Annotated in this window: 102 protein-coding genes, 1 tRNA gene, 1 other RNA gene and 2 pseudogenes (2 of these 106 cut by a window edge); 63 read left to right on the top strand and 43 right to left on the bottom strand. The window is 66.4% G+C overall.

Annotated features, from left to right (window positions below; genetic code table 11):
* From ACFQZZ_RS14665 to ACFQZZ_RS14650, 4 genes are all read left to right on the top strand, one after another.
* On the top strand, positions 1-386 hold the 3' portion of the coding sequence (locus ACFQZZ_RS14665; protein WP_378679696.1) for a hypothetical protein. It extends 166 nt beyond the left edge of the window; the window shows 386 of its 552 coding nt (coding positions 167-552); the start codon falls outside the window, past its left edge; its stop codon occupies positions 384-386.
* A gap of 328 nt (positions 387-714) precedes the next feature.
* Positions 715-2,265: a serine hydrolase domain-containing protein gene (locus ACFQZZ_RS14660; RefSeq protein WP_378679693.1), complete on the top strand. Its 1,551-nt coding sequence runs from the start codon at positions 715-717 to the stop codon at positions 2,263-2,265.
* A gap of 143 nt (positions 2,266-2,408) precedes the next feature.
* A complete protein-coding gene (locus tag ACFQZZ_RS14655) occupies positions 2,409-2,813 on the top strand; it encodes a hypothetical protein (RefSeq protein ID WP_378679690.1) in 405 nt (134 codons plus the stop codon).
* A gap of 14 nt (positions 2,814-2,827) precedes the next feature.
* Positions 2,828-3,613, top strand: coding sequence for a MerR family transcriptional regulator (locus tag ACFQZZ_RS14650; protein WP_378679687.1), 786 nt, complete (start codon positions 2,828-2,830; stop codon positions 3,611-3,613).
* Positions 3,614-3,917: 304 nt separating this feature from the next.
* Here the strand turns inward: ACFQZZ_RS14650 and ACFQZZ_RS14645 are convergent, their stop codons facing one another.
* The gene (locus ACFQZZ_RS14645; RefSeq protein WP_378679684.1) at positions 3,918-4,835 is read right to left on the bottom strand and encodes an NADP-dependent oxidoreductase; all 918 of its coding nucleotides are present in this window, start codon (positions 4,833-4,835) and stop codon (positions 3,918-3,920) included.
* A gap of 253 nt (positions 4,836-5,088) precedes the next feature.
* Positions 5,089-8,361 (bottom strand): BTAD domain-containing putative transcriptional regulator, encoded by a 3,273-nt coding sequence (locus tag ACFQZZ_RS14640; RefSeq protein ID WP_378679681.1) that lies wholly within the window; start codon positions 8,359-8,361, stop codon positions 5,089-5,091.
* Between the two features lie 115 nt (positions 8,362-8,476).
* Here ACFQZZ_RS14640 and ACFQZZ_RS14635 point away from each other — a divergent pair, with 115 nt between their 5' ends.
* Together ACFQZZ_RS14635 and ACFQZZ_RS14630 are read left to right on the top strand one after the other, a co-directional pair.
* On the top strand, positions 8,477-9,118 hold the full coding sequence (locus ACFQZZ_RS14635; protein ID WP_378679678.1) for a hemerythrin domain-containing protein: 642 nt from the start codon (positions 8,477-8,479) through the stop codon (positions 9,116-9,118).
* A gap of 221 nt (positions 9,119-9,339) precedes the next feature.
* Entirely contained in the window at positions 9,340-9,765 is a 426-nt protein-coding gene (locus ACFQZZ_RS14630) for a DUF4267 domain-containing protein (RefSeq protein WP_378679675.1), read from the top strand.
* Between the two features lie 20 nt (positions 9,766-9,785).
* Here ACFQZZ_RS14630 and ACFQZZ_RS14625 read toward each other — a convergent pair whose 3' ends face one another.
* Complete coding sequence (locus ACFQZZ_RS14625) at positions 9,786-10,715, bottom strand: LysR family transcriptional regulator (protein WP_378679672.1); 930 nt, start codon at positions 10,713-10,715, stop codon at positions 9,786-9,788.
* A gap of 69 nt (positions 10,716-10,784) precedes the next feature.
* Between ACFQZZ_RS14625 and ACFQZZ_RS14620 the strand changes: the two genes are divergently transcribed.
* The 3 genes from ACFQZZ_RS14620 to ACFQZZ_RS14610 all read left to right on the top strand — a co-directional run bounded on the left by ACFQZZ_RS14620 (position 10,785) and on the right by ACFQZZ_RS14610 (position 13,390).
* Positions 10,785-11,297, top strand: coding sequence for a GNAT family N-acetyltransferase (locus tag ACFQZZ_RS14620; protein WP_378679669.1), 513 nt, complete (start codon positions 10,785-10,787; stop codon positions 11,295-11,297).
* A gap of 360 nt (positions 11,298-11,657) precedes the next feature.
* On the top strand, positions 11,658-12,755 hold the full coding sequence (locus tag ACFQZZ_RS14615) for a tyrosine-type recombinase/integrase (protein ID WP_378679666.1): 1,098 nt from the start codon (positions 11,658-11,660) through the stop codon (positions 12,753-12,755).
* Positions 12,756-12,850: 95 nt separating this feature from the next.
* Positions 12,851-13,390: an HD domain-containing protein gene (locus ACFQZZ_RS14610; RefSeq protein ID WP_378679664.1), complete on the top strand. Its 540-nt coding sequence runs from the start codon at positions 12,851-12,853 to the stop codon at positions 13,388-13,390.
* Here ACFQZZ_RS14610 and ACFQZZ_RS14605 read toward each other — a convergent pair.
* Positions 13,383-13,853 carry an NUDIX hydrolase gene (locus tag ACFQZZ_RS14605; protein ID WP_378679661.1) on the bottom strand — a complete coding sequence of 157 codons (471 nt, stop codon included), beginning with the start codon at positions 13,851-13,853 and terminating at the stop codon, positions 13,383-13,385. The genes ACFQZZ_RS14610 and ACFQZZ_RS14605 overlap by 8 nt on opposite strands.
* Entirely contained in the window at positions 13,850-14,614 is a 765-nt protein-coding gene (locus ACFQZZ_RS14600) for a helix-turn-helix domain-containing protein (protein WP_378679658.1), read from the bottom strand. Before ACFQZZ_RS14600 ends, ACFQZZ_RS14605 begins: the two co-directional genes overlap by 4 nt.
* 149 nt (positions 14,615-14,763) lie before the next feature.
* Here ACFQZZ_RS14600 and ACFQZZ_RS14595 point away from each other — a divergent pair, with 149 nt between their 5' ends.
* The 13 genes from ACFQZZ_RS14595 to ACFQZZ_RS14535 all read left to right on the top strand — a co-directional run bounded on the left by ACFQZZ_RS14595 (position 14,764) and on the right by ACFQZZ_RS14535 (position 25,068).
* The gene (locus tag ACFQZZ_RS14595) at positions 14,764-14,976 is read left to right on the top strand and encodes a helix-turn-helix transcriptional regulator (RefSeq protein WP_378679655.1); all 213 of its coding nucleotides are present in this window, start codon (positions 14,764-14,766) and stop codon (positions 14,974-14,976) included.
* The gene (locus ACFQZZ_RS14590) at positions 14,976-15,125 is read left to right on the top strand and encodes a hypothetical protein (protein WP_378679652.1); all 150 of its coding nucleotides are present in this window, start codon (positions 14,976-14,978) and stop codon (positions 15,123-15,125) included. The genes ACFQZZ_RS14595 and ACFQZZ_RS14590 overlap by 1 nt, the downstream gene beginning before the upstream one ends.
* The gene (locus tag ACFQZZ_RS14585; protein WP_378679649.1) at positions 15,122-15,481 is read left to right on the top strand and encodes a hypothetical protein; all 360 of its coding nucleotides are present in this window, start codon (positions 15,122-15,124) and stop codon (positions 15,479-15,481) included. The genes ACFQZZ_RS14590 and ACFQZZ_RS14585 overlap by 4 nt, the downstream gene beginning before the upstream one ends.
* A 621-nt stretch (positions 15,482-16,102) precedes the next feature.
* A complete protein-coding gene (locus tag ACFQZZ_RS14580) occupies positions 16,103-16,807 on the top strand; it encodes a hypothetical protein (RefSeq protein ID WP_378679646.1) in 705 nt (234 codons plus the stop codon).
* Positions 16,804-18,912 (top strand): hypothetical protein, encoded by a 2,109-nt coding sequence (locus ACFQZZ_RS14575; RefSeq protein ID WP_378679643.1) that lies wholly within the window; start codon positions 16,804-16,806, stop codon positions 18,910-18,912. The genes ACFQZZ_RS14580 and ACFQZZ_RS14575 overlap by 4 nt, the downstream gene beginning before the upstream one ends.
* Before the next feature lie 26 nt (positions 18,913-18,938).
* Entirely contained in the window at positions 18,939-19,475 is a 537-nt protein-coding gene (locus tag ACFQZZ_RS14570; protein WP_378679640.1) for a hypothetical protein, read from the top strand.
* 28 nt (positions 19,476-19,503) lie between these two features.
* Entirely contained in the window at positions 19,504-20,160 is a 657-nt protein-coding gene (locus ACFQZZ_RS14565; protein ID WP_378679637.1) for a hypothetical protein, read from the top strand.
* A gap of 2 nt (positions 20,161-20,162) precedes the next feature.
* Positions 20,163-21,887, top strand: a complete 1,725-nt coding sequence (locus ACFQZZ_RS14560) for a hypothetical protein (RefSeq protein WP_378679634.1) — start codon at positions 20,163-20,165, stop codon at positions 21,885-21,887.
* A 91-nt stretch (positions 21,888-21,978) separates the two neighbouring features.
* On the top strand, positions 21,979-22,899 hold the full coding sequence (locus tag ACFQZZ_RS14555; protein ID WP_378679631.1) for a hypothetical protein: 921 nt from the start codon (positions 21,979-21,981) through the stop codon (positions 22,897-22,899).
* On the top strand, positions 22,896-23,345 hold the full coding sequence (locus tag ACFQZZ_RS14550) for a hypothetical protein (protein WP_378679628.1): 450 nt from the start codon (positions 22,896-22,898) through the stop codon (positions 23,343-23,345). Before ACFQZZ_RS14555 ends, ACFQZZ_RS14550 begins: the two co-directional genes overlap by 4 nt.
* Positions 23,342-24,196: a DUF2637 domain-containing protein gene (locus tag ACFQZZ_RS14545; RefSeq protein ID WP_378679626.1), complete on the top strand. Its 855-nt coding sequence runs from the start codon at positions 23,342-23,344 to the stop codon at positions 24,194-24,196. The genes ACFQZZ_RS14550 and ACFQZZ_RS14545 overlap by 4 nt, the downstream gene beginning before the upstream one ends.
* Before the next feature lies 1 nt (position 24,197).
* Positions 24,198-24,536 carry a hypothetical protein gene (locus tag ACFQZZ_RS14540; protein WP_378679623.1) on the top strand — a complete coding sequence of 113 codons (339 nt, stop codon included), beginning with the start codon at positions 24,198-24,200 and terminating at the stop codon, positions 24,534-24,536.
* A 76-nt stretch (positions 24,537-24,612) separates the two neighbouring features.
* Positions 24,613-25,068, top strand: coding sequence for a hypothetical protein (locus ACFQZZ_RS14535; RefSeq protein ID WP_378679620.1), 456 nt, complete (start codon positions 24,613-24,615; stop codon positions 25,066-25,068).
* Positions 25,069-26,594: 1,526 nt separating this feature from the next.
* On the opposite strand, the gene ACFQZZ_RS14530 is transcribed toward ACFQZZ_RS14535, so the two are convergent.
* From ACFQZZ_RS14530 to ACFQZZ_RS14505, 6 genes are all read right to left on the bottom strand, one after another.
* Positions 26,595-27,830 (bottom strand): hypothetical protein, encoded by a 1,236-nt coding sequence (locus tag ACFQZZ_RS14530; RefSeq protein WP_378679617.1) that lies wholly within the window; start codon positions 27,828-27,830, stop codon positions 26,595-26,597.
* Positions 27,831-28,171: 341 nt separating this feature from the next.
* Positions 28,172-29,041 (bottom strand): hypothetical protein, encoded by an 870-nt coding sequence (locus ACFQZZ_RS14525; RefSeq protein ID WP_378679614.1) that lies wholly within the window; start codon positions 29,039-29,041, stop codon positions 28,172-28,174.
* Positions 29,042-29,156: 115 nt separating this feature from the next.
* Positions 29,157-29,228, bottom strand: a tRNA-Val gene (locus tag ACFQZZ_RS14520).
* Between the two features lie 30 nt (positions 29,229-29,258).
* Complete coding sequence (locus ACFQZZ_RS14515) at positions 29,259-29,738, bottom strand: peroxiredoxin (protein ID WP_378679611.1); 480 nt, start codon at positions 29,736-29,738, stop codon at positions 29,259-29,261.
* A gap of 74 nt (positions 29,739-29,812) precedes the next feature.
* A complete protein-coding gene (locus ACFQZZ_RS14510) occupies positions 29,813-30,235 on the bottom strand; it encodes a DUF3052 domain-containing protein (protein ID WP_378680552.1) in 423 nt (140 codons plus the stop codon).
* 137 nt (positions 30,236-30,372) lie between these two features.
* The gene (locus ACFQZZ_RS14505; protein WP_378679608.1) at positions 30,373-30,930 is read right to left on the bottom strand and encodes a hypothetical protein; all 558 of its coding nucleotides are present in this window, start codon (positions 30,928-30,930) and stop codon (positions 30,373-30,375) included.
* 337 nt (positions 30,931-31,267) lie between these two features.
* Here ACFQZZ_RS14505 and aceE point away from each other — a divergent pair, with 337 nt between their 5' ends.
* The 8 genes from aceE to ACFQZZ_RS14465 all read left to right on the top strand — a co-directional run bounded on the left by aceE (position 31,268) and on the right by ACFQZZ_RS14465 (position 41,722).
* The gene (gene aceE / locus ACFQZZ_RS14500) at positions 31,268-34,066 is read left to right on the top strand and encodes a pyruvate dehydrogenase (acetyl-transferring), homodimeric type (protein WP_378680549.1); all 2,799 of its coding nucleotides are present in this window, start codon (positions 31,268-31,270) and stop codon (positions 34,064-34,066) included.
* 11 nt (positions 34,067-34,077) lie between these two features.
* Positions 34,078-35,412: a PucR family transcriptional regulator gene (locus ACFQZZ_RS14495; RefSeq protein WP_378679605.1), complete on the top strand. Its 1,335-nt coding sequence runs from the start codon at positions 34,078-34,080 to the stop codon at positions 35,410-35,412.
* A 127-nt stretch (positions 35,413-35,539) separates the two neighbouring features.
* Positions 35,540-36,454 carry an ACP S-malonyltransferase gene (locus ACFQZZ_RS14490; protein WP_378679602.1) on the top strand — a complete coding sequence of 305 codons (915 nt, stop codon included), beginning with the start codon at positions 35,540-35,542 and terminating at the stop codon, positions 36,452-36,454.
* Between the two features lie 118 nt (positions 36,455-36,572).
* Complete coding sequence (acpM, locus tag ACFQZZ_RS14485) at positions 36,573-36,875, top strand: meromycolate extension acyl carrier protein AcpM (RefSeq protein WP_378679599.1); 303 nt, start codon at positions 36,573-36,575, stop codon at positions 36,873-36,875.
* A 10-nt stretch (positions 36,876-36,885) separates the two neighbouring features.
* Positions 36,886-38,136, top strand: a complete 1,251-nt coding sequence (locus ACFQZZ_RS14480; protein WP_378679596.1) for a KasA/KasB family beta-ketoacyl-ACP synthase — start codon at positions 36,886-36,888, stop codon at positions 38,134-38,136.
* Between the two features lie 124 nt (positions 38,137-38,260).
* The gene (locus ACFQZZ_RS14475) at positions 38,261-39,694 is read left to right on the top strand and encodes an acyl-CoA carboxylase subunit beta (RefSeq protein ID WP_378679593.1); all 1,434 of its coding nucleotides are present in this window, start codon (positions 38,261-38,263) and stop codon (positions 39,692-39,694) included.
* Between the two features lie 165 nt (positions 39,695-39,859).
* Complete coding sequence (dctA, locus tag ACFQZZ_RS14470) at positions 39,860-41,224, top strand: C4-dicarboxylate transporter DctA (RefSeq protein ID WP_378679591.1); 1,365 nt, start codon at positions 39,860-39,862, stop codon at positions 41,222-41,224.
* A gap of 9 nt (positions 41,225-41,233) precedes the next feature.
* Entirely contained in the window at positions 41,234-41,722 is a 489-nt protein-coding gene (locus ACFQZZ_RS14465) for a winged helix-turn-helix transcriptional regulator (RefSeq protein ID WP_378679588.1), read from the top strand.
* A 1-nt stretch (position 41,723) separates the two neighbouring features.
* Here the strand turns inward: ACFQZZ_RS14465 and ACFQZZ_RS14460 are convergent, their stop codons facing one another.
* Positions 41,724-42,416, bottom strand: a complete 693-nt coding sequence (locus ACFQZZ_RS14460) for a nitroreductase (protein WP_378680546.1) — start codon at positions 42,414-42,416, stop codon at positions 41,724-41,726.
* A gap of 169 nt (positions 42,417-42,585) precedes the next feature.
* Between ACFQZZ_RS14460 and ACFQZZ_RS14455 the strand changes: the two genes are divergently transcribed.
* Positions 42,586-44,694 (top strand): Eco57I restriction-modification methylase domain-containing protein, encoded by a 2,109-nt coding sequence (locus tag ACFQZZ_RS14455; RefSeq protein ID WP_378679585.1) that lies wholly within the window; start codon positions 42,586-42,588, stop codon positions 44,692-44,694.
* Here the strand turns inward: ACFQZZ_RS14455 and ACFQZZ_RS14450 are convergent.
* The 4 genes and pseudogenes from ACFQZZ_RS14450 to ACFQZZ_RS14435 all read right to left on the bottom strand — a co-directional run.
* Positions 44,662-45,018 (bottom strand): annotated as a pseudogene (locus tag ACFQZZ_RS14450) (TetR/AcrR family transcriptional regulator); the annotation flags it as partial. The gene ACFQZZ_RS14455 and the pseudogene ACFQZZ_RS14450 sit on opposite strands and share 33 nt — an antisense overlap.
* A gap of 667 nt (positions 45,019-45,685) precedes the next feature.
* Positions 45,686-45,889 carry a hypothetical protein gene (locus tag ACFQZZ_RS14445; RefSeq protein ID WP_378679582.1) on the bottom strand — a complete coding sequence of 68 codons (204 nt, stop codon included), beginning with the start codon at positions 45,887-45,889 and terminating at the stop codon, positions 45,686-45,688.
* Positions 45,890-46,024: 135 nt separating this feature from the next.
* Entirely contained in the window at positions 46,025-46,540 is a 516-nt protein-coding gene (locus tag ACFQZZ_RS14440; protein WP_378679579.1) for a gamma carbonic anhydrase family protein, read from the bottom strand.
* Positions 46,541-46,566: 26 nt separating this feature from the next.
* Entirely contained in the window at positions 46,567-47,559 is a 993-nt protein-coding gene (locus ACFQZZ_RS14435) for a GlxA family transcriptional regulator (protein ID WP_378679576.1), read from the bottom strand.
* A 71-nt stretch (positions 47,560-47,630) separates the two neighbouring features.
* Between ACFQZZ_RS14435 and ACFQZZ_RS14430 the strand changes: the two genes are divergently transcribed.
* Both ACFQZZ_RS14430 and ald read left to right on the top strand, forming a co-directional pair.
* A complete protein-coding gene (locus tag ACFQZZ_RS14430; RefSeq protein ID WP_378679573.1) occupies positions 47,631-48,398 on the top strand; it encodes an MBL fold metallo-hydrolase in 768 nt (255 codons plus the stop codon).
* 161 nt (positions 48,399-48,559) lie between these two features.
* A complete protein-coding gene (gene ald, locus ACFQZZ_RS14425) occupies positions 48,560-49,675 on the top strand; it encodes an alanine dehydrogenase (RefSeq protein WP_378679570.1) in 1,116 nt (371 codons plus the stop codon).
* Positions 49,676-49,948: 273 nt separating this feature from the next.
* On the opposite strand, the gene sigJ is transcribed toward ald, so the two are convergent.
* A complete protein-coding gene (sigJ, locus tag ACFQZZ_RS14420; RefSeq protein WP_378679567.1) occupies positions 49,949-50,926 on the bottom strand; it encodes an RNA polymerase sigma factor SigJ in 978 nt (325 codons plus the stop codon).
* A 188-nt stretch (positions 50,927-51,114) separates the two neighbouring features.
* Here sigJ and ACFQZZ_RS14415 point away from each other — a divergent pair, with 188 nt between their 5' ends.
* A complete protein-coding gene (locus tag ACFQZZ_RS14415) occupies positions 51,115-52,038 on the top strand; it encodes a cobalamin biosynthesis protein (protein WP_378679564.1) in 924 nt (307 codons plus the stop codon).
* A 124-nt stretch (positions 52,039-52,162) separates the two neighbouring features.
* Here the strand turns inward: ACFQZZ_RS14415 and ACFQZZ_RS14410 are convergent, their stop codons facing one another.
* Positions 52,163-53,029: an SURF1 family protein gene (locus ACFQZZ_RS14410; RefSeq protein ID WP_378680543.1), complete on the bottom strand. Its 867-nt coding sequence runs from the start codon at positions 53,027-53,029 to the stop codon at positions 52,163-52,165.
* Positions 53,030-53,160: 131 nt separating this feature from the next.
* A pseudogene (locus ACFQZZ_RS14405) lies at positions 53,161-53,622 on the bottom strand (low molecular weight protein-tyrosine-phosphatase); the annotation flags it as partial.
* A 44-nt stretch (positions 53,623-53,666) separates the two neighbouring features.
* Between ACFQZZ_RS14405 and cobC the strand changes: the two are divergent.
* From cobC to ACFQZZ_RS14385, 4 genes are all read left to right on the top strand, one after another.
* On the top strand, positions 53,667-54,704 hold the full coding sequence (gene cobC, locus ACFQZZ_RS14400) for an Rv2231c family pyridoxal phosphate-dependent protein CobC (RefSeq protein WP_378679561.1): 1,038 nt from the start codon (positions 53,667-53,669) through the stop codon (positions 54,702-54,704).
* A 307-nt stretch (positions 54,705-55,011) separates the two neighbouring features.
* Positions 55,012-56,154, top strand: a complete 1,143-nt coding sequence (locus ACFQZZ_RS14395; RefSeq protein WP_378679558.1) for an RNA-guided endonuclease InsQ/TnpB family protein — start codon at positions 55,012-55,014, stop codon at positions 56,152-56,154.
* Positions 56,155-56,238: 84 nt separating this feature from the next.
* Positions 56,239-57,390, top strand: a complete 1,152-nt coding sequence (locus ACFQZZ_RS14390) for a Nif3-like dinuclear metal center hexameric protein (RefSeq protein WP_378679556.1) — start codon at positions 56,239-56,241, stop codon at positions 57,388-57,390.
* Between the two features lie 233 nt (positions 57,391-57,623).
* Entirely contained in the window at positions 57,624-58,268 is a 645-nt protein-coding gene (locus tag ACFQZZ_RS14385; protein ID WP_378679553.1) for a hypothetical protein, read from the top strand.
* 142 nt (positions 58,269-58,410) lie between these two features.
* Here ACFQZZ_RS14385 and ACFQZZ_RS14380 read toward each other — a convergent pair whose 3' ends face one another.
* Entirely contained in the window at positions 58,411-58,785 is a 375-nt protein-coding gene (locus ACFQZZ_RS14380; protein ID WP_378679550.1) for a hypothetical protein, read from the bottom strand.
* Positions 58,786-58,923: 138 nt separating this feature from the next.
* Between ACFQZZ_RS14380 and ACFQZZ_RS14375 the strand changes: the two genes are divergently transcribed.
* From ACFQZZ_RS14375 to ACFQZZ_RS14355, 5 genes are all read left to right on the top strand, one after another.
* Complete coding sequence (locus tag ACFQZZ_RS14375; RefSeq protein ID WP_378679547.1) at positions 58,924-59,661, top strand: zinc ribbon domain-containing protein; 738 nt, start codon at positions 58,924-58,926, stop codon at positions 59,659-59,661.
* A gap of 69 nt (positions 59,662-59,730) precedes the next feature.
* Positions 59,731-61,017 (top strand): bifunctional RNase H/acid phosphatase, encoded by a 1,287-nt coding sequence (locus tag ACFQZZ_RS14370; protein WP_378680540.1) that lies wholly within the window; start codon positions 59,731-59,733, stop codon positions 61,015-61,017.
* Between the two features lie 313 nt (positions 61,018-61,330).
* Positions 61,331-63,808, top strand: a complete 2,478-nt coding sequence (locus ACFQZZ_RS14365) for an FAD-dependent monooxygenase (RefSeq protein WP_378679544.1) — start codon at positions 61,331-61,333, stop codon at positions 63,806-63,808.
* 179 nt (positions 63,809-63,987) lie between these two features.
* The gene (locus ACFQZZ_RS14360; protein WP_378679541.1) at positions 63,988-71,235 is read left to right on the top strand and encodes an amino acid adenylation domain-containing protein; all 7,248 of its coding nucleotides are present in this window, start codon (positions 63,988-63,990) and stop codon (positions 71,233-71,235) included.
* A gap of 198 nt (positions 71,236-71,433) precedes the next feature.
* A complete protein-coding gene (locus ACFQZZ_RS14355; RefSeq protein WP_378679538.1) occupies positions 71,434-72,132 on the top strand; it encodes a hypothetical protein in 699 nt (232 codons plus the stop codon).
* On the opposite strand, the gene ACFQZZ_RS14350 is transcribed toward ACFQZZ_RS14355, so the two are convergent.
* Positions 72,046-72,981 carry a helix-turn-helix domain-containing protein gene (locus tag ACFQZZ_RS14350; RefSeq protein ID WP_378679535.1) on the bottom strand — a complete coding sequence of 312 codons (936 nt, stop codon included), beginning with the start codon at positions 72,979-72,981 and terminating at the stop codon, positions 72,046-72,048. The two genes, ACFQZZ_RS14355 and ACFQZZ_RS14350, sit on opposite strands and share 87 nt — an antisense overlap.
* Positions 72,982-73,068: 87 nt before the next feature.
* Here ACFQZZ_RS14350 and ACFQZZ_RS14345 point away from each other — a divergent pair, with 87 nt between their 5' ends.
* Entirely contained in the window at positions 73,069-73,494 is a 426-nt protein-coding gene (locus ACFQZZ_RS14345) for a hypothetical protein (protein ID WP_378679532.1), read from the top strand.
* 52 nt (positions 73,495-73,546) lie between these two features.
* Positions 73,547-74,044 carry an SgcJ/EcaC family oxidoreductase gene (locus tag ACFQZZ_RS14340; RefSeq protein ID WP_378679529.1) on the top strand — a complete coding sequence of 166 codons (498 nt, stop codon included), beginning with the start codon at positions 73,547-73,549 and terminating at the stop codon, positions 74,042-74,044.
* Between the two features lie 54 nt (positions 74,045-74,098).
* Here ACFQZZ_RS14340 and ACFQZZ_RS14335 read toward each other — a convergent pair whose 3' ends face one another.
* From ACFQZZ_RS14335 to ACFQZZ_RS14325, 3 genes are all read right to left on the bottom strand, one after another.
* Positions 74,099-74,320, bottom strand: coding sequence for a hypothetical protein (locus ACFQZZ_RS14335; RefSeq protein WP_378679526.1), 222 nt, complete (start codon positions 74,318-74,320; stop codon positions 74,099-74,101).
* A 97-nt stretch (positions 74,321-74,417) separates the two neighbouring features.
* Positions 74,418-74,936 (bottom strand): TrmH family RNA methyltransferase, encoded by a 519-nt coding sequence (locus ACFQZZ_RS14330; RefSeq protein WP_378679523.1) that lies wholly within the window; start codon positions 74,934-74,936, stop codon positions 74,418-74,420.
* A gap of 175 nt (positions 74,937-75,111) precedes the next feature.
* The gene (locus ACFQZZ_RS14325) at positions 75,112-75,999 is read right to left on the bottom strand and encodes an alpha/beta hydrolase (RefSeq protein WP_378679520.1); all 888 of its coding nucleotides are present in this window, start codon (positions 75,997-75,999) and stop codon (positions 75,112-75,114) included.
* Positions 76,000-76,075: 76 nt separating this feature from the next.
* Between ACFQZZ_RS14325 and rnpB the strand changes: the two genes are divergently transcribed.
* An RNA gene (gene rnpB / locus ACFQZZ_RS14320) (RNase P RNA component class A) lies at positions 76,076-76,484 on the top strand.
* Between the two features lie 80 nt (positions 76,485-76,564).
* Positions 76,565-77,377: a slipin family protein gene (locus ACFQZZ_RS14315; protein ID WP_378679517.1), complete on the top strand. Its 813-nt coding sequence runs from the start codon at positions 76,565-76,567 to the stop codon at positions 77,375-77,377.
* A gap of 184 nt (positions 77,378-77,561) precedes the next feature.
* On the opposite strand, the gene ACFQZZ_RS14310 is transcribed toward ACFQZZ_RS14315, so the two are convergent.
* Positions 77,562-77,957: a hypothetical protein gene (locus ACFQZZ_RS14310; protein WP_378679514.1), complete on the bottom strand. Its 396-nt coding sequence runs from the start codon at positions 77,955-77,957 to the stop codon at positions 77,562-77,564.
* A gap of 429 nt (positions 77,958-78,386) precedes the next feature.
* Between ACFQZZ_RS14310 and ACFQZZ_RS14305 the strand changes: the two genes are divergently transcribed.
* A complete protein-coding gene (locus tag ACFQZZ_RS14305) occupies positions 78,387-78,719 on the top strand; it encodes a hypothetical protein (RefSeq protein ID WP_378679511.1) in 333 nt (110 codons plus the stop codon).
* Positions 78,720-78,736: 17 nt separating this feature from the next.
* Entirely contained in the window at positions 78,737-80,335 is a 1,599-nt protein-coding gene (locus ACFQZZ_RS14300) for an RNB domain-containing ribonuclease (RefSeq protein ID WP_378679508.1), read from the top strand.
* A 24-nt stretch (positions 80,336-80,359) separates the two neighbouring features.
* Here the strand turns inward: ACFQZZ_RS14300 and ACFQZZ_RS14295 are convergent, their stop codons facing one another.
* The 5 genes from ACFQZZ_RS14295 to panB all read right to left on the bottom strand — a co-directional run bounded on the left by ACFQZZ_RS14295 (position 80,360) and on the right by panB (position 84,586).
* On the bottom strand, positions 80,360-81,337 hold the full coding sequence (locus ACFQZZ_RS14295; RefSeq protein WP_378679505.1) for a CHAD domain-containing protein: 978 nt from the start codon (positions 81,335-81,337) through the stop codon (positions 80,360-80,362).
* A gap of 2 nt (positions 81,338-81,339) precedes the next feature.
* Positions 81,340-82,302, bottom strand: coding sequence for a prolyl aminopeptidase (gene pip, locus ACFQZZ_RS14290; protein ID WP_378679502.1), 963 nt, complete (start codon positions 82,300-82,302; stop codon positions 81,340-81,342).
* Entirely contained in the window at positions 82,302-82,748 is a 447-nt protein-coding gene (locus tag ACFQZZ_RS14285) for a hypothetical protein (RefSeq protein WP_378679499.1), read from the bottom strand. The genes pip and ACFQZZ_RS14285 overlap by 1 nt, the downstream gene beginning before the upstream one ends.
* Positions 82,749-82,854: 106 nt before the next feature.
* Positions 82,855-83,715: a phosphotransferase gene (locus ACFQZZ_RS14280; protein WP_378679496.1), complete on the bottom strand. Its 861-nt coding sequence runs from the start codon at positions 83,713-83,715 to the stop codon at positions 82,855-82,857.
* Positions 83,716-83,728: 13 nt separating this feature from the next.
* A complete protein-coding gene (gene panB / locus ACFQZZ_RS14275; RefSeq protein WP_378679493.1) occupies positions 83,729-84,586 on the bottom strand; it encodes a 3-methyl-2-oxobutanoate hydroxymethyltransferase in 858 nt (285 codons plus the stop codon).
* A 218-nt stretch (positions 84,587-84,804) separates the two neighbouring features.
* Here panB and ACFQZZ_RS14270 point away from each other — a divergent pair, with 218 nt between their 5' ends.
* The 3 genes from ACFQZZ_RS14270 (at position 84,805) to ACFQZZ_RS14260 (ending at position 90,920) form a co-directional block, all read left to right on the top strand.
* On the top strand, positions 84,805-86,331 hold the full coding sequence (locus ACFQZZ_RS14270) for an alpha/beta hydrolase (RefSeq protein ID WP_378680537.1): 1,527 nt from the start codon (positions 84,805-84,807) through the stop codon (positions 86,329-86,331).
* Between the two features lie 146 nt (positions 86,332-86,477).
* Entirely contained in the window at positions 86,478-87,815 is a 1,338-nt protein-coding gene (locus tag ACFQZZ_RS14265) for a glutamine synthetase family protein (RefSeq protein ID WP_378679489.1), read from the top strand.
* A 93-nt stretch (positions 87,816-87,908) separates the two neighbouring features.
* Entirely contained in the window at positions 87,909-90,920 is a 3,012-nt protein-coding gene (locus tag ACFQZZ_RS14260) for a bifunctional [glutamine synthetase] adenylyltransferase/[glutamine synthetase]-adenylyl-L-tyrosine phosphorylase (protein ID WP_378679486.1), read from the top strand.
* A 39-nt stretch (positions 90,921-90,959) separates the two neighbouring features.
* On the opposite strand, the gene ACFQZZ_RS14255 is transcribed toward ACFQZZ_RS14260, so the two are convergent.
* A complete protein-coding gene (locus ACFQZZ_RS14255) occupies positions 90,960-91,298 on the bottom strand; it encodes a winged helix-turn-helix transcriptional regulator (RefSeq protein ID WP_378679483.1) in 339 nt (112 codons plus the stop codon).
* Between the two features lie 120 nt (positions 91,299-91,418).
* On the opposite strand from ACFQZZ_RS14255, the gene ACFQZZ_RS14250 reads away from it, so the two are divergent.
* From ACFQZZ_RS14250 to ACFQZZ_RS14235, 4 genes are all read left to right on the top strand, one after another.
* Positions 91,419-91,745, top strand: coding sequence for a hypothetical protein (locus tag ACFQZZ_RS14250; protein WP_328411211.1), 327 nt, complete (start codon positions 91,419-91,421; stop codon positions 91,743-91,745).
* Between the two features lie 7 nt (positions 91,746-91,752).
* Positions 91,753-92,400 carry a cysteine hydrolase family protein gene (locus ACFQZZ_RS14245; protein ID WP_378679479.1) on the top strand — a complete coding sequence of 216 codons (648 nt, stop codon included), beginning with the start codon at positions 91,753-91,755 and terminating at the stop codon, positions 92,398-92,400.
* Positions 92,401-92,585: 185 nt separating this feature from the next.
* On the top strand, positions 92,586-93,530 hold the full coding sequence (locus ACFQZZ_RS14240; RefSeq protein ID WP_378679476.1) for an endonuclease/exonuclease/phosphatase family protein: 945 nt from the start codon (positions 92,586-92,588) through the stop codon (positions 93,528-93,530).
* Positions 93,531-93,675: 145 nt separating this feature from the next.
* Positions 93,676-95,124 (top strand): metallopeptidase, encoded by a 1,449-nt coding sequence (locus ACFQZZ_RS14235; RefSeq protein WP_378679473.1) that lies wholly within the window; start codon positions 93,676-93,678, stop codon positions 95,122-95,124.
* Between the two features lies 1 nt (position 95,125).
* On the opposite strand, the gene ACFQZZ_RS14230 is transcribed toward ACFQZZ_RS14235, so the two are convergent.
* The 5 genes from ACFQZZ_RS14230 to ACFQZZ_RS14210 all read right to left on the bottom strand — a co-directional run bounded on the left by ACFQZZ_RS14230 (position 95,126) and on the right by ACFQZZ_RS14210 (position 99,926).
* Positions 95,126-95,590: a 6,7-dimethyl-8-ribityllumazine synthase gene (locus tag ACFQZZ_RS14230; protein WP_378679471.1), complete on the bottom strand. Its 465-nt coding sequence runs from the start codon at positions 95,588-95,590 to the stop codon at positions 95,126-95,128.
* A 9-nt stretch (positions 95,591-95,599) separates the two neighbouring features.
* Positions 95,600-96,451, bottom strand: coding sequence for an alpha/beta hydrolase (locus ACFQZZ_RS14225; protein ID WP_378679469.1), 852 nt, complete (start codon positions 96,449-96,451; stop codon positions 95,600-95,602).
* A complete protein-coding gene (locus ACFQZZ_RS14220) occupies positions 96,448-97,848 on the bottom strand; it encodes a M20/M25/M40 family metallo-hydrolase (protein WP_378679467.1) in 1,401 nt (466 codons plus the stop codon). The genes ACFQZZ_RS14225 and ACFQZZ_RS14220 overlap by 4 nt, the downstream gene beginning before the upstream one ends.
* Positions 97,845-99,521: a CocE/NonD family hydrolase gene (locus tag ACFQZZ_RS14215; protein ID WP_378679464.1), complete on the bottom strand. Its 1,677-nt coding sequence runs from the start codon at positions 99,519-99,521 to the stop codon at positions 97,845-97,847. The genes ACFQZZ_RS14220 and ACFQZZ_RS14215 overlap by 4 nt, the downstream gene beginning before the upstream one ends.
* 63 nt (positions 99,522-99,584) lie before the next feature.
* Positions 99,585-99,926, bottom strand: a complete 342-nt coding sequence (locus tag ACFQZZ_RS14210) for a VOC family protein (protein ID WP_378679461.1) — start codon at positions 99,924-99,926, stop codon at positions 99,585-99,587.
* Positions 99,927-100,015: 89 nt separating this feature from the next.
* Here ACFQZZ_RS14210 and ACFQZZ_RS14205 point away from each other — a divergent pair, with 89 nt between their 5' ends.
* Positions 100,016-100,858: a sigma-70 family RNA polymerase sigma factor gene (locus ACFQZZ_RS14205; protein ID WP_378679458.1), complete on the top strand. Its 843-nt coding sequence runs from the start codon at positions 100,016-100,018 to the stop codon at positions 100,856-100,858.
* A gap of 108 nt (positions 100,859-100,966) precedes the next feature.
* Complete coding sequence (locus tag ACFQZZ_RS14200) at positions 100,967-101,419, top strand: DoxX family protein (RefSeq protein WP_378679455.1); 453 nt, start codon at positions 100,967-100,969, stop codon at positions 101,417-101,419.
* A 103-nt stretch (positions 101,420-101,522) separates the two neighbouring features.
* On the opposite strand, the gene ACFQZZ_RS14195 is transcribed toward ACFQZZ_RS14200, so the two are convergent.
* A complete protein-coding gene (locus ACFQZZ_RS14195) occupies positions 101,523-102,413 on the bottom strand; it encodes a tyrosine-protein phosphatase (protein ID WP_378679452.1) in 891 nt (296 codons plus the stop codon).
* Between the two features lie 440 nt (positions 102,414-102,853).
* The gene (locus ACFQZZ_RS14190) at positions 102,854-103,354 is read right to left on the bottom strand and encodes a hypothetical protein (protein WP_378679449.1); all 501 of its coding nucleotides are present in this window, start codon (positions 103,352-103,354) and stop codon (positions 102,854-102,856) included.
* Between the two features lie 1,376 nt (positions 103,355-104,730).
* Between ACFQZZ_RS14190 and ACFQZZ_RS14185 the strand changes: the two genes are divergently transcribed.
* Positions 104,731-104,961: an HAD family hydrolase gene (locus ACFQZZ_RS14185; RefSeq protein WP_378679446.1), complete on the top strand. Its 231-nt coding sequence runs from the start codon at positions 104,731-104,733 to the stop codon at positions 104,959-104,961.
* Between the two features lie 16 nt (positions 104,962-104,977).
* On the opposite strand, the gene ACFQZZ_RS14180 is transcribed toward ACFQZZ_RS14185, so the two are convergent.
* Complete coding sequence (locus ACFQZZ_RS14180) at positions 104,978-105,373, bottom strand: hypothetical protein (protein WP_378679443.1); 396 nt, start codon at positions 105,371-105,373, stop codon at positions 104,978-104,980.
* Positions 105,374-105,963: 590 nt separating this feature from the next.
* Positions 105,964-106,371 carry a hypothetical protein gene (locus tag ACFQZZ_RS14175; RefSeq protein WP_378679440.1) on the bottom strand — a complete coding sequence of 136 codons (408 nt, stop codon included), beginning with the start codon at positions 106,369-106,371 and terminating at the stop codon, positions 105,964-105,966.
* Between the two features lie 199 nt (positions 106,372-106,570).
* On the opposite strand from ACFQZZ_RS14175, the gene ACFQZZ_RS14170 reads away from it, so the two are divergent.
* Positions 106,571-106,960 carry a hypothetical protein gene (locus tag ACFQZZ_RS14170; protein ID WP_378679437.1) on the top strand — a complete coding sequence of 130 codons (390 nt, stop codon included), beginning with the start codon at positions 106,571-106,573 and terminating at the stop codon, positions 106,958-106,960.
* Between the two features lie 218 nt (positions 106,961-107,178).
* On the opposite strand, the gene glnA is transcribed toward ACFQZZ_RS14170, so the two are convergent.
* Positions 107,179-108,615 (bottom strand): type I glutamate--ammonia ligase, encoded by a 1,437-nt coding sequence (glnA, locus tag ACFQZZ_RS14165; RefSeq protein WP_378679434.1) that lies wholly within the window; start codon positions 108,613-108,615, stop codon positions 107,179-107,181.
* 252 nt (positions 108,616-108,867) lie between these two features.
* Here glnA and ACFQZZ_RS14160 point away from each other — a divergent pair, with 252 nt between their 5' ends.
* Positions 108,868-109,323, top strand: a complete 456-nt coding sequence (locus tag ACFQZZ_RS14160; RefSeq protein WP_378679431.1) for an RDD family protein — start codon at positions 108,868-108,870, stop codon at positions 109,321-109,323.
* Between the two features lie 159 nt (positions 109,324-109,482).
* Positions 109,483-109,863 (top strand): YrdB family protein, encoded by a 381-nt coding sequence (locus ACFQZZ_RS14155; protein WP_378679428.1) that lies wholly within the window; start codon positions 109,483-109,485, stop codon positions 109,861-109,863.
* Positions 109,864-109,935: 72 nt separating this feature from the next.
* Here the strand turns inward: ACFQZZ_RS14155 and ACFQZZ_RS14150 are convergent, their stop codons facing one another.
* Positions 109,936-110,679 carry a DUF4191 domain-containing protein gene (locus ACFQZZ_RS14150; RefSeq protein ID WP_378679425.1) on the bottom strand — a complete coding sequence of 248 codons (744 nt, stop codon included), beginning with the start codon at positions 110,677-110,679 and terminating at the stop codon, positions 109,936-109,938.
* Positions 110,680-111,115: 436 nt separating this feature from the next.
* Here ACFQZZ_RS14150 and ACFQZZ_RS14145 point away from each other — a divergent pair, with 436 nt between their 5' ends.
* Positions 111,116-113,152, top strand: a complete 2,037-nt coding sequence (locus ACFQZZ_RS14145; RefSeq protein ID WP_378679422.1) for a hypothetical protein — start codon at positions 111,116-111,118, stop codon at positions 113,150-113,152.
* A 165-nt stretch (positions 113,153-113,317) separates the two neighbouring features.
* On the opposite strand, the gene ACFQZZ_RS14140 is transcribed toward ACFQZZ_RS14145, so the two are convergent.
* Positions 113,318-114,579, bottom strand: the 3' portion of a protein-coding gene (locus ACFQZZ_RS14140; protein WP_378679419.1) for an elongation factor G-like protein EF-G2. Its footprint extends 943 nt past the window's final position; the window shows 1,262 of its 2,205 coding nt (coding positions 944-2,205); the start codon falls outside the window, past its right edge; it ends in the stop codon at positions 113,318-113,320.

Below are 114,579 nucleotides of genomic sequence, written 5' to 3'. Positions count from 1 at the left end.
TGGTGACCCTCGCCTCCGGCAGTTTCGTCGTCACGCCCGACTCGGTCACAGTCCTCGCGAACGACGGTGCGGTAGTCGGCGCCATCCCGACGACACTGCGCACGGAGGCCGGACAGAATCTCGCGGTCACGCCGCGGCTGGACAGCTCCGGCACACAGTTGACCCTGACACCGGTCGGCGGGCCGACACAAGAGGCTGTCGCGTACCAGGATATGCCCGGCGTGCAGCAGGCCGTGGGACCGATGTCGATCGTCTTCGGTGCAGCCCTCGGCTGCGCGCTCGGCGTTCTGATCGGGTTCTGGTTCTTCGTGGTCGGAGCCATCATCGGATGCGCCGTCGGCTCAACCATCGGCGCCATATTCGGCTTCTTCACACCAACCCCGTGATGGTCACCCAGTGGAGGTAATCGAACACAATGACGGGCGGGCCGGGCGCCATCCGCCCGGCCCGCCCGGCGTCTCCACTCCGAGCAACCGCGACAGGAAAAGTCTTGGTGCGCGCTCGGCGGGTGTGGGTGTGCCAGGCGACCGTCGTCTTGTCCGGATACGCCAGCGACCTCTACGACCGCGAGAACGGCGTCCTGCTCACGAAGCTGTCCCAAACCCAAAAAGGCGGTAGCTGTGAGCTAGATCATAGTTGAGGTTGACCTTGGGTCAGGGTGAATGCTCGTCGCAGCGGCACGATGCCGACCGGGACTTGAAGGAGCAAACCACCATGTCCATCACCCTTTCCGACCAGGACAAGAGCACTCTGCGGACCGCCGCGTACGGCGCCGTGTCGCTGATGGCCGCCGCCGGCAAGCCCGGCAAGGCCGCCGCCGACGGCAGCATGGCCCTGTTGTCCGCGACCGGCCCTATCGGGCACGTGCTCGCTGCGACGTCGAAAGACATCGAACTGAAGGGCAAGTCCGTCGCCGAACTCGCCGACCAGGTGCTGCCGGCCCTGACCGCAGCGGTCAGCCTGTTGCAGGAGCAGGATCCGGCCGAGGCCGACAACTTCCGCAGCACCGTCCTCGTCGCCATCGAGGCAGCCGCCCGGCCCCATCAGGGTCAGCCCGCCCTGGCCGAGATGGCCCGCAAGATCACCGCGACCCTCGACGCCGCCGGTGCGGCCACGGCGGACAGCGGGGCCGCCGTGCCGAATACCGCTGCCGGGCAGGATCGCCCGGAGCTGCAGAAGGCGATCGAGGAGATCGTCGATTCTGGTTTCGTCGGGGTAGCGCTGCGCGTGAACGATGAGCGGGGCGAGTGGGTCGGCAGTGCCGGGGTGGCCGAGCTGGGCGGGAGTGCGAAGCCACCGATCGACGGGTACGTCCGGATTGCCAGCAATACCAAGACCTTCACCGCGGCCCTGGTGCTGCAGCTGGTAGCCGAGGGCAAGATCGGGCTGGACATCCCGGCGGCGGACTACCTGCCCGAGTTCGGGCTGGACGAGCGGATCACGGTGCGGATGCTGTTGCAGCACACCAGCGGGGTGTTCAACTTCACCGGCGAGCTCTACGAGGACGGGACGGTAGTGCTGGGGATCCCCGCGCCGGGTACCCCCTTGGGTAAAGAGTGGGTGGACAACCGATTCCACACCTACCGGCCGCAGGAGCTGGTCGAGCTGGCGTTGTCCAAGCCTGCGCGGTTCGAGCCGGGGACGAAGTGGAGCTATTCCAACACCAACTACGTGCTGGCCCGGCTGCTGATCGAGAAGGTCACCGGCCGATCGTTCGCCGAGGAGATGCAGCGGCTGATCCTGGGGCCGCTCGGGTTGTCGGGCACCGTGGTGCCGGAAGCTTCGCCGGAGATTCCCGAGCCGCACGCCCACGCCTACTACCGGTACGAGGAGGACGGCGAGGAGAAGACCGTCGACGTCACCCGCCACAACCCGTCCTGGAACCCCTGCGGCGGTGACATGATCTCGACCACCCGGGATCTGGCCACGTTCATCTCCGCGCTGCTGAGTGGCAAGCTCCTGCCTGCCGAGCTGCTGGCCGAGATGTGCACGCCGCATCCGACGGGCATCCCGACTATGGACTACGGCCTGGGGGTGTTCGTGCGGGACCTGGGCCCGGACGGCGGCATCGTCATCACTCACAACGGCGGCCATGCGGGCTACGCGACGCTGATGTACGCCACGCCCGACGGCAGTAAGACCATGACCGCCTCGCTGACCTGCGTGGACGACTGCGCGATGTCGGTGGCGGTCCCGTTCCAGAACGCACAGCAAAGGCTCCTCGCCGAGGTGTTCGGCGGCGGGCAGGCCGATCCGGCTCAGTAGCACGCGAACCGGGGCCACGCCGAACTCGAGCAGCTCGGCGTGGTCCGTCCACATGTATTGTCCGCCGGGCTCTGCCCGGCTGGGTGGGCACTTTTCGACTGATTTCACGTACCCCTTCACGAACTGCTCGAGGAACTCTTGTCATGCGCGCCTTCGAAGGCACTCGACCGAACGGAATAGTCAAGCGGCTGCTCGGCGACCGCCACTCCCTGCCGCTGTCGATCGTGTTGCATCTTGTCCCCGGCGCACTGATCGTCGCCGTCTACCTGCTCATCGGCGAACCATTCGTCAACGCCATCGGTTATCCGGCCTTCATGGGCTGGGCGATCGCCCTGAGCCTGGTTCTGATGTGGATGATGGTGTTCGGGTTCGCGCTGTACCACTTCTGGTCGCCGTGGGTGTTCGTGTCGCGGGTGATCTTCACCTTCCCGGGATACTGGTTCGCCTGGCGGAACAAGGACATTCGCCTGTCGGTCGGGATGCATGTCGGCGTGACCTCGATCGTGGCGACGCTCGGCACCGTCGCCGTTGCACTGAATCTCATCTAAGGAAGGCTGAGCAGATGAGGAACGGAGTCACGATCGGGCAGGCGGCGGCATTCGTCGGCGTCACGGTAAAGGCGGTGCGCCACTACCACAAGCTCAGGTTGGTCGAGGAGCCCGAACGCGACAGCTCCGGATACCGGCGGTACGGATCGGCCGATCTGTTGCGGCTGGTGCAGGTCCGGACGCTGGCCGCCGCCGGGGTGCCGCTGGCCGAGATCGGGCCCCTGCTCGACGCCGACGCCGCGGGGTTCGCCGCCGCGCTCTCCGACGTCGGACGGCAGCTCACCGAACGGATCGAGGAGCTGATCGCACGACGTGACACGCTGCACCGGCTCGCCGATGGCGACCGGGCGCTACTGGGCGACCGCGCTGTGGCGCTGCTGGAGCGGATGGCCGGCCTCGGCTTCCCCGCGGACGAGGTGTCGACCGCCCGGGAGGGTTGGGTGCTGGCCAAGGCCCTGGTCCCGGAAGGTTTCGACGACTACCTCACCCATGTCGAGCACGCACTCGACGACCCCACGTACGTCGCCTTGATCAAGCGCGCCGCCGAAGCCGCGGCCTGGGAACCGGACGACCCCCGCATCGCCGAGCTCGCCACCGCCATGGCCGACCACTACCTCGCAAACCCCGCGCACTTGAAAATCGTGACCGCCCTGCAAGCCCGCACCGAGGCCGCGACGCGGTACACACTGATCGCCCACCACGGCGAAGAGCAGACACCAGCCGCGACGCGGGCGGCCGCGGTTTTCGAGACCAAACTCCGCGCCGCCGGCATCCGTATCCCCAGACCAGACTTCCACTGACTGCGCCGTGCTCCGGTCCTTCGACTCGGCGATCGGCCGGGGCTGGCCCACGACACCGCTGGGGCATCTGCCGCGCGTGCTCGGTTAACGCAGCAACGAGATCGACTACTCGTCGGTGTCGAGCTTGGCCACGAACCTGGTGCTGAACTTCTGGCAGGCCATCGAGCAGATCAACCCCTGCGGTTGTCGGAGGACACCTACCAGCGCTGGCGTGCCACGGTCGCGGTTCGATCCGACGGCAAGGCCGTCCGCGTTCGTGACGAGCGGACCAGCGAGTCGATCAACCTGACGGTGGCCGAGTCGGTCAGGGCTCGAGCACGTAGCGACCGCGCGTCCCGCCCTTGGCCATGGCCCGGTGGGCGTCGGTGGCCTGGGCCAACGGCACGACCGCATGCACTCGGGTCGGCAACCGGCCGGACGCGGCGCGGGCCAGCAGCTGCCCCAATCGAGGACCGTCCGACTGCGTCACCAGCGCGTTCACCGTGATCCCTCGCACGGCCGCGGGCACTAGATTGGGCCGGACGCCGACGAAGGCTCCGCTGTCGCGGACCGGGGTCAAGCCCCACACCTGCTGCGACGTGGTGTCGACGACCGCGTCCCAGCCCGGCTCGGCCTCGGTGACGAAGTCGGCGCCGAGACCACGTACGAACTGCTCGTCCGCGGCTCGGGCCAGACCGGTGACCTGCCAGCCGCGGTCGGGTGCGAGCGAGGCCACGTTGGCCCCGATCGCGCCGGCCGCGCCGGTCACCAGCAACCGGTTGCCGTCGGCGGGCGCGTCGCCGAGCAGGTCGACGATCTGCGCCGCGCCCAAGCCGTTGAGCGGCACCGTCGATGCCTCGGCCAGGTCGAGTCCGTCGGGCACTACGGCGAGATCGGCGGCGGGCACGACGAGTTGTTCGGCGTAGGTGCCGAAGTCGCGGTCGAAACCGAGGACGACACCGGCGACCCGAGTCCCGACGGCCAGGTCCACGCCCGGGCCGGCAGCGAGCACGGTGCCCGCGAAGTCCCAGCCCAGGCCGGTGTGCTCGGGCTGGTTGATCATGCCCAGCTGGTGAAAGAAACCGCCCACGACCCCGAGGTCGGTGGGGTTGACCGGCGCGGCCGCGACCGCGACCCGGACCTCGCCGGGGCCGGGCTCGGTGGTGGGGACGTCGATGATCTCGATCGAGTCGGGTCCGCTCGGTGTGCGGACGACGGCGGCCCGGAAGGTGGGTGTGCTCATGTTTTGCTCCTTCATCGCTGGTGTTCGATGTGTTCGAGACTGCTCCCGGGGTTTGGAAGGCACTTGGAGCCGACTTGGAACACTCGACGCAGCGCGGCGGACCGCGGCCATGGGGCGTACTGGAATCGCCTGTTACGCATAGTGTTTCGATCAACCGCTCGCGATGAATCGTCGCAGTGGGCGGGACGCGGAGCGCTCGATGCGCTACCGGACCGACGGCGCGGGCTGCAGCGCCCCGACGCCGATCTTGCTTTCAGTGTTGCTGCGGAGGCGAAACATGGACGCCCAGAACGTAATCGGCGCGTGTTCGAGCGTCGGCGGACCAGTGGGGAGCGTTCCACTGATCGGCGATGACGGCGGCCCGGGCGAAGTGGGCGGCGGCCTCGTCGTCGCGGCCCAGGAGGAGAGCGAGTTCGCCGAGTGTGTGGGCCACCGGGCGCACGGCCAGCGACAGGCTCGCCGCGCCCGCCGGGGGACCGTCTCGGTGGGGGAGCAGGTCCGCGTAGATCTGCTCGGCAGCGTCGCGGTCGTTCAAGGCGACAATCGCCATCGCGCGCAGGCTCGTCAGGAAGGTGAAGAAGAAGTCGGGCCGGATCGGGGTCGGTGATGTGCGGGCCCGGCGGGCCTCATCGCTGCGGCCGGCAGCGTGGAGGGCCAGCGTAAGCAGGTCGGCGACCATCGGGCCGAGCGCCTCGTGGAGAGATCGCGCGTCGTCCAGATGGTCGCCGAGCGTGCCGTCGTTCAACCAGGTCACCGCCAGCGCGAGGCGGAGGAAGCCAGTGGCGTGCACCGATCCGGCGCGTCCCATGCGTTCGGTGGCCTCGGCGTAGAGGCGCTCGGCCTCGGCGAACCGGCCCTCGATGAGCACCAGCGACGCCAGCGCGATCTCGGCGGCGCCGGTCGCCTCCGGCATCCGGTACGCGCGGGCGAGATCGAGCGCCTCCCCGCTCACTCGGCGCATGGTCGCCGGGTCGTTCGCCGCGGCGGCGTTCGCGGCCTGATCGATCAGGCCTGTCACGCGGTAGACCGGCAAGTCGTGCTCGACACCGATCTCCACCAGCTCACGGGAGTACTCCGCCCGCCCGGACTCGCGCGCGAGGACCAGCAGCGCCGCGGCCCGGTGAGGAGGAGCGGCGGCCAGGTCGAGTGCTTCCCGAGCGGCCGCCATGACCGTCGGATCGCCCTCGCCCACCAGCTCGTGGGCGTACGCGATGAGGAGGTGGGACCGCACGTCGGGGGCAAGGCCGGTCCGCTCGAGCAGGCGGTTGAGGCGCTCGACGATGGGACGGTCGACCGTGCCGTACGTGCGGGCCTGCCAGGGGGTGGGCTCGGTCCAAGCGGTGAACGCGGCGATCATCAGGTCCTCACGCCCGATCGACTCGGCGTACTCCACGGCCTGCTCGCGTGTTTCCCTGGCCGCAGCGAAGGCCCCGGCCCTGACCTGCGCGCGCAGCAGCCTGCCGAGCAGGCCGACGCGCTCGTCCGGGTCGCTGGAGTTGGTGACGGCGTCGGTGAGCAGCGCGGCCGCTACGTCGTGGGCATAGCGCGCCTCGGCCAGCTCGGCGGCGCGCACGCAATAGCCGACGGCCTTCGGTGATCCCGCGCGCGCATAGTGATGGGCGAGTGCCGCGACGTCGCCGGTGCCCTCCATGGCCGCGGCGATTCGGACGTGCATCCTGGTGGTCCGCACCCGGCTGACATCGGTCACCAGCGTGTCCCTGACCAGCGCGTGAACGAACCGGACCCGTCCGGGCCCTGGCTCGTCGAGCAATCCGGCGATGACGCCCGCGTCCAGCGCGTCCAGCACGCCGTCCTCGTCGGTGTCGGCGGCCTGCACAAGCACGTCCACCGAGCTTTCCCGGCCGGCCACCGCCGCCAGCCGCAGGACGGACACGCCGCTTTCGGGCAGCCTTGCGAGCCGGCGTCGCAGCACGTCGCGGACGCCCTCGGGGACCTCGGAGAGCGCGATCAGCGCGCCCTCGCCGTTGAGTAGCCGCGCGGTCTCCCGCACATAGAACGGGTTGCCGCCGGTCCGCTCGGCGATCCCGGCCACGGTCGCGTCGTTGGCCTCGCATTCGGCGCGTACGAGCTCCGCGACGGCGTCGCGATCGAGTCCGGGCAGGTCCAGCCGCAGGGGCGCGGTGCGGGCGAGGGACCCGAGTGTTGTGGTGAGGCGCTGGCTTTCGTCCGCGCGGTACGCCGCGACGACCAAAATCGGGGCCCGCGTGTCGACGCTGCCGCCGAGTAGTTCCAGTGTGGCGGCGTCCGCCCAGTGCAGGTCGTCCAGGACGACGGCGACCGGACGGTCGGCGGCGGCCGCCGAGAGCCATGTCCACACGGCCTGCCGCAGCCGGAACCGCCCGGCCGCCGCGTCACCGTTCACCGGCGCGGAGTCCGAGAGCAACGGTGCCAGCTCGTCGGCGAACTCTCCCGGCGGAACGCTCGCGGCCACTGTCCGCAGGACCTCGACCCACGCCCATGCGGGCGGCGCGCTGTCCATGTCGGGACAGCGTCCGGAGGCCACGAGCCACCCGTCCTGTCCGAGCCGCGCAGCGAGATGTTCGAGCAGCGTCGACTTGCCGAGCCCCGCCTCCCCGGTGATCAGCGCGACGCGCGCCCCATCGGAGATGGCTTCCCCGGCGGCTGCCATCAGCGCCGAAAGCTCGCCCTCCCGGCCCACGAACGTTGTCGCGTCGCGCTCGTTGTTCGGAGGCGGCGGCGTGGTTGTCTGGGACCGGGGTGCGTCCGCAGGGGGCGGGACGGCCGCACGGAGGACGTCCGTGCGTTGGGTGAGGATTGCCTCTTCCAGGGCCACGAGGTCCGGGCCGGGGTCGAGGCCCAGCTCGTCGGCGAGGGTGGTGCGGGCGCGGCGGAGCGCGGCCAGGGAGTCGGCTTGGCGGCCGCTGCTCCATAGCGCGAGGGCGTGCAAGCGCCAGCCCTCTTCGCGCAGGGGATGGTCGCGAGTGAGGCTCGCCGCGTCGGGCACCACCGTCGCGGGGTGGCCGAGCCGCAGTCCCGTCGCGATGTGCAGTTCGCGGGCGACCAGGCGCAGCTCGTTGAGCCGGGCGGTCTCGGCGACGACCCACGGCTCGTCGGCGACCTCGGCGAACGCGGGTCCCCGCCACAGCGCCAGCGCCTCGTCCAGCCGGGCGCGAGCGTCACGGGGATCGGCGAGCGTGCGGGCCTTGGAGAGCAGCTCCTCGAAGCGCCATGCGTCCACCGCTCCCCGAGGGAGCCGTAATGCGTAGCCGGGCGACGCGCTCACCAGCAATCGAGCCGGTGTCCGTGGCGGGCGGCCGGGTTCCAGCAGGCGGCGCAGGTTGGACACGTACGCCTGCAATGACGCCAGGGCGCGCGACGGCGCTTCGCCGCGCCACAGGTCCTCGACCATCCGGTCGACCGGTACAACCTGCCCGCGCGCGGCCACCAGCAGAGCCAGCACGCCGCGCTGCCGCGGTCCGCCGAGGGGAAGGGGCTTGTCGTCGGCCTCGGCCGCGAACGAGCCCAATACCCGGATGAAGACCATGACGTGGCACATCGTACGCGCGGCCGCGTCAAGCGTTCCAAGTCGGCTCCTAGTGCCTTCCAAACCCCCGGGAGCAGCCTCGAGCACATCGAAAACCGTTGAAAGGCAGGAACAGATGAGCTTCAACACTCAGGACATGGAGATCGTCCACCGCGCCTTCCGTCGCGAGTCACGGCTGCTGATGGAGCTCGTCGCGGCGGTCGCCCCGGGTGACACCGCGCGCGCCAAGGTGATCGCCGACCACTTCCGCGACTACCGGCTGGGACTGAAGAATCACCACGAGGGCGAGGACGAGCTGCTGTGGCCACCGCTGCTGTCCCGGGTCGATCTGGGGGCGGACATCATCCTGCGGATGCAGGCCCAGCACGAGCGCGTCGAAGCCACGCTGAACAGTCTGGACGCCGCGGTCCCGGCGTGGGAGGCCACGGCCGGAGCCGACGAACGCGACACCGTCGTCGCGGTTCTCGTCGATCACCGGGCGGTTCTGCTCGAACACCTCGACGACGAAGAGACCACTCTTCTTCCCCTCGCGGCCGAGTACATCACCGAAAAGGAATGGGCTTCCCTGGGCGGCCATTTGGTGGCCAACACACCCAAGCTCATCCTGCTCACGCTTTTCGGCCTCGTCCTGGAGGAAGCCGACCAGGCCGAACGCGCCATGCTCCTCAGCGGCCTCCCCGCACCGGTACGCGGCATCTGGCACGTCATCGGCCGCCCCCGCTACGCCCGCCACATTCGCCGCGTCCGCGCGGCCTGACCCTGACCATCCCGCACGACGTCGACCACGGCCTGGTAGCCGACCTTGCCCGCAACGCCGTGATCACCTGCACCGCAACGTATCCAGGTCTCGCGGTCGAGCAGATGCGCCGGACGGGCCGGCGGCGTCCCGAGATCCTTCCCCCGCACGGTCGCTCTGCGGACCAGCCTGCGGTGGCCACCCAACGGAATCCCTCCGACGACGAACTGAGGAAAACAATCATGACGAGATATCGCTTGACCACCCTGCTGGCCGTGATCTCCGCGGCCGCACCGTTGTACTTCGGGCTGAGCTTCCTGCTCGATCCCGGTGGCGCCCCCGAAGGTTACGGCATCGAGCCTTGGCCGACGGGCAACGCGGACGGCTACTTCGTCGTCAAGGGCGTGCGCGACATCGCAGCCGCGGCCGTCATGTTCCTGCTGCTCGGCCTCGGCCGGCGTCGTGTTCTCGGCTGGGTCGTGCTGATCAACGCCGTGATACCGATCGGCGACGCGGTGGCTGTGGTCACACACGGCGGCACCACGGCAACGGCGCTGACTGTGCACGGCTCGGCATTGGCGTTCGTCGTACTGACCGCCGCACTCCTGCTGACAGAGCGGCCGCAAGCCGCGGAACCCGCCACCACCGGTGACACGTCCCGTAGCTGACGCCCAGGGTCGACCACGGCCTACGCCTGCCACTGCGCGACTTCCCGGTCGCTCGCCCGAGCGTCATCCTTCGGCAGTAGCGCCAGAAAGTTGCGAACGAGAGCCCGATCGTCATCGACCCGGTGAGCCACGTAAACCGTTGTCGTGGCGGCGGTTTCGGTGAGTGGCACGATGCGGACGGTCTGCGGCGCGGTGAACGTCGCGCTGCGCGGTGCGATGGTGACGCCCAGCCCCTCACCGACCAGATAGAGGATGGTGGTCCAGTTGTTGCCCTCCTGCACGATGCGGGGCCGGTAACCAGCTTCCACCAGGGGCCGCAGGTTCTTGTCGTGGGCATGGGAGCCTGCGGCCCGGGGGAAGAACACCAACGGGTCGTCGGCGAGGTCGGGGCCGGTGAGGGCGGCATGGTCCGCCAGCGGGTGATCGACCGGCAGCACCGCCATGAAAGGCTCGGTGACCAGCGGGAATGCGACGGTGTCGGGCTGGTCGTCGGGGTCGCGCACGATCGCCATGTCGAGCGCGCCGTGGCCGAGCTGCGCCATCATGTGGGTGGTGTAGCCCTCGATGAGGTCGATCTGGACCAGCGGGTAGCGGTCCCGGAACTGCCGGACAGTCCGCAGCGGTTTCAGCGGCAGCACCGATGGGACGAAGCCCAGGTAGAGCCGCCCCTGGCTGCCCTGGCCGATGCGCGCGACCTCGTCCAGGTCGCGGGTCGCGTGACCGAGGATCGCCGCAGCCCGCTCGCGCAGTACCTCTCCCGCCGGAGTCAGGGCGACACTGCGCGAGGTGCGGTCGAACACGCGGGTTCCCAGCAGCGTCTCCAGCCGCTGTATCTGCTGGGTCAGCGCGGGTTGAGCGATGTGCAGCCGCCCGGCGGCCCGGCCGAAATGCAGCTCCTCGGCGACCGCCAGGAAGTAGCGCAGGTGTCGTAGTTCGACCCCATCAATCATAAGTTCAACGTATCAATCAGACCTGTCAAGTATTGGACGTGATGATTCGCGGCCGGGCATGCTGACGACGTGACACAGCAGACCGAATCCGTTGCCAACGAACAGATCGACACCATCGTCGTCGAGCCGATGTCGAGCCCGGCCGATGCACGGGCATTCAAGGAACTCAACGAGGAATGGATCGTCGAGCTGTTCTCCCTCGAACCCGCCGACTCCGTCAAACTGGACAACCCGAAGCGCGAGATCGTCGCCAAGGGCGGACAGGTACTCATCGCCCGCGACGGCGACGACATCGTCGGATGTGTGGCGCTGGTGCCGGAGGGCGACGGCGTGTTCGAGCTGTCGAAGATGGCCGTGGCGCGGGACCGGCGCGGCCTCGGCCTCGGCCGCATCATCCTGCAGGAGGCCATCGACTACGCCCGCCGGCAGAGCGCCACGGCGCTGTTCCTCGGTAGCAGCACCAAGTTGGCCGACGCTGTGCATCTGTACGAATCGGTCGGTTTCGTGCACGTCCCGAGCGATCAGATCGGGCCGCTGCCGTACGAGCGCGCGGATGTATTCATGCGGTACGAGCTGGATTGACGGCTGTGCCGGATGGGTGCGGTGCCGTTGCCCGTAGCAGCGTGGAGCAATGGGTGCTTGGGAGACAATCGCTTCCTACCTGCATATTCATCTGTGGGCGCAGAGGGGATCGAACCCCCGACCGCTGGTGTGTAAAACCAGTTCGGTGGAGAACACCGGAGCGAGCTCGTGACCACTGGCGATGCACAAATAAATGTATGCAGGCCAGCGCATTTTGAGGGAAGGCGTAGCCGCCAGGATGCGACACGAAATGACAGCTCGAAACATGCGCCTGCTCCATGTTTTGCTCCACACTGCTACTGGTCTGCTCCATGTCCGTCATGGTGGAATGTATGCAGGAACCAGGGTAGGAGGGCGAGCATGGGTTGGGCTGAGAAACTTCCGAGCGGTCGCTACCGCGGCAGCTATCGCGATGCCTATGGCCGAATCCGAAGCGCCGGCGTCTTCACGAACAAAGACGTCGCGAGGCGCAAGGCCACGGCGAAGGAAGACGAGCAGCGCGAGAACCCAGCGCGCCCGGTTCCTGCGATGTCGTGGGGTGAGTGGCTACCGAAATGGAAGGCTCTGCGCGCCGTCGAAGAGGGAACCCAGAAGATCGACGATCAACGTATCGGTAAGCATCTGACCCCGAAGTGGAGCGGTCAGCTGCTGAAAGACATTGAACAGCAAGACGTGCAGGAGTGGGTCGCCGAGCTGCGCAATGCCATGGCGCCGACCAGTGTTGCGAAGTGCTACCACCTGCTGAGCGGGTCGATGAAGGCCGCGCGCAAAGCGAAGCTGATCACTGACAATCCGTGCCACGACATCGATCTGCCCAAGGCCGGACCGTCCCCTGAGCGGTTCCTCGAGGACGAGGAATACGCCGCTTTGCGCGAACCGCTCGAAGTATTCGACCAGTTGATCATCGGCGTGCTGATCGGAACCGGCATGAGGATGGGCGAGGCGCAGGGCTTGCACAAGGAGCACATCGACCTCAAGCGGAAGACGATCTCGATCGAATGGGCTTGGGACAAGGCCGTCCAACGCATGAAGCCACCGAAGGACCACGAGAAGCGGGTAATCCCGATCGGCGACACGCTGACGAAGATTCTGACGGTCGTCATCAAGCGGGACGGACTCGGCGAACCGGCGCCAGTGCGGTACGTGGCCGGCCGCTCGGTCCGAAGCGGACTGCTCCTCGCGCATGTCGATCATCGGCCATTCGACGCCGACAACTTCGGCAAGCGGTTCCAAGCCGCCTCACGAGTCGCCTGGGTCGGCGAAGGTGACGACAAGCGACGACTTGGAAAGGTCCGGCCTCACGACCTACGGCACACATATGCGGGCCGCTTGGTACGCGCAGGAGTACCGATCCAGCAAGTCCAGAAGCTTCTCGGGCATGCATCGCTGCGGACAACTCAGCGGTACGCGAGCCTGGCCGACAGCCAATGGGAGAGCGTGCGCGGCGTGCTGGGCTGACCAGCGGGGAAGGCGCCGTGCGCACGGCAACGCAACGAGATCGTCATCCTCACCGCCGAGCGCGCAGCCGGAGATGAGGTCACTAGACTCGAGCCATGGCTTCGGCGAAATGGGCGGAAGAACTGGCGCGCACGAAGCTCGCCACATCGCTACCGCGGCGTTGGGCTCATGTGCAAGGTGTCGCAAGCCAAGCCCGACGAGCCGCCGCCATCGTCGACGATGGTGATCTGTTGATCGCGGCGGCTTGGCTACACGACATCGGTTATGCACCAGATCTGGTAGGCACCGGATTTCATCCCGTGGATGGTGCCGTGTTTCTTCGTGAACAAGGCATTCCGGAGCGGATATGTGCGCTCGTCGCGAACCACTCATGTGCTCAGGTTGAGGGCCGCAGGCGAGGCATAGGCATCGCCTGGCGCGACGAAACGACTCCGTTACGAGACGCGCTGTGGTGGGCAGATATGACCACCACGCCTGATGGTTCTCGGACGACGGTGGAGGACCGCGTGCGCGAGGTCGTTGCGCGGTACGGCGCTGAACATGTTGTTGCGCTGTCGTTGTTGGAGGCCGAGCCCGAACTACTTTCTGCCGCAACACGAACCGAGTTGCGCCTTTCGGTCGGCGCAGCTATGTGAAGTAGGGCTGCTTTTTATCGCGCATTCCTTGCTGGATTCGAAGTTGAATCGACGGGTGTACGTCCAGACTTGAAAGATCCTCCGGTGCAACCCACCTCACTGCCTTCGATTCGCTGCTGGTTCGTGGCTCGCCACCAACCGGCCTGGCGTAGAAGCAGATAGAGAATTCTTGACGGACTTCTCCATCATCATATGAAATCACATGATCCGGATCGGAAAATACGCCGAGAATCCCGGTCACTTCAACATCGATACCGGTCTCCTCCTGGACTTCGCGGACAACGGCCGCCGCCACAGTTTCGCCGATCTCTTGACCTCCACCAGGAATCGAATACTTGTCGTTGTCGGTGCGATGGATCATGAGAACTCGGCCTTGTTCATCCTGAACCAGTGCACTGACGGCCACCTTTAAGCTATTTGCCTGTGGCGCATTCGGATCGTGGTAGTGATCTGTCCGGGTCATGCTCGGCTCCCGCTGAAGTCGAAGTCGGCCTGTGTTGCACCTGCCCATACATGCTCGAAACTAGTCATGTACGTCTCGAAGAGGTCGCCGCTCGGAAGGCGTCGAAGGTGCATTGCAGGAGCGTAAGCGCCGGGGCAGCCATAGACATGCATGTTGACCACCATTTCCTCATCAAACCGGAAGACCGAGTTGTACAACGTCGTCAGATGAAAGCGAACCTCGACGCCGTCTGTGGATGCCAGTGGCTCGATCAGAGCAAGCGCATTCTGAATACGGGCACCTACAGTCCCCGCAGCCAGGCGCTCTTCCCCGCTACGTTTGACCGCTTCCGGAGCGTAGGGATCTCCGAAGAGCATCCGAACGGGAATTCCCTCACTTGCCTTCTGCTTGATTGTCTTCACGAAGCTCGGGTCTTCTGCGAGGAAGAGTCCCGCCAGCACCAGTACGTCCACTCGCTCGCTTGTGTTCGCGAGCAGTTTGGCCCAAAGATCGGCTGGAACCAGATTCCGGTGTGGATACACCTTCAGGACCTCTGATTCGGCAATTTCTGCGCGGCGATCGGGCGCAATGGCATTGGGCCACAAATAATTCTCAGTCTCACGGACCATCGAGGCGATGGTGTGTCGGTGTTTCGGATACGGAACCCGACCCTTCGTTATCCACCGTTCGACAGTCTTTGGGTCAACGCCGGTCCTGTCAGCAACATGGCTGATATCGAGGCCGTTGCGTAAGAGGGCCTCTCGCAGTCGTTCGTTGGCCACATCAACTCCAAGGGACGAGTAGGGACGTCTTAACTGTAGGCGAGACGTCTCCACATGTCCACCTATGTGGTGCTCATGTCCTAGGAATTCCTGAAAAGTGCGTCTTTACAAGGCAATTCACGTCTTGGCACTCCAGGGAAGGACTTTTGATGACAAAGCACCACGCAATGGCGCTCCCCGAAACGTTGATCACTTTGCGCGAGGCCGCTGGTCAACTCAAGCTCAGCGTCCGAACTTTGGAACGCCTCATTTCTGCTGGCGACCTGCGCGCCTACAAGGTCGGTGCGCGTTCGGTGCGGGTTGATCCCAAAGATCTGGGTGGACTGGTTCGACCGATCCTGGTCGCAGGCGGTGGCTTGTGATGCGCGCCCGGACCGCTGGATTCGTTGTCGCTGTTGTATCCGTCGGGCTCGTGGCATTCACCGCGCCACACGTCGTCGGCATCACGCTGATGCTGCTCGGCGCGGTCGCCCTGTTCCGGTCGACTCGCAGGTGGGGGGTGCGGCGATGAGCACGAACGAGCCACTGCATGATCCGGCCGATCTGCTGGATGAGTTGGACGCGATCATGCGTGAGCAGGAGCTGTTGCAGGCGCGGACGACCGCGTTGCAGGCGCGCTACAAGTCGTTGGAAAACCATGCTGACCGCTACGACAAGCGGACGTCGCTGGGAGTCGGATACGAAGAATTCGGCAGCGTTAACATCAAGAGCACAGTCGATCGTCTCGGTCACGCCGCCAGAGAAATGAAAACGCCGCTGGTGTGGGCGGTGATGGCGCGGGAGGACGCGGAGAAGCTCCGGGAGTATCCGCGGCCTGAGCGTGACCTGTTCGACCGGTCGCAGGTTGATCAGGGGTGGTCGCTGTGATCGGCGCGGTCGCGAAGACGGACGCTGCCGCCGCACGTGCCGGTTCACGCCTGTTTCAGTCGTTGCCTCCGCAGGTGCAGCTCGCACTGCTGGTGTCGGGTCTGCTTGTGGCGTTGGTTGGGTGCGGGGTGGCGTGGGTTGATCAGCAGTCCTATCAGCCGTCGCCGAATATCTGTGCGCCGACGCAGCCCGCTCGGACTGATTGCGTGCACGTGCAGCGTGTCACGCCGACGCAGGCGGGTCAGCCATGAGCCGCCGACAGGCCGCCCAGCCGGAATCGACGCAGAGCGCCGAGGTCCCCGGGGTGCCGACTCTGATTACCGACATTCCGCATTTGGCGGCGGCCGCGCGCCGTTCCGGTCGTACGGATCGCGTGATCCGGGTGGATGTTCCGGCGCCGCAACAGATCCAGACGCCGAACCGCGAGGTCGGTCAGTGGCTGAGGTCGGGTGCGATGGTCTCGCCTCGACCCAGCGCTCTCGCGGACCACCAGCCGGGCAATGCCCTGGCCGACGCTCTCGTACGGAGTGCTGTGAGAGAAGGGGTGGAGCGATGAGTTTTCGGCTCTCACCACGGGACATGTCAGGAGTCACGATCCTGGCCGAAAATTACGGCGCGCCAATGGATCTTGTCGCAGAGATGCTGGAGGTGAGCATCAATCGCGCCTACCGAATCTCGGCGAAGTGGGCAGCGGCCAAGCTGATCAGTTCCAAGCGGATTCGGCCGGTGCCGGGACCGTCGTGGATCTTCCCGACGAAGTCTTCAGCCGAGGCTCTGCTGGGCCGACCGGTGCGTTACTGGGTGCCCACACCGAAGATGGCCGCTCACACCAAGGCTGTCTTGCAGCTGCGGTTGGCGCTGACCGGCACCGATCTCGACCGCTGGGTCTCGGAACGTCTGCTGCGCAGCGAGAGCGGTCCGGTCAAATCGGGCGAGTCACGCCCGCACATCCACGACGGCCGCTACTTCACCAGCGCCGGTGATCTGTGGGCAGTCGAGGTCGAGCTGACCGCGAAAAGTATTGCGGCAGCACGTACATCGGTGTTCCAAGCGTTGCGAGTAGCCCAGACCGCCGACTGCACGGGCCTGACGTACTACTGCCGCGGTGAAGCGGTGAAGAGCGTGGTTCGTACCGCCGCGAAGGGGCTGGACACCGCGACCACGGAACTGCGCCTTGTCGATTTTGACGAGTTCCTGGCCAAGCAGAAAGCCGAATCTTCCTTGCCCGACCTGCGACCCGGACTCCGGGTGATCGAGGGCGGGGCCTCTGATCACGAAATCCCCCAGGTCTCAGACCCGAACGAAGGAAAGGCGGTCGGATCATGACCTGCTCTCCGATTCTCACTCCCACCGACTGTGCGCCATACGCGCCGACGCCAGAACCGACACCGACCGAGACACCGGGCATCGAGATCGATCCGACGATGCCGCCGATCGGACTCAAGAACGACCCTCTGGGGTGGTTGCCCGATTTCTCGGCGTGGAGCTGGGACGGGGTCGCCGATGGCTCCCTACTGATCGCGGCCGTCGTCGTGGCAACCCTGGTGATGGTCTTGATGATCCTGGTTCCCGCGAAACTGCTCGGCTGGAAACCGACCCGCCTGCGCAATTGGTTGTTCGCCTCGGTGCTGCTGATGCCCGGTGCCACCGCATTGTGGGCGTGGGATGTGTTCGAACCCGCTCGCCAATTCCACAGCGCTGCCGAGGAGTTCGTCGCGGGCGGGTACGTCGGTGGCTTGTTCGGGATGGCCGCGTTGATGATTCCGGCGGCGTGGTTGGTCGCGTCTATCGCCTACACCCGCAAGCGCGTGCAGCTGGCGACGGTGGGATTGGCGTCCCCGGCTCGCACGGAGCGCGCGTTGTGGGCGCAAGCCCAGCGTGAGCAGCGGGCCGCGACGAGGTTGTCGCGCCGGCGTCTGCCTTTCACTACGGGCGGGTTGTCTCCGGAGTTGGTGATCGGGCGGTTGTCGACGGAGTGCGACCAGGCCCCGCCGCGCTCGTTGGTGCGGTCGTTGACCGGTCGTACCGAGACTCGCCTGATTCTGCCGTGGATCAATGTGGCTGAGCACATGACCACGGTGGCTTCCAGTGGGTCGGGAAAGACCACACTGATGCGGCGGGTACTGGTGTCGTGGTTCGTCACCACCTGGACGCGTCATCGGCAGTGGTGGCGGCTGGACCGTCCCGGTCGCCCGCTGACGATCGTGGTCGACTGCAACGGCGGACCGGAGTCGCGCAAGGTCGCGGCCGGGATGCGGAAGTGGTTCCGTGCTTTGGGTGTTCGTGACGAGCGTATCGGCACCTTCCCCTTCGACGTGTCGCTGAGCATGTGGCCTCGGCACGACTTCGACGCGAAGAAGCCCAACGCGAAGAAGGCGATCGTGGACGATCTGCGCTCGATTCTCTCGGCGATGGTCTCCGGCGGCAGCACACCGACGACCGACACCGAGAAGTACTTCCACGAGATCCGCGAGACCCTCATCCACCTGATCGTGGATGCTCCGGAACGGGTCGAGGTGATCGACGGGGTACCGACTCCGATCGGCCACAACCCGCCCAAGGGCTGGCTGGAGTTCCTGTCGCGGTTCGATGTGGAGAAGCTGTCTCGGCTGTGGGGCGGGCAGGCAATGGCGAGGCCGTGGCCAGGTGTGCCGGGCGTCGAGATGGAGATCGCTTCCACCATCGACGGCAAACAACCGGTCATGAACTCCGCTCGCGCGGAATTCGCCAACCTCTACAGGTCGCTGGGTGATGCGTTCGACGGCGACAAAGAGCTGACCGACTTCGACGTCCTCTACATCGTCCTGGAAGGCGTCAAAACGCCTGATCGTGCCCGCTCCCAGTTCGGCGCCCTGGGAACGATGCTCGAACAGCTCGCCGACAAGCCCCACGGCCGCACCTCGATGATGGTCGTCGACGAATTCTCGGCTGTCTCCGATGGCAAAACCCGCGCGGTGAAGTGGGTCGAGCGCCTGCGTAAGGCCGGTATCGGTACGTGGTGGATCGCGCAGTCCTGGGAGGGGCTGGGCCACGACGACGACAACCGTTCGGCGTTGGTCGCTGCCGCTTCGGGTGGCTCGCTGCTGATGCGGTCCTCCGACCCGGAAACCCTCGCGAAGAAGTACGGCACCCGCCCGAAGTTCGAGCTGTCGCGGAAGTTGATCAGCGGCACCCGCGACGGCGACGAAGGCAACGTCCAGTCCGCCGATCAGTTCCTGATCCCGCCGAACCGTATGCGCGCCATGCAGAAAGGCGACGTAGTCCAGGTCTCGGGCGGCCGCGCTCGCTGGGGCCGGGTTTCGGTTCTCGATGACGCCGAGCTCAAGCGTTTGCGGCCTTTGCCGGGCCTGGACCGCTTCACCGGCCCCGATACCAGCGACTCCGACGCCTTGGCGCCGGTGATCGACCTGACCAAGCGCCGTCCGGCGTAACCCGAACGACTGCAAGGAGGTTCATCATGACTACACCGAACCCGATCGACCCGGAAGACCACGGCGAGGAGCTGGGCGGCCGCACCGGCCCCGAGCAAGCCCACGAGCAGCAGATCCTCGAAGCCCTTACCGCGGACATGGAAGGCAGCGCCGCGGAGAAGTTGGCGCAACAGCTGCTGACGCCGGTCGTGCCCGATGGCGGAACCGTAGGCCGCACTGTCGCACCGCACGTCGCCCGGATCACCACAACTCGTGACTGGGTGCGGATCTGGGGACCGGCCCTGGCCGCGACCGGTGGCGCGGCCGTCGCGGTGTCGGTGCTGCCGCTGCCCGGCCCGCTGGCGCTGTACGTGCTCGCCGTGGCGGCGTTCGCGTGGTGGCACTGCGCTGGACGCCCCGGCGCGTCCGAGACGGTGCGGATGCTCACCTACGCCGCCGCCGACACCGCTTCCTGGTTCCGCCGCCGTGGTGAGCAGCTGGGCGCGTACCACGCCCGCAACAAGCCCCGCCACCCCCGGCTCACGAAGTCGACCACTGTCGATACCCCTGTTTGCGAAGACTGAAAACCCAACCCCGAAAGGACCAATCATCATGAACCCCAACATCATTCGTCCCGCATCTATCGGTGTGACCGCTGGCGTGGTCGCCGGAATCGTCACCGTCGCCGGGATCATCATCGGCGAGGACCACGACGTATTCACCCGCATCGAGGAGTCCATCGCGCGGCTTCGTCTCTCGCCAGCAGAGCGGACCGAGTTCGACCGCATCAAGGACCACAAGGCCACCCTCGCCGCCGCCATCGCCCACACGGCCAAAGAGAAGACCGCCGTGATCCGCAGCGGGTTCCGGCCGGGCCTGCTCGGTGGCAAGGCCCCGGTGGCGACGTTGGAGGAATTGTCGGTGCCTGCGCTGATCGTGGCGATCGATGCGGCAATCGATCTGCGGGATGGTCAGCAGCCGCGTGATCCGTGGAGCGCCGAATCGAAGCATCTGGCCGCGCTGCGTAACGAGTTCGAACGCCGCTGGGCCTGGGAGGTCCGTCACCGGTTGCCGCGTCTGGACCAGTTGCGGTTGGAGGCCGCTGAGCGGCGCGTGACCGGTTCCGCTTTCGCTGTCCCGTTGTGGCGGCCCGAAGCCGACACCACCTACACCCCGGCCGGTCCGCCGTACCCGGCGTTCGAAGGCCCTGCCTCCGCGCACTACAGCGCGTCCACCGATTCCAGCATCGCCAATGAGAAGGAGATCTGATCATGTCCGAACGCAGTGTGGAAGACGAACTCGTCAGCGAGACACGCAAATTCATGTCCTCGATGTCGAGCACGATGCGCCGCTACGCCCAAGCCTCGAACTGGCTGGATCGCCGCAAAGTCCGTCAGGAGATCAAGCAGGCATGGCGCCAGGAGCTCAAGCAACAGCAACTCGACCGGCGTCATCAGCTGAGCTGGACCAACTCGGCCGTCGACAAGTTCCGGGCGCACTCGCTGGCGGTGTCAGACCGCGCGAACGATCCGACCGTTGATCATGACCGCCGCTATCGCGATGCGCAGGCGATAGCCCGCCATCGCAACCAGATGGCCGATCGGGTTCTGCGTAATCCGCACCTGACCGTGGTCGAGCAGGGCATCGCTCTGGACGGCATCGACGCCGCGAGCGTGTTCCCGGAGTTCACGACCGGTGACATGTTCAGGCGTGCGCACAAGGTCAAGCGCATCGAGGCGCTGCGGTACCGCGCCCAGGTCGCACGGGCACGCGAAGCCGCGGGCATCGAACGCCCACCGGTGCAGGCCATGCGCCACGTCGACCGCGCAACTGAGCCGGACCGGACCCGGTTCCCGGCTGGAGACAGCCAGCAGGACCAGGCGTATCGGCGCTGGCTCACCGAGCGCGACGATCCCGAGCGCAGCGGGCAGCCGCCACGGACCGCTGAGCACGACGGCCGCTACAGCAGCACCGTCACCTATCTGCCGGAGGGCGCGAATCAGGTGGTGTACGAGACCAGCTCTCACGACAGCGAGGACGCGTCGGCACGCTGGACGGTCAAGCAACTGAACACGATCCGCCCCGCTCCCGGCACCACCGTGCATCTCGCCGCATACGCCGAAGACCGCGACGGTCACCCCACCCCGGTGTTTCGCGCCGAGGGTGCCCGCAGCGGCCTGGCCAAGGAAGTCGAGCAGTGGCAGGCCGGGCTCGATCAGGCGCGTGTGCAAGAGCGTGGTCTTGCCCCGAATGACGATCGGGAGCGGGAGTTTTCGGCTCTGAAGGACCGCCATCGGCTCTCGATCCAGTACAACAACGCGCTGGTTGAGCGCAACGGGAAGCAGACGGCGGATCTGGCCAAGCTCACCACCGAACGCGACGAGCTCGCCGAAGAACTGAACACGATCCGATCCGTGCACAAGGGCACCATCGCGGTGGCGGCTTCACGTGGCCGCGAGGTCTACGCACTCGTGCAAGAGCGTGACCAGTTGCGCGAAGAGCGCGACGAAGCGGTGCGCAAGCTCGCCGAGCGCACCCCGGCCGAACAGCGATACGGCAGCCCGGAACGGCAGGCTGCGCAGGCTCGGGACAACGCCCGCGGCGACCAAGAGCAGGAGCAGGGTTTCAGCCTCGATTCCGAGACTCGGCAGCGGATGGGCAAGGTGATCGCCGATGGAGTGCTGAAAGGTTCTCCCCAGGCTGAGGTCGCCCAGCGGCTAGCGGCTGTTCTCGCGGAGCGCACACCCACCGATCACCAGGCGCCGGCAGCCGAACCGGTGAAGACCCCGATCAAGGGTCACGCGTTCGCGGGCCTGATCAACGGCCGCGACCGTGAACAGGAGCCGATCGAAGAGCTTGCGCAGGAGATCGCTCGGGCCGGTGAGGCCCGCGAGGAGTCGGCGGGCCGGTCCCCTCTCGCGGACTACCAGCCAGGCCACGCGTTGGCCGACGCCGTGGCACGCAACGGACGTGACCGGGAAGGGATGGAGCGCTGAGCACCGAAACAGCCATGCCGGGCGTGCGACCGCCCGGCATGGATTGGCCCGCCACCACCTCAAACCAGCAGATCAAGAAGGAGCCGAACCGATGACTGAGAATACCCGCACCGAGCGCGCCGCCGAGCGGCACGAAGTCGAGTCCGAGACCGAGCAGCAGTTTCGCGCGGACTTCATGCACGCCTGGAGCAGCATCACGAGAGACCCCGAGGGCCACGCCCCGGCCGCTGTCATCGACTACGCCGAGTACTCGAATCCATGGCTCAGTCAACAGGACTGGAGCCACGAGTGGGCCTACCTGTCGACCGCGGCGCATCGCTGGCAGCGCAACCCCAACCGGGCCACCCGCGCCCTGGACGTCAACAGGAGAACCCTGTCGCCGATCCGGCAGCGCAGTGAGGAGCAGGCCCGCTACCTCGCCGAACACGGCATCGAACGCGACGAGGCCGGACTGCTGACCTCGCACTACGTCACTCGCGTCGAGGACCGTGCCGAGTCGGGAACGGTCGAAGACCTGACCCACCGCCCGGTCGGTACAGCGATCACGTTCATTGCCCCGGACGGCGGATGGAATGGCGGTTGGCACGCCGGGCACGACAGCGACGCCCAAGCCGCGGAGTGGGCGCATGAGGTTGTGCGCACGGCCCGCCTGGACGTCGAATCCGAAACCGTGGTGCACGTTTCCGTGGACTCGTATGACAGCGCAGGCAATCTCTGCTCCTCGATATTCAAGTGCGACGACGTGCGCGCCAACGCACTGGCCTACATCTCCGATTGGGACGACGCCATCACTGCCCGCGACGCGGCACACGACGTCGAGCGCGTCGCAGGGATGCCGTGGGCCAACGAAGCCGAAATCGGCACGAGTGCGCCGGTTCCGGTGTCGTCGACCTTCGCCGCAACGCGCACCCGCGATCTCGCCGGATCACCGTCACCGCTCGCCGAGTACAAGCCCGGCAATGCTCTGGCGACGTCGATGGCAAACATCGAGCGTGACGGAGCGGAGCGGTGAGCGCCCCCACTGTCGAGTCGACGATGCCGGCCTCCGCCACCGCCGACGTGCTGACCGCACGGCCGACCCCGCTGCACGGATTCGAGCCCACCGATACACCGAGCACCACCGCGCGGACGTCCGAGGCGACCATGCCGAGCCCGGCCCGGTCGGAAGTCGCACACGACCTGAGCGCCGCCGAGCTGGAGGCGCGGTTGATTGCCGCGCACCAGCGCACCGCGGAACTGGAACAGCAACTTGCCGCTGCCGACCGGGCACGCGACGCCGCCGAGCACCAGGTCGCGCAGCTGGAAGACCGTAACCGGGAGCTTGCCAGCGATGTGGACAACGCCCTGGATCAGCTCGATGGACACGCCCTGCACGCCGAGCAAGAACGTCTTGTGCGCGCCCCGATGTGGAGCCCGTGGGATTCGTCGTCAACCGACCGAGAGGAATTCAGCCGATGAGCGAGTATCCGTCGCACCCCAGCGACACCGTGTCGCTGGAGATGGCCGAGCCGTCGCGTGCTGTCGCCGAAGTGTCGCAACCGCCGGTATCGGCGGACTGGAATGTCGCCGAGGTTGTCGCGTTGCTGTCGCTCGCGGCGGTGATCATCGCGGCATTCTCCTGGTCCGCGATCGCGCTGCACGGTGTGGCGATGATGTCGGGGATCCCGTACGGGCTGGCGTGGGGTGCCCCGGTCATCGTGGACGGGCCGATCATTCAGGCTGCCTTCTCGTTGGTGGCGTTGAACCGGCGAGCGAAGCTCGGAGTGCAAATCCCCGCCAGCACGCGCCGGTTCTTCTGGGCCGAGCTCGCCGCTGCTGAGCTGGTGTCTTTGGTCGGAAACGGTGTCCACGCGTGGAATGCGGACGGGCTGAAATTGCCCCAACTGGCCGCTGCTGCGGTCGCGGGCGCGGCGCCGATCGCGGCGGTCGCGGTCACCCACGCCTTGACCGCACTGCTGGAGGTGCCGCGCACCCCGAGCACGGAGGCGACAACTGTTGCCCAGGTTGCGACACCGGGCGACACCGGCGCGACAGCACGCGACACCTACGCGACAACCGCCGTCGCGCAGGCGACACCACTTGAGCCGGAAGAGACCGATCCGATCGCCGAACGCGACACCGAGGTGTGGCGCCTGCATAAAACCGGGCTGTCCTATCGCGAGATCGCACCGATTGTCGGCCTGCACCCCGGGTCGGTCGGCCGGATCGTCGTGCGACTCAAGACCGAGCAGAGCAGTCGAGCCAGCGGCGAGGTTCTGCGGTTGGTCTCGGGTGAAACCACTCAGCTCGCTTTGCCGGGGAGTAACTGAAATGGCGAATTGGGGTCGTGTTGCGCGCCTGGGTTGGCGTGCGCGCAGCGAGATCACGAATCTGTGGTGGCTGCGTCGGCAAGTGCTGCGGGCCGAGCTGGTGCTGCGCGCCGTCCCGCATACCTGCGCCGGTGACGCCGTCGTGGTCTATGACCGCGGGCTTTGGTTCGACATCTACGCCCACACCCGCGACGGCCGCGCGCTCCCGTGGGTGATCGACCATCCGCACGCGGATCTGGCCGAGGCGTACCCCGGCCTCGATATCGGCTGGGTGAACGGGTTCCGATTCCCCCTCGATCAGCTGCCTGAGCTGTGGAGGAGGTACCAAAACGCCAGTTGACCGGCCCGAAGGGCAGGCGGACCCGCCTGCCCTCCCTTTTCCCACATCACCGCATCACTTATTGGAGGACATCATCATGACCAGCACATTGACCGACCTGGACCAGATCAACGCCGAGCTGATGGGCCAGGGCGCCCGCAATCCCTTCGGCCGCGATGTCGAGATCGGCACGACGGTCTCCGGCGAAATCGTCGCCGTCGTCCGGCGTCACCGCCACAACAGCCAAGGGCAGCCGCTGTATTGGGTCAACCGCAAGCCGATGGTCGCCCAGTCCGGAGACCCGGTCGTCGACTCCCAGCTGATCCTCGAGATCGAGGCCGGGAAGCGTCAGGACGCCGCCGATGACGGTTTGCGTGCGATCACCTTGGATCGCGACGTGCAGCGCGCTATCGCCGCGGGCGTGCGCCGTTCCCGCGCCGGCGGTATCGCGATCGGCGGGCGCCTGGACGGTTTGCTGTATGCCGGTCCGGTCGAGGGCGGCGGCTACGGCCGCAACTACGACCTGAGCGCCTACCTGCCGCCCGCCGAATAGATCCACCGCTCACCGAAGCCCGGCCGAGAAATCGGCCGGGCTTCTTCGTGTCTTCGGCCTCTCGGCTGTTCCTTCTCTACTGACTGTTCCCCCGGCCCCTTCCTCCGCAGGCAAAACGAGCTCGGAACGGTGGTCGCTCAAGGGTGGCCGCAGGCCATCGCCGAAGGCGACGCGACGCCAGGAGCGCCCTTGAACGATTGCCGTTCCGAGCTCAAGCTATCGAGCCGAGGAAGGGCCGACCGCGTGGTGTCGGCAGTCGATCTTGGTGCAGGTCGAGGTGCGAACGCCGCGCGACTTTCTAGCGAATCAGGCATACAAACTGGTGCGGGGTTTTCGCGCTCTCAACCACCACCCCACCCATCCCCTGAGCTGCGGTTTAGGGCGAGATTTCTGCTCACTTCCCACCCCCACCCAGTTCGACATCTCATCACCCACTGCGTGATCAATGAGATGTCGAACTGGGTGGGGGTGGGAAGTAATCAAAAATCAAAAATCAAATAGGGGATGGGTGGGGTGGTGGTTGAGAGAAAAAGAAGTGGTTGCGTTGGGTGGGCATCGGAAGGTTTGCGAGTGGGTTGCGTTGGGAGACGGTGACGGTGGTGCTGTCAGGTGGGTGTGGCTGCGGTCTAGTGCACGCGGCTGTCGTTGTAGGGCGGCTGATGATGGCGTGGTGCGTGGTGTGGTGGTGTCGCGACCTGGCGGTCGCGCGGTCTTTCGCGGGGGCGTGGTGTGTGTCCCTCTCGGTGTGGCCTGAACGAGGGCTATCACCTCGCCGCCAGGCAGCAAGGGCGCTCCTTCGTCGCGTCGCTACGCGATGGCCTACGGCCACCCTTGCCACCTGACGGCGAGGCGATCGAGACGCCATCAGGCCACACCGAGAGGGACAAACACCACACAAGCCAGCCAGCGCTACAGCCCGGGATCGCGGCCCGGGGCCGCGGAAGAGAATCCGCTCGCCGCGGGGGCAGGCCGCCCAAAAGGGTCAGCCCGGACGGCGGGCGTTGTGTTGATCTACCGCAGCAAAAATCAAATGCCTTCAGTTGGCAATCATTCAGACAATGTATGGCATCCTTCTAGCTTCCCCTCTTAAGAAGGGAAGAATCGGAACTTACCGCATAAGCGGTAATTCCAGCTTGTCGCGTAAGAGGTGATTTGGGTGCAGGTGTCAGGATCAGGCTGTCGGAAGATTGCTCGCGAATTCGCGGCGAAAACTACGCCACTCCGATTCCGCTAACTCGCTGGTGCGGGCATGAATTGATCCGTACGTCCTGCGATCGGCGCAGTGAGCCCCAGTGGTACTGGCACGGTTGTCATCGTCTCGCCCAGGCCGATGGGTCGATCGGGGCGCGACGGCGTAAAGGCGGTTTCCGCCGGGGGCAATCCTTGAGCGCTTGACGAGCTCACGACAAGCCGCGTTCAGCTGTGCGGGAACGCGAAAACTGTTCGCTCATCTGCTAGTTCACCAACTGCACCATAGAGTGCCTACGAAACAGTGACCTTGTTCCGCAGTCGATCTGCTGCTCCGATCAATCCTCGCCGTTGCCAGAGGCGATGGCCTGTGCTGCCTCGGCCATCGTGATGGCTTCCGCAGCAAGGGTGGTGGCTTTACCGCGGTACGGCTCGCCGTAGCCTTGCGCAGTGAGTGTCCATTCGACTGTTACCTCGGTAAGCGCGTGGTTGTTGAGAACCAGAACGACATCCGATCTAGGGCTCTCCCACGTCGGATGTGGGCGGAGGTGCTCTAGGTCGATGGTGATGACAACGGTGTCATTCTTGGATTCCCAAGATACGGGATAGTCCTTAAGCCTGAGAGTCTGCCAATAAGCGGGGTCAATTCCGGAGGAAAAGTGGCCTGGCGTAGCGGTTGGGAACACCGGCGGTAGTGCCTTGTCCTCGTCGAAGTGTTCGGGCCCGAGCCAGTCGACGCCGCGGACCCCGCTGATCGTGATGATGACTTGCACGTCGTTGAGGAGAGCTTGGGATTTGTTGGTCAGCTTGAAGCTCAACGCTGGCCATGCCGTTGCGGCGAGGTGATCTTCGCATTCCGCCCAACCTTTGCGGACTGCACCTTTCCAACGCTCAATGTGTTGCTCGAGCTCGTCACCACTGAGGCGCTTCGTCTCGTTGGCGAACCCAGGAACGTAGTCCCAGACTGTCGGACCGAGTATGGAAGGCGGATTGGAAAGCTTTGGCGCCTGTTCTCGGGCTTCCTGGGCGTCTCTATCCAGGTGACTTTCTCGAACCCGTGGCCCATCAGTGAAATATCTTGCCGTGCCCTCAAGTGCGAGATCGACCGCAATCGGCGGCTGGCCAGAGCTGATCTGGAGGAACTGCTGCCGGACCGTTGCCATTTCTGGGCGGTCGAGAATGCTGGTGAGCCGGTTTAGGTGATACAGCTTCACGTCAACCTTCCCGCCAAGCTGCTCAAGTTCGTCACGCTCGCCAAGTCGGAGTTCCTGGTTGGTCACGAACGCCAACCCGTCAGGGTTGTGCTCACTGGCAGTGGCGAGGTCGTCGATGAGCTTCTTCTTTATATCGCCAAACGACTGCGCCCCCCGCGGGAAGTACACCGCCATGATCCAGAGCCGCTCGTTTTTGGTGCACATTGCATCGCGACCACCGTCTCGACCGCCCAATGGATGGGAAGGGTCGATGTCCCTATACCCCTCGGCGTAAAGCACCTGCGCAGCAAGGCGTTCGGAAGGTCCCTGCCCATTAGTCCATCCGAGTAAACGGTGGTAGGTCTCGTCCCAGCGATCCACGGTGTCCTCTCCGGCAGTCCTGTCCAAGAGGTGGTCGTGAACTCCGCTTGGTCCGCAACTGCTTCCTGTGTCACTGCGAACTATCGGCGATGGCCTCAGCCCTGTTTCATCGAGACGGCAATCTCATCTGCCTCGTGTTCGCCGGGCGTTCGCGACACCACCAACACCTGCCGTCACTCGGTACACGCAGATGTTCCAGGTGTTCGGGCCCCAACGCCCAGTCTTGCTCGTCCGACACGCCAGGTCCGATCTCTCGCCGGTGTTTGCCTGGAAGTCAGATTCGGGCCGACTAGGTTTTCGTTACCGATGCTCGTGAGTGCCGTTACGACCCCACCACGATGTCACTCCACTGGAGAGGGTGCACCTTCCTCGACGATCTCGGCGTCTTCGATATCCGTGGGATGCGTCCTCTGCTCGTTGCCGACGGAAAGTTCTCGGGGTGCTTCTGGTGCAGGGAGCTCGCGCGGCCCGTGAATGAGCTGGTCGACGTTGTCGTGGATGTGAACAAGCCCCTCGAGGATGCCGCTGGTTGTATTCACCGCATCCTCGGTGCCATGAAGGAACGCGATTACAGACGCCATGGCTACCGCCGCTCGACGGACAAGGTTCGGCCGTCTGCGCATGACGGTTATACCGCTTCCGAGCAGTTGATTCGCACCTGTGGTTACGGGGGCAGCGCCGAACATGTCAATGTTGTCTAGGAGCCACGCGAGATGCTCAACCTGGTTACGAATTTGCGCCGCAAGAGATTCGGGCATGCCAGCCTCGGAGATAAGCTCCCGCCACTGGTCGAGTGACTCGCGCAACTGATCCAGGGCGCTCGGCTCGACGCGAGTTCCGTCCTCAGCAGCCATCATCCTGAACAACGACCCCAAACTGCCAAGGTGGTCCAGGGTCTCAGAAGGGATTAGGTTCGCGGCGGGGAAGGTCGAGCTGTTCCAGCCGTTTCGGCACACAATGGCGTCGTACCAGGCTGGCAGATAGCGCAAATGCCGCTCGCGGTCGCCGTCGCCTACAGGCAACCCCAGCAGGCGCTGATGGACAGCGCTCAACAGACCTACGACTTCACTGTGGCGAAGCGCGAACCCACCAGTGCCTACGTCTGCCCCGAGGACAGACTCCCAGCCCTTGGCAACGGAGGTGGCTTGGGAGTTGATGACGCGGTCGAGGATTTGGTACAGGGCTGTGGCTGGGTTGAGTGCGTCCGCCATCTAGGTCCCCTTCTTAGTCCCGCGAACCGTACCTGCTCCACGTTTGCTCCATGAAACGACTGTGGAGCAGATGTGTTGCGATAACGAAACTGATGTCTAGCTGGTACTTCTTCGGTGGGCGCAGAGGGGATCGAACCCCCGACCGCTGGTGTGTAAAACCAGTGCTCTACCGCTGAGCTATACGCCCCTGCTCCGCCGGAGATCCGACGGTAACGGGTTATGAATCTAGCGCGGCGAGCGCTTTCTCCCAAGCCGCCTGGTCACGGGGCTCTCCGGGACCGTTCATTTCGGCGAAGCGGATGATTCCGTCCTTGTCGACGACGAAGGTGCCGCGGTTGGAGTAGCCGGATTTTTCGTTGAAGACGCCGTAGTTCTCGGCGACGGCGCCGTGCGGCCAGAAGTCGGACAGCAGCGGGAAGACGTAGCCCTGTTCGGCCGCCCAGATCTTGTGGGTGGGTGGGGGGCCGACGGAGATCGCGAGGATCTCGGCGTCGTCGTTCTGGAACTTCGGTAGCTCGTCGCGGACCTTGCACAGCTCGCCCTGGCAGATCCCGGTGAAGGCGAGTGGGTAGAAGACGATGAGCACGTTCTTCTTGCCGCGGAAATCCGACAGCGTGACTTGCTGGTTGTTCTGGTCCTTCAGCGTGAAATCCGGCGCGACAGAGCCGACCTCGAGCGGGCCAACCTCAAGTGGCATCGCGAAACCTCCATCGAGTTGGGCTTGAGCCGGGCGGCGCAACGCCGCCCGGCCAAACCATAGCGAAAGACCGGTCAGCGCTGCTTCGAGGGCGCTTTCGGCTGCACCAGGCGACTGCCTGCCCAATCCCCGAGACTGATCGCCGAGGTTTGCGTGAAGCCCGCAGGCGGTGCCGATTCGGCGATCTCGCTGGGATCGACATGCCCCGAGTTTCCGGTCTTCGGGGTGAGTACCCAGACAAATCCTTCATCCGACAACTGTCCGGTGACTTCCATCAAGGCATCCACTAGATCCCCGTCACCATCGCGCCACCACAGCAACACGACGTCCATGACCTCATCGGAGTCTTCGTCGAGCAGCTCGCTGCCGATGGTTTCCTCGATCTCGGCTCGCAGGTCGTCGTTGGTGTCCTCGTCCCAGCCCAGTTCCTGGACAACCAATCCGTGAGTAATGCCAAGCTTCTGAGCGTAGTTCTGCGCGTCCGCCGCGGCGACCACGGTGGTGTCCTCCTCAACTCCAGACAATAGGTAGTTGCAAGCGAACATGGTTATCGGCTCGAGCGCAAGCTGATCGGACGAAATACCCACCGAATGTCGTGTGACAAGATCGTTGCGAGCCAATTTTCATGTCCGATTCAGCGTTTCGGGCAGGCGTCGCGGACGGCGTTGCGTGCGTCGTTGACCCGTCTGCTCGCGTCGTTGAGCGATCCGACGGGCGCTGTGTAGGTCATCTTGCGGGTCTCGGAGGCAAGCAGCCGTGCGGCGCCGACGTATTCGGAGAATTTCGCGGCCAGGTCCGGCGGCAGCGCGTCGCTCGCGGAGTTCACTCCGGCCTCCACCTTGTTCGCCGCCTCGTCGAGGGTCGAGGCGGCGGCCTCGCGCCTGCTTGCGTAGTCGGGCGCGTTGGAGTCGTGTGCGTTTATGAAGTCGTTGTACTTCGAGACGCCGACGCCGGTGGTGTTGGGGAATTGCCCGCAGTTGTCGTTGATCGCTTGCGCTTGCGCCGCGGCCCTGCGTGAGGAGGTGGCCGCGGCCGACGACGAGGCCGCCGCGGTCTTGTAGGCCGATAGGTCCGCTGCGTTCGGATTCGCCACTCCCTCTACCCGATTCGCGCATCCCGCGACCGTCAATCCGGCGACGACCGCCAGGGTCGCGCACACCAATCCGAACCCGCGTGGGTCCAGCACCTTCATCGTCCTCCCCGCTCCGGTTGTACTACGGCGGTCTCGACTCACGTTCCCTGCAGAACGGTACTGGATTTGCGGCTGACATGATGACCTGGGACACATCATCCGCAAGGATGGAGGTGCGCCCGAACCTTTCGTAAAGCGGGCGGTCCGCCAACCACGCGTGCCCGCCCGGGGAAACAGACGCCATCACATGTCCACCCCTGTACGAGGAGCAGATTTGACCGACCTGATCCACTCTTCCGCTGCAGCGAAATCCGCTGTGCCCAACTCCGAGACCGCCCCTGCCCTAGGCCGCGATCCGCACGGATCGTCTGCCGCTCCGGCAGGCGGCCGCGTCCGGGTGATCCGCGAAGGGGTGGCGTCCTACCTACCGGACATCGACCCGGAGGAAACCTCCGAATGGCTCGAATCGTTCGATGAGATGCTCGACCGGGAAGGTCCGGGCCGCGCGCGTTATCTGATGCTCCGGCTGTTGGAACGTGCCGGTGAGCGTCGGGTCGCCATCCCCGCCTTGACTTCGACCGACTACGTCAACACGATTCCCACCGAGAACGAGCCGTGGTTCCCCGGCGACGAAGAGGTGGAGCGACGCTTCCGTGCCTGGATCCGCTGGAATGCGGCGATCATGGTGCATCGCGCGCAACGTCCGGGAATCGGCGTCGGCGGACATATTTCGACCTACGCGTCCTCGGCGGCGCTCTACGAGGTCGGCTTCAACCACTTCTTCCGCGGCAAGGATCATTCCGGCGGCGGTGACTCGATCTTCATCCAGGGCCACGCCTCGCCGGGTATCTATGCCCGCGCCTTCCTCGAGGGCAGGCTCAGTACCGATCGGATGGATGGCTTCCGGCAGGAGTACAGCCACGGCGGACCCGGCCACGGCCTGCCGTCGTACCCGCACCCGCGGTTGCTGAACGACTTCTGGGAGTTCCCGACGGTGTCCATGGGTCTCGGCCCGATGAATGCCATCTACCAGGCGCGGTTCAACCATTACCTGCACGATCGCGGCATCAAGGACACCTCCGATCAGCATGTGTGGGCGTTCCTCGGCGACGGCGAGATGGACGAGCCGGAGTCGCGCGGTCTCGCGCATGTCGCGGCCTTGGAGGGCCTGGACAATCTGACCTTCGTCGTCAACTGCAACCTGCAGCGCCTCGACGGCCCGGTTCGCGGCAACGGCAAGATCATTCAGGAACTCGAATCGTTCTTCCGCGGTGCGGGCTGGAACGTCATCAAGGTGATCTGGGGCCGGGAGTGGGACGCGCTGCTGGGCGCCGACCGCGACGGCGCGCTGGTGAACCTGATGAACACCACCCCAGACGGCGACTTCCAGACCTACAAGGCCAATGACGGTGCCTACGTCCGTGACCACTTCTTCGGCCGCGACCCGCGGACCAAGGCCCTGGTCCAGGACCTGTCCGACGAAGGCATCTGGAACCTCAAGCGCGGTGGTCACGACTACCGCAAGGTCTATGCCGCGTATGCGGCCGCGATGGCGCACAAGGGCCAGCCGACGGTGATCCTGGCCAAGACCATCAAGGGCTACACCCTCGGCAAGCACTTCGAGGGCCGCAATGCCACGCACCAGATGAAGAAGCTGACCTTGCAGGACCTCAAGGACTTCCGTGACCTGCAGCGGATTCCGATCAGCGACGCCGAGCTGGAGAAGGATCCGTACCTGCCCCCGTACTACCACCCGGGGATGGAGGCGCGCGAAATCCAGTACATGCTGGATCGGCGCAAGGCCCTCGGTGGTTACCTGCCCGAGCGGCGCACGGCAGCAAAGCCTCTGCAACTTCCCGGCGACGAGGCGTACAAGTCCGTGCGCAAGGGTTCCGGCAAGCAGAACGTGGCCACCACCATGGCTCTGGTTCGGCTCATGAAGGAGCTGCTGCGGGACAAGGAGATCGGCAAGCGGATCGTGCCGATCATCCCCGACGAGGCCCGCACCTTCGGTATGGACTCGTGGTTCCCTTCGTTGAAGATCTACAACCGAAACGGCCAGTTGTATACCTCGGTCGACGCGGAATTGATGCTTGCCTACAAAGAGAGCTCCGTCGGGCAGATCCTGCACGAGGGCATCAACGAGGCCGGATCGACCGCGTCGTTCACCGCCGCGGGCACGTCGTACGCGACGCACGGCGAGCCGATGATCCCGCTGTACATCTTCTACTCGATGTTCGGCTTCCAGCGCACCGGCGACGGACTATGGGCGGCGGCAGACCAACTGGCACGTGGATTCGTGCTCGGAGCAACCGCAGGGCGAACCACGCTGACCGGCGAGGGTCTACAGCACAACGACGGCCACTCGCTGCTGCTGGCCTCGACCAACCCGGCCGTGGTCACCTACGACCCCGCGTTCTCGTTCGAGCTCGCGCATATCGTGCGGGACGGCTTGCGCAGAATGTACGGCGGCGGTACCCCTGAAGCCGGGCCAGGCGCGGTGCCCGGGGCCGTTTCGCACGGCGGGAAGTCGACAGGTGACTTCGGCGGCGAGGACATCTTCTACTACATCACCCTGTACAACGAGCCCTACCAGCAGCCCGCGGAGCCCGACGACCTCGATATCCCCGGTCTGCTCAAGGGTATTTACCTGTACAAGCGTGGTGCGGCAGGCGATGTGCGCGCCCAGATCCTCGTCTCCGGCGTCACCGTGCCGGACGGTTTGCGGGCGCAGGCGCTGCTCGCCGAGGAGTGGGGCGTGCAGGCCGACGTCTGGTCGGTGACCTCGTGGGGCGAACTCCGCAAGGAGGCGCTTGCCAAGGAAATCGCGAAGTTGCGCAACTCGGGCACCGATGTGGGCGTCCCGTACGTCACGCAGGCGCTGTCCTCGGCCGAAGGGCCGATCGTCGCCGCGACGGACTGGATGCGCGCGGTGCCCGACCAGGTCCGCCAGTGGGTGCCCGGTGACTTCACCACTCTCGGCACCGATGGTTTCGGTTTCTCCGACACCAGGCCTGCCGCGCGCCGGGTGTTCAACGTGGACGCGCAATCTATCGTCGTCGCGACCCTGGCCGGACTCGTCCGGACAGGAAAGATCGACTCCGCCAAGCTGGCCGAGGCAGCGGCGAAATACCGCATCGATGATGTGGACGCCGCGCCGAAGTCGGTGGCAAGCGGCGACGGCGACGGCGAGTAGCGGACGATTGGATGGTGGACCGTAAACCGCCGCGGCCGCGTCGGATCTCCGAGGGCTCTTCCGAGCACGAGGTGTATCTGCCGACGGGCGCGCTATCCCCGAACCGGCAAAACCGAGACCCGCTACCCGACACGTTGCTCAAACGTGTGAAGCAGTTCTCTGGTCGACTCTCCACCGAGGCGGTGGGGTCGATGCAGGATCGGTTGCCGTTCTTCGCCGATCTGGATGCCGCGCAGCGCGCTGGCGTCCAGATGCTGGTGCAGACCGCGGTGGTGAACTTCCTGGAGTGGCTGCAGGATCCCGACAGCGACATCAGGTTCAGTCTGGATGCCTTCCAAGTGATTCCGCAGGATCTGGCGCGGCGGCTTACGCTGCGCCAGACCGTGGACATGGTCCGGGTGGCCATGGAGTTCTTCGAGCAGTGGCTGCCCGCGCTGGCGCGCAACGACCGGCAGCTGGTCGCGCTCACCGAGGCGGTCTTGCGGTACGGGCGTGAGCTCGGGTTCGCCGCCGCCTCGGTGTACGCGAGCGCCGCGGAATCCCGCGGCGCGTGGGACACCCGCCTCGAGGCGCTCGTCGTCGACGCCGTCGTGCGTGGCGATACCGGACCGGACATGCTGTCGCGGGCCGCGACGTTGAATTGGGACGCCACCGCGCCCGCGACGGTGCTGGTCGGCACTCCGCCCGGAGATCAGGGCGTCGGGATGGTCGGGTCGGTGCACAGCATCGCAGCCAGGCACGGCCGTGCGGCGCTCGCCGTGGTGCAGGGATCGCGGCTGGTGATGGTCGTCAGCGGGAATCTCGGCGAAAGTTCCTATATATCGCCGTTCCTTGCGGACCTGCTTGCCGAGGTCTTCTCCGATGGGCCGGTGGTGATCGGTCCGACCACTCGAACCCTGGGTGCCGCGCACGCGAGTGCGGTGGAAGCGCTGGCTGGCATGGAGGCCGTTGTGGGCTGGCGGGGGGCGCCCCGCCCGGTGCACGCGACGGAATTGTTGCCCGAACGCGCATTGCTCGGCGATCGAGGTGCGGTGGACGCGTTGAACGAGTATCTTGTCCTTCCGTTGGCCGCGGCGGGATCGTCGCTGGCGGACACTCTCGAGGCCTATCTGGATTGCGGTGGCGCTGTCGAGACGTGTGCCCGTCAGCTGTACGTCCATCCAAATACTGTTCGCTACCGCCTCAAACGGATTGCCGAAGTTACGGGACGTGATCCGATGAATCCGCGGGACGCGTATGTGCTCCGAATCGCATCCACAGTGGGTCGTTTGACACGAACCCGTAACGAATCGTCAACACCTACCCCAGAGGCAACTCACATTGCTATGGGTCACGAGGGCCTGTAACGCATCGTGTGAACCTGTCGATCGGGACAACTCACGTGGCCTTTTGTGGGACTCCCACAAAAGGCCACGGCAAGCTTCATTCGCGTCGACATCTCCTGCGGCCTGCCTCACAGTGTTTTCTTAGAGAGTGATCGCGTTGTTCGCCCCTGGACAGGGGTCCCAGACACCCGGCATGCTCGCGCCTTGGCTCGACCTCCCCGGCGCGACAGATCGACTCGCCCTCTGGTCCAAGGCCGCCGGCCTGGATCTGATTCGTCTCGGTACTACCGCGACGGCCGAGGAGATCACTGACACTGCCGTTACCCAACCACTCGTTGTCGCCGCCGCGCTGCTTGCCTTCGCGGAGATCGACCCGAATTCACTTCCGGCGGCTACGATCGTCGCTGGACACTCGGTCGGCGAACTCGCCGCAGCCGCTGTCGCCGGAGTCATCACTCCGGACGAGGCGGTTACCCTGGCAGCTATCCGCGGTGCGGAGATGGCCAAGGCGTGCGCGCTGGAGCCCACCGGAATGTCCGCGGTGCTCGGTGGCGATGAAGCCGCCGTGCTGGCTCGGCTCGCGGAGCTCGACCTCGTTCCGGCCAACCGGAACGCGGCGGGCCAGATCGTCGCCGCGGGTCGACTGGATGCCCTGGCGGAACTCGCCGCGAACCCCCCCGAGAAGGCTCGGGTGCGTGCGCTGCCCGTCGCGGGAGCTTTCCACACCGCATTCATGGGCCCGGCTCAGGACGCTGTGACGGAAGCCATAAGTCAGATCGTGCCGAATGAGCCGACTCGGACCCTACTGTCGAACTTCGACGGCAAGCCGGTCGCCTCGGGAGCGGACGCCATCGCTAAGCTCGCGGCGCAGGTCACCCGGCCTGTCCGTTGGGATCTGTGCACCGAAACCACCAGGCAAGCCGGTGTTTCGGCAGTGGCGGAGCTGCCACCGGCGGGCACACTCGTCGGCATCGCAAAACGGGAACTGAAGGGCACGCCCACGCTGGCCCTGAAGACCCCGGAAGATCTCCCCGCGTTGGCCGGACTCACGAGTTCCGGCTAGCTTTCCTCGCGGCCGTGTACCGAAAATGCACGGTCGTGACCGAGTCGGTGGTAACTATCGCCGTTCTCGAACCGAAAAAACCAGTAGCCCTACACGAAAACAAGAAGGGAGCCACACAGTGGCCAGCCTGACCCAGGAACAAATCGTCGAGGAACTCGGCAAGATCATCGAAGAGGTAACGGGTATCGAACCCTCTGAGGTGACGATCGAGAAGTCCTTCGTCGATGACCTGGACATCGACTCGCTGTCCATGGTCGAGATCGCAGTCCAGACCGAGGACAAGTACGGCGTGAAGATCCCCGACGAGGATCTGGCCAGCCTGAAGACGGTCGGCGACGCAGTCGCCTACATCCAGAAGCTCGAGGCGGAGAACTCGGAAGCCGCCGCGGAGCTCAAGGCCAAGTTCGACAACGCCGAGTAGGGCCGACACTGTGACCACTCCTTCCACCTTGAACGGGAACTTCCCCAACGTCGTCGTCACGAGCATGGCGGCGACCACGTCGATCGCTGGTGACGTCGATGCGACGTGGAAGGGACTCCTCAACGGCGAGAGCGGTATCGACGTTCTCGAGGATTCCTTCGTCGAGGAATACGACCTTCCGGTCCGCATCGGCGGTCACCTGAAGGTCCGGCCCGACACCCTGCTGACCCGAGTCGAGTGCCGGCGCATGGCCTACGTCGAGCAGCTCGCGACCGTCCTCGGTCGCGAAGTCTGGCGCAACGCAGGCAGCCCGGAGGTCGATCCGGAACGTCTGGGTGTGGCCATCGGCACCGGGCTCGGTGGGGGTGACGCCCTCATCGACTCGGTCGACAAGCTGAAGAACGGTGGCTATCGCAAGATTTCGCCGCTGGCTGTTCAGATGGTCATGCCGAACGGTCCTTCGGCCGTTGTGGGTCTCGAATTGAAGGCCAGGGCAGGAGTGGTCACTCCGGTCTCGGCATGCTCGTCCGGCTCCGAGGCCATTGCCAACGCGTGGCGCATGATCGTGATGGGTGACGCGGATATCGTCGTCACCGGTGGCGTCGAGGGTTTCATCGACGCGGTGCCGATCGCGGCGTTCACCATGATGCGTGCGATGAGCACCCGTAACGACGACCCGAAGGGCGCGTCGCGTCCGTTCGACAAGGATCGTGACGGGTTCGTCTTCGGTGAGGCCGGTGCCCTGATGGTCGTGGAGACCGAGGAGCACGCCAAGGCGCGTGGCGCCACCATCCATGCGCGGTTGCTTGGTGCGGGTATCACCTCTGATGGCTTCCATCTCGTCGCACCTGCTCCGGACGGTAACGGCGCGGCGCGGGCGATGACTCGGGCGATGCAGACCGCGGGTTTGACGAAGAAGGACATCACCCACGTCAACGCGCACGCCACCGCCACTCCGATCGGCGATACCGCCGAGGCGCGGGCGATCAACCTGGCCGTGGGTAACCACGCCTCGGTGTACGCGCCGAAATCAGCACTTGGTCACTCGATCGGCGCCGTGGGTGCCCTCGAGTCGGTGCTCACCGTGCTCAGCATCCGGGACGGGATCGTTCCGCCGACGCTGAACCTGGAAAACCAGGATCCGGAGATCGATCTGGACGTGGTGCACGGCGAGGCTCGCCGCCAGGAGATCGAGTACGCGATCAACAACTCGTTCGGTTTCGGTGGGCACAATGTCGCGCTCGCCTTCGGTCGGGCATAGCCGCCCGCATCGACTGCACAACGATCCCGGTGGGGTCGGCCAACTGAATTGGCTCGACCCCACCGTGGTTCGACATACGCAGCCGCGGCAGCGGCGCACTTCACAGAAGTGAGGAGAAAACGCGATGACAATTATGGCTCCCGCGTTTCAGCCCGAAACAGCGACGGACCCGCGTGACCCGCTGGGTCGGTTGCAGCGCTTCTTCGACCCGGGCACCGTCCTTCCGCTACACCCGCGCGACAAGTCCGGTGTGCTCGCCGCTATCGGTGAGGTCGACGGCGTCCGCACCGTCGCCTACTGCTCCGACGCCACTGTCATGGGCGGCGCGATGGGCGTGGAAGGCTGCAAGCACATCGTCGATGCGATCGACACCGCCATCGACTCCGCCGTTCCGGTCGTCGGCATCTGGCACTCCGGCGGCGCCCGGCTCGCCGAGGGTGTCGAGGCGCTGCACGCCGTCGGTCTGGTCTTCGAGGCTATGGTCCGGGCATCCGGCCTGGTCCCGCAGATCTCGGTGGTGCTCGGCTTCGCGGCAGGCGGCGCGGCCTACGGCCCCGCACTGACCGACATCGTGATCATGGCGCCCGAGGGACGGATCTTCGTGACCGGTCCCGACGTGGTGCGCAGCGTCACCGGTGAGCAGGTCGACATGGCCACCCTCGGTGGCCCGGAGACCCACGGCAAGAAGTCCGGCGTCACCCACATCGTCGCCAACGACGAGGCCGATGCGCTGCATCGGGGTCGCAGGCTGGTGTCGATGTTCGCCGAGCAGGGCGAATTCGACCTGCTCGCGGCCGAACACGGTGACGTCGACCTGAAGGCGATGATGCCGGAGTCGGCCAAGCGCGCCTACGACGTCAAGCCGATCATCCACGAGCTGCTCGACAACGTCGACGGTGAGTCGTCGTTCGAGGAGTTGCAGGGTGGCTACGCCCGCAGCATCGTCACCGGTCTCGGTCGGCTCGCCGGTCGCACGGTCGGTGTGCTGGCGAACAACCCGATCCGGCTCGGTGGCTGCCTGAATTCCGAAAGCGCCGAGAAGGCCGCGCGGTTCGTGCGGCTGTGCGACGCCTTCGGTATCCCGCTGGTCGTCGTCACCGACGTCCCCGGCTACCTGCCCGGCGTCAGCATGGAATGGGAAGGCGTCGTGCGGCGTGGCGCGAAGCTGCTGCACGCGTTCGCCGAGGCTCGGGTGCCGCGCGTCACGCTGGTCACCAGGAAGATCTACGGTGGCGCCTACATTGCGATGAACGCCCGCTCGCTCGGCGCGACCGCGGTGTACGCATGGCCCGGGTCCGAGGTCGCCGTGATGGGCGCCAAGGCCGCGGTCGGCATCCTGCACAAGAAGGCGCTGGCCGCCGCGCCCGAGGACGAGCGTGAGGCACTGCACGAACGCCTCACAGCCGAGCACGAGCAGATCGCCGGTGGCGTCGAGCGTGCCATCGCGATCGGTGTCGTCGACCAGGTCATCGACCCGGCGAAGACACGCAGCATCATCGCCGCCGCGCTGGCAGCGGCACCGGCTCGCAAGAGCCATCACAAGAACATTCCGCTGTAAGGCGGGACGTAGCACTGAAAGTGGGTCTCGGGAACTTCCCGGGGCCCACTTTCGTACTTATTGTTCGACGCGTACGACCTGGCTCGACAGTCGTATATCGATGGGGTTTCCGCGCAGCAATATCGGCGAAACGTTCGCGATATGAAGCGTTCGTACGTTGCCGCCATGAACGTGACGATCGAACCCGCTGCCGAGCCGGGTACGCAGGTAGTGCGTAAACCATCTCGGTATCGCTCGCTATTTGTGCAATTGCTGGTGGCGATCGTCGCGGGCATCGTCGTCGGCAAGGTGTGGCCGGGCTTCGGAGCGGATCTCAAACCGCTGGCCGACGGGTTCATCAAGCTGATCAAGATGGTGATCGCGCCGATCATCTTCTGCACCGTGGTGCTCGGTATCGCGCATGTCGGGGACATGAAGGCGGTCGGGCGCATCGGGGTGAAGGCGCTGATCTACTTCGAGGTCATCACCACCTTCGCGCTGCTGTTCGGGTTGGTGGTCGGCAATCTGGTGAAGCCGGGTGCGGGGTTTCACGTCGATGCGCGGACGCTGGCCTCCGGGGCGGACAAGATCGCGCAGAAAACCAAGAACGGGGAACTTCCGCACACCGTCGACTTTCTGCTGAATATCATTCCGACGTCGGTGATTTCGGCGTTCGCCGAGAACGCGCTATTGCAGGTGCTGTTCTTCGCAGTGTTGTTCGGGTTGGCGCTGGCGAAGTTCGGCGAGCACGGGCCGCCCGTCATTCTCGAGGCCGTCGACCATATCGGGCGGATCTTCTTCACCATCATCGGCTGGATCATGAAGTTGGCGCCTATCGGCGCATTCGGGGCGATGGCCTACATCGTCGGCCAGTACGGGCTGTCCGCGCTCGGCAGCTACGGCAAGTTGATTGCCTGCTGTTACCTTGCGGCGCTGCTGTTTCTGGTTGTGCTCGCGGTGGTGGTGCGGGTATTCGCGGGGGTGAACCTGTGGAAGCTCGTGAAGTACATCAAGGACGAGCTGTTTCTGGCGCTCGGCACCGCGTCGACCGAGGTCGTGCTGCCGCGGATCATGATCAAGCTGACCGAGGCGGGCTGCTCACGGGCGACTACCGGATTGGTTGTGCCGACCGGATATTCGTTCAATCTCGATGGGGCGACGCTGTATCTGTCCATCTGCGTGCTGTTCTTGGCGCAGGCGCTCGGGGTGGATCTGAGTCTTGGCGAGCAGATAACCGCGGTCGGGGTGCTGATGCTGACGTCCAAGGGCATGGCGGGTGTGCCCGGCTCGTCGTTCCTCGCGCTGTCGGCGACCATCAGCGCGATCGGGCACGGCTCGATTCCGGTCGCGGCCGTCGCGTTGCTCCTCGGCGCGGATCGGCTGATGGATTCGATGCGGGTGACGGTGAATCTGCTCGGCAACTGCGTTGCCACGTTCGTCGTCGCGAAGTGGGAGGGGCAGCTGGATTCGGAGCGGATGCGCAAGGTGCTCGACGGGGAGGAGGTGCGGCCGCTCGAGGACGCCGAACCGATCGCCGGTTTCGCTGAGTAGCATCGAGAGGTGCGTTACGAGGAACTTGCCGAGGTGCCGTGCTCGATCACGCGCCCGCTCGTGATCTTCGGCGACCGTTGGACCCTGCTGATCCTGAAGTATTCGTTCTCGGGCATCCGCCGGTTCAACGCCTTTCAGAGCACGCTCGGCATCTCCCGCAGTCGACTGCAGGATCGGCTCGATCGGTTGATCGAGCACGGGATTCTGGTGAAACAGAAGGCGGCCGAGGGGGCTCATGAGGAGTACCGCCTCACGCCGAAGGGCCACGACATCTATCCGATCCTCATGGCGATCCGGGACTGGGGCGACGCCCACATGGCGCCGGACGGCCCGCCGGTGGAGTACCGGCATCGCGAGTGCGCCGGTGAGGCGCACGTGCAGCTCGAATGCGATGTGTGCGGGGCCGAGCTCACCGCTCGCGACGTGACACCGCTGCCAGGGCCGGGGCTCGGGGTTGCCGAGGCGTCATCCGGGGTGCGCAGTCCCGGCTACCGCTGATTCAGTCGGCCCAGATCGCAACGTGCCGGTGGTCTTCGCGTGCGGTGCGGAAGGCGTTGACCGGGTGGTCGAGGTCGGGGTAACCGAACGAGATGCCCGCGACTACTCGCCGCTGATCCGGGATGCCGAAGTACTCGCGCAGGAATGGTGCGTAGGACGCGAGTGCGGCTTGCGGCGCGGCTCCCAGTCCGAGGCTCTGCGCACCGAGGAGGAAGTTGCCTATATAGAGGCCACAGTCGACGGCGCCGTAGACACCGAGGTCGGCTTCGGAGGTGATGATCGCGACGTGCGGTGCGTCGAAGAGTTCGAAGTTGCGCAGCGCTTGGCGCATCGTCCGCTCGTGGTCGCCCTTGGTGATCCCGACACTGTCGTAGAGCCGCATGCCGCACTCGCGCCTGCGGTCCCGATAGACCCCGGTGTACTGCGTGGGGAATGCGAAATCCGGTTCCGGCGTGGACTTTTCGATATGGGCGAGCAGCTCCTTGCGAAACCGATCGGTCCCGGCCCCCGCGGTCACGACGACCTGCCAGGGCTGGGTATTGCACCACGAGGGAGTCCGCTGTGCCAGCCGCAGCAGCGACTCGATGGTCTCGCGCGCCACCGGCTCCGACAGAAACTGCCTGCAGGTCCACCGGTCGTCGAGTATTCGGGACAACGTAGCGAACTGCTCGGGGTCATTGCTGGTCGGCGCCATGGCTTCGAACCTCATATCGTTCAGTCTCATTTTGAGACTGAACGCTAGCATTCAAAGTCTCATTTCGAAACCACATCGTCGCGTCAAGGCGATTTCGGGTGGCACCCACATCGCTCGTGTCGCTCGCTTTGCCGCGATTGTCGCGGCTCGACCGGGCACAATCCCTGGCATGGCTTCCGAGATCGCCGCTGCGCGGGATCGCAAACGGCACGGCAGGCACTACACGCCTCCTGCGCTGGCGCGATTTCTGGCGCAGCGGTTGCTCGAGCACATGCCGCGACCAGGGGTTTCTGGTGTGCTGCGGGTGCTCGATCCAGCCTGTGGGGATGGCGAGTTATTGCTGGCGCTACGGCGGGAGGCTGCCGTCCGGTTGCCGGGGGTGCTGCTGGAGTTGGTCGGTTACGATCTCGACGACGGGGCGTTGATGGTGGCGCGCGAGCGGGCCTGCGCTGCGGGCACTGCCGTCGACTGGCGCGTCGGCGATTTCCTCACCGTGTCCGAGGGGATCGCGGACGGCTGCTTCGATGCCATTATTACCAACCCGCCGTACGTGCGAACTCAGCAGTTGGGCGCGACCGCGGCGCAGCTGCTGAGCAAGCGGTTCGGGTTGCGGGGGCGGATCGATCTCACCCATCCGTTCGTCGCGATCGCACCCCGATTGCTGTGCCAGGGTGGGGTGCTCGGATTGTTGTGCGCCAACCGCTTTCTCACCACCAAGGCAGGCGCGAACATTCGAGGACTGCTCCTATCGGAGCTCGCTCCGGTCGAGCTGTACGACCTCGGTGACACAAAGCTGTTCGAGGCCGCCGTCCTGCCCGCCATCACCATCGCGACGCGCACACCTCGGCGCGAACCTTGCCGCTACGTATCGGCCTATGAGGTCGCCGGATACGAGATCGTCAGCGGAACTGGACTATTCGAGGCGCTGACCGAGACCGAGGGCCGTTTCATCACACATAACGGGCGCAGCTTCGCGGTAGAAGTGGGCACCTTGGCGACCGGTGAGCTCGGCTCCCATGTTCGCGAGGTTGCCACCTCACAATCGTTCGAGACCGGTGTGGTGGGGACGGATGGGGTCCGTGCTCCTCGGGCCGCTGGCGCTGAGGCTCAGGCTGCGACCGGGGTTGGCGCTGGCGTTGCCGACGGCGTTGTCGGTGACGCTGCGGATGGTGATCTCGACGTCGGTGGTGTGACATCGGAGGAGTCGGCTGGTGGTGAGGTGGTCGAAAGCAGTGGGGGCGATGGGCAGTTCGATGGCGGTGACCGGCGGGGGTCTGCGGCGGGGCGGGCTTGGCGGATGTCGCGGCCGGGGGTGGATGACTGGTTGGGGCAGGTTGGGGCGGGGACGTGGAAGACGTTCGGGGAGGTGGCGCGGATTCGGGTGGGGATCAAGACGACGGCGGATCGGGTGTTCATTTCGGATCGGTGGGGGGAAATGAAGCCGGGTCCGGAGCCGGAGTTGTTGTTCGACTTGATTACTCATCATGATCTCGAGCCGTGGCGGATCACCGGCGGTCGTGGTACTCGGGTGCTGTATCCGTACGACATCACCAGGACCCGGCGTGTCCCGGTTGATCTGGGCGAATTTCCCGGCGCCGCAGCATATTTGCGAACTCATGAGGAGGCGCTGGCCGGTCGGAAGTATGTGACGGCGAGTGGGCGTGCGTGGTTCGAGATCTGGGTGCCGCAGCGGCCGCATTTGTGGGGGGTGCCGAAGTTGGTTTTTCCCGATATCAGTGAGCGGCCGCGGTTTGCCCTGGATCGGTCGGGGGCGGTAGTGAATGGGGATTGTTATTGGATGTCGCTGGCGGACATCGGTATTTGCGGGGACGCCGAGCAGCTGGCGTATCTGCTGATGGGCGTGGCGAATTCGGCGCTCGGGCTCCGCTTCTACGATGCGGTGTGCGGGAATCGGCTGTATTCGGGTCGGCGGCGATGGATCACCCAGTACGTGTCGCGGCTGCCGTTGCCGGACCCGGCGCGCTCGGCCGGGATCGTCGAATTGGTCGCCGAATTCGTCGACGGCGGGCGGTCACCCGATCCCGAGTCGGTGTGTTTGTTGAACGAGCGGGTGGCCGCGGCGTTCGGGCTACGGTCAGGCCGTGGCGCGGACACCGACCATCGGCAGCAGAATTCGGCGGGCGAAGTCGCGTCCGGCCTCCACGTCGTCGAGCGGGATGAGCCCGTCTGGGGTCAATGCCAGCGAGAGAGCGAGCCTGGCCATGATCTCGGCGACCAGGTCGGCGTCGAAATCGTCGGAGCCGTCGTCGGTCCGTAATTCGCGCAGCTTCACGGCCAGATAGGTGCGGCCGACGGCGATGATCGGCGCGGCCTCCGTGGTGAGCCGCGGCAGGATGAGGTCGGGTTCGGTGCGCAGCAGTCTGCGCAGCAGCTCGTTGCTCGCGATCGCGCTGATGAACGCGGCGAAGATCTCCACCAGTTGGTTGTCGCTGCCCGCGACGATGCGCACCCGCTCGTCGATCTCGGCGACGAAGCGTTGCGCCTCCCGCACGCTGACCGCCTCGACCAGCTCGTTCTTCGATTCGAATCGGCGGTACAGGGTTGCTGGGCTGATGCCTGCGCGCCGGGCGATCTCGCCCATGCTGGTGCGCTTGATGCCGAAGTCCAGGAACGCCGACAGCGCACTCTCCAGCAGCTTCTCGCCGTCCTTGACGGGGTTGTCGAGGATGCGCTGGAGCATGGGTGGGACGGTGGGCATCAGGTCTCCAGTCGATTCGGCGCGACCGCCGAAGAGTGCGCGGCGCCGCGACGGTGCGGGTGATGGACGTTCATTATTTCACCGGGTTGCGGCGGAGTGGCCGAGGATTCGCGAAGACGTGAGTGAAACGCGTATGAACCATCTCACTGTGTCGTGACCGAGCTGCCGATTCGGCGTCGGGGGCTACCCGCCCTCGCCGGATTGGTGACGCCGACGGGTGGGGAAAGTGCCCCTTGCTGATCGGCGGCGGCGCATTGTGCCTCGAGCCCGAGGCGGCGGCATGACTACGCGTGGCATCGACGGAGGATTGACCGCGTGGTGGTTCGAGTGGGGCGCGCACAATACCGGTGGCCGCATCCGAGATGATGCTGCGCGGCGGCGGGGCAGGCGAAAGTCCTTGTCGGACCGGCTTCCTCGCTGGTAGAAATGGCTACCGCGTGCACCGGCTCGGGTCGCGAGCCGGTGTCGGACTTGGCATTTCGTACCCGAGTGCGAGACCGCTGCTGAGGGGAGCACCGCCGCGTCGCGACAATGGAGCGGTGACCGGGAATTACTGGCGCGGTAGGTCTAACGCCGCCATCTCTTGTTCGATCGCATTGGCCGCGAAATTGACCCCGCTGGAACGTAATTCGTGAACGCGCCGCTGCAGCGCCTCGATTCCGCCCGGTTGGGCCGCGATGTCGGCCACGCTGAGCCGTCCCTTCGGCCGGTGCATATGAGCCACCGTGATACCTCCTGCCTGCACGCTCCGCATCCGCCATCCCTGCGGGATCGATTCTGCGCTACAAGCCGCACGTCGGCTGTGTCGGCAGGAGATCCCGGGACACCGGGCACGCTGGCAAAATGTTATCAGCGATTCCTACTGGACATTTGATCAGTGTGCGCTGTCTCACACTATCTTCGCGTCGCGGTGGTTGGCCATGTTGTGCAGGTACACAGCGCCATTGAGCCGAATGCCATCTTGCTCGGCCGCGCCGAGTTCGCGGCGGACCTTGCCGGGCACCCCGGCGACCAACGAGCCAGGTGGAATCTGTGCGCCCTCGGGAATGAGCGCATTGGCCGCGATCAAGCTGCCCGCACCGATCACCGCGCCATTGAGCACGGTCGCACCCATGCCGACCAGCACGTCGTCGCCGATAGTGCAACCGTGCAGAATCGCATTGTGGCCCACCGAAACCCCGGTACCCACCGTCAGTGGGAAGCCGGGATCGGCATGCAGCACGCAACCGTCCTGGATATTGGTGCGAGCGCCGACACTGATCGCCTCCAGATCGCCACGCACCACCGCGCTGTACCAAATGCTCACCTCGGCCGCGAGCCGTACGCGCCCGATCACCGTCGCGTTGGGTGCGATCCACGCACTGTCGTCGATCTCCGGCGCAAACTCGCCCACCTGAATCCTCATAGGGAAAACGTAGCGCCTCGAATCCGTCAGCTCGCAATGCTGCTGTCGAGATTCGCGCTGGTGCTTTGCGGACCCGGGGCGGCCTGGAACATCGCGCGGTGAGCGGCGGGACTGGTGCCGAGGATGCGGTGGAAGTGATGGCGCAGGCTGACGGCGGTGCCGAACCCGGTTTCGGTGGCGATGCGGTCCATGGTGTCGGTGGTGGATTCCAGGAGCAGCCGGGCGCGGTCGGCGCGCTGGTGCAGGAGCCACTGTTGCGGGCTGCTACCGGTGCGTTCGCGGAAGTGGCGGGTGAAGGTGCGCCGCGACATCAGTGCGACGGCGGACCAGCCATCCAGATCGATCGGGTCGCCGAGATGTGTTCGGGCCCACACCATTGCGTGTTCGATGGGGTCGTCGTCGGCGGCGTCGGGTACCGCTATCGGGATGTATTGGGCCTGTGAGCCGCTGCGGTGCGGCGCGGTGACCAGCACCCTGGCCAACTGAGTTGCCTCGCGGCTGCCGAAATCGCGGCGCACCAGGTGCAGGCAGCAATCGAGCGCGGCGGCGACCCCGGCGGAGGTGACGATATCGCCGAGGTCCGACCACAGCCTGTCGGCGCGGACCTGGACCGCCGGGTAGGCGCGGGCCAGATCGGCGGCGGCCGACCAATGTGTGGTCACTTCGCGTCCGTCGGCAAGGCCGCTCGCGGCGACCGCCACGGAGCCGAGGCACAGGCCGACGATTCGGGCGCCGCGGGCGTGCGCGCTGTGCAGCCCCGCGCGCAGGTCATCGGATATCGCGTCGCCGATCGGCCAGCTGGGGATCACCACGGTGTCGGCACGCTCGAAGACCTCCAGTCCGTATTCGACGTTGATATCGAATCCGGCCGGAGTGCTCAAAGCGCCTGGGCGCTCGGCGCATACGTCGACCCGATACGGCGCCCGCCCGCCCACACCGACGCGTCCGAACACCAAGGTCGGCACCGACAGATGGAATGGGCTGACATTGTCGAAGGCGAGAACCGCGACGGAGTGCATGGCCCGATATTAGCGATAGAAGGCTCACGGGCCGCTGGTCGTGATACTGCGGATCGGCAAACATCGACATCATGAGCGAAACGATCGAACGCACCGCCCTCGAGGCCATGCACATCGGCGGGCCGACCCTGCGTTTCCGGTACGCGGGCCTGACCTGGTTGACCGACCCCACCTTCGATGCGCCTGGCGACTACAAGGGCCCGATCACCCTGCACAAGCTCACCGGTCCCGCGGTGCCGCGCGAGCAGGTCGGATCGGTGGACGTGGTGTTGCTCTCGCACGACCAGCACTCCGACAATCTCGACAATTCCGGTCGCGAGTTCCTCACCACCGTCGAGACCGTGCTGTCCACGCCGGATGCCGCAGGGCGTGTGAAGGGTGTTCGGGGACTGGCGAATTGGGAGACCATCACGGTCGGCGTGGCGCAGGTGACAGCCGTTCCCGCGCTGCACGGACCCGAAGGCTGCGAACCGGCCACCGGCGTCGTCACCGGGTTCGTGTTGCAGGCCGACGGACAGCCCACGGTGTACGTCTCCGGTGACAACGCCTCGGTCGCGCTCGTCGAGCAGATCGTTCAGCGAGTCGGCGGCATCGACATCGCCATCCTGAATGTGGGTGCCGCGAACGTCGGCCGTTTCGGCGACACCGACCTCACCCTCAACGCCCGCACCGCCCTGCAAGCCGCCGAACACCTCGGCGACGCGGCCATCATTCCGGTGCACGCGGAGGGTTGGGCCCACTTCACCGAAACCCTCGACCACCTCGCCCGCGTCTTCGCCTACGGCGGCCGCGCCGCCCAACTCCACATCCCACAGCCCGGCCAGTCGTTCACGATCTGACGCGGCCCCGGCGCAACGCGCGGCCCGACCTCGATGAGTGGCACATGGCTGCGGCAAAACGTGAGTGCGGGTCTCGATGGTGTGCCACTCGTGGCAGGTCGGCCGGGGTAGACCGCGCGGCGTTGATGGCGTCGGGCCGATGTGTGGGCCACGATGGCGATATGAGGATCGGAGTACCGCGGGAGGTCAAGGAGCAGGAGTTTCGGGTGGCACTGACCCCGGCGCGAGCCGGGGAACTGGTGCGGCACGGGCACGAAGTGCTGGTCGAGGCCGGTGCGGGGGTGGGGTCGGGGTTTGCGGATTCCGATTATGCCGAGGCGGGGGTGCGGCTGGAGTCTGCCGCCGAGCAGGTGTGGTGGGAGGCCGACCTGGTGTTGAAGGTGAAGGAGCCGATCGCGCAGGAGTATCCGCGGATGCGCCGGGAGCAGGTGCTGTTCACCTACCTGCACTTGGCCGCGTCCCGAGAATGTACCGATGCGATTCTGCGCTCGGGCATTACCGCCATCGCCTATGAGATGGTGCGTGCGGCCGACGGCTCACTGCCGCTGCTCGCACCGATGAGCGAGGTCGCGGGGAAGCTCGGCAGTCAGGTGGGCGCGTATCACCTGATGGCGCCACTCGGTGGCGCCGGGCTGCTGCTCGGTGGCGTGCCCGGGGTGCGACCGGCCGATGTGGTGGTTCTCGGCGGCGGCGTCGCGGGGACCAATGCGGCTGTGGTCGCGGCAGGGATGGGCGCGAAAGTGACTGTGCTCGATACCAATCTGGTCCGATTACGCGAGCTGGACGCCCGATTCCATGGGCGCATAACCACTCTCGCGTCGAATACCGTCGAGATCGAGCGGGCGGTAGTCGCGGCGGACCTGGTCATCGGCTCGGTACTGGTGCCGGGCGCGCGGGCGCCGAAATTGGTCTCCAACGAGCTGGTTTCGAGGATGCGCCCCGGCTCGGTGTTGGTCGACATCGCCATCGACCAAGGTGGGTGCTTCGAGGGCTCGCATCCGACGACGCACGCGAATCCCACTTTCCGCGTGGCCGATTCGCTGTTCTACTGCGTGGCCAATATGCCGGGCGCGGTGCCGCACACCTCGACCGTCGCTCTCACCAACGCGACATTGCCGTACGTGCGTGCCATCGCCGATCATGGCTGGCGGGAGGCATGCGCGCGAAACCCCGACCTCGCACACGGCCTCGCCGCGGCCGTAGGACGGCTGCTGTCGGCGGAAGTCGCTGCCGCGCACGGGTATACAGCGTTGAAGTCGGTGGGACTGGCCGGTTGACCGGGTGTGGTCGGCGGTGTTGCTGATCAAGACCTGAGCGATGCGCGGCACCTTGCACGCGCTTGCCCCGACTTCGCGGCCGCCGCTCTGATCGAGCTCGGTGGTGTCCGTCGACGACGCCGGTCGACATGGGTGCAGCGGGCGGGTAGTCGTGTGCACGGCGCGGGGTCTTCGAACAGGCAAACGGGTGTGGCTGCCGTACGCGCGGCGCCGGGTCTTCTAACAGGCGAACGGGCGGCTTCCCGACGAGGGTAACCGCCCGCTGTCGCACGGCTAGTCGGTGCTGGTCGGACCGGCCTCGTCGGGGCTTTGGCCGAGGTACCAGTCAGGGGCGCCGGTGGTCGGCAGGTCGTGCAGCTTGTCAGGGTTGCGGACGACATCGATGGCGACGATGCGGCCCTCGTCGACGGTGAACGCGAAGACGCCGGTGTGCGTGCCGTCGAAGACGACAAGACCGGGCTGGCCGTTGACCAGGACCGCGCGGCCCCACGCGCCCGCCGCCGACGGTGCGTGGTACCAGCCGAGCAGCAGTTTCGCGACCAGCTCGGCGCCGTGCACCGGCTGCCGGATGGCGGGCACCTTGCCGCCGCCGTCGGCGGTGAGGCTGACCTCGGAATCCAGCACACCCAGCAATGCGCTCAAGTCACCGGACCGCCACGCCACCGCGAACGCCGAGACCACCTTCTCCTGCTCGTCCGGTGACGCGGGGAAACGAGGTGTGCCGTCCTCGATGCGTTTGCGGGCGCGCGAGGCGAGCTGGCGCACGGCCGCCGGAGTGCGCCCGACCACCTCGGCGACTTCGGGGCCGGTCATGCCGAACACGTCCTGCAGCACGAACGCGGTACGTTCGGCGGGGGACAGCGATTCGAGGACCACCAGCAGGGCAGTGGTCACCCGCTCGTCCTGGGTGACACGGTCGGCGGGATCGTCCCAACTGGTCACCTCGGGCTCAGGCAGCCATTCGCCGACGTATTGCTCGCGGCGGACCCGCGCGGAGCCGAGGTAGTCCAGTGCGAGCCGCCCGGTCACGGTGGTCAGCCAGGCCCTCAGGTTGTCGATCTCGCCTGCCGTCCCCGCCTCGTGCTGGCGCTGCAGCCGCAGCCACGCCTCCTGCACGACATCGTCGGCATCGGTGAGGCTGCCCAGGTTGCTGTAGGCCAGCCGACGCAGATACGGCCGGTGTTCCTCGAACTGCCTGGCCAACTCGGCCTGGTCGATGGGCTCGGGTGCGGAGGGCTGATCGGAAGTCACTGGTCTCGCCGTTCGTGCGGCCCCGTCGGGGGCGAGTCTATGAAGGAGTCATCAAGTTGACGACCCAGGGCAGCAGAGTGTGACATATGACGACACGCCGCGCGGACACGCGGGTTGCGCTGAGTGCGCTGTGGGTATCGCGGCCCCGCCCTACGTGACGCGTGGCGGGTACCGGCTACCCTCGCCGGGTGCACACGGGGACCTCGACCGCTGCCGGGCTGCTGCTCGGCTTCGCGCTCGACCGCGCGTTCGGTGATCCGCGCCGGTGGCATCCGGTGGCCGGGTTCGGTTCGGCGGCAAGCGCGCTCGAATCCGTGACCTACGCCGACCGGCGGTCGGCTGGAGTGCTGCACGAGGCGCTATCGGTGGGCGCGGTGGTCGTGGTCGGTGTCGGTGTGCGGCGCGGTGGAGTGCTGGCAACGGCGCTGGCGACCTGGACGGTGCTCGGCGGGCGCAGCTTGGCGCGGACCGGTAGGCAGATGGCCGACAAACTCGAATCCGGTGACCTGACCGCCGCGCGGGCACTGCTGCCCTCGCTGTGCGGACGCGATCCCGAGGTTCTCGACGCGGACGGTTTGGCGCGCGCCGCAGTGGAATCCATCGCCGAGAACACCTCCGACGCGACGGTCGCGCCGCTGGTGTGGGGTGCGGTCGCCGGAGTGCCCGGTCTGCTCGGTTACCGCGCGATCAACACCCTGGACGCCATGGTCGGCTACCGCAACGATCGCTACGAACGTTTCGGCTGGGCCGCCGCCCGCACCGACGACCTGGCAAATCTATTGCCCGCCCGCCTCACCGGCCTGCTCACCGTGGCACTGGCCCCGTTGGTCGGCGGCCGCCCTGCCGCCGCCCTGCGCGCCTGGCACCGCGACGCCGCCAAACATCCCAGCCCGAACGCGGGAGTCGTCGAAGCGTCGATGGCAGGCGCACTCGGTGTCCGACTCGGCGGCCGCACGCAATACCGCTACGGCACCGAACTACGCCCCACCCTCGGTGCAGGCCCACCTCCCGCGATAACGGATCTCCGCCGCGCCGTACACATGTCGGAAGCAGTCCAGCTGGCCGCCGTCCTCACCACCGCCCTCTGGTCATTCCTCCGCCCCACCCGCTGATGTGCCGAACCGTCGACGTGTCGCACTGTCCACCTGTGCGATGCGGGGCCGCTGGCGCGCGACAGCCGGGCTGGCGGGTTGTGGCGCGGTTGGCGGCGGTTGTCTCAGTCGGGATCGAGGTTGGTCAGCGGTTGCCGCCGTAGCGGTCGGCTAGGCGTTGGTCGTTGGTGGGGGGTGTTGTGGGGGTGAGGGTTTCGGTGGGGGTGGCTGGGGGTGGGGTGGCTGCGAGGGCTTTTTCCTTGCGGCGTTCGCGGATTTCGGCGTAGACGAAGTAGCCGAGACCGAGGGGGGCCATGATGCCGAAGGCCAGCCACTGGAGGCCGTAGGAGAGGTAGGGGCCTGCGTCGAGTTGGGGGAGAGGGGTGGGGGTGAAGGCGCCGGGCTGGTTGTCGTCGAGTTGCAGGTAGCCGCCGCGTTCGCCGGTGGGGATGGGGGTCAGGGCCTGCTGCAGGACTGTTGCTTCCTGGGTGGTGTCGATCGAGTAGACCTGGCGGTAGCCATCTTGGATGGACGGGTCTTTGCCGGGTGTGATGCCCTCGGACATGCGCACCCTGGCCTCGATGTGCTGCGATCCGGCAGGTGGGTCGGGGATCTGGGGTGGGCGGGTTCCGTCGACAGCGGCGACGAGGCCGCGGTCGACGAGCAGGATCCTGCCGTCGTCGAGCAGGAAGGTGGACAGCACGGCGTAGCCGGGCGCACCGTCGAGGTGGCGCAGCCGGACCAGCACGGTCGAGTCCGGGAGGTAGGTGCCGGTCGCGGTGACTCGGCGCCATTCGGCGTGTGAGTCGCTGTCCTCGTTGTCGAGGACGGTGGTGATGTCGATCGGTGCGGCGTCCACCGAGTCGGCGATCAGCTGATTGCGATGCGACGTGGCGGTGTTCTTGCCGAGTTGCCAAGGGGCGAGCACCGTGAAGCACAGGTAGGCGAAGGCGGCCACCAGCACGGCCAGGATCAGCCAGCTGGGGCGCAAGAGGAACGTGAGCTTGCGGATCATGGGTGTCCCTCGGGGACGGGTTGTGCGTCGGATCGGATTGCCATGTCGACAGCGGCGCGCGGGTCGGTGCTCTGAGGCGCTGTTTCGGCTGGTGCCGATTCGTCCGCGGCCCGAATGTCCAGGGTGGTGCGGACCCAGTCCAGCAGGCCCGGGATGGCTGCCTCGATCTGGTCGCGAACGAGTTCGAAGTCGGCGGTGCCGCCGTAGTACGGGTCGGGGACGTCCGGACCGTCGGCGGCGGGGTCGAAGCTGCGTAGGAGCCGGCGTCGGTCGGAGGGCACGCCGAGGCGGGCGAGTTCGCGTTCGTGACCGGTGTCGAGAGCGATCAGCAGGTCGGCGTCGCGGTGCTGGTCGCCGAAGACAGCCGCGACGTGACCGGTCGGATATCCGTGGCGGCGCAGTGTCGCGGTGGTGCGTGGATCGGCGTCGTCACCGACATGCCAGGCGGTGGTGCCCGCGCTGCTGACCCGCACCAGGTCGGCAAGACCGGCGCGGTACAGGTGTCCCGCGAACATCTTCTCCGCCATCGGCGATCGGCAGATGTTGCCGGTACATACGAACGACACGTGCAACTCACCCACGACAGCCATTCTGGCCGGTGGTCCGGACGAGCCGCCACGTAGGGTGTTTTCCCGTGCCCGAGGACAGCGTCGATCACGCGAAACTGCGCCACCACGGCGACGTGGACGCGCGGCCGGGCATGCTCGATTTCGCGGTGAACGTGCAGGGCAGCGCGCCGCCGGACTGGCTGCGCCTGCGCCTGGCCGCGCGGCTGGACGCACTCGGCCGGTATCCGAGCGCTGCCGAGGATCTCGCGGCGAGGTCCGCGGTGGCACTCCGGCACGGTCGCACGCCCGCCGAGGTGTTGTTGCTGGCAGGCGCGGCCGAGGGCTTCGCCATGTTGCCCCGGCTCGCGCCCGGGCTGGCCGCGGTGATCCATCCCTCGTTCACCGAGCCCGAGTTGGCGTTGCGGGAAGCGAGCGTCCCGGTCAGCCGGGTCCTGCTCGAACCGCCTTACGTTCTGAACCCGGCGTCGGTGCCCGATGCCGCCGACCTGGTTGTCCTCGGTAACCCGACCAATCCGACCTCGGTACTGCATCCCGCCGAAACGATCCTCGCCTTGCGTAGGCCAGGTCGGATCATCGTGGTCGACGAAGCGTTCGCCGACGCGGTGGCTGGGGAGTCCGAATCACTCGCGAGCTCCGCCTCGTCCGATGTTCTCGTGCTGCGTAGTCTCACCAAGACCTGGGCATTGGCTGGTCTGCGCTGCGGCTACTTCCTCGGCGCACCCGAACTGCTCGCCCGCCTGAATCACGGCCGTCCGCACTGGCCGCTCGGCACATTGCAGCTCGAGGCCATCACCGCTACGGCCGAATCGGTCGCGGTGGCGCAGGCGCAAGAACGGGCTCGAGATATCGCGGCCGAACGAGAGTCGATGATCGAACGGCTGACGGCACTGGGCGTCGATGTCCACACGCCCGCCGCAGGGCCGTTCCTGCTGCTGCGTGTCGCGGACGGCGAGTTGCTGCGAAAGCATCTGGCGGACCAGGGGATTGCGGTCCGCCGCGCCGACACCTTCCCCGGGCTGGGTCCCGACTACCTCCGGGTCGCCGTCCGCGGTGCACCGGAGGTGGATCGGCTGATCGCCGGGATCTGTGCGGCCGGTCGGTAATGGCGGCTGGACTGAGCTGTGCGTTCCGGACCGCAGCAGTGGAGCGTGGCTCGAGAAGGCGAGGCCACGTTGCGATGACGGGTGGCGGCACCATAACTCGCGGTGCTGCGTTAGTGGAGCCTCGTCGGTCGGGCGAGCCCGACCGCGACTTCGGAGCTGAGCGGAGTCGGTCGGATCCCGTGGCCGTTGGTTGCGGGATCGCCGGGAGTGTTTGTGACCGGCGAACGTAGCGCGCAGGCTCCGGCCTTCAGGCTGGTGATAGCGCATCAACTCGGCTGTGACAGGGAAGCATGTTATTTTGTCAGCTATGGATTCGAGGGTGGTGAAGCGGGCGTACAAGTACCGGTTCTATCCCACATCCGAACAGGCGCAACAGCTTTCGCAGACTTTCGGGTGTGTCCGCTATGTGTACAACCGGGCATTAGCGGAGCGGTCCCGCGCATGGACGATGGAGCGGCGCCGAGTCTCACACGCCGAGACGGACAAGATGCTGACAGCCTGGAAACGCGATCCGGAAACCGTGTGGCTCGCCGATCCGTCGAAAGGGCCGCTGCAAGCGGCGTTACGGAATCTTCAGGGCGCGTTCGACAAGTTTTGGCGCAAGCAATCCCGCTATCCGACGTTCAAGAAACGAGGAAAGTCGAAGGATTCCGCCACCTACTACTCGAACTGCTTCACCTTCCGCGACGGCCGATTAAAGCTGGCGAAGCAGTCAGAGCCAATCCGTATCCGTTGGTCACGGCCGCTGCCGGAAGGTGCGGAACCGTCGCAGGTCACGGTGTCGCGGAACGCTCACGGCCAGTATCACGTGTCGATTCTGGTGGAAGACGCCGTCGTTGCCCATCCTCCGACAGATTCGACGGTCGGTCTGGACGCCGGGATCACGACCTTGTTCACATTGTCTTCCGGCGAGAAGATCACCAATCCGCGGCACGAGAAACACGACCGGGGCAGGCTGGCGAAGGCGCAGCGGAATCTGTCGCGGAAGCAGAAAGGCTCAGCAAATCGAGCCAAGGCACGGCTGAAAGTCGCCAAGATCTACGGCCGTATCGCCGACCGCCGCAGGGATCATCTGCACAAGCTCACAACTCGACTGATCAACGAAAACCAAGTGATCTGTATCGAGGACTTGAGTGTGCGGAACATGGTCCGCAACCGCAGTCTTGCCCGCGCCATCTCCGACGCCAGTTGGTCGGAGATGCGGTCGATGCTGGAATACAAAGCGAACTGGTATGGCCGGACGGTAGTCCCTATCGACCGCTTCTACCCGTCGAGCAAGCAGTGCTCGGCGTGTGGGGCGCTTGCGCGGAAGATGGCACTGAACATCCGGGAGTGGACTTGCCCGTGTGGCGCTGTTCACGACCGAGATGTGAACGCCGCCAAGAACATACGCGCCGTGGGGCTCACGGTGCTCGCCTGCGGAGATGGAGTGAGACCGCCTCGCTCCTGAAGCGAGGAGGCATCCGTCGATGAAACAGGAACCCCTCGCCGCGAGGCGGGGACTCTCCCCCATTCATGGGGGAGAGGGAGTCAAATGAGCGAACTGGAGGCGACGACGCGGATGGTGACGACGCTGGCGGATTTGATCGGGGTGCTCGATTCGGCGTACCCGCCCAAGCTGGCCGAGTCCTGGGATTCGGTGGGGTTGGTGTGCGGGGACCCGGTCGAGGAGGTGACTCGGGTGCTGTTCGCCGTCGACGCGACTGCCGCTGTTGTCGATGAGGCGATCGATTGGCGGGCACAGGCTTTGGTGGTGCATCATCCGTTGCTGTTGCGTGGGGTGGATACCGTTGCGGCCGACACTCCGAAAGGGGCGTTGCTGCATAGGCTGATTCGGTCCGGTTGTGCGTTGTTCAGTGCGCATACCAACGCCGACTCCGCAGATCCCGGCGTCTCCGACGCACTGGCCGCGGCGCTCGGGCTCACCGTCACCGGTCCGCTGGACGCGAAACCGCAAACCGCCGTGGACAACTGGGTTGTGCAGGTGCCGCGATCGCACACCGATGCTGTGCTCGCGGCGTTGTTCGCGGCGGGTGCGGGTGGCAACGACTCCTACCGGGACTGTGCGCTGCGGGTGCCGGGGATCGGCCAGTTCCGGCCGGTGGTGGGGGCGAACCCGGCTGTCGGTTCGGTCGGCGAGCTACAGCAGGTCGAGGAAGACCGCATCGAGGTGATCGCGCCGTCAACCGCCCGTGCCGCCATCCTCGCGGCACTGCGCGCCGCGCATCCCTACGAAGACCCCGCATACCACGTCACCGAACGCGCGACCGTGGCATCCGGGCTCGGCATCGGCCGGGTCGGCACGCTGCCGGAGCCGGAGTCGTTGCGCGCCTTCACCGCTCGGGTGGCCGCCGCCTTGCCCGCGACCGTCTGGGGTGTCCGCGCCGCGGGCGACCCGGACCGGATGATCCACACCGTCGCCGTCTGCGGCGGCGCGGGCGACTCCTACCTGAACACCGCCGCACGTCTGGGCGTAGACGCCTACGTCACCTCCGACCTGCGCCATCACCCCGTCGACGAGCACCTGCGCCGGGGTGGCCCAGCCCTCATCGACGCCGCCCATTGGGCCACCGAATTCCCATGGTGCGCACAAGCCGAGACGATGGTCCGGTCCGCACTACCGGACATCGAGACCCGCGTATCGACGGTGCGCACCGACCCGTGGACCGTGAGCGCCACCGCCTGACCGCCGAGCCACAACGGGTATCGACCGCGTTGCGCCGTCGACAGCTCTGATTCGGCTGCGGTCCTTGGGCGCTGGAGCCGGGTGTCATTCGCGGCGGAGTGGGATGCTCTGCTTGTGGATACGACGCATCGGAATCCTCCTCGCGGCGATCCAAATTCGCGTGCTTCCGGCGTGTCTCTGGAGTGTCTGCGATTCGGGCGAATCGGTCGGGCGCAAACGGGTATAACGACCGCATGAATTTCCCGGTGGATCTGGGGATCGTGCAGATCGGGCTGATGCTGCTGATCCTTGTCGCGATAGCACTGTTGATATCGGCGTTGGTGATGGTGCGCCGGGTCGGATTGCGGGTGCTGCTCGGGCGGGGCGCGGCGGGGCTGGGGCTCTTGGTTGTCGCGGTGGTGTTGTTGTGGGTGGCGACGCTGATGCAGACGTATCTCGGCCTGAGCGGGGAAATCAAGGCGGCCCATGTGGTGGTGAGCCCGGTTGCGGGACAGGAACATCGGCTCGAGGTGGAACTGACGCTGTACGGTGACGACGACCACGGGGAGCGGCACGACAAGTATCAGGTCGAGGGCGACCTGTGGGTATTGCAGGCCAATATCGTCGAGCTGGAGCCGTGGGTGAATGCGCTCGGGTTCCATTCCGGGTACAAGGTGACCCGGCTGTACGGCCAGCGTCTCGACGGCGTCGCGACCAGCCAGAATCAGATCTTCGTGAACGGCGACGACCAGGACTTCTTCGCCGATATGCGGCAAGGTCGTTGGTGGACGGAGCCTTTCGTCCGCTCCGCCTACGGCAACGCCGTCATCGCGACACCCGGCGCTTACGACGTGTTCATCTCGAGAGACGCCATCAAGACCCGCCCGACGGAGCGCTGACCCACGGTGTTCCCCGCCGACCGTTGACTTTCCTGCCAGACTCTCGTTGCTATGTCCCAGGGCATCGAAGCTGGCGCGTACCCACAACGGGTCGGAATGGGAGTGAGAGGCTGCGCAGGAGTCCAGCACAGCTGCCGAGCTGTTAGGTCGCGTTGATGCGGACCCGTTCGACCACGTCGATGCGGCCTTGGAGTTGGCGCATGAGGTTGTCGGCGGCCCCCGGAGCATGGCCAGCGGCTGTCTCGGCGCAGTCCAGCCGGACGAAGTTCGGCGAATATGTGCCGCGCTGGCGACCATATATCCCGATCGCCAGCTCTGGCCGGGTGGGGTGACAGTCCTCGGCGGGTCGGCGGGTTGTCGAAGCCGGACAGGCGCGCACGCTCGGTCCAGCCGTTTTCCCGGGCATTCTCGCAGTCTGCGCGCTGCTTGCCGCCGCGATCCTGCGGTCCTTCGATGTCCCTGGTGCTTGACTGACCGGGCTCGGGAGGTCGGCCTCCTCGGCCCCGGTACGCACCATCCACCGGCTCCACCCACCCGCTGACGTGGCCTCGGACGGATTCACCAGCTACCCGAGGTACGGTTGAGCACTGGTATACGCCGTCTGTGCAGGCGCGGTGCCTCCCTATCCGTCCATAGCGCCAGGAGTTTGTCCGCGTTGAATGTCGAACCCCAGATCCAGGCCAAGCTGCTGCAGCTCGCCGCTGTCGACGCCGAACTGACGCGGATTGCGCATCGGCGCACCGTGCTGCCCGAGCAGCAGGAGGTGGCGCGGCTGGAGGCGGAGCGCAACGGTCACAAGGATGCCGCGGTGGCGGTGGAGATCGTGTTGGACGACCTCGATCGCGATATCCGCAAGCTGGAGGGCGAGGTCGAGGCGGTTCGCAAGCGTGAGGAGCGAGACCGGGGGATGTTGACCGCCGGTTCGGTCGGCGCCAAGCAGCTTTCGGAGATCCAGCACGAGCTGGGCAGCTTGGAGCGGCGCCGGTCGGTGCTGGAGGACGAACTGCTCGAGGTCATGGAGCGCCGCGAGGCATCCGCCGCCGACCACGAACACGCGGGTGCGCGGCTGGACAAGACCGAGCAGGATCTGGCGGACGCGCAGACCAGCCGGGACGAGGCGCTCGCGGATCTCGATGTGGCGCAAGGCCGTTGCGATGGTGACCGGGCGGGTCTGGTCGGGTTGTTCCCGGCCGATCTGCTGAGCATCTACGACCGTCAGCGCACCCAGAACGGTGTCGGCGCGGCGCTGCTGCAGGCCCGCCGTTGTGGCGCCTGCCGGATCGAGTTGGACCGCGGTGAGATCGCGCGCATCGCGAAGGCCGCGCCCGATGCGATCGTGCGCTGCCCGGAATGTGGTGCAGTGCTGGTTCGTACCAAGGAATCGGGTCTGTAAGGTTCCGGGCTCGCGTTCAGCGCGTGCGTGAATCGTGACCGCGGCAGGTCGAGTACAGCGAGGGGAATGATGGCCGAGCTCGAGGTGATCGTCGAAGCCGACGGTGGTTCCCGTGGCAATCCGGGGCCCGCCGGGTATGGCGCGGTCGTTTTCGACGCCGACCACGCCAGGGTTCTCGCCGAGCGCCGCGAGTACATCGGTGTCGCGACGAACAATGTCGCCGAATACCGTGGCCTCATCGCCGGTTTGGAGGCGGCGGCCGAGCTCGGTGCGCGCGTCGTGTCGGTGCGGATGGATTCCAAGCTGGTCGTCGAGCAGATGTCGGGGCGCTGGAAGGTCAAGCACGCGGCCATGATTCCGCTGGCGGACCGGGCGCGCAGGCTGGTCGCGGGTTTCGATCGGGTGAGTTTCACCTGGATTCCGCGTGCGGAGAATTCGCATGCGGATCGCCTGGCCAACGAGGCGATGGATGATGGGTCGCTGGTCGGTGAGGTGCGTACCGCGCTCGATGCCGGGCACGCGCCCGCAGGCGGCGATCAGCGCAGCAGCGCATCGGTCGGTGCGCCCGATCAGGGGTCGGCCGTCGGCGTCGAACGCGATCTACCCAGCTGGATCGACGAGGCCAGGGGTGCACAGGCGCCGCAGGAGACTGGCGCGAATGCGCAGGGCGCGGTGGCGGATTCCGAGGCTATGGTACCCGGCGGCGCGCAGACGACGCCTGCCCCCGGCTGGACCGGCGCCACCGGTCGCCCGACCCGCCTCCTACTACTGCGCCACGGCCAAACCGAACTCTCCATCCAGCGCAGGTATTCGGGCCGCGGCAATCCGCCGCTCACCGAACTCGGTCGCGAGCAAGCCACACGCGCTGCCAAGATGCTCGCCGCCAAGGGCAATATCGCCGCCGTCGTGTGCTCCCCGCTCGGCCGGGCGCGGGAAACCGCCGAGGCCGCGGCGACCGCGCTGAATGTCCCCGTGCATGTCCTCGACGGTTTGATCGAGACCGACTTCGGCGACTGGGAGGGCCTGACGTTCCTGGAAGCGGCGCAGCGTGATCCGCAGTTGCATGCCCGCTGGCTGGGTGACCCGTCGGTGCCCGCCCCGGGCGGGGAGAGTTTCGATCAGGTGCGCGAGCGGGTGGAGGCGGCGCGGCGTGATCTGGTCGCGCTGTATCCCGGGGCGAACCTGGTGGTGGTCAGTCACGTGACCCCGATCAAGACGCTGCTGCAGTTGGCACTCGGTGTCGGCCCATCGCTGCTGTATCGCCTGCATTTGGACCTGGCATCGTTGTCGATTGCCGAGTTCTATCCCGACGGTGGATCGTCGGTGCGTCTGGTGAACGACACGTCATATCTGTGACGATCGTGGGTGCCCGACCGCGGTGAGACACTCGGGAAGGGTGAATTATTGCGCAACTCAACGGATTTAGCCTGTTGAACCGAGGCCTTGCGGTGAATCTCACTCGATCTCGTTTCAGACACCGCGATCGGGGTAGGCTTCGGGGCGGTCTGGCACAGGGCATCCCGCTCCGACTGCGTTTCCCGAGGACGATCCGTCATCGAACAGCGCCGCCCGAGGGGGGATGACGACCGACGAGCGACGTGGCTCGCCGGCCGCTTCGAAACAGGAGGCACCCCTGGGTCGTTGAGTGTTCAATGAGAGTGCAGGTTCGATGAGTAGTCCGATCAAAGTTGTCGTTCTGGGAGCGGGGATCGGGGGACTCACCACTGCGGTCGCTTTGCGGCATGCGGGTTTCGGGGTCGAACTGTACGAGGCCGCGCCGGAACTGCGCCCAGAGGGATTCGGACTTTCGGTGTCGGCCAACGGATTCAGCGCACTGCGCACCCTGGGTCTCGGTATCGAGGACGAGCTGCTCGCACGCGGCGGCAAGGTCGAGACATTCCGATTCTGCTATCCGGACGGCACTCCCTTGCGCGTCCTTCCGGTACACCGCCAGGACGCCAGGCTCGGCGCTCCGAGCATCGCCCTGCATCGCAGCGACCTGCATGCCGTGCTGTTGCGCGCGGTCGGTGACACGCCCACTCACGTTGGCGCACAGGCAACCCGCTTCATCGACGACGGCGATCACGTGCGCGTGGAATTCGCCGACGGCCGCATTGCCGAAGGCGATCTGCTGATCGGCGCCGACGGCATCCACTCCACCGTGCGCGCCCAGCTGCACGGGCGCGCCGAACCCCGCCCAGGCAACTTCGTGTGCTGGCTGGCATGCATCCCCTTCGAGCACGCGGCGGTGCCGCGCGGCTTCTCGGCCCATTACTGGGGCACCGGAATGCGTTTCGGCATCCACGACATCGGCCACGGCCGCGTCTACTGGTGGGGCACCAAGACCATGCCCGGCGCCGCGGCCGCCGAGTGGCAGGGCGGCAAGGAAGAGCTGCTGCGGCTCTACGCCGACTGGGCCCCCGAGGTGCGGGCCTGCATCGAGCAGACCGACGAATCCGGGATCCTCGCGGTGCCCGCCCAGGACCGCCCGGTGCTGGAGCAGTGGGGCCGCGGCCGGGTCACCTTGCTCGGCGACGCCGCCCACCCGATGCTGCCGAGCCTCGGCCAGGGCGCCAACGCGTCCATCGAAGATGCGGTGGTGCTGGTACACACACTGAAGACTTCGCTGGATCCCGTTGCGGGACTGCGTCGTTACGAACAGCTGCGCGCGGCAAGGACCGCCATGCTCGTCAACGGGTCGCTGAATCTCGGGAAGGTCGAGCAGACCACGGACCCGAGGCTGATCAAGGTGCGCGACACCTACTTCCGGCACGCGCCCACCGAGTTCTTCCTGCGTGAGACGGCCAAACCGCTGTCCTTCCCGCCGCTGGACGGGCCGACCGCCCGGCTGCCGCGCCAGCTGTCCCCGGTGGAGCGGTGGCACTGGATCGCCGATCAGCTCGCCCCGCTGCACATCCTGGCGCGCGTACGTGTCCACGGGTCTATCACGGCCGAGCAGATCAGGGCCGGTCTCGACGAAGTACAGCGGCGACATCCGCTGCTCGGCGTCGCGGTGGCTGCCGAACCCGACGGCACCGCGCCGCGATTCGTGCCGGTGCCGAATCGGCCGATCCCGCTGCGGGTCGTCGAGTCCGCCGAACCCGAACGCTGGCTGGCCGAGGTCGACGAGGTCGAGCTGCGTGAGCCGTTCGACTGGCACCAGGGACCGCTCGCGCGGGCCGTACTGATCGGCACGCCGGACGGCCAGACCAGCGATCTGGTGATCACCCTGCACTACGCGATCGCCGACGGCGAGAGCGCGCTGTCGGTGGCCAAGCAGGTGCTGCAGGTTGCCTCGGGTGAGGGCGCGGAGCTCGATCCGGCCCCGATCCGGCCCGGCCCGGAAGACCTGTTCCCGGCCCGATTCCAGGGTGGCAGCGGCGTCGGACGGACCATCGGATCGCTACTGCGCGACCAGAAGTCGCAGCTGCGCCGCCCGCGGCGACTGGAGCCGACCGAGCTCGCGCCGCCCGCACAGCGCCGCAGCCGCGTGGTCCACCGCACCGTCAGCGGCGACCAGCTCGACGCACTGACCGCCGGTTGCGAGCGCAATGGCGTCGGCTTGCAGGCCGCGTTGTCGGCGGCACTGCTCGTCGCCGCGGCCCGCGAGGCGGGCACCACGAAGGAATCCTGGTACACCGTCGGCAGTTCGGTGAACTTCCGCTCGCACCTCGACGGTGTCGTCGCCGACACCGAGGTCGGCACCTATCAGGGCATGATCGCGACCCCGGCCAAATACGCGCCGTGGTCCTCGCTGTGGCAGATCGCCACCGAGATCGAGCGCGAGTACGGCACTCGAATGCAACGCCGCGATCACCTTGCGGCACTGAATCTGTTGAAGGTCGCCGCGCCGAAGTCGGTGGCCGCCAGCGCGTCCACCGTGAAATTGATGGACACCCGCGGTCCCGGCCATCTGTGCATGACCTACCTAGGTGACTATCCATTTCCCGACAAGATCGGATCCTGGCAGCTGTCAGGCGCCCAATTCGTCTCGGGCATGTCGGTGAGCGGCTTCATCATGGCCACCGCCAATGCCACGCACGGCGAATTGTCCTTCAACGTGGGCTATGTCGAGCCTGCGGTATCCCGCGAGCGAGCCGAACGGCTCGCCGACGAAAGCGTGCGTGCGCTGCTGGCGGTCATCTGACCGGCGGCGTTCGCCCCAACACAATCGAGAAGCCCCGGCATCGAGGTCGATGCCGGTGCTTCTCGATATCTGAAAACTGGATAACTGTGGCAACAGCTTTGCGTTCGCGAGTCATCAGGGGTGGGCCCTAGGCAGATCTGCGCACGGCCGGTGCCGCGACTGTCGCGATAGGAGTGACTGTGACGTCGGAAACCAGCGCAACCCCCGAGAGACCCACCGAAGCCTGGCCGGTCAGCGCGTATCAGCGCGACGTGCTCGGCTTGGCATTCCGGCTGGCACCGGATCCGGTCGCACAGCAGACATACAGCTTCCGCATGGACGAACCGCTGGATATCGCCCGGCTGCAGGCGTGCTGGCAGCGCGCACTGATGAGTGACGACGCGCTGCGGCTGCGGTTCGAGTTGGAGGGCGGCGAATTCCGCCAGTGGGTGTCCGACGATATCCCTGAGGTCGAGGTCTTCGACCTCACCGGTGAGCCGGATCCGGTTGCCGCGGCCCAGGAGTGGCTGTGGCGGGCGGTCGCCGACCCGGAGCTGCCCGGGCGGCCCGCGCGGCTCGCCGCGGTGGTTGACCGGCCGGACCGGTTCTGGATGTTCATCTCGGTGCATCACGCGCTGGCCGATGGCTACGGGATGAACCCGCTGATCGCGTTGCTCAACGACAGCTACACCAAGTCCGAGGGGGTGTCGCTCGAGGAACTGGCGAAGCCCGAGCCGGCCGACGAGCACACCGATCGATCGGTGGCGACGTATCGGACGATCGCCGAGGACGACAGGGCCTATCGCGAGTCGGAGCAGTACACGAAGGATCGTGACGCGCTGCTCACCGCCCTGGACGGCATCGAACCCGCCCTGTTCGCCGGCCGGTCCGAGACGCCGAAAGTCGTGCGCGGGCACTACAGCACGATGATTCCCGGTGCCTTCCTCGACCGCATCCGCGCGACCGGGTTCACCGTCTTCGCGTATACGACGGCGGCGGTGGCGGCGTACTTGACGGCGATCCACCGCACCGACGAAGTGGTCATCGGCTGCCCGATGCTCAACCGGCACTCGGCCGAAACGTTCCGTACCCAAGGCCATCGCGCCAATGTCGTTCCGCTGCCGGTGCGGGTGGACCGGGAGGTGCCGTTGGCTCAGGTAGCGGCGGAGGTCACCCAGCAGATCCGGGGCTTGAAGAAGCACCAGCGGTTTCCGTACGGCGATCTGGCCCGCGCGCTGAACAGCGATCCGTCGGCGCCACCGCTGTATGACGTCCAGTACTCCTTCACCAAGCTGCCCGATGCGGATTACGTCCACGACCTCATCTCCAAGTGGACGGTGCTGAATCCGGGCACGGTGTCGGACGCGCTCACCATCGTCGTCGCAGAGGACGGCAGAGACGGTTCGATCAATCTCCAGTTGTTCTACGACATGGACGTTTTCAACGAGACCTTTCCTGTCGAGTCCGCACTGCGCAGTGTGGGGGGAATGATCGCCGCGGCCCTCGACCACCCTGAGACGCCGGTGGGCGCGCTGCCGATCCTGTCCGAGCAGGAGGCCGCCGATATCGCCGCCTTCGAAATGGGCCCGCGCACCGACTTCCCGTACACCACCATCGACCGTCTGTTCACCGAACAGGTCGCCGACAACCCCAACCGCATTGCGCTGGTGCCGGCCGCGGAGTCCGGCGACAAGCCGCTGACTTACGCCGAATTGTCCGGTCGCGTCAATGGTTTCGCGGCTCGGCTGCACGAGCTCGGCGCTACCGGCAACGAGTGCATCCCGGTGATGCTGCCCCGATCCACGGATCTGCTGGTCGCGGTGCTCGGTATTCTGCGTGCGGGCTGCGCCTATGTTCCGCTCGACCCCGACTATCCTGCGGCGCGCATCGAGACGGTACTCGCCGACTGCGAGGCCCGGTTCGTGGTCGCGGGCCCCGAGCACGCGCGGGTGTACGACAAGCTCGGCGTTGCCCGAGTATCGATGGCAAACATCCAGCCCGCCCGCGCGATCGTCGAAAATGTCTCGCACCCGGCCGATCTGAGCTACCTCATCTACACATCAGGCTCCACCGGCGTGCCCAAGGGCGTGATGATCGAGCATCGCTCGGTGGTCAACCGGCTGACCTGGATGCAGCACCGCTACCCGCTGGCCGCGGGCGATGTCATCCTGCAGAAAACTCCGGTCACCTTCGACGTGTCGGTATGGGAGTTGTTCTGGTGGGCGATTACCGGCGCTCGTGTCGCACTACTGGAGGCGGGCGGTGAACGTGACCCGCGCCGCATCGTCGACGCCATCGAGACGAACTCGGTGACGGTCATCCATTTCGTCCCGTCCATGCTGGCCGCCTTCGTCGACGAGTTGGAGACCGATCGCACGATCCTGCTGCGCATCGCCACGCTGCGCCGGGTGTTCTGCAGTGGTGAAGCGCTGGCTCCGGCACTGCTGCGCCGCTTCCACGCGCTGTACACGGCGGCGCGGCTGACCCCGCCGCAGGTGGTGAACCTGTACGGCCCGACCGAGGCCACCGTCGACGTCTCGTATTTCGAATGCTCGGCCGCTAGCGACCGCTTGCTCGCGGTGGTGCCCATCGGCCGCCCGATCGACAATATCGACCTGCTGGTGCTCGACGAGGCGGGCCGACGCCTGCCCATCGGCGTACCCGGCGAACTGAATATCGCGGGCGTCGGTGTGGCTCGTGGCTATCGCGGCCGCCCCGAGCTCACCGCGGCGGCGTTCGTCGACGACCGCACCGTGCCTGGCCGTCGCCGCTACCGCACCGGCGACCTGGCGCGCTGGCTGCCCGACGGCACCCTCGAATATCTGGGCCGCTTCGACGATCAGGTGAAGGTCCGTGGCAATCGGGTGGCCCTGGGCGAGGTCGAGAACGCCATCCTCGCCTGTGCGGGGGTGCGGGCTGTCGCCGTCGTCGACGAGCCGTCGGTCACCCATGGCGTGCAGCTCGTCGGATACTTCGTCGGCACCGACATCACCGGCGACGAGATCGTCGAGCTGATCGCCGCTCGACTGCCGCGCTACATGATTCCGACGCGCCTGCTGCGGGTCGACCGGATTCCGTTGACCCGCAACGGAAAGCTGGATCGGCGCGCGCTGGTGAAGGAATCCGACACCGAGCACGCCGACGACCGCCCCGGTGCCGCGCCGCGCACCGCCGTCGAAGCCGAGCTGGTGCAGGTCTGGCGCACGGTGCTTGGGGTCGACTCGATCGGCGTGCACGACAACTTCTTCACCCACGGTGGCGATTCCATCCTCGCGCTGTCGGTGCGCACCGCCGCCGAGCGGGCGGGCCTGTACTTCGAGGTGGACGGCTTCTACGAGAACCCGACGATTGCCGAGCTGGCCGCCATCGTCACCGACGGCCCGGACGGCGCGCGGATTCGCATCGCCGCCGCCTTCGAGACGGTGCCGCTGATCGATCGGGCCGCACTGCATCAGGCCGAAGACGCCTTCCCCGCCACCGCGCTGCAACTCGGCATGCTCTTCCACAGTGTCGAGCGCGCCGATTCGGTCATCTACAAGGACGTGTTCCGCTACCGGTTCGAGCTGCCGTGGGAAGCATCGGAATTCCGGGCGGCCTTCGATCGGCTGGTGTCGCGTCAGCCCGCGCTGCGGTCGTCGTTCGACCTGAGCAGGTACTCGATCCCGCTGCAGGTCGTGCATTCCACCGCCGACTATGAGCTGGAGATCGTCGATCTCACCGGCATCGACCGGTCACTCGCGGACGAGCGGGTCGAGTCGTACGTGCAGGAGCGCAGACGCGCGCAGTACGACATCGCCAGTGCCCCACTGCACGCCATGCGCGTCTTTCTGCGGCCCGCCGGGGACACGGACACCGGTCGGACCGTCGACCTGGTGCTCAGCTTCCACCACGCGATCCTCGACGGCTGGAGCGTCGCGACCTCGGTGCTCGAGCTGCTGCTCGACTATCTGCTCCGCCTCGGGCTGCTCGAGTCCGGCATCGACGCCACCCCGCACTCCTCGACCGTCCTCGCCGAATACGCGCACGCCGAACAGGCTGCCGTCCACGATGATTCGGCGCGCGACTACTGGCGCGCCGTGCTGGCGGATGCGGAACCGACCGCGTTGACGGCGCTCGGTGTCCACCAGGCCGCCGTCACCGCCGCACCGCAGGCGCAGGCGCTGGTACCGCGCGGGCTCGCCGAACGGGTGACCGCGTTCGCCATCCGGCACCAGGTGCCGGAGAAAGCGGTCTACCTGGCGGCGCACTGTCTGACGCTGCGCACGGTCACCGGCCGCGGCGACGTCACCACGGGCGTGGTCAGCCACGGCCGTCCGGACCGGGCGGGCGCCGAACGCATTGCGGGACTGTTCCTCAACACGCTGCCGATGCGGCTGGATGCTACCGCGACCACCTGGTGGGAGGCGGTCGAGCAGATCGCGCGCCGGGAGCGGGAGGCCTATCCGCACCGGCGCTACCCGCTGCGGTCCATCCTGGCCGACGGGGGACCCGCTTTCGAGACGGCGTTCAACTTCGTCAATTACCACATGTTCGCACCGATCGTCGGCGCCGACAGGGTCCGCTTGCGCGACTTCGACGTTCGCGAGGAGACCAATTTTCAGCTGCTGGTGACGGTGGCGACCGATCCGCGCGACGGCCGGATGTGGGTGCGAGTCAATGGAGATCACACCCTGACCAAGGATCAGTGCGAGACCGTCGCGCTGACCCAGCTGCGGATGCTGGCAAGCATTGTCGGCGAACCGGCCGCGGCGATCGATCGGGGCACCGGCCCGGCGCACGCTCGCGATGTCGGCACGCTGGTCGCCGATGCGGCCGCGCTGAATCCCGACGCGATCGCCATTGTCGGCGACGATCACACGGTGACCTATGCCGAGCTGATGGAGCGCTGCGATCGACTCGTCCAGCAGCTCAGCGGTTTCGGGATAGCACCGGGCAACCGGATCGGCATCATGATGGCCCGCCGTCCGGAGCTGGTGCTGCTCGTGCTCGCCCTGACCAGGATCGGGGCGGCGTGCGTGCCGCTCGATGTCAGCTATCCGGGGGCACGGCTCAACCTGATGATCGACCGGGCCCGCCCGCACCGGGTGATCGCCGACGCGGAGTACGCCGACATCGTCGATGAGACCGCGCTGGTGCTCGATACCACCGCGCTGTTCGATATCGGGGACGCCGCAGGCGTGGAAAGGGTGGTGCCGGACTACGTTTCGCCGGATGCGGTGGCCTACGTGCTGTTCACCTCCGGCTCCACCGGTGAGCCGAAGGGCGTCGCGATGCCGCATCGCGGCCTGACCACGCTGGTGGAGTGGCAGAACCGCACGGCATCGGGGATGGGCCTGGCCAGCACACTGCAGTTGGCGCCGTTGAGTTTCGATGTCTCGTTCCAGGAAATCTTCACCACCCTCGCCGCGGGCTCTGCGCTGCGGGTGAGCTCGGTGGATCTGCGGTCGAACGTCGAGGAACTGCTGAATATCGTCGTCGACGAGGGCATCGAGCGGCTGTTTCTGCCCTATGTGGCGCTGCAGGCGTTCGCGGAGGCCGTCGTCGCCAGGCGCACCTTCCCGACCAGGCTGAAGGTCCTGGTCTCCTCCGGTGAACAGCTGCGCATCACCGACGAGATTCGTGCCCTGTGCAAGGTGGTGCCTGGCCTGCTGCTGGAAAACCAGTACGGCCCCACCGAATCGCACGTCGCAACCAAATACGCGCTGATCGGTCCCGCCGATGATTTCCCCGCGCTGCCCGCAATCGGCCGTGCGGTCGACGGCGATACCGCCGAACTGCTCGATGGTGCACTGCGATCGGTGCCGGACGGGGTGATCGGCGAGATCTACCTGGGCGGGCGGTCGATCGCGAGCGGCTACCAGGGCAGGCCAGGTTTGACCGCGCAGCGGTTCGTGGCCACCCACGGCGGCGCGACTGTGTACCGCACCGGAGATCTCGGGGTGCGGCTGACCTCCGGGGACATCGTGTATCTCGGCCGCAGCGATAGCCAGGTGAAGATCCGTGGGTTCCGGGTCGAACCCGCCGAGGTCGAGCTGTGCATTCTCGGCTTCGAGGAGTTTCCCGCGATCATCGAGGCGGCCGTGGTGGCCCGCGGTTTCGGCGGTATCGATGGCGCGCTGATCGCGTTCCTTGTCGGCGACCCTGACCAGACGGATATGGCCGCGCTGCGGCACGATCTGCGCGCGGTGCTACCCACCCATATGGTGCCGTCGCGGTTCATCTGGCTCGACGAGCTGCCCCGCACGCCGAGCGGTAAGCGTGACGACCGCGCCCTGCGTGCGATTGTCGAGAACGCGCCGGATTCGGCTGTCGCTCAGCGGGAACCGGCCGACGAATACGAGCAGTCCGCGGTCGCGCTGCTCGCCGAGTACGCCGGGCTGCGTTCGATCGGGCTCGATGACGACTTCTTCGCCTCGGGCGGCACCTCCATCGGCGCCATGCGCGTGGTGATGGGGTTGTCGCGACGCTGGGGCGTCGAGGTACCCCTCGATACGTTCATCGGCGCACCGACCGCGGGCGAACTGGCTGCGCTCATCCGGGCCGGGAACACCCACCGCACTTTCGACCCGTTGGTGCCGATCAGCGGTGGCACCAAGACGCCGCTGTTCCTGGTGCACCCGATCGGCGGAAATGTGCTGTGCTACTTGGCTCTTGCGCGCTACCTCGAGCCGGGCCGTCCGGTATACGGATTGCAAGCGGCGGGCGCCGACTCGGGCAGCACACCCGAGACGTCGATACCGGCGATGGCGGAGTCCTACCTGGAGGCCATCCGCCGGGTATATCCGGAGGGCCCCTATCACTTGGCGGGCTGGTCGTTCGGTGGCAATGTCGCGCTGGAGATGGCGCGGCGGCTACCCGAACACGAGGTGGCCAGTGTGACACTGCTCGACACGCTTGCCCTGCGGCAGCAGGAGACCCGCGCGCCGATCGCGCAGGAGCGGCTGATCCGCTGGTTCTTCCTCGAATTGCTCTGGTACGCACGCGGAAACCAGGCCGCACTCGTCGATTTCGAGCCCGATGTGCACGGCACGGACGAACTGTTCGACGTGGTGCTCGCCGAGACGATCCGGTCCGGGATCATGCCCGCCGACAGCTCCCCGCAGGCCATTCGCCGGCTCTTCGACGTGTTCCACGCCAATTACACGGCGTTGTTGGAGTACAAGCTCGAGCCCTACGACCGCGACATCACACTGTTGCGTGCCAGTGAGGGGTTGCCGCCCGTCGCCGACTTCGCGCACCGAACGGTTGGCAGCATGTTCGACAGTGAGGACAACGGCTGGAAGCAGTACGCCGGGCGCCGCTTCACCCAGGTGGCGGTGCCCGGTGACCACCTGCAGATGATGACCGAGCCACACATCGGCGCGGTGGCCAAGCAACTCGACGCGGCGATATCGGCGGCCGAACCCGACCTGGATCGAGAGCTCGGTGCGGAGATGCTCGACGCGTGAGTACCGGCTCGGCCGCCGGCCCTGGTATGCGTGGAACGCATAACGGGAGGGTGTCGGCGGCCGGGCGGCCGGTCCGCGTCGGGTTCCTTCGAATAGTGAAAAGTTCGGTAGTGAAAGACATTTCGGGCCGAATAGGGTTCACTGTGGCAGGTATCGCAGTGGGCGTCCCGGTGTGGTGCAGGGAAGGAGATACTCACTGTGAGATTCAAGTGGATGGCGGCTGCCGCGGTCGTGGTCGCGGGCATCGGTCTCGTCGGTGCCGGTACCGCGCACGCCGCCGGGCCCGCGGTGCTCGGCGGCAGCTCCGGCCTGGTATTCGACAACAATTCGGCCTGTTCGCTGACCGCCATCGGTTATGACGGGGCGGACCGGCTCGTCGGTCTGACCGCCGGTCATTGCGCCCCGGTCGGTGCGCGCCTGGCCGCCGAGAAGGCGCTGGACGCCGGTGTGGTCGGCGTCGTCGCCTACTCCGACAACGGAGAGGGGCTGGACTTCGCAGTCCTGCAATTCGATCCGGCGCGGGTCACCCCGGTGCGCACCGTCGGCCCGACTACCATCGCCGGGCTCGGTGGGATACCGGGACCCGGTGCCACCGTGTGCACGAGCGGGCGCACCAGCGGATCCGACTGTGGTGTGGTGTGGGGTGCGCTGGAAGGCGCGACCATCAATCAATCCTGCTCGAAGCCGGGCGATTCCGGCGGCCCGGTGACCGTCGGCGATCGACTGGTCGGGATGAACCAGGGGCGATTGACCGGCCTCGGCGGTATCGGCTTCGACGTGCCGTGCGTCAGCGCGGGCAACCCCGTGCACTCACCGGCTTTCTTCCAGCCGATCGATCAGATTCTGGAGGCCGTGAACGCCACCGGTGGCGTCGGAGCCGGATTCCGGCCCCTCTGAACCCGATTCGGACGATGACTTCGCCGCCGCGAGCCCACGCAGGGCCGCGGCGGTGAATTCGTCGAGGGGGTAGAACAATTCGATGGCGAGCTCCGACAATGTGACATCGGCGGGCGCGCCGAAGGTGGCCATCGTGCTGAACATTCGCATCTCGCCGAACGGCGTCCGGATGCGCAGCGGCACCTCGAACGGACTCGGTTGTGCCACATCGTCGTTCGACTCACCCGGTGGGTCCGGCAGCCTCGGATAGGCCGCGACCTCGTCGTAGAGCGCGCGCAAGTGTGGGTCGCCGCTGGAGTTGACCTGCCTGGCCAGTCGCTCGAGGAACAGTTCGCGCACTTGACTCAGATTGGCAAGCCGCGTCGAGAGTCCCTCCGGATGCAGGACGAGGCGGTACACGTTCGGCTGCGGCAGCAGCAGCACGTCCGGAATGCCGTCCATCATGACGCCCATGGCCGCGTTGCCGGTGACCACATTCCACAGCCGATCGACCACCACCGCCGGGTACGGCTCGTGCGCGGCGAGCATCATATCCAGGGCCGAGCGCACCGAAGCGAGGCCCGCGTCGTCCAGGCTGCTCTCGCGATAGGCAGGTGCGTAGTCGGCGGCGAGCAACAGGGTGTTGCGTTCCCGCAGTGGCACATCCAGAGCCTCACACAGCCGTAGCACCATCGCCCGGCTCGGTTTGGACCTTCCTGTCTCCACATAGGACAGATGCCGGGCCGAGGTGTCGGCCGACAGTGCCAGATCGAGCTGGCTCAGCCTGCGTCGCTGCCGCCAGTCCCGCAGTAGGCCACCGACCCGCGACGGGGTCCGCACCAGATTTTCCGCTGTCCGAGTTCCAACCACGTGACCAGGCTAATCGTCGGTGAATCGGCGTGGCCATGACCTCCGAGGTTATTGAGACCCTCACCTCGGATCCGCATTGTGGTCGGCATGGATATGAGCCTCGCCGTCACACCCGCCCTTTCCGGCCAACGGGCGGGCACCGACTACCTGCGCTCCGCGCTGCGGGTGGATGGCTGGAGTACCGGTGCGTTCGGGGTGGTCATGCTTGCCGGAGCGGTCGGCTTGCGTGCTCCGCTCGGACTGCCGACGGCATGGTCGATCCCCTTCGGCGTCGCCATGCTCGGTGGCGCCCTCGCGCTGCTGCTGATCGCGGGCTATCCGGAGATTTCGCCGCGACAGGCCACCGGCGTCGTGGCCGTCAACGCGCTGTCCGCCGTTGGCATGGTGGCGCTGGCGTTCTCGGGTCTGATCGACCTGACCGGGCTCGGTATCGCCTTCATGCTCGCCGGAGCGACCGTTGTCGCGGTGTTCGCCTGCCTCGAGTACACGGGCCTGCGCCGGGTAGGCCAGTGAGAGAAGCCGGGTACGCCACCGACCGCACACAACCGATAATGGAGTACGTCTGATGCACAACACCGAGCTCGAGGAAATAAACGCGAAGCTCGACGGGGTGGACCCGTCACTCCCGGACCGGGAGGCCCTGATCGACCTGGCAGGCAAGCAGGCCGACGCCTGGGAAGCGGGTGACGGCCACGCCTTCGCCGCCACCTTCACCGAGGACGCCGACTTCGTCTCGGTGATCGGCGAATTCATCCAGGGCCGTACCTACCTCGGCCAAGTGATGCAGCAGGGCTTCGACGGTTTCATGAAAGGCACTCGCCTTTCCGAGCCCGAGGTGACCACCATCCGATTCCCGGCACCGGACGTGGCCGTCATGGTCACCAGCGGGGTGTGGGTGATTCGCCCCGACGCCGACGAAGAACGCCCGGAAAACCTGTCCATCCAGACCCGAACCGCCGTGCGGGAGAACGACACCTGGCTGTTCACGTCCTTCCAGAACACCCGCATCCTGCCGAACCCCGGTGCCGCGCCGAGCACTTCGTCGGTCAGCGCCACGGATTAGGACCCCGGCCAGGCCGTTTGGGTGCACCGAAGCCGAGTAACCGAGTCGCGGCGATCACTTCCGAGTCGGCGAAGCGTGCAGTGTTGATTCGAGCTTGGCGAGGAAGCGGGGGAAGTGGGGGTCGGGGTCTGGGATGGCGAAGGTGTCGATGTCCCACCAGCGGCCTTCGCTGAATTCTCTCGGGTCAAGGGCGTATTCGCGGGAGCGGTCGCCTCGGATGAGATACCAGAGGCTGACGTCCTGGTGACCGCTGTGGGTTCCGACGGTGGTGGTCACGGTGATAGTGCGGGGCACCGACACCCGCGGTCGGCCCATCGGTCAGGAATACAGGTAACCGCGCGACACCGGTGGGTCGACGACGGGGTCACGTTGCTCAGCACAGTCCGGCCAGCTTGTAGAGCACCAGCGAACCGGCGACCGCCACGTTGAGGCTGTGGCCGGTACCGACCATCGGGATTTCGACCGCGACGTCGAGGAGTTCGAGCCCCTCGGTCGGGATGCCGGTGCGTTCGTGACCGAGCACGATGATGGTGCGCTTGCGTGCGGCCGGGAGGTCGGCGAGGCGGATGGATTCGTCGGTGAGCTCGACGCCGACGATCGCGGAACCTCCGGTGCGCTGGCGAGCCAGCCACCGTTCCACGCGACCATCGATCCAGTGCACACACTGCCGGTGTCGCAGGGTGTTGCCCTGGGCGAGTGCGTCCGGTATCCACGGTCGCCGCGGCACCGCCATGCACGCGCCGACCGCGTCGCAGGTGCGCAGCAGGGTGCCGAGGTTGACGCCGTGCATCGGCCACAGCGGTGCGATGAGCAGATGGTTCCAGCAGCCGTGCGCCCGCTGTCTGCGTTGGCGTCGGAGCTCTGGGCGGGTCCGTACCCGCGCGGCGGTCAACGAAGGACGGGAAGGTCCTTCCCAGGGAACGCGAGGGAGACAATGTGATTCATCGTGAGGATGCTTCGCGGCGCATCCGGGCCATCGTTGGTGGCGGCCGTCGAACCGGCCGAACCGTACCGCTCGAGCATACCGACGTCGAGACCACCGGCAAAAGCCCCGACGCCGGGCTGGGTTACGGGCGCAGCACCGAGATCAGGAACTCGGTCTGGTCGTAGACCGCCAGCTCGAAGTGGTCGTCGAAGTAGAGGTCGAAATGTCCTACGGGATAACGCTTCACGACGGCGTGTTTGGTACGTTCGGCGGCGCGCAGCGTCGGTTTGACCGGGGCGATCGAATCGTTGTCGGCGATGACGTACATGACCGGCATCTTCAGCGACTTGGCTCGGCGGCCGGGGGAGTCGAACAGCGTCGACAGGGCAACCCTGGCGGCGACTTTCGGTTCGTAGCTTTCGCTTTCGTCGGCAAGCCTGCCGTAACCCTCCGGCACATCCTGCGCACTCATCAGCGCGGCCGAGCGCTTGCGCCCCGCGAGCCGAATGCGCACCGGCTTGCGGCGCAGCGGGCCGAGCAGCAGGTCGGTGGCGGCGATGGTCGCCACCTTGGTCAGGCTGGTCGGGCCCTTCGCCCAGGCCGAGGCCCAGCCGCTGGTGAAGGGAACCTGCGCGACGACGGCCGCGATGTAATCGTCGTCGGGTGCCACCGATAGCACGTGGCCACCGCCGAAGGAGGTGCCCCACAGGGCGATTCGGGTCGCATCGATGCCGCGCAGGGTGCGCGCGTATGCGATGGCCGCCCGCCAGTCTTCGCGCTGACGGGCGATATGTAGTAGCTGGCGCGGCGAGCCCTGGCTGGCCCCGAAATGTCGATAGTCGAATACCAGCACGGCCATTCCGGCGGCGGCGAATCGGCGTGCGTACCTATCCAATCCCATTTCCCGATTGGCCCCCAGACCGTGCCCCATGACTACCAGCGGGCGGGGTTTGGGGATGCCGTCGGGCGGATACAGCCAGGCGGCGCAATGCTCGCTACCCGACGGAAAACTGACCTCGACACGTTCCATGGCACCCCACCGTACTGTTCTGCTCCGACCAGCTGCGAGGTCAGGCCCGTGAACAACGTACCCTGGACGCCGCGGACGAGTTGGCCGGGCGACCGCGGCGATGGGAACGGGCACAACTGTGCCGCCGCCCGTCGCCGAGGAAAGTCCGGACTCCACAGAGCAGGGCGGTTGCTAACGGCAACCCGGGGTGACCCGCGGGACAGTGCCACAGAAAACAGACCGCCGATGCGCGAGCGTCGGTGAGGGTGAAACGGTGCGGTAAGAGCGCACCAGCGCCCCGGGTGACCGGGGCGGCTAGGTAAACCCCGCCCGGAGCAAGGTCGAAGGTCGCATCGCTTGCGGTGCGGCTGCGCAGGTGTTCGAGGGCTGCTCGCCCGAGCCTGCGGGTGGACCGCTCGAGGCACCCGGCAACGGTGTGTCCAGATGGATGGTCGTCACCCGGTGTGAACCGGGGACAGGATCCGGCTTACAGGCCAACTCGTCCGCCCGCGCGGTGCCATTATGGAAGGGAGCCGCGAGACCCGGTGTTCCGGCGCGGTGGACGATTTGCCTTGGCGGTGCAGCTATGGACGTTCTTGCCATCATCGGCAGCATTTTCGGTGCGGGGGCGATCGTCGGCGTTGTCCTGACCGCCGCCAGCGCGCGGATTGTCACGCAGTACGAGAGGGGCCTGGTGTTCCGGTTCGGTCGGGTGGTGGGGACGCGAGATCCCGGATTGCGCCTGCTGATTCCGTTCGCCGATCGGATGCGCAAGGTTTCCACCCAGATCATCACCATGCCGGTTCCCGCACAGGACGGCATCACGCGCGACAACGTGACGGTGCGGGTCGACGCGGTGGTGTATTTCCGGGTGATCGACCCGATGGCCGCCGTCGTCGAGGTGCAGAACTATCTGTTCGCGGTCGGCCAGGTGGCTCAGACCTCGCTGCGCTCGATCATCGGCAAGAGCGAACTCGACGATCTGCTGTCCAACCGGGAGCAGCTGAACAAGGGGCTGGAGTTGATGATCGATAGCCCGGCGCTGGCCTGGGGCGTGCACATCGACCGGGTGGAGATCAAGGATGTGGCACTTCCGGATGCGCTGAAACGCTCGATGTCGCGGCAGGCGGAGGCGGAGCGGGAACGCCGCGCCAGGGTCATCTCGGCCGAGGGGGAGTTGCAGGCCTCGCAGATGCTGGCCCAAGCGGGCGCCCAGATGTCGGAGCATCCCGCGGCATTGCAACTGCGTCTGCTGGAAACGGTGGTCCAGGTTGCGGCGGAGAAGAACTCGACATTGGTGCTGCCGTTCCCGGTGGAGCTGCTGCGCTTCCTGGAGCGAAGTAGCCCACCTGCGCAACGTCCGGACGACACGCCAGGCCGGGACGGAACGCATACGTAACACCTCGGGCGTATACCGATACGGGTACGGCCGCGGTGGCGTGCCGGACTGTCCCGCATCGGTAGCACAACGTAAAGGACCGGATCGATGTCCGTGCTTATCCCGTTGATCGCAATCATCGTCATGATCGCGGTGGGTTACCTATTGAAGTACCTGCCGAATTATCTGCCCCGGAAGAAATAGCTCAGCAGAGCAGCTTGGCCATCTGATAGATCGCCTGCGCCTCATCCTTGCTCGCCTCGACCGATCCGGTCTTGGTGCGCTTGATGATGTTCTGCACGACCGCGTCCTCGGCCTTGCCGTCTTTGACGTCTTTGCAGGTTTCGACGAGGATGTCGCGAATCTTGTTGTCGTCTTTGCCGTCGGCGAGTTTGGGGAAGGCGCTGCGGAAGCTCACCACGAAGGTGCCCGCTTTGATGTTGTCGGGGGCGTGGGCGTCGCCGGCGGCCGACACCGACGACGTTCCGGCGCCTGCCGTCGTCGATGGGGCGGCGCTGCTGGCCTTGTCGTCGTTGCAGCCTGCGAGAAGCAGGGTGAAGAGGGTGGCGCTGGCCGCGATAGCGGCGGAGGTTCTTTGCACGGAGCGGGATGCTAGCGGCACTTGACTAACGTCGCCTCCCATGTGGTTAACGGGAGGCGACGAAGCCGCGCGGGAGGCGGTGAGGTCAGGCCGGCGCGATCGTGAAGACCTGAGCCCAGTATGCGGCCTGCTCCGGGCCGAGCAGTGGCATCAGGTAGTCGAAAAGCAGCGATGACATGAGTGCGTAACTCCCAATTGTCGACGTACGGGGATACTTCGAAATGTGCGGGAAGATCGAAACCCCGCTACGCCCGGCAACCCTAGCAGTTGGCCGTGGCGGGGCGGGTTCGGCGTGTCCGGCATGGCGATTCGTCCGGAACTGGCTATTAACGTGATCGACGTCATAGAGTGGTCGCCGTTGGCAAGGCCCGTTGCCGGGCAGCAGCGGACCGTTCATTCTTCGATCGCGGGAAAGTAGGTCTCAATTCTATGCGGGTAGTTCGTTCACTGGTCACCGGCGCGTTGATCGCCGGGGCTGCATCGGTTTTCGCATTGCTGGGTGCCGGGTCCGCTAATGCGGTCGCGGTGACCCCACTGGCGGGTGGGGTCAAGGTCGACCTCAGCCCCGCCGACACGGTCTGGGTGCACCAGAGCCAATTCGGTAAGACGATCGCGGGCCTGCCGCATCCTTCGGCGGCCTCGTTCGGTCAGGCGCTCGATGCGGCGGCCGGAGTGTCGTCGAGTGTCCCGGGCGGACGCGTGACCTTCACTGTGTACGGACCGTTCAACGAATTGAACGGCACCATGTTGGCGCTGCAGTAGAGCCCGACAGCGACAGCGTGGAACTGCACCAGCGGATCGTCTCGGCGCCGGTAGATTTCGGCGCCATCCGTTCCGAATTCGGATTGGCCTCGGCGTATCCCGCCGAGGCAACCACGGAAGCCCGCGACGCGGTCGACGCGTTCGCGGGCAACCGCGTTGATCGCACCGACATCCCGTTCGTGACGATCGACCCGCCCGGCGCGATGGATCTCGACCAGGCGTTGCACCTGGAACGCACCGACTCGGGCTTCACCCTGCACTATGCGATCGCCGACGTCGGCGCCGTGATCGTCCCCGACGGCGCCCTCGCGAAAGAGGCCGCCGCCCGGGGTCAGACCTTCTACCTGCCCGACGGCACCGTGCCGCTGCATCCGCCGGTCCTGTCGGAGGACGCCGCGAGCCTGCTGCCCGAGCAGACCAGGCCCGTCGCGCTGTGGACCATCGAACTCGACGAGAACGCCGAACCGTGGCGGTTCTCGGTCGTGCGCGCGCTCATTCGATCCAGGGCCCGGCTCGACTATGCGGGCGTGCAAGCCGACGCCGACGCCGGCCGCCTACACCCTTCGATCGCGGCCCTGCCGGAATTCGGCACGCGGCGCATCGAGGCAGGGCTGGCGCGCGGCGCGATCGGGCTGCGCTTGCCCGCGCAGAGCGTCATCCGCGACGACAACGCCGAGGGCCACTGGCGGCTGGTGCTGGAGCCGCGCACCGCCGCCGACGACTGGAACGAGCAGGTGTCGCTGCTGACCGGGATGTGCGCGGCTCGGATCATGCTCGAGCGGACGACACCGTCGGGGGAACGCATCGCGTTGCTGCGGACGATGCCGCCGCCGCCCGAATCGGCGATCGATTCGATACGCAGGACCGCCGCGGCGTTGGGGATCGCCTGGCCCGCCGACCAGTCGGTCGGCCGCATGCTTGCCGGGCTGGATCCGAACACGCCCGCTGCTCTGGTGCTCATGTCGGAGGCCACCGGGCTGCTCCGCGGGGCCGCGTACACCGTGCTGGACGGGGCTGGCGCAGACGCCTCGGGCGACCCCGAGCGGGAGGCTGCCGCGGTGCCGTCGAATGGTGTGCAGTCGAGCAGCGTGCGGGCGGACGCCGAGCCCGATGCGGAAGAGTCGACAGCCGAGCAGCCGAGCGGCCGGCGGTCGAACGCCAGGCAGTCCGGCGACCAGCAGTCGAATAACCTGCAGCACAGCGCGATCGGCGCACCGTACGCGCACGTGACTGCGCCGCTGCGCCGCCTGGCCGACCGTTTCGCCACCGAGATCTGTATGGCTCTGTGCGCGGGAACCGAAGTCCCGCAATGGGTTCGAGACGGACTGTCATCCACCGCCGATTCGATGCGGCGCAGCGACGCCATCGCGAGCAAGGTGGAACGGGCCTGCATCGACCTCACCGAGGCGACCCTGCTCGCCGAGCGCAGCGGTGCGGAGTTCGACGCGGTCGTGGTGCGGGAGGCCAACGGCAGTCGGCCCGCCGAGGTGTTCATCGCCGCCCCACCGGTGGTTGGACCGTGCGTCGGCGCACCCCCGGAAGGTGCCGCGGTGCGCGTCCGCCTGGTCTCCGCCGACCCGGCAAATCGCAAGATCAGCTTCGCCTTCCCGGCCTGAGTGACGAACCAGGACAGCCTGGTTTCAGTCTGCCGAGACGAACGTGGCGGCGGTCGGGTAGCGCGCGAGTGCTTTGCCTGCCGCGATCTCCTCGGCGTCGGCCAAGATTTCGTAGAGCGCCGCGCCTTGGCCTCGTGCGGGTGATTCGGCGGCGCGGGCGAGGATGGCTTCGCGAGACTCGACGGCGTCGCGATGGTCGCCGAGGACGGTTTGCAAGCGTTTCGCGCTACTGCCCAGTTCGGTGGCCGAGACGCCGAGTGTTTCGGCGGCGCCCTCGCAGGAATACCGTAAGCGCTTGGCGCCCTTGCGGATATCGTGCAGCAGCTCGACGCGCTCGGCGGGCGGTACCGCGGGTTCGGCGAAGACCAGGCGTCGCAGCCGCTTGCGGTCGCGGCGCAGCACGCGCGCGAACGCGTCCACCGCGGGCTTGGCGGCCTTGGCGGGGTCGAGCGGAGGATCGGTGCGCCAAGTCGACAATTCGTCACGCAGCTTGCGGTACCGGTCGCCGTCGAGCTCTGCCAGGACCTCGGCGTGCGCGTTCGCGTACCGCGCGCGTTCCGCGCCGACCAACTCGGTCGTGACGAATTCGATATCGGCGGCCGCGATATCGGCGCCGTCCGATTCGGAGCCCGCCGGAACCGGTTCGTCGGCGGTCGACGTCGACGAGTCCGGGGTGCCGGCGGAGTCGCTGGCGGCCGTGCCTGATTCGGCGGGTCGGGCATGCGCGGCCAACAGGGTGGCGAAGCGGTCGGCGCGTACCTCGGCGTCCCGTGCGACGCCGAGCAAACCGGCAAGCCACTTGAGTTCGTCGCCCATCGCGGCGGCGGGCGCCTGTTCGAACAGCCTGCGATACGAACGCAGCACGCTGCGCAGACGGCGCGTCGCGACCCGCATCTGGTGCACCGAATCGTAGGCGTCCGCACGAACTTCCGGTTCGGCGGCCAGCAGCCGGTCAACATCGTCGCTGAGTGCCGCGACGAGGGCGTTTCCGGCGCTGATCATGTTCAGCTCACTTTCGCGAATCCGTCGGTTGCCTCGACGAGGTGATGGATGATGCCGGGCTCATTGGCGGCGTGCCCGGCGTCGTCCACGATGTGCAACTCCGAGCCGGGCCAGGACCGGTGCAGGTCCCAGGCGCTGACGGCCGGGCAGACGATGTCGTGGCGGCCCTGCACGATGACGGCCGGGATGTGCGCGATCGTGCCGATATCGCGCAGTAGCTGGCCCTCGTCGAGGAACCCACCGTGCAAGAAGTAGTGGTTCTCGATTCGAGCGAAGGCCAGCGCGAAACGCGCCTCGGCGGTCTCGGCGACCCGATCCGGTTGGGGCAGTAGCGAACTCGTCGCGCCCTCCCAGGTGGACCAGGCGACAGCCGCGGCGAGGGCGACCTGCTCGTCGGGGGAGTGCAGCAGCCGGTGGTATACCTCGACCAGGTCGCCGCCTCGCTCGGCCTCCGGCACCGGGGCCAGGAACTTCTCCCACTCGTCCGGGTAGACGTAGCCCGCGGCGCCGTTGTAGTACCAGTCGATTTCCTTGCGCCGCAGCAGGAAGATTCCGCGCAGCACCAGCTCGGTCACCCGTTCCGGATGCTGTTGCGCGTAGGCGAGCGCCAGCGTCGAACCCCACGAGCCGCCGAAAACTTGCCAGCGGTCGATGCCGAGATGGCTACGCAGCGCCTCGATGTCGGCGACCAGGTGCGGCGTGGTGTTGGTCTCCAGGCTCGCGCCGTCGGCGATGTGCGGGGTGGAGCGGCCGCAGCCGCGCTGGTCCAGCAGCACGATGCGATAGACGGCCGGATCGAAGAACTGCCGGTGGTAGGGCGCGGTGCCGCCACCTGGACCGCCGTGCAAGAACACCACCGGTTTACCGTCCGGGTTGCCGCTGACCTCCCAGTACACCGACTGTCCCGCGCCGACATCGAGCATCCCGGTCTCGTACGGCTCGATCGGGGGGTACAGGGTTCGCATCAGAAGGCGAGCCCGGACGCGAGATCGGACAGTTTCAGCGCCTCGATCGCCTGCTGGCGCACGTCGGAGCAGCTCTTGGTGGTGATCCGGTCGATCACCGGCTTGTCGGCCAGCACCTGGGCGTTGATGCCGCCGTTGGTGAGCGCCCACTCGTGGATCAGCGCGTTGAGGCCGATCCGGCCCAGCGTCGGGCCCTGGATCCGCCAATTCGACAGCTCCGGACGCATCATGTCGCACAGTCGGCCCGCTGCCGCATCGGAGATCACCAGGCTGCTCGGCTTGGAGGTGCCGTTCGGTGCGCTGGTCGCGGTCGCCGATTCCGTTGTCGAGCCCGAGCTACCGGTCGAAGCCGGGTCCGAACCGGTTCCGCAGGCCGTCAGCGCCGCGGCGGCGAAAACTCCGGCCAGCAGGAGCGTGCTGCGTGAAATCCAACGGGGCTGCGGCATCGGTACCTCTGCTCGTGTCGACATTGTCCGCTTCGAGTCTGCCATTGTTTGCGCCGTCGGGCCCGTGCGAATCGATCGGGGACCGCGGCGTCGCGCCGAGAACGGCTCAACGGAAACCGGCCCGCAGTCCCTCCAACAGTTCCTGGACCACCCTGGCGAATCGCGGTCGTGCGGTGTCGATGGTGCGCCACGGGTTGAGCGACACCAGTGGGGCAAGTCGTTCGGCGAGGGTGACTTCCGCCTCGGGGATCGGCCCGTGCCTGCGCCAGTGCTCGAAGTACTGCTCGCGGTGTGGGCCGGTCAGCATGCGCTGGGACAGGAATGGGTGGGTGATCACCGCGTCGCCCCAGTCGAACAGCATCCCGGTTCCCGCAGTGGCACCGGCGAACACATTGCCGGGGTGCAGGTCGTTGTGCTCGATGCTGAGTCTGCCGAATTCCTCGAGCGCGGCGGCCGTCTCTTCGATCGCGGCGCCGAGTCCGGGCAGGCGTGGCTCGTAGTGCCGGTAGACAGTAATCAGTTGTGCCGGTGGCAGATACGGCGTTCCGGTTGCCCGCAGGTCCTCGACGTGCCCTGCAAGCGACTGCTGCAGATCGACGTAGCGCTCGATCAGGCCGGCCCATTCGGCCTCGCTGTCGGTGGCGGTGTCGCCGCCGTCCTCGCTGAGCAGCCATCCGTGATCGGGTTGCACCGCAAGGGGTTCGAGCACACTGCCGGGACGAAGCGCCGCGAGCCGCTGCAGCAGCGGACCCTCGTGTGCGAAGGCGCGCGCATTGGCTTTCAGCCACATCGAGCCCGCGTCGGTCGGGATGCGCGCGATCAACGACCACGCACGACGCCGTATATGCGCAGGTGGACCGGTGATTTCGACGCCGCGTGCCGCGAGTACTCCGGTGGCCCAGTCCAGCACCGGTTCCAGCGGTTGGCCGAGCAGTGCCGCGGGGGCGTGCACTGCTCGGCCGATCATCGATGGTCCCGGATCAGAAGCTGTGCTCGGGGCCAGGGAAGGTGCCTCGGCGCACCTCGTCGGCGTAAGCGGCTGCGGCAGTGCGCAGTTCGTCGCCGACATTCCCGAAACGCTTGACGAACTTGGCGGTCTTGCCGCTGGTGTAGCCCGCCATGTCCTGCCACACCAGCACCTGCGCGTCACAGTCGGCGCCCGCGCCGATGCCGACGGTCGGGATGGTCAGCTTGCGGGTGACCTGACCGGCCAGCTCGGCCGGAACCATCTCCATGACCACGGCGAACGCGCCCGCCTCCTGGACTGCGATGGCGTCGGCGACGAGTTGTTCGGCGCCGTCGCCGCGGCCCTGCACCCGGAAGCCACCCAGGGTGTTGACGCTCTGCGGCGTGAAGCCGATGTGCGCCATCACCGGAATGCCCGCCGACGTGATCAGTGCGATCTGGTCGGCTACGCGCTCGCCGCCCTCCAGCTTCACCGCGTGCGCCTGGCCCTCCTTCATGAACCGGGTCGCGGTGGCCAGTGCCTGCTGCGGCGAGGACTCGTAAGTGCCGAACGGCAGGTCGGCGACGACCAGCGCGTGCGGTGCGCCGCGAACCACGCCACGTACCAGCGGGATCAGCTCGTCGACGGTGATCGGCACGGTGGTGTCGTAGCCGTACACCACGTTCGCCGCGGAGTCGCCGACCAATAGCACCGGAATACCGGCCTCTTCGAATAGCCGCGCCGAGGAGTAGTCGTAGGCGGTGAGCATGGACCAGCGCTCACCCTCGGCCTTCATCTGCTGGAGGTGATGCACCCGCGTCTTGCGCTTCGCCGCCTTGGGTGTGGTCGGTGCGGCGCCGTACGCGGGGGTTTCCGAATCGGACACGGACATCGTCGTCCCTTTCGTCGTGTCTCCTCGAGGCCCATGCGGGTCCCCGGGTTTGTCTGACGCGTCCAGTGTGCCACCGACGCGACAACCGCATTAAGGCCCGTGACCGGTGCGATTGATCACATCGCGCGAGCTTCGCATCGCCTGATTTTGCGATCGCGTTTACTGGTGCGCCGAACAGGCGCGGCGGCGGCCCTGTCAGGATCTCAAGCATGGCGTGGATGCGGAGTGGGCGTGGTGTGCTCGTTGGAGCGGTGCTGGCGTTGGTAATGGCGGGGTGCGCCGTCGCCAGGGACGAGCCGAAGGCGCCGTTGTCCGCGCCGCCCGCCGGGTTGGAGAAGTTCTACACGCAGGCGCCGGAATGGGGCAGTTGCGACGGCTTCGGCGACCCGGAGGACACCCTCGCCCCGAAGACGCAGTGCACGCGCATCACGGTGCCCATCGACTACGAGAAGCCGGACGGCCCGACCGCGCAGATCGCGCTGTCACGAATGGAGGCAGGCGGAAAACGCATCGGTTCGCTGCTGATGAACCCCGGCGGCCCCGGAGTGTCCGGCCTGTCGATGTCGAGCATCGCGGCCGGGACCCCGCTCGCCGACCGCTTCGATCGGGTCGGCTTCGACCCGCGTGGCGTCGGTTCCTCGCTGCCCGCCATCGCCTGCCTGACCCCGCAGGAGTCCGACACCGAGCGCGCCGAGCCGCCGACGGACAACACTCCGGCGGGCATCGCCGAATCGGAGGATGAGAACCGCGAGTACGCGGGCCATTGCGCCGACCGCACCGGAACCGAACTCCTCGCCCATGTAGGCACCCGTGAGGTGGTGCAGGACATGGACGTGATCCGTGCCGTGCTCGGCGACCCGAAGCTCACCTACCTCGGCTACTCCTACGGCACCAAGCTCGGCTCGGCCTACGCCGAGAAGTTCCCCGCCAATGTGCGAGCGTTGGTGCTCGACGGCGCTGTCGACTCCGCGGCGGACCCCGTGCAGGAGTCGTTGCGACAGGCCGCGGGCTTCCAGAAGGCGTTCGACGGCTACAGCGCCGACTGCGCCAAGGAGTCGGATTGCCCGCTCGGCACCGACCCGACGCAGTCCGTCGCGCGCTTCCGCGCGCTGGTGAACCCCTTGCGCGACAAGCCGGCCGCGACCACCGACCCGCGCGGACTCAGCTACAGCGACGCCATTACCGGCGTGCAGCAGGCGCTCTACACCGACGAATTCTGGCGGGTGCTCACCCTCGGCCTCTCCGAGTTGCGCGACGGCCGCGGCGACACCCTGCTCCAGCTGGCCGACATCTACGACGGCCGCCGCGAGGACGGCACCTACAACAACACCCAGGACGCGTTCAACGCGATCCGCTGTGTCGACGATCCGCGGATCGCCGATCCCGCGGTCGCGGGCAAGCAGGACTCCGAGTACCGCAAGGCCGCGCCGTTCCTCGACGACGGCCGCGGCACCGGGGCCGCACCGCTCGAGGTGTGCAATGCCTGGCCGGTGCCGAATACCAGCGAACCGCACAAGATCTCGGTGACCGGGCTGCCGAAGACGGTGGTGGTGTCGACAACGGAGGATCCGGCGACGCCCTACCAGGCCGGTGTCGACCTCGCCGCACAGCTCGACGCCGCGCTGGTCACCTTCCGAGGCACCAGGCACACCGCGGCCCTTGTCGCGGGCGACGCCTGCCTCGACGACGCGGTCATCGCCTACCTCACCGAGCTGAAAGTCCCGGAGCAGGGACTCGCCTGCTGACCCGTGCGGGCGGGTGCCGATCCGCCCGCCGGCCGGGCCTCACAGGCCGCGCTGTGTGGCGGTGCGATCTGTTCCAAATCATTGGATTGCGATCCCTAGACGTGTATGTAACACGGATTTAACGCCGGGTGCTTACGCTCGCGTTCATGGATCGCCAGAAGGAATTCGTGCTGCGGACGCTCGAAGAGCGGGATATCCGCTTCGTGCGTCTCTGGTTCACCGACGTGTTGGGTTACCTGAAGTCCGTCGCGATCGCGCCGGCCGAGCTGGAGGGCGCCTTCGAGGAGGGCATCGGCTTCGATGGCTCTGCCATCGAAGGCTTCGCCCGCGTCTCGGAAGCGGACATGGTCGCCCGGCCGGATCCGTCCACCTTCCAGGTCCTGCCGTGGTCCACCAGCAAGGGCCACCAGCACTCCGCGCGCATGTTCTGCGACATCGCCATGCCGGACGGTTCGCCGTCCTGGGCCGACCCGAGGCACGTGCTGCGTCGCCAGCTCAACAAGGCCGCTGACGTCGGCTTCAGTTGCTACGTGCACCCGGAGATCGAGTTCTTCCTACTGGAGCACGGACCGCAGGGCTCCGAGCCCCGCCCGGCCGACAGCGGCGGCTTCTTCGATCAGGCGGTGCACGACGCGGCGCCGAACTTCCGCCGCCACGCCATCGACGCGCTCGAGTCGATGGGCATCTCGGTCGAGTTCAGCCACCACGAGGGCGCGCCGGGTCAGCAGGAGATCGACCTGCGCTACGCCGACGCGCTGTCCATGGCCGACAACGTGATGACCTTCCGCTACCTGATCAAGGAAGTGGCCATCGACGAGGGCGTGCGCGCGACGTTCATGCCCAAGCCGTTCGCCCAGTACCCGGGCTCGGCGATGCACACGCACATGAGCCTGTTCGAGGGCGAGGCGAACGCATTCCACGACCCCGACGATCCGATCAACCTGTCGGAGACGGCGCGGGCGTTCATCGCGGGCATCCTCGAGCACGCGCCGGAGATCAGCGCGATCACCAACCAGTGGGTGAACTCCTACAAGCGGCTCATCCACGGCGGCGAGGCGCCGACCGCCGCCTCGTGGGGCCGGTCCAACCGCTCCGCGCTGGTGCGCGTCCCGATGTACACCCCGAACAAGTCCTCCTCACGCCGCGTGGAGATCCGCAGCCCAGATTCGGCATGCAACCCCTACCTGACCTTCGCGGTGCTGCTCGCCGCCGGTCTGCGGGGCATCGAGAAGGGCTACACGCTGCCGCCGGAGGCGGAGGACGACGTGTGGTCGCTGACCGTCGCCGAGCGCCGCGCGATGGGCTTCCGGGAGCTGCCGGGCACCCTGGACGAGGCATTGCAGGCCATGGAGCGTTCTGAGCTGGTCGCCGAGACCCTCGGCGAGCACGTGTTCGACTTCTTCCTGCGCAACAAGCGCCGGGAGTGGGCGGACTACCGCAGCCAGGTAACGCCGTTCGAGCTGAAGGAATACCTCGGTTTGTAACACTGCACCGCGAACCAGCCGATAACGGCTACGTTTGCGCTTCTTTCCACCCGCCCGTGTGGAAAGGCATGTGCGGCGAACTAAGTTGGACATATGGTCCGGCCGCCGTCTGCTCGTTCAGCTGTTCCCGGTGTCGGTCGGCTCGGATTGCTCGAGCCGACCGCAGCCCAGTCGTTGCGAGAGCTGGCGTGGGATAACGTCGACAGCATTCCGGTGCTGTGGGCCCTGTCTCGGTCGCCCGACGCCGATCTCGCGTTGCTGACGCTGATGCGGTTGCGCGCCGCGCTGGGTGATGACTGGGCGGAACTGGATTCGACGCTGCGAGCCGACAGCTCGTTGCGCGGCAGGCTGTTCGCGCTGATCGGGTCGTCGAGTGCGTTCGCCGACCATCTGGTTGCCGATCCGGCCGCGTGGCGGATCTTGCGGCGCGACAAGCTGCCGAGTCGCGAGGAGTTGATCGCGGATCTGCTGGCTGCGGTGGAGGCCGTGCCTGCGGAGAGCCCCAACTCGACAGCGATGCTGTACCGGGCGGGGATCGCGGGGTCTGAGTCGATTACCTTGCTGCGCAAGCGGTATCGCGATCAACTGATGTTGCTCGCGGCGCTCGATCTGGCCGCGACGGTCGAGAACGAGCCGGTATTGCCGTATCAGGTTGTCGGGCGCCATCTCACCGATCTCGCCGATGCCGCGCTGACCGCGGCGTTGTCGGTCGCGGTGGCGCGGGTATGCAAAGACGAGCCGGTGCCGGTTCGGCTCGCGGTGATCGCCATGGGCAAAAGCGGTGCGCGCGAACTGAATTACGTCAGCGACGTCGATGTGGTGTTCGTAGCCGAACCGGCCGACGCCACCGCGACGCGGATGGCCGCCGAGACGATGAGCGTCGGCAGCGCGGCTTTCTTCGAGGTCGACGCGGCGCTGCGGCCGGAGGGCAAGGCGGGTGCGCTGGTGCGCACGCTGGAATCCCATATCGCGTACTACAAGCGGTGGGCGCGGACCTGGGAGTTCCAGGCACTGCTCAAGGCACGGCCGATGACCGGCGACCTGGAGCTCGGGGAGCAGTACCGCAACGCGCTGATGCCGATGGTCTGGACCGCCTCGGAGCGACCGGATTTCGTGGCCGACGTGCAGGCGATGCGGCGCCGGGTGGAGGATCTGGTGCCCGCCGATCTGCGCGAGCGCGAGCTGAAACTCGGGCACGGCAGCCTGCGCGACGTCGAATTCGCCGTGCAGCTCCTGCAATTGGTGCACGGGCGGGTGGACGAGACGCTGCACGTGCAGGGCACCGTCGAGGCGCTGACGGCGCTGGCCGCGGGCGGCTACATCGGCCGCGACGACGCGGCCAACCTCACCGCCTCCTACGAATTCCTGAGGCTGCTCGAGCACCGGCTGCAACTGCAGCGACTCAAGCGAACTCACACGTTGCCCGCCGCCGACGACGAGGAAGGGATGCGCTGGCTGGCTCGCGCCGCGCATATCCGGCCCGACGGCAGGCAGGACGCGGTGGGCGTGCTCGGCAACGAGATTCGGCGTAATTCGGTGCGGGTGCGGCGATTACACGCCAAGCTCTTCTACCGGCCGCTGCTCGAATCGGTGGTCAAACTCGACCCAGACGCGCTGCGGCTGAGCCCGGACGCGGCGATCCGGCAGCTTGCCGCGCTGGGTTATGTGGCGCCGGAGCATGCGCTCGGACACCTGAAGGCACTGACCGGCGGAATCTCGCGCAAGGGCCGCATTCAGGCACTGCTGCTGCCGACGTTGCTCGAATGGCTCGGTGACACACCGAATCCCGACGCCGGACTGCTGGCCTACCGGCGGGTGTCGGAGGGCCTCGACGACCAGATCTGGTTCCTGCGCGAGTTGCGCGACGAAGGGGCGATCGCGCAGCGACTGATGATCGTGCTCGGTTCGTCGGAGTACCTGCCCGATCTGCTGATCAACGCGCCGGACACGATTCGGATGTACGCCGACGGTCCCGGCGGTCCGCTGCTGCTGAGTCCGCAACCGGAAGACGTCGCGCGCGGAATCCTCACGGCGGCGGCTCGCTACGACGATCCGAAACGGGCTGTGGCCGCGGCACGTTCGCTGCGCCGGCACGAGCTGGCCAGAGTGGCATCGGCGGACCTGCTCGGCATGCTCGACGTGCCGCAGGTGTGCCGCGCGCTGTCCTCGGTGTGGGTCGCGGTGCTGGAAGCCGCACTGCGCGCGGTGATTCGGGCCAGCGAGGCCGAACTAGGCGCACCGGCACCCGCCGATCTCGCGGTGATCGGAATGGGCAGGCTCGGCGGCATGGAGCTGGGCTACGGCTCCGACGCCGATGTGCTTTTCGTCTGCGATCCGCGTCCCGGCGAGGACGAGACCAAAGCCGTGAAATGGGCGATCGGTGTCGCCGAGCGGGTGCAGCGGATGCTCGGGGCGCCGAGCACCGATCCGCCGTTGCAGGTGGACGCCGGGCTGCGGCCGGAGGGACGCAACGGTGCGCTGGTGCGTACGTTGGCCGCCTACGCCGCCTACTACGAGCAGTGGGCGCAGCCATGGGAGGTGCAGGCGCTGCTGCGCGCGCACCAGGTGGCGGGCGACGAAGCGCTTGGGGTTCGCTTCCTGCGCACTATCGACAAGGTGCGCTATCCCGAGGGCGGGGTGTCGTCGGAGGCGGTGCGCGAGATCCGGAGGATCAAGGCTCGGGTGGATTCCGAGCGGCTGCCGCGCGGCGCCAATCCGGCGACCCACACCAAGCTCGGCCGTGGCGGACTCGCCGATATCGAGTGGACCGTGCAGCTGATGCAGCTGCGCTACGCCCATGACGTGCGCGGCCTGCACAACACCTCCACGCTGGAATCGCTCGACGTCATCGAGCAGACCGAGCTGCTCGACGCCGAAGATGTCGCGCTGCTGCGCGATTCCTGGCTCACCGCGACAAAGGCACGTAACGCCCTCGTCCTGGTGCGTGGCAAGCCTGCCGACCAGCTGCCCGGCCCGGGCCGCCTACTATCGGCCGTCGCGCGGGTAGCGGGGTGGCGCAACGACGACGGCAGCGAATTCCTCGACAACTACATGCGTGTCACTCGCCGGGCCAAGGCGGTCGTCGAGCGGGTGTTCGGGGGCTAGTAGACCGCCACGGCCGCTGACGGCGATGGGCGCTTGCACTCAGCCCGGCAGCTTGATGTCCACCCGATCGGCCCGCTTCCGGCCCCACTCGTAGAGGGCCGTCAGTACGGGCACCAGGCTCCAGCCTTCCTCGGTCAGGCGGTACTCGACCTGAGGCGGCACGGTGTCGAAGACCGTCCGCTCCACCAGATTGTCGGCTTCGAGCTCCCGAAGTTGCTGGATCAGCATTTTCTCACTGGTGGAAGGCATCAATCGGCGCAGCTCGCCGTAGCGGTGTACACCTTTCTTGAGCTGGGCGAGAATCACCGGCTTCCACTTACCGCCGATCAGGTCGACGGTCACCTCCACCGCACAGTTGTAGCGCTTCTGCACACCCATCTTTCGCCTCCGGTACTCACTGAAAAGTGCGTTCTTGTAACACTGTAATCATCCAGGTTTCATAGAGGACGTACCGCGGCTGTGCCGCATCAGCTTCTGCAGACATGGAGTCCAAATCCTATGAAGGTCATCGTTTTCGACCGCTTCAAGCCCGGTGTGACGATGGAGACCATCAACCCGTACCTGCCCGAAGAGGTCGCCAATGTCTGGCGGCTGTGGAAGGCGGGCATCGTGCGGGAGAACTACGCCCGCGCCGACGAGCCGGGTGTGGTCATCGTGTTCGAGGTCGACAGCGTCGAAGAGGCACAGAAGTACGTCGCCGACTTCCCGCTGACCAAGGCCGGCTACCTGGAATGGACCTACGTTCCGGTGCAGGCGCCGCTGCCGCTCGAGGCTCTGATGGACCCGAAGGTCGACGTCGCCGAGCCCTACGACCGGACGAACTGAGTCCACCATGAGACGCGCATTCGGTCTCGATATCCCGCAAACCCTCGACGACGCCTGCGACCCGAGTCGCATGGCGTTGATCATCTACGACATGCAGGTCGGCATCGTCAGCCAGATTCCGGACGGCGACAAGATCGTCCAGGCCTGCGTGCAGCTGCGAGATGCGGCGCGGGCGAACGGGTTCCGGGTTTTCTACACCCGCCACATGTCGCTGCCCACGCCCGTCGCCGGGGTGTCCCAGTTGCGCATGGCAATGGCATGGCAGCGGGTGGACGACCCGGCCGAGGTGCGTTCCAGCTTCCCCCAGGGTTCGCCCCAGTTCGAGCTCGCACCGGAGCTCACCCCTGGTCCGGATGAGATGGTCTTCGACAAGATCACCATGTCCGCCTTCGCGGCGACGCCGCTGGATATCGCATTGCGCGATTGCGGAATCGACAGCTACGCGATCGCGGGCATCGCCATGGAGATCGGCATCGAACCCACCGTCCGGCACAGCCTGGACCTGGGTTACTTCCCGGTCGTGGTCACCGACGCCTGCGGTGCGGGACATCCCGCCGCTGCCGAACGGTCGCACGCGACACTGGAGTTCGCCGGAGGCACGCTCAGTACCGACACCGCCACGCTCACCGCGGCATTGAGTCGTCCGCGCGACTGACGCCGGGCAGGGCTGGACGTCGCCGATGGCGACGTCCGCGCGGCAGGACGCCGCCGTGCTGAGCTCGGGCCACCAGTGGTCCGATCAGCACGGCGGCGTTGCGGTTTTCCAGCCGACGTGTATCCACACCGAATCTCCACGAGGCGGACACGTTGTCCGCACCGAACGCACCTAGGGTTCCAGGCATGCGTAAATGGATGGACCGGGCGCTGCTCGGTGTGGGGTGGTGCGCGCTGGCGGTGGGGGTCGTCGGGATCGCTCTCTACTTCGGATCGTGGCAGCGGCGGCTGGTCGTGCTTGTCGCTTCCGGTGCGTCGTATCTGATGATCGGCGCCGTCATCGGGCTGGTGCTGTTCCTGATCGCGCGAGGGTGGCGCAGCGCCGCCGCCGCGGGAGTGCTCGTCGCCGCGGTGCTGTGGACCCAGCTGCCGATCTTCGTGCCGGACGGGCGGGCCGCAAGTGGGCCGGAAGTCGTTGTGATGCAGTCGAATCTGCTGTTCGGCGAGGCCGACGCCGCCGCGGTGGTGCGGGCGGTACACGACAATCGGGTCGATGTGCTGACCACGCAGGAGCTGACCGCCGACATGGTCGCGAGGCTCGCGGCGGCGGGACTCGCGGACGCACTGCCATATCAGTACCTCGAGCCGACCTCCGGCGGTGGCGGCACCGGGATCTACAGCCGATACCCGTTGCGTGACACCGAGAAATACGACGGCTTCGTGCTCAACCATGTGTCGGCGACGATGGACCACCCGCAGGCCGGGCCGGTCGCGGTGTTCGCGTTCCATCCGATTCCGCCGACGGTGGACTTTCCCGCATGGAGTTCGGAGCTGCGCAGCATCCGCGACATCCTCGACGCGCAGCAGGGTCCGGCGATCGTCGGTGCGGATTTCAATGCGACGCGCGATCATTCGGCCTTTCGCGACTTGCTGCGCGGGCGCTTCGCTACGGCCGCCGAGCAGGCTGGCGTGGGCCCGCTGCCCACTTATCCGAGCGATTACCGGTGGGGCCCGGTGATCGGCATCGACCACATCCTGGTCGCCGACGCGACCGCCGACGAGGTGCGCACGGTGAGCGTGCCGGGGTCCGACCACCGGGCCATGATCGCCAGGGTACGGCTGAACGGATAACGGCGCGTTGCGTTCTCGTCCCGCGGCGTATACACAGGGCGCGCCCGCGGCGATTACCATGGGAACGCTCGATGGCCGCGCGTCTGCGACCCCGGCCGGAGGGGCGGACTCGGAGGACGAGTCCCGGGATTCGGGGAGGAACCTGATGAAGACAACACGGCTGCGTTTCGGGGCGGTCGCCGTGCTGATGATGGTCGGCGCCGCGCTGACCGGATGTGCGAGCGATACGGGCGGACGCGCTCAGAACGTGGCGGGCAGCAGCGCCGACAACCCATGGGAGCTGGCCGGGGCGGCCTCCTCCACGGGGCCGAACGGACCCCGCAATGGTGTGCCGGACACGTCACTCACCGCGGAGAACGGCGACGGGGGAGCGATCGACAAGCTCGCCCTCAACACCATCGCCGACCTGGAGGACTACTGGAAGACCGAGTACGGCAAGACCTTTCCCGGCACCTTCAAGCCGGTGAGCCGATACCTCTCATGGGATGCCAAGGCGCCGAAAGAGCAGGCGATCACCTTCTGTAAGTCCAGCACCTATCACGTGGTCAACGCGGCCTACTGCGGCCTCGACCACACCATCGGCTGGGACCGCGGCGTGCTGCTGCCGAAGCTGAAGGACAAATTCAGCGAGATGGCGGTGGTGATGGTGCTCGCGCACGAGTACGGCCACGCCATCCAGGGGCAGGCCAAGATAGCGGGCTTCTTCACCTCGGCGCTGGTCAAGGAGCAGCAGGCGGACTGTTTGGCGGGGGTCTTCCTCCGTCATGTGGCGGAAGGCAATTCGGCGCATTTCACGCTGAACACGACCGACGGACTCAACGCGGTGCTCGGCGCGACGGTCGCGGTGCGCGACCAGGATCCGGACAATCCGAAGAACGTGCACGGTTCCGCGTTCGAGCGAGTGACCGCCGTGCAGATCGGCTACACCGACGGGACGCAGGCTTGCAAGAAGATCAATAAGGGCGAGATCAACGAGCGGCGCGGGAAGCTGCCGAAGTCCTTCGAGGAAGACGAAGAGAATCAGCAGCTTCCGGTCGACGTGGCGTCGCTGACCAGTCTGAGCCAGGCGCTCGGCAAGATCTTCCCGCTCTCCGAGCCGCCGCAGTTCGATTACGCGGGCGTGGGGCGCAACTGCTCGAAGGTCACCACCACCGAACCGGTGTCGTACTGCCCGAGCTCCGGCAAGATCGGCACCGATGTGCCCGCCCTCGCCAAACGCGGTGGGCCGATGACGGGCGCCGACGAGCCGCTCTCGGCGGTGGTGGACGGCGACTACAACGCCTTCGCGATGTTCATCTCGCGCTATGTCCTTGCGGTGCAACAGGATCGCAAACTCACGCTGACCGGTGCCGCTACGGCGGGACTTCGCACCGCATGCCTGACCGGCGTGGTGACCACCGAGCTGAGCGAGCCGACCAGCGATCCGCACCTGTCGGCCAACGATCTCGACGAGGCGGTCTCCGGCCTGCTGGCCGACGGCCTGGTCGCCGGTGATGTGGACGGCAAGGTGGTGGCAGGCGGCTTCCAGCGGCTGGAGGCGTTCCGGATGGGCGTCCTCGACGGCGAGTCCGCCTGCCTGACGAACTACAAGTAGGTCACTGCGCCGCGGCGGGCAGTGCACGCAGGGAGCTGAGGGTGGTCGCCATCGCGCGAGCGGCCTCGGCTCCCTTCGTCACGAAATGCTCGGTGAAGTAGCTGACGTGCTCGCTGTGCTCGTGGAAATGATGCGGGGTGAGCACCACCGAGAAGATCGGCACGTCGGTGTCGAGCTGCACCCGCATCAGACCGTCGATTACCGCGGAGGCGACGAAATCGTGCCGGTAGATGCCACCGTCGACGACCAGCGCCGCCGCGACGATCGCCGCGTACCGCCCGCTGCGGGCCAGGCGCTTGGCGTGCAGCGGGATCTCGAACGCGCCGGGTACCTCGAAGACGTCGACGGTGGCGGGATCGAAGCCGAGGTCGGCGTACTCGGCGGTGAAACCCTCGTACGCCTTGCCGACGATCGAGCTGTGCCACATGGCGCGAATGAAAGCGACGGATCCGGTGGTAGTGCCCATGGTCGGATCCTACTTCCCGGTAACGTGCGCTTCCAGCCAGTCCACGACGTCGCCGAGCACCTTGTCCTGCTCGGGCTCGTTGAAGATCTCGTGATAGAGCCCGTCGTAGCGGATCACGGTGAGATCCTTCGAGCCGGCACCCTCCTCGATGAGGGTGGAGCTGGACGGCGCGGCGATAGCGTCCGCGGTGCCGTGCAGCACCAGCAGTGGCACGGTGAGCTTGTCCAGCCGCCCCTTGACCAGTGCCGTGGTGTTCAGGATCTCGGTGCCGGTGCGGGCCGGGAGTTTGCCTCGGAATACCAGCGGATCATTGTCGTAGGCGCGGATCACCTCGGGGTCGCGACTGATCATCGACGAATCCAGCTTCAGCACACCGAGATTCGGGGTCAGGCGAGACAGCACCGGTGCGAGCAGGCGCTGCACCGGGTTGCCGATCGGGATATCCAGCGGCGGGGCCGACAGCACGATGCCCGCGACATCGATCGGTGCGCGGGTGGCCAGGTGCAGCACGATGAGGCTGCCCATCGAATGAGCGATCAGAAAGCGCGGGATGTCCGGATGCTCGCGGCCCGCGAGGTCGAGCATGAAGGCGACATTGTCGGCGGCGCCGTCCATCGAGCCGATGTTCGCGTTGCTGCCCGCGGACTTGCCGTGGCCGATGTGGTCGAGCGCGTAGACGGCGAAACCGGAAGCCGCGAGGCGCTTTCCGACGTGCGCGTAGCGGCCGGAGTGCTCGGCTATCCCGTGCACGAGCACGATCACGGCCCGTGTGGCTGTGTCCGGCAACCAGGCGCGCCAGGCGACCCGGCTGCCACGCCCTTCGAATTCACCGGTGGCGGACTCGAGGCTGTCGGATGTCATGTGTCGGCTCCTGACGTCTGCGGCGGCACAGTGGTCGACGCGTGCGCGAAATGGTCGATCAGCCGCCGATTGAACTCGATGAGCCGAGCGTAGTTCACCAGGGAGATTCGCTCGTCGGTTCCATGGATCGTCGCGAGGTCGGCCTGCGTCAGGATGATGGGCGCGAAATTGCAGCGCGCGGTGGCGAGATCGTCGTAATGCCTGGCATCGGTGGCGCCGGGGACGATCCCGGTGGTCACCGCGATGCCGGGAACCACGGCCTCGGCCAGCCGGGCGATCAGCTCGAACCCGGCGCCCGGCGTGGCCGGGCGAGTCGGTTCCGAGGACATCCCGACCAGCTCGATGCGCACCCCCGCGTCGCGCACGACCTTTCGGCAGTGTGCGAGCACCGAGGTCACGGAATCACCGGGCAGAATGCGGAAATTCACCAATGCCTCGGCCTGTTGCGGCAGCACGTTGGCCTTCACACCGCCGCGGATCACTGTCGGCGCGGTCGTGGTGCGCACCAGCGCCTCGGTCTGCGGCGTCGCCGCCATCACCCGGGTGATCACCGGTGCGGCCAGGCCTGCGAGTCCGAGCAGGCGACGACGCGAGTCCGGCATGACATGTCGCAGCCTGGCCAGCATGTCGGACACCAGCGGAATCAGTCGCAACGGCATCGGATGGTCCTGGACGCGGCTCACCGCGCGGGCGATGCGGCCTACGGCGGTCTGGCGGCCCGGCATGGACGAATGCCCGCCCACCTCCGACACCGACAACCGGACCGTGGCATAGCCCTTCTCGCCCAACATGATCGAGGCCACCGGCAGGTCCACGCCGTCGGCGACGCCTTCGGTGATCACGCCACCCTCGTCGAGCAGCAGGTCCGCACGCACGCCCGCGTCACGCAGCCGTCGTGCCATCTGGACCGCGCCCTGGTCGCCGAACACCTCCTCGTCGTGCCCGAAGGCCAGATAGATGGTGTGTTCGGGCCGGATACCCGCCGCGAGCGCGGATTCGACCGCCTCCAGGATGGCCATCAGACGGCTCTTGTCATCGATGGCGCCCCGACCCCAGATGAACTCGTCGTCGACCACGCCCGCGAACGGTGGATGCGTCCAGCGCGGTGGGTCGCCGACGGGCACCACGTCCTGGTGGGCGAGCAGGATCGCCGACACCCTGTCGGGCTCGGTGCCCGCCCACCGGTAGAGCCTGCTGTGGCCGAACCGCTCCAACTCGAGTTCGGCGTGCACGAGCGGGAAGGACCGCTCCAGATGCTCGCCCAATCGGGTGAATTCGGGGTCATCGTCGGCGGGGTCTTCGGCGGACACCGTGACGCAGCGCAGCGCCTGCGCCAACCGCTCGGCGACCAGTGCGCCGACTGCCGTTGGGTCGGTCCGTGCGGCGTTGGCGGTCATCGATCACCGGTGTCGGTCGGTGCGCTGATCGGCGGCAGATTCATGGGCACCGTTGCATTGTTCAACACATCGGGGCCGAGGGTGATGGTCTTCTCGGCGCGCCATTTGACCAGGTTCTCGCTGAGCCCGCCCGACAGGTCGGGTCGGCGCTGCGCGCTGAGCAGCGGTAGTTCGAGCCGGGCCGCGGTCACGGTGACCATGGCGTTGGCGGGGGCGTGCGACCAGACATCGTCGATGACGTCGGTGATCCGTGCCCCGATTCGGTGTCCGGCAGGCAGCGGCCAATCCTGGGCCAGCATCCTGATCTCGGCGGTTTCGGACACCGGTGCGATGCCGCGGGTGATGACGGTGGCGCGCCCGTCGGGGGCAATGTCGTACAGCTCGACTGTGGCGGTGGCAGACGCGGGACCGGTCAGCCGTAGCGACGCCGTCGGGATGCCGGACAGATGCTGGTCTTGTGCCAACGGTTCGGAGACCGACCAGATCTCGCGATCGGGCCCGGGGATTATGCCCCTGTCGGTGTAGACGCCGGTGCGCAGATCGACCGAGAACCGCTGTACGTCCTTCGGCGGCCAGGATGTTTCGGAGCGCCAGGCGCCGTCGAACTGGCCGACCCTGATGCGCGGCCCCGGCACCTCCACATCGCGGCCCGCCACATGCCTGTCGAAGAACGCGAGCAGTTCGGCGTCGAAATTCGGTGTGCCGCACCTCTCGTGGCAGTCGCTGTGACCCCATTGGCCGAACCAGGCCCGGTGCTCGCCGGGGCCGAGCGCGTTCCACACATCGAACACGCGGTAGGCCCTGGTGTTGTAGTCGAGGAATCCTTGGCTGAGGAACAGCGGAATCGTGTTGCCGCGCAACCTGTCGACCAGATCGCGGTCGCGCCAGAACTCGGAGTTGGCGTTGTGGTCGGCGGTGTTGGCCTGGTATTGCGCGTAACACTCCGGCGAAATCTGCACGGCGTTGGCCCGGTACTCGGGGGAGTCGTCCCAGCGGCCCGGAGTAGTGGCGATGAGCAGGTGCTCCAGGCCGACCTGGTCGGCAGGGCGGATTCCGTTCTCGGTGACCGGCTTACCGGAGAACTTCCACGACACGCCCTGCATATACAGGTAGCTGTACGGATCGACCGTCGCCGCGAACGCGCCGACCGCGGCGAGTCCCTTCGGCTTGGCGGCCAGCCCCATCATCCCGGTCCGCGCCTCGTAGGAGACGCCGACCATGCCGACCTTGCCGGTCGACCACGGCTGGCTCGCCGCCCACTCCACTGCGGTGGTGACATCCGAACGTTCCCCGGGCCCAGCGTAATCCGGACATCCCGACGACCCGGCGAACCCGCGCAGGTCGACGATGACGTAGGTGTAACCGGCCTGCACGAACATATCGACGGGGAGGTTCTCGATCGACGGACCGTCCTCGAGACGCGGGTGGCTGAGGTAGGCCAGATGCGCGCGATACGGGCTCACGGTGAGGACCACCGGCGTCCTCGTGTCCTCGGAAATCCCGGCCGGGCGCATGATGTCCGCGTGCAGCCGGGTGCCGTCCGGCGCGGTGAGATAGGTCTGCGACCACGTGAACGGCACCCCTGCCGGCTCGGCGACCGACACCGGCGCCACAACCCCGAGTATCAACAGCACCCCGGCCAACGCACGTAGCAACACTGCACCCACATTCACCCGAGCACTATCGACTGCTTCAGGTCGGCTGTCCAGCCCCAGGAAGCGGGGTGTCGGTCGCGGTCATGGCTGCATCAGCCCGATGACGTTGCCGTCGGCATCGGTGATCGTGGCGATGAGCTTGCCGCCGCCCACGTCGGTCGGCTCCTGCCCGGCTGCCGCGCCCGCTTCGACCAGGGCCGCGAGGTGCTTGTGGATGTCCTCGACGTGCCAGTAGCCGATGGGTCCCGTCATGCCCTTCTTCGCGCCGTTCGGGTCGAGGCCGATGTCCTGGCCCGCGACTCGGTAGCCGACGTAGTACGGGGTGTCGGCGATCGGCTCCGCGCTGAACAACGCGCTGAACAGGCTCTTCGCCTTGACGAGGTCGGTGACGGGGTACACGATGGTCTGCAGTCCTGTGGTCATAATCGGCTCCTCTGTTCGCTGCCTAGCGGATTCCCCGGTGTTCGCTCCGGTTCGTCTACTTGACCGACCGAATCGGGAGAATGTGACAGATGGACGAGAATTTTCTTGCCGAGCGCTTCGAAGAGCATCGGACGCACCTGCTCGCGGTGGCGTACCGGATGCTCGGCTCGGGCAGCGAAGCCGACGATGCGCTGCAGGAAGCGTGGCTGCGGCTCAGTCGCTCGGACGCCGACGAGATCGACAATCTGGGTGGCTGGCTGACGACCGTGGTGGCGCGGGTCTGCCTGAACATGCTCCAGTCCCGTAAAACGCGGCGCGAGGAGCCACTCGACGACGTCGAGCCGCCGCAGGCGACCGATGGTCCGGAACAGCAAGCGCTGCTCGGCGATTCGATCGGGCTCGCGCTGCTGGTGGTGCTCGACACCCTCGCGCCGCCGGAGCGGCTGTCGTTCGTCCTGCACGACATGTTCGCGGTCCCATTCGACGAGATCGCCCCGATGGTCGGCAAGACACCCGCGGCCGCACGGCAACTGGCGAGCCGGGCGCGGCGGCGGGTGCAGGGTGCACGGGCCGCGTCCGACCGTGATCGGCAACGCGAGGTCGTCGACGCGTTTCTGGCGGCGTCGCGCAGCGGGGAGTTCGAAAGGTTGCTCACGCTGCTGGATCCGGACGTGGTGTTGCGCGTCGATGCCGCCGCCATGGCCACCGGTGCGGTGGGGGCGCTCGGTGCGGGCGCCGTGGCGGAAACCTTCTCCGGCCGGGCCAAGGCGGCGCAACTGGCGCTCATCGATGGCCGGGCGGGCGCGGTGTGGGCAGTGGGCGGAACGCCACGGGTGGTCTTCGACTTCACCGTGTCCGATGGCCGGATCGTCGCGATCGACCTGCTGGCCGACGCGGAGACGCTCGGACTGATGGAGCTCGAAGTCCAGTAGGGCTGGACTCGGCTGTGACCTGCGCTGTCACATCTGGGCCGTGCGAACGGTCAGGGGTGTGACGGCGCAGAACACACTCGCGCCGGAGGAGCGAGGCGAGGAGCCACCGTGAGCAACGCACGATCGATCGGATACTGGACCACGACCGCGGTGACGGTCTTCATTCTGGCCTCAGGCGGTGTCGCCGACCTGATACACCGAGCGGACACCGCGAGCGGTATGACCGAGTTGGGATACCCGACCTACGTCATGACCATTTTGGGCGTCTGGAAGGTGCTCGGCGCCTTGACGATTGCGGCGCCACGGTTCCCACTGGTGAAGGAGTGGGCATACGCGGGCACATTTTTCGATCTGACCGGGGCGCTGGCGTCGCACATCGCGCACGGCTCGGGCGCGAACCACCTGTTCTACACCAGCTTTTTCGCGGTGTGCGCCGTGGTGTCGTGGGGGCTGCGGCCTGCGAGTCGCAAGCTCGGAGTGCCGGTCTTCCGCGGACTCGGGCGGGTAGTCGAATCGCAGGCGCCGGGCGCGGGGACAGCGCGGGTGCCCGCGGTCGCGTGAACAAGCCCGCGGCGTGTGCCCGCGCGCGAGAATGGCCCAACTGACCCGACGCCGTTCGGGCCCATCCGCCGAAGTGGATGGGCCCGAACGAATTCCGAGTATGTCAGCTGACGAGGTTCTTGCGCAGTTGCAGGATGGTTCTGCCGTCGAGGCCGAGCCCCTGGGTCAGAAACTTTCCGAAATCTCCGTAATCCGCTTCCAGTTTGTCGACCGCGGTTTCCAGATATGCGTCACGAACTTCCTGCAACGGAATCAGCAGGTCGGGGTTCTGCATCAGGCCTGCCCGCTTCACATCCTCGCGCAGTTTCGCATCCGCCGCGGCCCGGTACTGGTTCGACAGCAAATAGTCCTGGCGCGCAGTGTGTTCCGGTACGCCGACCGCCCGCAGGACCACGTAGGTCACCCAGCCGGTCCGATCCTTGCCCGCGGTGCAGTGATAGAGCGTGGCCTTATCGGTCGCCGCGAGATCTTTGACCGTCTGCCCGAACTTGGCCAGCGAGTCCGCGGTGAAGAAGCTCCGATAAACCCCCGCCATGATCTCCTCGGCCCGCCCGTTCCCGAGCAACTCCTCCTGGCGCTGTGGATCGCGAGACTGAATTGCCTGCAGCATCTGCTGGAACAATCCGGTGTCATCAATCGGCCGCGCCACCCGCTGCACCCCTACGGGCAGCTTGTCGGGCCCCGAGAACTGCACCTCCGCGGGCGTCCGCAGATCGATAGCCGCCTTCAGGTTCAGTGTGCCCAGCTTTTGGACGTCGGCATCGGTAAGCTTGTCCAGGGAATCGGCACGAATAGCCTTACCGGACTTGACCTTCGCCCCGTCATACGTGCGATATCCGCCGATATCCCGAACATTCACCGCCCCCTGCAACTCGATCCGCGCGGCCACCGCCGACACCGTCGGGTCGGCAATCGCCGTGGGTGGCGAACTGGTCGCGGTAAGCGCGAATGTCGCAAGGGCGGCGGTAATCAAAGAAATAATGGAAATCTTCATGGCGCGGGACAGTAGGACTCCGGTCGCGGTGTCGTCAGCGGTTCCCTATGCTTTCGCCGCAACGGCCCCGCTCACCGGGATTCTGTTCCCGTTCAACAGGATTCCCTTTCCGATCACCGGGATTCGGTCTGTCGCAGGAAGGTTGAGTGCGCTTGTGCCTGACGCATGGTGAGGCCGTCGAGCAGGCCGGAAATGACTCGTCCATCTCTGCACGAGGCAGTGCGTTCATTCGCGAGGTCCCGACGTAGTACTGGCGGATCTCGATGTTCGAGTGAGTGAACTTGTCCGCCGACCTGTCATCGGCGGATCGTGAAGGTCTTGTCGACCGGATCGACCACCACATCGAATCGCTCGGCCAACCGCCGCGACTCGACGACGCCGACCGCGAGGCCGAGCCCGAGGGGCAGGGTGAAAATGCCCGCCGTTACTGCGGCGGAGTCCTAGTTGCGGACGCGCTTCGGCGGCCCATTGTCGACGCGCTCCCACCATGTTCCACCGGCATCGAGAACGCGGAATGTCACCTCCACGTGCCACTTCTCGTCATCGGCTGGTCGTAATGATTGGCTCGGAGCCGCGACGTTGTGAAGGGAAACCGATACGTCCCAACCGCTTCCCGGTGCCACCACGCCGTTCAGGTCCGGACTGGCACTGCCTTGGTAGTGCTGCTGAGTTCCGTCTGCGCGGTCGAGCCGAGCGTTCAGAGCCGTGATCCAGACCGAGAGTATTGGCTCTCTGCTGTGATTGCTGATCCGTATCAGCTCTGCCGATGGCACCTCTGAAACCACGCTGCGGGCTTGCGCGGCTAGATCATCATTGCGCTGAGCTCTGATAGCGCGGCCGTCCCTGATGGATATGCCCAGGGCCACGACCACGGCAACCACGGTCCCTGTGGCGCCCACGATGGTTCCCAGTGCGTTCGCGATCTCCCAACCATCGGCCATACTCGGAATTCTACGAGACCAGCCCTGCGCCTTTGTGTTTCGACTGATGGCCGCGCTAGTGGACGGTGCTCGCGATCGTCGGGACTGACCCGGAACTATCCGCTTGAAATGGCGTCTGACCTCGAAGAACAAGTTCCGCAGCGAGATCGGCCATCACGGCCAGCATGCGGAACTGTCGAGTTCGTACTCGGTCAGGATCTCGTTGAGAACCGTTGCGCTCACTGCCTGATCGTGTGTGAGTACCCGCTCGCCACCACCTCTCGGAGCGAGATCCATGGTCGCGAAGTTCGGCACCGCCAGACCCATTCGGACTCAGCGGAACCACATGAACCAGACAAACTCCCGCGCGAACGCGAAATGGCATACGCTCGCACGGGAGTTCGACGACGGCTCAGTCGTGGTCACCTGGCCCGGTCATACGTTACGTCCAGAACTGATAGCTACCGCCCCCGTCGTACTCGCAGTTGGCGCTTACTCGGGTCCCGCTGGCCTCTTCCCGTTTCCTTTCTTCTTCGCACTTCTTGGCCGTTGGAAACTTGTGCCAATAATGCGCCCAGTCCGGCCTGGCTTCCGCCGGGCCTGCGAGCAGTGTCAGAGCTGCAGCCGCCGCAGTCACGGCGAAGGTTATTTTGCGCAGCACAGTGATTCCCTCCCATATGTTTGATAACTCCCACTCACGATCCTAGCCCACATCGGCCGCCTTGGGTATGCGAAAGTCATTGCCACCCTTGGCCGGTGGGTCTTCATCGACGCCACGGTCCACACCGACCCGCCGATGGGCAAGCAGAAGGTGTACTGCGCTACCACAGAACAAGTTTGGGCGCTACACGACTCCATGCCCGCGCGCATGCAGGTGTTGGTCTGAGTCAGGAGCCGCATCGGTCGACTTGGTCACTTGCCTTCGCGGGGAAGTAGCGATTGTCGCTCGGCGCGGACAGATCCGAATCCCATTGATACGCTGTCCTGTTCGGTCGAAACGAGGGGGAGCAACATGATCGAGGTGACCACGGTTTACGGATTTGCGATCGCAACGGCAGCGGCCCTAGCGTGGATCGGCGTTGGACCAGCGGCTGCGGATTCAACTTCGCCGTATCACTTTGTCAACCAGCCGGACCGAATGTGCACCGACCCCAACGCGCCGATGGACGAGTGTTATCCCGGGGAGAGCAGGTACGCGTGCTGGGTCCGTCTATGCCGCGCGCGGTAGCGACACGGTTACCTTCTTCGACAAAAACCGTAAGATCCGTCGCCCGCTCCGGCCATTTCGGGTCATGGGTGAGATGTCGATAGTGACCACAGCTAGCTGCCGACCGATTTCATCGCGACGTCAGACGACTGGGGCGTGCAGAAACCCCGCACTGGAGTTCTTCGACAAGGTGATCGACGCCGCTGGACATCCAGCATCGGACATCGTTTATGTCGGCGATCGGATCGACAACGACGTGGCTCCGGCCAAGCACATTGGGATGCGGACCGCCTACCTGCGCCGCGGCCCTTGGGGCTGGATCCACCGGGACAAGCCCGAGGTCGCTGAGCTGTCGGACTGGCAGATCAGCGACCTCAATGAGCTTCCAGGAATCGTTGGCGCCGAGAACAATCCCATCTAGCGTCTCGCACCCGAAGTCAGCCGAGTCCCAGGTCTCGTCGCGCCTGTACAACAAAATCAGCCTGGAAGCGGAGCGTGGTGTCGAACGCCCGGTCGATCTCGGTGATCAACGCCGGGCCGTCTCGCAGCATCGCCTCGAGATTTTCACCCTTGTCGAACCCGACCGGCGTGAAATGCTCGTGGGCGAACGGGCCGAGATGGTCGTTCTGGAACGCGTTCATCGGCCCAGCCAATCTTTCGATGATCGGCGCCATTTCCTCACTGCCCACCAGCAAGGCCATGTTCAAGGCCTTTGCGGCTGTTTGCATCTTCACGCTGTAGTCGTAGGTGGTCGACCGGATGTTTTCACCATTCGGCGGAATCCGTTTCAAGGCAGCCTCGATGCCGCTGAGTCCTGCTGCGGTGTCGGTCACTGTGGTGAGAACGTCCGTGTAGGCCTTCTGACGGTCGGATCGCACGATCTGCGCCGCAGCGAGGCTCGAATTGCGGTCCAGCTGATTTCTGCTGACGTAGACCGCCGACCCGGCCGAGACCGCGCTGGACACTATTGCGGCGCACAGTGCGGCAATCAGGGCGTATCGGCCATTGCGGGTAGCGACCTTCACCTCTCGTTCCAAGCTTGCAGCTGCTTCAGCCGCCGATCCATGGGTGTTCGCCGACGTCGACGGCGGCGATTCTGAGTCCATGGTGTCTTCGGGTTCGCGTTCCCTCTCTGTATCCAAGAGTTTCCCCGATCCTCCGTGTGCCCTTTGGTGTGCTTTGCAAATGCGCAAGTCCAGTGTCCCCGAGCTGCCAGCGCCGCCGTAGAGTAACGGCTACTCGAAAATGAAGTCTCCGACGACAAACGTGCTGATACGCCACATCTAGCCGACTAGCGAGTTCACCGTGGTGTGCCAGTCGTAGAGCCGTTCGTCGAGGCTCCGCACAGCGGGCACCGAGTCCCACTGCCGCAGACTCTGGCGTACCACGCGGGAAGATTCAATGCATGAATGCGGAAGGTCCTTCACCTCTTCCGCTTTCGACCGGATTTCCGGTCTGCTGTCTGCGGTCGTGCCGGCAGGACGGTGGCCGGCTCCAGCTTGGTATGTCGCCGACGCAGCAGCCAGCCGGCTACTCCGATCGCGCTCACGGCAATCGCCGACCAGGTAGCCCAGTTGGTGAAGATTTGTCCTGCGGTATAGGCGGCAGTGCGGTGCACCGGGATTGTGAGCGAGATGTCGTTGCTGATCACATGGCCGTCGCTGAGCGGGACCTCCAGGTGTGCGGTCAGCAGCAACGCTGACGTCGGGTGTTTGGGACGAACGAACCATGTCCATAACATCTGGATATTTCTGCCGGTCGACGTGCTCACCGCGTCGGACGGTGTGGCGTCCGCATCGGACGGATCCACCAGCAGCTTGACCCGAACCATTGGCCCGACCTCTACAGTGCCCCCACTGATCGGTGACGTGTCCGGCAACAATGCCGATATCTTGGCCTCGAGAGCGTCGCTGTTGCCGAGTTCGAGTCCGATCCGCTCCGCGTGATCGACATCCAGTGACGGTGGTGCATGCCAGGTAGCCGCAGCAAGGACCAACTCTTGCGTCTGAGCATCGACACTGGCGAACGGCGTGGTGTTGCCGGGCGATGGTGCGCCGCTGGTGGGAATCTGCGCTGCGCTGGTGGGTATCTGCGCTGCGCTGGTGGGCATCTGCGGTGCGCTGGTGGGTATCTGCGCTGTGCTGGTGGGTATCTGCGCTGTGCTGGTGCGTGGCGGGGAATCGTCCGGCGCTTGGTTGCCCACGCATGCGGCGACGACGGACACGACCATCGCGGCGAGAAAACCTGGCAAGAGCATTCTCGACGAGCGCCGCCTGATGGCGATCCCGCTCATCGAACGCCGTCCCCGCCTCGTCGGCGCCGCACATCCTTCGGCTGAATTCACCCTGATAGGTCCGCCGGTCATGGATGTGAAGATTACAAGAAAAAGCCTGGTAGCAGGCGAATTCTTCACCTTCTGACGATGGCGCGAGGGTCCGCAGTTGGTGCCTGCGCCAGCGGGTGTTCGCCGCCGGGATCGTGCGATCCGGGCATCTGTGGCCGGACGCAGACGAGTCCACCCGCTTCGCAATCGGTGAAGTGATCGCGGAACGGATGGACTCGCTGGAAACTACCGCGGACGAACTGCGGACCGAAGAGCTGGGTTAGCTGCTCCGGCCGCGGTCAGTAGCCCAAAGGCTTACACGTCGAAGTAGAGCTCGAACTCGTACGGGTGCGGGCGCAGGTTCACCGGGGCGATTTCCTGCTCGCGCTTGATGTTGATCCAGGTCTCGATCAGGTCCTCGGTGAAGACGTTGCCTTCGGTGAGGTAGTCGTGGTCCTGCTCGAGCTTGTCGATGACCGACGCCAGGCTGGTGGGTGCCTGCGGGATGTTCTTGGCCTCCTCCGGCGGGAGCTCGTAGAGGTCCTTGTCGACCGGGGCCAGCGGCTCGAGCTTGCGCTTGATGCCGTCCAGGCCCGCCATCATCATGGCGGCGAAGGCCAGGTACGGGTTGCCCGAGGAGTCCGGCGCGCGGAACTCGATGCGCTTGGCCTTCGGGTTGTTGCCGGTGACCGGGATACGCACGGCGGCCGAGCGGTTGCGCTGCGAGTACACCAGGTTGATCGGGGCCTCGTAGCCCGGGACCAGACGGTGGTAGGAGTTCACGGTCGGGTTGGTGAACGCCAGCAGCGACGGCGCGTGGTGCAGGATGCCGCCGATGTAGTGACGCGCCAGATCCGACAGACCCGCGTAGCCGGCCTCGTCGTGGAACAGCGGCTTGCCGTCCTTCCACAGCGACTGGTGCACGTGCATGCCCGAGCCGTTGTCACCGAAGAGCGGCTTCGGCATGAACGTGACGGTCTTGCCTTCCTGCCACGCGGTGTTCTTCACGATGTACTTGAACAGCTGCAGGTCGTCGGCCGCCGAAAGCAGAGTGCCGAACCTGTAGTTGATCTCGGCCTGACCGGCGGTGCCGACCTCGTGGTGGCCGCGCTCCAGCTCGAAGCCCGCGTTCTGCAGGTTGGTCGAGATCTTGTCGCGCAGGTCGACGTAGTGGTCGTACGGGGCGACCGGGAAGTAACCGCCCTTGTTGCGGACCTTGTAGCCGCGGTTGCGGGTGCCGTCCGGGTTGAACTCCGCGCCGGTGTTCCACGAACCCGAGATCGAGTCGATCTCGTAGAACGAGCCGTTCATCCCCGATTCGTAGCGGACCGAGTCGAAGATGTAGAACTCCGCCTCGGCGCCGAAGTAGGCGGTGTCGGCGATACCGGTCGAGCGCAGGTACTCCTCGGCCTTACGCGCGATGTTGCGCGGGTCGCGGCTGTAGGCCTCGCGGGTGAACGGGTCGTGCACGAAGAAGTTGAGGTTCAGCGTCTTCGCGGCGCGGAACGGGTCCAGTCGCGCGGTGCTGAAGTCGGGGAGTAGGAGCATGTCCGACTCGTCGATCGACTGGAAGCCACGGACGGAGGAGCCGTCGAACGCGAGCCCTTCCTCTGCGAGGTCGGTGGTGAACGCCTTCGCGGGGATCGAGAAGTGCTGCTGAACACCGGGAAGATCGCTGAATCGGATGTCGACGTACTCGACTTCTTCGTCAGCGAGGAATTTGATGACCTCGTCGGCCGTGCTGAACGTCACTTAGTACTCCTTACGGATCGGTTCCCAGCCCGTGTCGATTGCATGGGTTCGTCGCGACCAGACGCTATGGATGCGGTGTTTCCCGCCAGTCAAGGTTGTGTTTCGCCAGTGTTACACGTGCGCCTGGTCAGGTGGCGCTGACCACCCGGGCTCGAACAGCATGGTAATCCTGCCATCTTCCGCGGCACTCGCCGACCTGAACTCCCCTTATGCGGTGCCGGGCGGGCCGTCGGACCCGCTTATTGTGGGGGTATGGCACGCAGCACCGGATCATGGCTCTCCGGACCTCCGACGGACCCGGGTGATCCGGCAACCCCTGAGTTCCCCGGTCAGTATCTCGGTTTGCCGCAGTCCGGTCCCGGGTCGCTGCCCGGCATGGGGCGCCGCATCGCCGCACTGTTCGTGGACTGGATGATCGCGGTCGGAATCTCGCTGTTGATCGTGCGCGACGGCTCGGCCTCCAGCCTCACCTTGTTGATCTGGTTCGTGATCGGGGTCGGCGCGGTGACGCTGTTCGGCTACACGCCGGGGCAGTACTTCCTGAAGCTGCGGGTGATCCGGATCGATGCGCCGGTGGCCGTCGGTTTCGTGCGTGCGCTGGCTCGGCAGGCGTTGCTGGTGTTCGTGGTGCCCGCCCTGTTCACCGACGCCGACGGTCGCGGTATGCACGACCGCGCCACCGGTACCGCCGTCGCCCGCGCCCGCTGACACGCGGCCGAGTCACCTCCGACACATCTGCGGGCTGTCGAGATCGCCCGCTCGCGGACAGGGCCATCGACATAGTGGCGACGCTGCGCGTCATGTCGTGGACCTAAGGTGTCCGAAAGTGGCCGGGCTGTTGCGACCTTGCGTCGGTAGGCTCCGCGGGTGTCATTGAATCCGGCGTTGCTCGCCGTCCGTTTACTTCTCGAACTCACCGCTGTCGCTTCCTTCGGAATCTACGGCTGGCGCGCGTTCGATTCGCCGTGGCGGTTCATTCTGGTGGTGGCGCTGCCGATCGTGGCCGCGACACTGTGGGGGACTTTCGCCGTTCCAGGCGACCCGAGCCGAAGCGGCGCCGCGCCCGTTGCGGTGGCCGGTCCGGTCCGCCTCGTGGTCGAGCTCGCCGTGCTGTTCGGCGGGGCGGCCCTGCTGTGGGCGGCCGGGCTGCCGCGGTGGGCACTGGTTTCGGCGGCGGTGCTTGTCGTCTATCACCTGCTCGCATACGACCGGATCACCTGGCTGCTCACCACGAAGCAGTCCGGCTAGCACCCGGATATACGAAGGCCCGCGTCCCAATTCCGGGGACGCGGGCCTTTCGAATTTCTTCAGCGCAGGGACTCAGCGCCTGCGGATGCTGCGCTGCACGCCGCGCATCTTGGCGCCAGCGGGCATCGGGCCCTTCGGCAGGGCCGGGCCACTGCGCGCGTTGAGGGCACTCAGCCTGCCCTCGATGAGGTCCATGCGCTTGACATCGATATTGCGGGGCAGCTTGGTGATGTGACGCTGCAGCTCCTTCAGCGACACCTGGCCCTCGTCGTTGCCGATGATGATGTCGTAGATCGGGGTGTCGCCGATGAGCCGCGCGGTGCGTTTCTTCTCCTGCGCGATCAACGACTTCAGCCGCTGCGGGGAACCCTCGCCGATCAGGATCACGCCGGGCAGGCCGATCACCCGGTGCACGGCGTCCAGCTGGGTGGTCGCGGCGATGCCGTTGCTGACCCGCCACTTGCCCTGCAGGTTCTCCAGCACCCATGCCGCGGCACCCGCCTGGCCCTCGGCCTTGGCGTAGACGTTCTTCTGCACGCGACGACCGAAGATGATGAACGCGACCAGTACGCCGAGCAGCAGGCCCAGCGGCAGCAGGAACCACTGCAAGCCGAAGATCAAGCCGATCGCCACGAACACGACCGTGATGCCGAGCACGGCGCCGATCATCAAGGGCAGCAGCAGCTTGTCTTCCTTGCGCTGCATCTGGAACGCCTGCCACAGCTGCTGGCGACGTTCTTTCGACTGCTGCTTGCGCGCCGCCTTCGCCGCGGCCTTCGCTTCCTTCGACGGCGTGCCGCCCTTGCCTACTGCCATGTGTCTCAGGATAGTGGCTGCGTATAGCCCGGTCGGCGGCGGGACGGGCGTGGTTCGAGTGATCGCGATGCGGCTCGCTCGCCGATACGAGATGATCGAGATCACACAGGCTCGACCACCTGGTCTTGCTCGTGCGGAACGGCGCCGCACACGGTAGCGCCTTCGCTACCGTGGCCGCGGCGGCCACCGAGGCGAGGATCGGGCGAACAGTCGAGATCACCGGGGTTCGAATGCGATGCACGAAGGTCGTTCCAGATCTGCGCCTGAACGGCGGCGGCGGACAGGCGAGTGATCGAATTCGTCCGCCGCGCCGGCGTATGCCCGCCCTTGTGCCGCCAATACCATGCTCTTGCAGTGCCTTTCGAATTTCCAACTAGCGTCGCATCGAATATCTTTGAGCGGTCGATAGGGTGGACGCGATGAAGGGTGGCCGTCGATGCGGGTCATCAACGAGCGAACGGCGATACCGGGATCCGAGCAGCGAGTGCTCGACTGGATGCGGACCTGGACCGGACATCACATCATTGTCGGACTGGCGATCCCCGGGTGTTCTATCCCGGAGCCCGGCCGCGCGGGCCATGCGAGGGAAGCCGACCTGGTGGTGATCACGCCGCAGGCAGTTGTCGTGGTCGGAGCGAAAGCGGCCGTTCCAGTGGCAGCCACGAACTGCTTGCCGGTGCGGGCCGATGGGCGACAGTCCGGGTTCGAGGGTGATCCGATCCGGGTGCGTGACGACAGCAGCCTGTTCGATCAGATGACGGATGCTGTCTCCAGGCTGAAAGAACTGGTTCGTCAGCGCCATGCCGACGCCCATGTCGACGGGCTGATGGTCGTGGTGCCGCCCGAGGAAGCGGAGATCACGTCGAATGCCGAATCGCGGAAGGACGAATTCCCGGTGGTGCTGGGGTCGACCCCCGGCCAGCTGCGTGCCTGGTTCATCCGCACCGCGAACCGCAGGCTGCTCTGGTCCGCCGAGGACGTGCACGCGTTGCTCGGCGACTTGCACATGTCCGACCTGGTCACCCGCGAAGACCTGGTCGCGGAGGGCTTTCCGTCGCAGACGCGACCGCATGCGGGTTCGAGCGGAGCGCCGTCACCGACCGCACCCGATCCGGACCGCTCGCCGACCTCGCCGCTGCCCGCGATAGCCGCGACCCCATCCGGCTCGGTGCGGTCGGCCGAACCCGACTACCCACCGGACGAAGATCAGCCTGTTTCGGCATCGGACCAATCGGAGTCGCCGCTGGCAGCGACCCTCCTGCGGGTGCGACCGGACGAGTCGGAACAGGTAACGCGGTTCGGGCATGCTGCGCTACGCAACGAGAGCTCGCACCGCTCCCTGTCTACCCGCGTGGATCATCGCCGGACCGACGATGTACCCGACGACGCCGGGGCGGCGATGGTGTCGCATTCTGGTGCGAGTGCTACCGCCGCGAGCTGCACGGACACGCAACTCGTCACAGAAGCACCCGGCGTGACCGTGGAGGGTCGACGTGCTCCGGAATCGAGCGGGCAGCAACGAGGGTCGCCCGCCGTGGTCCCGCCGCCGTGGATCACGCCTGACACCGACATGGAGCCGTCAGGGAGATCGCCGTTTCTCGATGGTCAGCCGCCGTTGATCGTGCCCGATTCTGATGTCGAGCCGCCGTCGCCGAGCACTTTCCGCGCAGATCATCGCGTGTCGTCGACCGTTCACGATCTCGATGCGGATCCGCCGCAGTCGTACCGAACCTCGGTACCGTACCGGGACTGGCGGTACGAGACCGAAGTCGATGCGGGTGATGTGGAGCCGCCGGAATCTGTCGGTCCGGAGTCGTCCTTTACGGGCCAATGGTCGTCGTGGATCGACGCCGACGCTGACGCCGATAACTACGACCACGACGACCACGACGACCACGACGACCACGACGACCACGACGACCACGACGACTACGACGACTACGACGACTACGACTACGACTACGACGACACGCTGTCCCGTCCGGTCAGCGCGCAGTCACCCCCCGAGAACTGGTTACCGCCTCAAACCGCACCGAGACTGTTGCCGGGCCGAACCAAGCCGGTCGTCAACGACCGTCGGCTCCATATGCCATCGCTTCGACCGCCGCTGCCCATCCGTCAGCTGTTGCCGGGCCGAACCAAGCCGGTCGTCAACGACCGTCGGCTCCGCATGCCATCGCTTCGACCGCCGCTGCCCATCCGTCAGCTTTTCCCGGCCCACGCGACCGGCCCTGTGCAGTTCAACCGGCATCTCCCGCAGCAACTGGCGGCCGTGGCTGTCATCGTTGGCGCCTTTGCCGCGTTGTGGTTCCTGGCCGCCGCTTGCTCGTCGTCACACCAGAACGCGGTAGTGCCGCCCCAGCCCACACCGACCACCGAGGCCGCCGTACCACCCGGACCTGTCGCCGAAACGGCGGAACCAGTACCTATGCTCTTGCCGCCGCTGTGCTTTCCGTACCCACCAGAATGCTGACGCTGCCACGCCCGAGTCGAGAAGGCGAGCATCGTGGCCGTACTCGGTCGGGCCGTTGAGCCCGCCGCTGGTGGGCCGATCGACGGAGATCGGCTGATTGCCGACTTGAGCGCGCGGCGGACGCACACGACGGTTCGTCGCGTGGAGAAATCGCAGCGGTAGCGGCTAGGTCCGGACCGTGGCCTGCCCGCGGACAGCGGTGGCAAGTGACTGGGGCATTTGCTCGTGCCGGGTGTAGGTGCGGCTGAAGTCGCCGGTGCCGTGTGAGAGGGAACGCAGGTCGATGGCGTAGCGGCTGAGTTCGAGTTCGGGGACCTCGGCGTGGATGCGGGTGCGGCCGGGGCCGTGCGGTTCGGTGCCGAGGACACGGCCGCGGCGGCTGGACAGATCGGTGAGGACCGGGCCGACGTAGTCGTCGGAGACGACGACCCAGACCTCGTCGAGCGGTTCGAGCAGCGCGATGCCCGCCGCGGTCGCCGCCTCGCGCAGGGCGAGCGCACCCGCGGTTTGGAAGGCGGCATCGGAGGAATCGACCGAGTGGGCCTTGCCGTCGAAGAGCGTGACCCGCACATCGACAAGGGGATAACCTGCCGCCACGCCGCGCAGCGCCTGCGCGCGCACGCCCTTCTCCACCGACGGAATGAATTGGCGCGGAACAACTCCGCCGACCACCTTGTCGACGAACTCGATGCCGGAGCCGCCGGGCAGCGGTTCCACCTCGATCTCGCAGACGGCGAACTGGCCGTGGCCGCCGGACTGTTTGACGTGCCTGCCGCGCGCGGTTGCCTTGCCCGCGAAAGTCTCCCGCAGCGCGACCTTGTGATCGATCACGTCGACCTGCACCCCGAATCGGGTGCGCAACCGCTCCAGCGCGACATCGCGGTGCGCCTCACCCAGGCACCACAGCACGATCTGGTGGGTGTCGCCGTTCTGCTCCAGCCGCACCGCGGGATCCTCGGCGACCAGGCGTGCGAGGCCGTGCGAGAGCTTGTCCTCGTCGGCCTTGCTGTGTGCGTGAATGGCGATGGGGAGCAGCGGATCGGGCATCGGCCACGGTTCGATGAGCAGCGGCGCCGCGGTGCCGGAGAGGGTGTCGCCGGTCTCGGCGCTGGTGAGTTTGGTGACGTAGGCGATGTCGCCCGCGATCGCCTGCCCGAGCGGGCGCTGTTGCTTGCCGAACGGTGCGGTGACCGCGCCGATCCGTTCGTCGGCATCGTGATTCTGGTGGCCGCGGTCCTCTTGCCCGTGGCCGCACACGTGCACGGTGTCGTCGGCGCGCAGGGTGCCGGAGAAGACCCGGACCAGTGACACCCGGCCGACGTAGGGGTCCGATGCCGTCCGGATCACCTCGGCGGCCAGCACGCCCGCCGGGTCGCAGTGCAGCGGTTGTGGCGCGGCGCCATTGGTGATGGTGATCGCAACGACGG

It is taken from the genome of Nocardia sp. GCM10030253 (assembly GCF_042675075.1).
In the GTDB taxonomy this organism is placed as follows: Bacteria; Actinomycetota; Actinomycetes; order Mycobacteriales; family Mycobacteriaceae; genus Nocardia.
The sequence above is the reverse complement of the archived record's forward strand: the minus strand, read 5'-3'. Positions and strand labels throughout refer to the sequence as shown.

What these genes read in the sequence shown, in the direction of transcription:
- ACFQZZ_RS14265 (WP_378679489.1), top strand. Translation starts at nt 86,478, where the DNA reads ATGGATCGCCAGAAGGAATTCGTGCTGCGGACGCTCGAAGAGCGGGAT.
- ACFQZZ_RS14540 (WP_378679623.1), top strand. Translation starts at nt 24,198, where the DNA reads ATGGCGAATTGGGGTCGTGTTGCGCGCCTGGGTTGGCGTGCGCGCAGC.
- ACFQZZ_RS14545 (WP_378679626.1), top strand. Translation starts at nt 23,342, where the DNA reads ATGAGCGAGTATCCGTCGCACCCCAGCGACACCGTGTCGCTGGAGATG.
- ACFQZZ_RS14390 (WP_378679556.1), top strand. Translation starts at nt 56,239, where the DNA reads ATGAGCGAACTGGAGGCGACGACGCGGATGGTGACGACGCTGGCGGAT.
- ACFQZZ_RS14345 (WP_378679532.1), top strand. Translation starts at nt 73,069, where the DNA reads ATGGATATGAGCCTCGCCGTCACACCCGCCCTTTCCGGCCAACGGGCG.
- ACFQZZ_RS14235 (WP_378679473.1), top strand. Translation starts at nt 93,676, where the DNA reads ATGAAGACAACACGGCTGCGTTTCGGGGCGGTCGCCGTGCTGATGATG.
- ACFQZZ_RS14430 (WP_378679573.1), top strand. Translation starts at nt 47,631, where the DNA reads ATGAGCGAAACGATCGAACGCACCGCCCTCGAGGCCATGCACATCGGC.
- ACFQZZ_RS14650 (WP_378679687.1), top strand. Translation starts at nt 2,828, where the DNA reads ATGAGGAACGGAGTCACGATCGGGCAGGCGGCGGCATTCGTCGGCGTC.
- ACFQZZ_RS14325 (WP_378679520.1), bottom strand. Translation starts at nt 75,999, where the DNA reads ATGGAACGTGTCGAGGTCAGTTTTCCGTCGGGTAGCGAGCATTGCGCC.
- ACFQZZ_RS14340 (WP_378679529.1), top strand. Translation starts at nt 73,547, where the DNA reads ATGCACAACACCGAGCTCGAGGAAATAAACGCGAAGCTCGACGGGGTG.
- ACFQZZ_RS14605 (WP_378679661.1), bottom strand. Translation starts at nt 13,853, where the DNA reads ATGACCCGGACAGATCACTACCACGATCCGAATGCGCCACAGGCAAAT.
- ACFQZZ_RS14575 (WP_378679643.1), top strand. Translation starts at nt 16,804, where the DNA reads ATGACCTGCTCTCCGATTCTCACTCCCACCGACTGTGCGCCATACGCG.
- ACFQZZ_RS14175 (WP_378679440.1), bottom strand. Translation starts at nt 106,371, where the DNA reads ATGGTTCGGGTCAAGCTGCTGGTGGATCCGTCCGATGCGGACGCCACA.
- ACFQZZ_RS14635 (WP_378679678.1), top strand. Translation starts at nt 8,477, where the DNA reads ATGAGCTTCAACACTCAGGACATGGAGATCGTCCACCGCGCCTTCCGT.
- ACFQZZ_RS14365 (WP_378679544.1), top strand. Translation starts at nt 61,331, where the DNA reads ATGAGTAGTCCGATCAAAGTTGTCGTTCTGGGAGCGGGGATCGGGGGA.
- ACFQZZ_RS14220 (WP_378679467.1), bottom strand. Translation starts at nt 97,848, where the DNA reads ATGACCGCCAACGCCGCACGGACCGACCCAACGGCAGTCGGCGCACTG.
- ACFQZZ_RS14285 (WP_378679499.1), bottom strand. Translation starts at nt 82,748, where the DNA reads ATGCCGCAGCCCCGTTGGATTTCACGCAGCACGCTCCTGCTGGCCGGA.
- ACFQZZ_RS14645 (WP_378679684.1), bottom strand. Translation starts at nt 4,835, where the DNA reads ATGAGCACACCCACCTTCCGGGCCGCCGTCGTCCGCACACCGAGCGGA.
- ACFQZZ_RS14590 (WP_378679652.1), top strand. Translation starts at nt 14,976, where the DNA reads ATGCGCGCCCGGACCGCTGGATTCGTTGTCGCTGTTGTATCCGTCGGG.
- ACFQZZ_RS14440 (WP_378679579.1), bottom strand. Translation starts at nt 46,540, where the DNA reads ATGAGGATTCAGGTGGGCGAGTTTGCGCCGGAGATCGACGACAGTGCG.
- ACFQZZ_RS14160 (WP_378679431.1), top strand. Translation starts at nt 108,868, where the DNA reads ATGGCACGCAGCACCGGATCATGGCTCTCCGGACCTCCGACGGACCCG.
- dctA (WP_378679591.1), top strand. Translation starts at nt 39,860, where the DNA reads ATGAACGTGACGATCGAACCCGCTGCCGAGCCGGGTACGCAGGTAGTG.
- ACFQZZ_RS14595 (WP_378679655.1), top strand. Translation starts at nt 14,764, where the DNA reads ATGACAAAGCACCACGCAATGGCGCTCCCCGAAACGTTGATCACTTTG.
- ACFQZZ_RS14585 (WP_378679649.1), top strand. Translation starts at nt 15,122, where the DNA reads ATGAGCACGAACGAGCCACTGCATGATCCGGCCGATCTGCTGGATGAG.
- ACFQZZ_RS14455 (WP_378679585.1), top strand. Translation starts at nt 42,586, where the DNA reads ATGGCTTCCGAGATCGCCGCTGCGCGGGATCGCAAACGGCACGGCAGG.
- ACFQZZ_RS14515 (WP_378679611.1), bottom strand. Translation starts at nt 29,738, where the DNA reads ATGCCACTTGAGGTTGGCCCGCTCGAGGTCGGCTCTGTCGCGCCGGAT.
- ACFQZZ_RS14255 (WP_378679483.1), bottom strand. Translation starts at nt 91,298, where the DNA reads ATGGGTGTGCAGAAGCGCTACAACTGTGCGGTGGAGGTGACCGTCGAC.
- ACFQZZ_RS14305 (WP_378679511.1), top strand. Translation starts at nt 78,387, where the DNA reads ATGCGGGTAGTTCGTTCACTGGTCACCGGCGCGTTGATCGCCGGGGCT.
- ACFQZZ_RS14625 (WP_378679672.1), bottom strand. Translation starts at nt 10,715, where the DNA reads ATGATTGATGGGGTCGAACTACGACACCTGCGCTACTTCCTGGCGGTC.
- ACFQZZ_RS14150 (WP_378679425.1), bottom strand. Translation starts at nt 110,679, where the DNA reads ATGGCAGTAGGCAAGGGCGGCACGCCGTCGAAGGAAGCGAAGGCCGCG.
- ACFQZZ_RS14495 (WP_378679605.1), top strand. Translation starts at nt 34,078, where the DNA reads ATGGTGGACCGTAAACCGCCGCGGCCGCGTCGGATCTCCGAGGGCTCT.
- ACFQZZ_RS14380 (WP_378679550.1), bottom strand. Translation starts at nt 58,785, where the DNA reads ATGGTGCGTACCGGGGCCGAGGAGGCCGACCTCCCGAGCCCGGTCAGT.
- ACFQZZ_RS14615 (WP_378679666.1), top strand. Translation starts at nt 11,658, where the DNA reads ATGGGTTGGGCTGAGAAACTTCCGAGCGGTCGCTACCGCGGCAGCTAT.
- ACFQZZ_RS14660 (WP_378679693.1), top strand. Translation starts at nt 715, where the DNA reads ATGTCCATCACCCTTTCCGACCAGGACAAGAGCACTCTGCGGACCGCC.
- ACFQZZ_RS14230 (WP_378679471.1), bottom strand. Translation starts at nt 95,590, where the DNA reads ATGGGCACTACCACCGGATCCGTCGCTTTCATTCGCGCCATGTGGCAC.
- ACFQZZ_RS14240 (WP_378679476.1), top strand. Translation starts at nt 92,586, where the DNA reads ATGCGTAAATGGATGGACCGGGCGCTGCTCGGTGTGGGGTGGTGCGCG.
- ACFQZZ_RS14525 (WP_378679614.1), bottom strand. Translation starts at nt 29,041, where the DNA reads ATGGCGGACGCACTCAACCCAGCCACAGCCCTGTACCAAATCCTCGAC.
- ACFQZZ_RS14395 (WP_378679558.1), top strand. Translation starts at nt 55,012, where the DNA reads ATGGATTCGAGGGTGGTGAAGCGGGCGTACAAGTACCGGTTCTATCCC.
- ACFQZZ_RS14280 (WP_378679496.1), bottom strand. Translation starts at nt 83,715, where the DNA reads ATGATCGGCCGAGCAGTGCACGCCCCCGCGGCACTGCTCGGCCAACCG.
- ACFQZZ_RS14640 (WP_378679681.1), bottom strand. Translation starts at nt 8,361, where the DNA reads ATGGTCTTCATCCGGGTATTGGGCTCGTTCGCGGCCGAGGCCGACGAC.
- ACFQZZ_RS14610 (WP_378679664.1), top strand. Translation starts at nt 12,851, where the DNA reads ATGGCTTCGGCGAAATGGGCGGAAGAACTGGCGCGCACGAAGCTCGCC.
- ACFQZZ_RS14505 (WP_378679608.1), bottom strand. Translation starts at nt 30,930, where the DNA reads ATGAAGGTGCTGGACCCACGCGGGTTCGGATTGGTGTGCGCGACCCTG.
- ACFQZZ_RS14225 (WP_378679469.1), bottom strand. Translation starts at nt 96,451, where the DNA reads ATGACATCCGACAGCCTCGAGTCCGCCACCGGTGAATTCGAAGGGCGT.
- panB (WP_378679493.1), bottom strand. Translation starts at nt 84,586, where the DNA reads ATGTCCGTGTCCGATTCGGAAACCCCCGCGTACGGCGCCGCACCGACC.
- ACFQZZ_RS14385 (WP_378679553.1), top strand. Translation starts at nt 57,624, where the DNA reads ATGAATTTCCCGGTGGATCTGGGGATCGTGCAGATCGGGCTGATGCTG.
- ACFQZZ_RS14190 (WP_378679449.1), bottom strand. Translation starts at nt 103,354, where the DNA reads ATGGCCGATGGTTGGGAGATCGCGAACGCACTGGGAACCATCGTGGGC.
- ACFQZZ_RS14570 (WP_378679640.1), top strand. Translation starts at nt 18,939, where the DNA reads ATGACTACACCGAACCCGATCGACCCGGAAGACCACGGCGAGGAGCTG.
- ACFQZZ_RS14295 (WP_378679505.1), bottom strand. Translation starts at nt 81,337, where the DNA reads ATGATCAGCGCCGGAAACGCCCTCGTCGCGGCACTCAGCGACGATGTT.
- ACFQZZ_RS14565 (WP_378679637.1), top strand. Translation starts at nt 19,504, where the DNA reads ATGAACCCCAACATCATTCGTCCCGCATCTATCGGTGTGACCGCTGGC.
- ACFQZZ_RS14445 (WP_378679582.1), bottom strand. Translation starts at nt 45,889, where the DNA reads ATGCGGAGCGTGCAGGCAGGAGGTATCACGGTGGCTCATATGCACCGG.
- ACFQZZ_RS14475 (WP_378679593.1), top strand. Translation starts at nt 38,261, where the DNA reads ATGACAATTATGGCTCCCGCGTTTCAGCCCGAAACAGCGACGGACCCG.
- ACFQZZ_RS14580 (WP_378679646.1), top strand. Translation starts at nt 16,103, where the DNA reads ATGGATCTTGTCGCAGAGATGCTGGAGGTGAGCATCAATCGCGCCTAC.
- ACFQZZ_RS14195 (WP_378679452.1), bottom strand. Translation starts at nt 102,413, where the DNA reads ATGAAGATTTCCATTATTTCTTTGATTACCGCCGCCCTTGCGACATTC.
- ald (WP_378679570.1), top strand. Translation starts at nt 48,560, where the DNA reads ATGAGGATCGGAGTACCGCGGGAGGTCAAGGAGCAGGAGTTTCGGGTG.
- pip (WP_378679502.1), bottom strand. Translation starts at nt 82,302, where the DNA reads ATGCGAACCCTGTACCCCCCGATCGAGCCGTACGAGACCGGGATGCTC.
- ACFQZZ_RS14560 (WP_378679634.1), top strand. Translation starts at nt 20,163, where the DNA reads ATGTCCGAACGCAGTGTGGAAGACGAACTCGTCAGCGAGACACGCAAA.
- ACFQZZ_RS14250 (WP_328411211.1), top strand. Translation starts at nt 91,419, where the DNA reads ATGAAGGTCATCGTTTTCGACCGCTTCAAGCCCGGTGTGACGATGGAG.
- ACFQZZ_RS14655 (WP_378679690.1), top strand. Translation starts at nt 2,409, where the DNA reads ATGCGCGCCTTCGAAGGCACTCGACCGAACGGAATAGTCAAGCGGCTG.
- ACFQZZ_RS14315 (WP_378679517.1), top strand. Translation starts at nt 76,565, where the DNA reads ATGGACGTTCTTGCCATCATCGGCAGCATTTTCGGTGCGGGGGCGATC.
- ACFQZZ_RS14435 (WP_378679576.1), bottom strand. Translation starts at nt 47,559, where the DNA reads ATGCACTCCGTCGCGGTTCTCGCCTTCGACAATGTCAGCCCATTCCAT.
- ACFQZZ_RS14245 (WP_378679479.1), top strand. Translation starts at nt 91,753, where the DNA reads ATGAGACGCGCATTCGGTCTCGATATCCCGCAAACCCTCGACGACGCC.
- ACFQZZ_RS14260 (WP_378679486.1), top strand. Translation starts at nt 87,909, where the DNA reads ATGGTCCGGCCGCCGTCTGCTCGTTCAGCTGTTCCCGGTGTCGGTCGG.
- ACFQZZ_RS14535 (WP_378679620.1), top strand. Translation starts at nt 24,613, where the DNA reads ATGACCAGCACATTGACCGACCTGGACCAGATCAACGCCGAGCTGATG.
- ACFQZZ_RS14555 (WP_378679631.1), top strand. Translation starts at nt 21,979, where the DNA reads ATGACTGAGAATACCCGCACCGAGCGCGCCGCCGAGCGGCACGAAGTC.
- ACFQZZ_RS14630 (WP_378679675.1), top strand. Translation starts at nt 9,340, where the DNA reads ATGACGAGATATCGCTTGACCACCCTGCTGGCCGTGATCTCCGCGGCC.
- ACFQZZ_RS14270 (WP_378680537.1), top strand. Translation starts at nt 84,805, where the DNA reads ATGCGGAGTGGGCGTGGTGTGCTCGTTGGAGCGGTGCTGGCGTTGGTA.
- ACFQZZ_RS14460 (WP_378680546.1), bottom strand. Translation starts at nt 42,416, where the DNA reads ATGGCGCCGACCAGCAATGACCCCGAGCAGTTCGCTACGTTGTCCCGA.
- ACFQZZ_RS14370 (WP_378680540.1), top strand. Translation starts at nt 59,731, where the DNA reads ATGGCCGAGCTCGAGGTGATCGTCGAAGCCGACGGTGGTTCCCGTGGC.
- ACFQZZ_RS14145 (WP_378679422.1), top strand. Translation starts at nt 111,116, where the DNA reads ATGCGGGTCATCAACGAGCGAACGGCGATACCGGGATCCGAGCAGCGA.
- ACFQZZ_RS14210 (WP_378679461.1), bottom strand. Translation starts at nt 99,926, where the DNA reads ATGACCACAGGACTGCAGACCATCGTGTACCCCGTCACCGACCTCGTC.
- ACFQZZ_RS14205 (WP_378679458.1), top strand. Translation starts at nt 100,016, where the DNA reads ATGGACGAGAATTTTCTTGCCGAGCGCTTCGAAGAGCATCGGACGCAC.